The sequence below is a fragment of the Kitasatospora sp. NPDC048715 genome (assembly GCF_043198905.1).
GTDB classification, from domain to species: Bacteria; Actinomycetota; Actinomycetes; order Streptomycetales; family Streptomycetaceae; genus Kitasatospora; species Kitasatospora lactacystinica.
Genome location: NZ_JBICVH010000030.1, coordinates 1 through 91,217, shown reverse-complemented (window position 1 = coordinate 91,217; position 91,217 = coordinate 1). Strand labels below are relative to the sequence as shown.

The 91,217-nt window shown below is 74.4% G+C and carries 77 protein-coding genes and 1 pseudogene; 39 read left to right on the top strand and 39 right to left on the bottom strand.

Annotated features, from left to right (window positions below; translation table 11 throughout):
* From ACGFSC_RS40805 to ACGFSC_RS40790, 4 genes and pseudogenes are all read left to right on the top strand, one after another.
* Nucleotides 1-97 (top strand): annotated as a pseudogene (locus ACGFSC_RS40805) (electron transfer flavoprotein subunit beta); the annotation flags it as partial.
* A gap of 45 nt (nt 98-142) precedes the next feature.
* Nucleotides 143-1,105 (top strand): electron transfer flavoprotein subunit alpha/FixB family protein, encoded by a 963-nt coding sequence (locus ACGFSC_RS40800; RefSeq protein WP_392865150.1) that lies wholly within the window; start codon nt 143-145, stop codon nt 1,103-1,105.
* Nucleotides 1,106-1,404: 299 nt separating this feature from the next.
* Nucleotides 1,405-2,826, top strand: coding sequence for an AMP-binding protein (locus ACGFSC_RS40795; RefSeq protein WP_359915239.1), 1,422 nt, complete (start codon nt 1,405-1,407; stop codon nt 2,824-2,826).
* 299 nt (nt 2,827-3,125) lie between these two features.
* Nucleotides 3,126-3,992: a C40 family peptidase gene (locus ACGFSC_RS40790; protein WP_359915237.1), complete on the top strand. Its 867-nt coding sequence runs from the start codon at nt 3,126-3,128 to the stop codon at nt 3,990-3,992.
* On the opposite strand, the gene ACGFSC_RS40785 is transcribed toward ACGFSC_RS40790, so the two are convergent.
* Nucleotides 3,976-5,001, bottom strand: a complete 1,026-nt coding sequence (locus ACGFSC_RS40785) for a PfkB family carbohydrate kinase (protein WP_359915235.1) — start codon at nt 4,999-5,001, stop codon at nt 3,976-3,978. The two genes, ACGFSC_RS40790 and ACGFSC_RS40785, sit on opposite strands and share 17 nt — an antisense overlap.
* A 443-nt stretch (nt 5,002-5,444) precedes the next feature.
* Here ACGFSC_RS40785 and ACGFSC_RS40780 point away from each other — a divergent pair, with 443 nt between their 5' ends.
* Both ACGFSC_RS40780 and ACGFSC_RS40775 read left to right on the top strand, forming a co-directional pair.
* Nucleotides 5,445-6,512, top strand: a complete 1,068-nt coding sequence (locus tag ACGFSC_RS40780) for an NUDIX domain-containing protein (protein ID WP_359915233.1) — start codon at nt 5,445-5,447, stop codon at nt 6,510-6,512.
* 241 nt (nt 6,513-6,753) lie between these two features.
* On the top strand, nt 6,754-7,632 hold the full coding sequence (locus ACGFSC_RS40775; protein ID WP_359915231.1) for a DUF4184 family protein: 879 nt from the start codon (nt 6,754-6,756) through the stop codon (nt 7,630-7,632).
* On the opposite strand, the gene ACGFSC_RS40770 is transcribed toward ACGFSC_RS40775, so the two are convergent.
* On the bottom strand, nt 7,608-8,972 hold the full coding sequence (locus ACGFSC_RS40770) for a dipeptidase (RefSeq protein ID WP_359915229.1): 1,365 nt from the start codon (nt 8,970-8,972) through the stop codon (nt 7,608-7,610). The genes ACGFSC_RS40775 and ACGFSC_RS40770 overlap by 25 nt on opposite strands.
* Before the next feature lie 176 nt (nt 8,973-9,148).
* On the opposite strand from ACGFSC_RS40770, the gene ACGFSC_RS40765 reads away from it, so the two are divergent.
* Entirely contained in the window at nt 9,149-10,405 is a 1,257-nt protein-coding gene (locus tag ACGFSC_RS40765; RefSeq protein WP_380634900.1) for a geranylgeranyl reductase family protein, read from the top strand.
* 172 nt (nt 10,406-10,577) lie between these two features.
* On the opposite strand, the gene ACGFSC_RS40760 is transcribed toward ACGFSC_RS40765, so the two are convergent.
* Together ACGFSC_RS40760 and ACGFSC_RS40755 are read right to left on the bottom strand one after the other, a co-directional pair.
* A complete protein-coding gene (locus ACGFSC_RS40760) occupies nt 10,578-12,881 on the bottom strand; it encodes a glycosyl hydrolase family 18 protein (protein WP_359911869.1) in 2,304 nt (767 codons plus the stop codon).
* Nucleotides 12,882-13,090: 209 nt separating this feature from the next.
* Nucleotides 13,091-14,080 (bottom strand): helix-turn-helix domain-containing protein, encoded by a 990-nt coding sequence (locus tag ACGFSC_RS40755; RefSeq protein WP_359911866.1) that lies wholly within the window; start codon nt 14,078-14,080, stop codon nt 13,091-13,093.
* Nucleotides 14,081-14,185: 105 nt separating this feature from the next.
* Here ACGFSC_RS40755 and ACGFSC_RS40750 point away from each other — a divergent pair, with 105 nt between their 5' ends.
* A complete protein-coding gene (locus tag ACGFSC_RS40750; RefSeq protein ID WP_359911864.1) occupies nt 14,186-15,658 on the top strand; it encodes an MFS transporter in 1,473 nt (490 codons plus the stop codon).
* A gap of 21 nt (nt 15,659-15,679) precedes the next feature.
* Here the strand turns inward: ACGFSC_RS40750 and ACGFSC_RS40745 are convergent, their stop codons facing one another.
* Nucleotides 15,680-16,084 (bottom strand): RidA family protein, encoded by a 405-nt coding sequence (locus tag ACGFSC_RS40745; RefSeq protein WP_359911862.1) that lies wholly within the window; start codon nt 16,082-16,084, stop codon nt 15,680-15,682.
* Between the two features lie 63 nt (nt 16,085-16,147).
* Complete coding sequence (locus ACGFSC_RS40740) at nt 16,148-16,978, bottom strand: ATP-grasp domain-containing protein (protein WP_359911859.1); 831 nt, start codon at nt 16,976-16,978, stop codon at nt 16,148-16,150.
* 240 nt (nt 16,979-17,218) lie between these two features.
* On the opposite strand from ACGFSC_RS40740, the gene ACGFSC_RS40735 reads away from it, so the two are divergent.
* Nucleotides 17,219-17,992, top strand: coding sequence for an enoyl-CoA hydratase family protein (locus tag ACGFSC_RS40735; protein WP_359911856.1), 774 nt, complete (start codon nt 17,219-17,221; stop codon nt 17,990-17,992).
* A gap of 109 nt (nt 17,993-18,101) precedes the next feature.
* Here the strand turns inward: ACGFSC_RS40735 and ACGFSC_RS40730 are convergent, their stop codons facing one another.
* Nucleotides 18,102-18,872, bottom strand: coding sequence for a maleylpyruvate isomerase family mycothiol-dependent enzyme (locus ACGFSC_RS40730; protein WP_359911853.1), 771 nt, complete (start codon nt 18,870-18,872; stop codon nt 18,102-18,104).
* A 106-nt stretch (nt 18,873-18,978) separates the two neighbouring features.
* On the opposite strand from ACGFSC_RS40730, the gene ACGFSC_RS40725 reads away from it, so the two are divergent.
* Nucleotides 18,979-19,734: a DapH/DapD/GlmU-related protein gene (locus tag ACGFSC_RS40725; RefSeq protein ID WP_359911850.1), complete on the top strand. Its 756-nt coding sequence runs from the start codon at nt 18,979-18,981 to the stop codon at nt 19,732-19,734.
* Nucleotides 19,735-19,799: 65 nt separating this feature from the next.
* On the opposite strand, the gene ACGFSC_RS40720 is transcribed toward ACGFSC_RS40725, so the two are convergent.
* On the bottom strand, nt 19,800-21,113 hold the full coding sequence (locus ACGFSC_RS40720) for a helix-turn-helix domain-containing protein (protein WP_359911847.1): 1,314 nt from the start codon (nt 21,111-21,113) through the stop codon (nt 19,800-19,802).
* A gap of 284 nt (nt 21,114-21,397) precedes the next feature.
* Between ACGFSC_RS40720 and ACGFSC_RS40715 the strand changes: the two genes are divergently transcribed.
* Entirely contained in the window at nt 21,398-22,240 is an 843-nt protein-coding gene (locus tag ACGFSC_RS40715; RefSeq protein ID WP_392865155.1) for an esterase/lipase family protein, read from the top strand.
* Nucleotides 22,241-22,436: 196 nt separating this feature from the next.
* On the opposite strand, the gene ACGFSC_RS40710 is transcribed toward ACGFSC_RS40715, so the two are convergent.
* Both ACGFSC_RS40710 and ACGFSC_RS40705 read right to left on the bottom strand, forming a co-directional pair.
* Nucleotides 22,437-23,009, bottom strand: coding sequence for a HutD family protein (locus ACGFSC_RS40710; protein ID WP_359911844.1), 573 nt, complete (start codon nt 23,007-23,009; stop codon nt 22,437-22,439).
* 101 nt (nt 23,010-23,110) lie between these two features.
* A complete protein-coding gene (locus tag ACGFSC_RS40705) occupies nt 23,111-24,394 on the bottom strand; it encodes an MFS transporter (protein ID WP_359911841.1) in 1,284 nt (427 codons plus the stop codon).
* A gap of 17 nt (nt 24,395-24,411) precedes the next feature.
* On the opposite strand from ACGFSC_RS40705, the gene ACGFSC_RS40700 reads away from it, so the two are divergent.
* Nucleotides 24,412-25,692 (top strand): ROK family protein, encoded by a 1,281-nt coding sequence (locus ACGFSC_RS40700; RefSeq protein ID WP_380353122.1) that lies wholly within the window; start codon nt 24,412-24,414, stop codon nt 25,690-25,692.
* Nucleotides 25,693-25,850: 158 nt separating this feature from the next.
* The gene (locus ACGFSC_RS40695) at nt 25,851-27,005 is read left to right on the top strand and encodes a PLP-dependent cysteine synthase family protein (RefSeq protein WP_359911838.1); all 1,155 of its coding nucleotides are present in this window, start codon (nt 25,851-25,853) and stop codon (nt 27,003-27,005) included.
* Between the two features lie 142 nt (nt 27,006-27,147).
* Here the strand turns inward: ACGFSC_RS40695 and ACGFSC_RS40690 are convergent, their stop codons facing one another.
* The 5 genes from ACGFSC_RS40690 to mscL all read right to left on the bottom strand — a co-directional run bounded on the left by ACGFSC_RS40690 (nt 27,148) and on the right by mscL (nt 33,205).
* Complete coding sequence (locus ACGFSC_RS40690; protein WP_359911835.1) at nt 27,148-27,447, bottom strand: DUF6191 domain-containing protein; 300 nt, start codon at nt 27,445-27,447, stop codon at nt 27,148-27,150.
* Between the two features lie 105 nt (nt 27,448-27,552).
* Nucleotides 27,553-30,060, bottom strand: a complete 2,508-nt coding sequence (locus ACGFSC_RS40685; RefSeq protein ID WP_359911832.1) for a right-handed parallel beta-helix repeat-containing protein — start codon at nt 30,058-30,060, stop codon at nt 27,553-27,555.
* A 386-nt stretch (nt 30,061-30,446) separates the two neighbouring features.
* Nucleotides 30,447-31,322, bottom strand: a complete 876-nt coding sequence (locus ACGFSC_RS40680; protein ID WP_359911829.1) for an MOSC domain-containing protein — start codon at nt 31,320-31,322, stop codon at nt 30,447-30,449.
* Nucleotides 31,323-31,518: 196 nt separating this feature from the next.
* Nucleotides 31,519-32,298: a DUF6643 family protein gene (locus ACGFSC_RS40675; RefSeq protein WP_380353128.1), complete on the bottom strand. Its 780-nt coding sequence runs from the start codon at nt 32,296-32,298 to the stop codon at nt 31,519-31,521.
* Between the two features lie 460 nt (nt 32,299-32,758).
* Entirely contained in the window at nt 32,759-33,205 is a 447-nt protein-coding gene (gene mscL / locus ACGFSC_RS40670) for a large conductance mechanosensitive channel protein MscL (RefSeq protein WP_359911826.1), read from the bottom strand.
* A gap of 446 nt (nt 33,206-33,651) precedes the next feature.
* Here mscL and ACGFSC_RS40665 point away from each other — a divergent pair, with 446 nt between their 5' ends.
* The 3 genes from ACGFSC_RS40665 to ACGFSC_RS40655 all read left to right on the top strand — a co-directional run bounded on the left by ACGFSC_RS40665 (nt 33,652) and on the right by ACGFSC_RS40655 (nt 36,769).
* Entirely contained in the window at nt 33,652-34,926 is a 1,275-nt protein-coding gene (locus ACGFSC_RS40665; RefSeq protein ID WP_359911824.1) for a glycosyltransferase family 4 protein, read from the top strand.
* Nucleotides 34,927-35,100: 174 nt separating this feature from the next.
* A complete protein-coding gene (locus ACGFSC_RS40660) occupies nt 35,101-35,775 on the top strand; it encodes a thiol:disulfide interchange protein DsbA/DsbL (protein ID WP_359911821.1) in 675 nt (224 codons plus the stop codon).
* Nucleotides 35,776-35,893: 118 nt separating this feature from the next.
* On the top strand, nt 35,894-36,769 hold the full coding sequence (locus ACGFSC_RS40655) for an alpha/beta hydrolase (protein ID WP_359911818.1): 876 nt from the start codon (nt 35,894-35,896) through the stop codon (nt 36,767-36,769).
* Between the two features lie 118 nt (nt 36,770-36,887).
* Here the strand turns inward: ACGFSC_RS40655 and ACGFSC_RS40650 are convergent, their stop codons facing one another.
* Both ACGFSC_RS40650 and ACGFSC_RS40645 read right to left on the bottom strand, forming a co-directional pair.
* Nucleotides 36,888-37,634 (bottom strand): class I SAM-dependent methyltransferase, encoded by a 747-nt coding sequence (locus tag ACGFSC_RS40650; RefSeq protein ID WP_359911815.1) that lies wholly within the window; start codon nt 37,632-37,634, stop codon nt 36,888-36,890.
* A gap of 57 nt (nt 37,635-37,691) precedes the next feature.
* Complete coding sequence (locus ACGFSC_RS40645; protein ID WP_359911812.1) at nt 37,692-38,879, bottom strand: glycosyltransferase; 1,188 nt, start codon at nt 38,877-38,879, stop codon at nt 37,692-37,694.
* An 18-nt stretch (nt 38,880-38,897) separates the two neighbouring features.
* On the opposite strand from ACGFSC_RS40645, the gene ACGFSC_RS40640 reads away from it, so the two are divergent.
* The gene (locus tag ACGFSC_RS40640) at nt 38,898-39,668 is read left to right on the top strand and encodes an aspartate/glutamate racemase family protein (RefSeq protein ID WP_359911810.1); all 771 of its coding nucleotides are present in this window, start codon (nt 38,898-38,900) and stop codon (nt 39,666-39,668) included.
* A gap of 1,440 nt (nt 39,669-41,108) precedes the next feature.
* Here ACGFSC_RS40640 and ACGFSC_RS40635 read toward each other — a convergent pair.
* On the bottom strand, nt 41,109-42,404 hold the full coding sequence (locus ACGFSC_RS40635) for a polysaccharide deacetylase family protein (protein ID WP_359914595.1): 1,296 nt from the start codon (nt 42,402-42,404) through the stop codon (nt 41,109-41,111).
* Between the two features lie 417 nt (nt 42,405-42,821).
* On the opposite strand from ACGFSC_RS40635, the gene ACGFSC_RS40630 reads away from it, so the two are divergent.
* The 3 genes from ACGFSC_RS40630 to ACGFSC_RS40620 all read left to right on the top strand — a co-directional run bounded on the left by ACGFSC_RS40630 (nt 42,822) and on the right by ACGFSC_RS40620 (nt 44,381).
* Nucleotides 42,822-43,046, top strand: coding sequence for a hypothetical protein (locus tag ACGFSC_RS40630; RefSeq protein WP_359914598.1), 225 nt, complete (start codon nt 42,822-42,824; stop codon nt 43,044-43,046).
* Between the two features lie 284 nt (nt 43,047-43,330).
* Entirely contained in the window at nt 43,331-43,882 is a 552-nt protein-coding gene (locus ACGFSC_RS40625) for a sugar transferase (RefSeq protein WP_359914601.1), read from the top strand.
* 10 nt (nt 43,883-43,892) lie between these two features.
* Nucleotides 43,893-44,381, top strand: a complete 489-nt coding sequence (locus tag ACGFSC_RS40620; protein ID WP_359914604.1) for an NUDIX domain-containing protein — start codon at nt 43,893-43,895, stop codon at nt 44,379-44,381.
* Nucleotides 44,382-44,565: 184 nt separating this feature from the next.
* Here the strand turns inward: ACGFSC_RS40620 and ACGFSC_RS40615 are convergent, their stop codons facing one another.
* Nucleotides 44,566-45,105 (bottom strand): PTS fructose transporter subunit IIA, encoded by a 540-nt coding sequence (locus ACGFSC_RS40615; RefSeq protein ID WP_359914607.1) that lies wholly within the window; start codon nt 45,103-45,105, stop codon nt 44,566-44,568.
* Nucleotides 45,106-45,492: 387 nt separating this feature from the next.
* Here ACGFSC_RS40615 and ACGFSC_RS40610 point away from each other — a divergent pair, with 387 nt between their 5' ends.
* The 4 genes from ACGFSC_RS40610 to ACGFSC_RS40595 all read left to right on the top strand — a co-directional run bounded on the left by ACGFSC_RS40610 (nt 45,493) and on the right by ACGFSC_RS40595 (nt 48,710).
* Entirely contained in the window at nt 45,493-45,720 is a 228-nt protein-coding gene (locus ACGFSC_RS40610) for a DUF397 domain-containing protein (protein ID WP_359914630.1), read from the top strand.
* 734 nt (nt 45,721-46,454) lie between these two features.
* Complete coding sequence (locus ACGFSC_RS40605) at nt 46,455-46,949, top strand: hypothetical protein (protein ID WP_030058989.1); 495 nt, start codon at nt 46,455-46,457, stop codon at nt 46,947-46,949.
* An 80-nt stretch (nt 46,950-47,029) separates the two neighbouring features.
* Nucleotides 47,030-47,113 carry a putative leader peptide gene (locus tag ACGFSC_RS40600; RefSeq protein WP_350526312.1) on the top strand — a complete coding sequence of 28 codons (84 nt, stop codon included), beginning with the start codon at nt 47,030-47,032 and terminating at the stop codon, nt 47,111-47,113.
* Nucleotides 47,114-47,483: 370 nt separating this feature from the next.
* On the top strand, nt 47,484-48,710 hold the full coding sequence (locus ACGFSC_RS40595; protein ID WP_359914610.1) for an acyl-CoA dehydrogenase family protein: 1,227 nt from the start codon (nt 47,484-47,486) through the stop codon (nt 48,708-48,710).
* A 172-nt stretch (nt 48,711-48,882) separates the two neighbouring features.
* Here ACGFSC_RS40595 and ACGFSC_RS40590 read toward each other — a convergent pair whose 3' ends face one another.
* On the bottom strand, nt 48,883-49,944 hold the full coding sequence (locus tag ACGFSC_RS40590; protein WP_380353152.1) for an aminoglycoside phosphotransferase family protein: 1,062 nt from the start codon (nt 49,942-49,944) through the stop codon (nt 48,883-48,885).
* A gap of 690 nt (nt 49,945-50,634) precedes the next feature.
* On the opposite strand from ACGFSC_RS40590, the gene ACGFSC_RS40585 reads away from it, so the two are divergent.
* On the top strand, nt 50,635-52,116 hold the full coding sequence (locus ACGFSC_RS40585) for a hypothetical protein (RefSeq protein WP_359914613.1): 1,482 nt from the start codon (nt 50,635-50,637) through the stop codon (nt 52,114-52,116).
* 61 nt (nt 52,117-52,177) lie between these two features.
* Here ACGFSC_RS40585 and ACGFSC_RS40580 read toward each other — a convergent pair whose 3' ends face one another.
* Entirely contained in the window at nt 52,178-52,747 is a 570-nt protein-coding gene (locus ACGFSC_RS40580) for a hypothetical protein (RefSeq protein ID WP_359914615.1), read from the bottom strand.
* Between the two features lie 288 nt (nt 52,748-53,035).
* Here ACGFSC_RS40580 and ACGFSC_RS40575 point away from each other — a divergent pair, with 288 nt between their 5' ends.
* Nucleotides 53,036-54,547 carry a HEAT repeat domain-containing protein gene (locus ACGFSC_RS40575; protein ID WP_359914618.1) on the top strand — a complete coding sequence of 504 codons (1,512 nt, stop codon included), beginning with the start codon at nt 53,036-53,038 and terminating at the stop codon, nt 54,545-54,547.
* A gap of 89 nt (nt 54,548-54,636) precedes the next feature.
* On the opposite strand, the gene ACGFSC_RS40570 is transcribed toward ACGFSC_RS40575, so the two are convergent.
* Together ACGFSC_RS40570 and ACGFSC_RS40565 are read right to left on the bottom strand one after the other, a co-directional pair.
* Nucleotides 54,637-55,479 carry an undecaprenyl-diphosphate phosphatase gene (locus ACGFSC_RS40570; protein WP_380353153.1) on the bottom strand — a complete coding sequence of 281 codons (843 nt, stop codon included), beginning with the start codon at nt 55,477-55,479 and terminating at the stop codon, nt 54,637-54,639.
* Nucleotides 55,480-55,732: 253 nt separating this feature from the next.
* Nucleotides 55,733-56,428 carry a class I SAM-dependent methyltransferase gene (locus ACGFSC_RS40565; RefSeq protein WP_359914624.1) on the bottom strand — a complete coding sequence of 232 codons (696 nt, stop codon included), beginning with the start codon at nt 56,426-56,428 and terminating at the stop codon, nt 55,733-55,735.
* A gap of 144 nt (nt 56,429-56,572) precedes the next feature.
* Here ACGFSC_RS40565 and ACGFSC_RS40560 point away from each other — a divergent pair, with 144 nt between their 5' ends.
* Entirely contained in the window at nt 56,573-57,157 is a 585-nt protein-coding gene (locus ACGFSC_RS40560; protein WP_359914627.1) for a DUF4396 domain-containing protein, read from the top strand.
* A gap of 154 nt (nt 57,158-57,311) precedes the next feature.
* Here ACGFSC_RS40560 and ACGFSC_RS40555 read toward each other — a convergent pair whose 3' ends face one another.
* Nucleotides 57,312-57,845, bottom strand: coding sequence for a PadR family transcriptional regulator (locus ACGFSC_RS40555; protein ID WP_359911083.1), 534 nt, complete (start codon nt 57,843-57,845; stop codon nt 57,312-57,314).
* Nucleotides 57,846-58,004: 159 nt separating this feature from the next.
* Between ACGFSC_RS40555 and ACGFSC_RS40550 the strand changes: the two genes are divergently transcribed.
* Both ACGFSC_RS40550 and ACGFSC_RS40545 read left to right on the top strand, forming a co-directional pair.
* Complete coding sequence (locus tag ACGFSC_RS40550) at nt 58,005-58,775, top strand: alpha/beta hydrolase (protein ID WP_359911086.1); 771 nt, start codon at nt 58,005-58,007, stop codon at nt 58,773-58,775.
* A 65-nt stretch (nt 58,776-58,840) separates the two neighbouring features.
* The gene (locus tag ACGFSC_RS40545; RefSeq protein WP_359911089.1) at nt 58,841-59,764 is read left to right on the top strand and encodes an aminoglycoside phosphotransferase family protein; all 924 of its coding nucleotides are present in this window, start codon (nt 58,841-58,843) and stop codon (nt 59,762-59,764) included.
* A 125-nt stretch (nt 59,765-59,889) separates the two neighbouring features.
* On the opposite strand, the gene ACGFSC_RS40540 is transcribed toward ACGFSC_RS40545, so the two are convergent.
* From ACGFSC_RS40540 to ACGFSC_RS40520, 5 genes are all read right to left on the bottom strand, one after another.
* A complete protein-coding gene (locus ACGFSC_RS40540; protein WP_359911092.1) occupies nt 59,890-60,753 on the bottom strand; it encodes a biotin-dependent carboxyltransferase family protein in 864 nt (287 codons plus the stop codon).
* On the bottom strand, nt 60,750-61,430 hold the full coding sequence (pxpB, locus tag ACGFSC_RS40535) for a 5-oxoprolinase subunit PxpB (RefSeq protein ID WP_359911095.1): 681 nt from the start codon (nt 61,428-61,430) through the stop codon (nt 60,750-60,752). Before pxpB ends, ACGFSC_RS40540 begins: the two co-directional genes overlap by 4 nt.
* Entirely contained in the window at nt 61,427-62,203 is a 777-nt protein-coding gene (locus tag ACGFSC_RS40530) for a 5-oxoprolinase subunit PxpA (protein WP_359911098.1), read from the bottom strand. The genes pxpB and ACGFSC_RS40530 overlap by 4 nt, the downstream gene beginning before the upstream one ends.
* 172 nt (nt 62,204-62,375) lie before the next feature.
* Entirely contained in the window at nt 62,376-62,900 is a 525-nt protein-coding gene (locus tag ACGFSC_RS40525) for a hypothetical protein (protein ID WP_359911101.1), read from the bottom strand.
* A 211-nt stretch (nt 62,901-63,111) separates the two neighbouring features.
* Nucleotides 63,112-64,170, bottom strand: a complete 1,059-nt coding sequence (locus tag ACGFSC_RS40520; protein WP_359911104.1) for an IPT/TIG domain-containing protein — start codon at nt 64,168-64,170, stop codon at nt 63,112-63,114.
* A gap of 194 nt (nt 64,171-64,364) precedes the next feature.
* Here ACGFSC_RS40520 and ACGFSC_RS40515 point away from each other — a divergent pair, with 194 nt between their 5' ends.
* The 4 genes from ACGFSC_RS40515 to ACGFSC_RS40500 all read left to right on the top strand — a co-directional run bounded on the left by ACGFSC_RS40515 (nt 64,365) and on the right by ACGFSC_RS40500 (nt 72,441).
* Nucleotides 64,365-65,894, top strand: coding sequence for a hypothetical protein (locus ACGFSC_RS40515; RefSeq protein WP_359911160.1), 1,530 nt, complete (start codon nt 64,365-64,367; stop codon nt 65,892-65,894).
* Nucleotides 65,895-65,971: 77 nt separating this feature from the next.
* Nucleotides 65,972-66,847: a hypothetical protein gene (locus ACGFSC_RS40510; RefSeq protein ID WP_359911107.1), complete on the top strand. Its 876-nt coding sequence runs from the start codon at nt 65,972-65,974 to the stop codon at nt 66,845-66,847.
* Nucleotides 66,848-67,049: 202 nt separating this feature from the next.
* A complete protein-coding gene (locus ACGFSC_RS40505) occupies nt 67,050-71,612 on the top strand; it encodes a hypothetical protein (protein WP_359911110.1) in 4,563 nt (1,520 codons plus the stop codon).
* A gap of 61 nt (nt 71,613-71,673) precedes the next feature.
* Complete coding sequence (locus ACGFSC_RS40500; RefSeq protein ID WP_359911113.1) at nt 71,674-72,441, top strand: metallophosphoesterase; 768 nt, start codon at nt 71,674-71,676, stop codon at nt 72,439-72,441.
* Between the two features lie 15 nt (nt 72,442-72,456).
* Here ACGFSC_RS40500 and ACGFSC_RS40495 read toward each other — a convergent pair whose 3' ends face one another.
* Both ACGFSC_RS40495 and ACGFSC_RS40490 read right to left on the bottom strand, forming a co-directional pair.
* Nucleotides 72,457-73,014, bottom strand: a complete 558-nt coding sequence (locus tag ACGFSC_RS40495) for a hypothetical protein (protein WP_359911116.1) — start codon at nt 73,012-73,014, stop codon at nt 72,457-72,459.
* A gap of 205 nt (nt 73,015-73,219) precedes the next feature.
* A complete protein-coding gene (locus ACGFSC_RS40490) occupies nt 73,220-73,915 on the bottom strand; it encodes an FCD domain-containing protein (protein ID WP_359911119.1) in 696 nt (231 codons plus the stop codon).
* A gap of 151 nt (nt 73,916-74,066) precedes the next feature.
* On the opposite strand from ACGFSC_RS40490, the gene ACGFSC_RS40485 reads away from it, so the two are divergent.
* Entirely contained in the window at nt 74,067-74,621 is a 555-nt protein-coding gene (locus ACGFSC_RS40485) for a gluconokinase (RefSeq protein ID WP_359911122.1), read from the top strand.
* Between the two features lie 2 nt (nt 74,622-74,623).
* Nucleotides 74,624-76,012 carry a gluconate:H+ symporter gene (locus tag ACGFSC_RS40480; RefSeq protein WP_380552211.1) on the top strand — a complete coding sequence of 463 codons (1,389 nt, stop codon included), beginning with the start codon at nt 74,624-74,626 and terminating at the stop codon, nt 76,010-76,012.
* A 64-nt stretch (nt 76,013-76,076) separates the two neighbouring features.
* Here the strand turns inward: ACGFSC_RS40480 and ACGFSC_RS40475 are convergent, their stop codons facing one another.
* Nucleotides 76,077-76,706, bottom strand: a complete 630-nt coding sequence (locus tag ACGFSC_RS40475) for a TetR/AcrR family transcriptional regulator (protein WP_359911128.1) — start codon at nt 76,704-76,706, stop codon at nt 76,077-76,079.
* A 150-nt stretch (nt 76,707-76,856) separates the two neighbouring features.
* Here ACGFSC_RS40475 and ACGFSC_RS40470 point away from each other — a divergent pair, with 150 nt between their 5' ends.
* Nucleotides 76,857-78,077 carry an amidohydrolase family protein gene (locus ACGFSC_RS40470; RefSeq protein ID WP_359911130.1) on the top strand — a complete coding sequence of 407 codons (1,221 nt, stop codon included), beginning with the start codon at nt 76,857-76,859 and terminating at the stop codon, nt 78,075-78,077.
* 108 nt (nt 78,078-78,185) lie between these two features.
* Here the strand turns inward: ACGFSC_RS40470 and ACGFSC_RS40465 are convergent, their stop codons facing one another.
* From ACGFSC_RS40465 to mmuM, 5 genes are all read right to left on the bottom strand, one after another.
* Nucleotides 78,186-79,781, bottom strand: a complete 1,596-nt coding sequence (locus ACGFSC_RS40465) for a glycerol-3-phosphate dehydrogenase/oxidase (RefSeq protein ID WP_359911133.1) — start codon at nt 79,779-79,781, stop codon at nt 78,186-78,188.
* A 176-nt stretch (nt 79,782-79,957) separates the two neighbouring features.
* Nucleotides 79,958-81,478: a glycerol kinase GlpK gene (gene glpK, locus ACGFSC_RS40460; RefSeq protein ID WP_359911136.1), complete on the bottom strand. Its 1,521-nt coding sequence runs from the start codon at nt 81,476-81,478 to the stop codon at nt 79,958-79,960.
* Nucleotides 81,479-81,577: 99 nt separating this feature from the next.
* Entirely contained in the window at nt 81,578-82,297 is a 720-nt protein-coding gene (locus tag ACGFSC_RS40455; RefSeq protein WP_359911139.1) for an MIP/aquaporin family protein, read from the bottom strand.
* Between the two features lie 324 nt (nt 82,298-82,621).
* On the bottom strand, nt 82,622-83,386 hold the full coding sequence (locus ACGFSC_RS40450; protein ID WP_359911141.1) for an IclR family transcriptional regulator: 765 nt from the start codon (nt 83,384-83,386) through the stop codon (nt 82,622-82,624).
* Nucleotides 83,387-83,569: 183 nt separating this feature from the next.
* On the bottom strand, nt 83,570-84,514 hold the full coding sequence (gene mmuM / locus ACGFSC_RS40445) for a homocysteine S-methyltransferase (protein WP_359911143.1): 945 nt from the start codon (nt 84,512-84,514) through the stop codon (nt 83,570-83,572).
* 175 nt (nt 84,515-84,689) lie between these two features.
* Here mmuM and ACGFSC_RS40440 point away from each other — a divergent pair, with 175 nt between their 5' ends.
* The 3 genes from ACGFSC_RS40440 (at nt 84,690) to ACGFSC_RS40430 (ending at nt 88,417) form a co-directional block, all read left to right on the top strand.
* Nucleotides 84,690-85,595: an NUDIX domain-containing protein gene (locus ACGFSC_RS40440; protein WP_359911145.1), complete on the top strand. Its 906-nt coding sequence runs from the start codon at nt 84,690-84,692 to the stop codon at nt 85,593-85,595.
* Between the two features lie 51 nt (nt 85,596-85,646).
* Nucleotides 85,647-86,201, top strand: coding sequence for an NUDIX domain-containing protein (locus ACGFSC_RS40435; RefSeq protein ID WP_359911148.1), 555 nt, complete (start codon nt 85,647-85,649; stop codon nt 86,199-86,201).
* A gap of 68 nt (nt 86,202-86,269) precedes the next feature.
* Nucleotides 86,270-88,417 (top strand): acetoacetate--CoA ligase, encoded by a 2,148-nt coding sequence (locus tag ACGFSC_RS40430; protein ID WP_380636732.1) that lies wholly within the window; start codon nt 86,270-86,272, stop codon nt 88,415-88,417.
* A gap of 85 nt (nt 88,418-88,502) precedes the next feature.
* Here the strand turns inward: ACGFSC_RS40430 and ptsP are convergent, their stop codons facing one another.
* Both ptsP and ACGFSC_RS40420 read right to left on the bottom strand, forming a co-directional pair.
* Entirely contained in the window at nt 88,503-90,173 is a 1,671-nt protein-coding gene (gene ptsP / locus ACGFSC_RS40425) for a phosphoenolpyruvate--protein phosphotransferase (RefSeq protein ID WP_359911154.1), read from the bottom strand.
* A gap of 96 nt (nt 90,174-90,269) precedes the next feature.
* The gene (locus ACGFSC_RS40420; RefSeq protein ID WP_359911157.1) at nt 90,270-90,719 is read right to left on the bottom strand and encodes a PTS glucose transporter subunit IIA; all 450 of its coding nucleotides are present in this window, start codon (nt 90,717-90,719) and stop codon (nt 90,270-90,272) included.
* Nucleotides 90,720-91,217: the final 498 nt, after the last annotated feature.

The window sequence follows — 91,217 nt, the reverse complement described above, 5'->3', positions numbered from 1 at the left end:
GGCGCGTCCGGCGCGGACCGCGGGCACGGTCGTCAAGGACGAGGGCGAGGGCGGCAAGTCGCTCGCCGCCTTCCTCGCCGACCAGAAGTTCATCTAGTCCCACCCGTTCGCGCATCCAACGATCGATCAGGAGCAACGAATCATGGCTGAGATCCTGGTTCTGGTGGACCACGCCGACGGTGCGGTCCGCAAGCCGGCCCTGGAGCTGCTGACCCTGGCCCGCCGCATCGGCGAGCCGTCCGCCGTCGTCCTCGGCGCCGGTGCGGCCGCGGCCGACATCGCGGCGAAGGCCGGCGAGTACGGCGCGGTGAAGGTGTACGTCGCCGACGGCGCCGAGTTCGCCGACCAGCTGGTCGTCCCCAAGGTGGACGCCCTGGCCCAGATCGCCGGGGCCGGCGACGTCGCCGCCGTGCTGGTGACGTCCTCCGGCGAGGGCAAGGAGGTCGCCGCGCGCGTCGCGCTGCGGATCGGCTCCGGCATCATCACCGACGCCGTCGACCTGGAGGCCGGCGACGGCGGCCCGGTCGCCACCCAGTCGGTGTTCGCCGCGTCCTTCCAGGTGAAGTCGAAGGTCACCAAGGGCGCGCCGGTCATCACCGTCAAGCCGAACGCCGTCGCCCCGGAGGCCGCCCCGGCCGCCGGCGCGGTGGAGAACGTCGCCGTCGCGTTCACCGGCAACGCCGCCAAGGTGACCTCGCGCACCCCGCGCGTGTCCTCCGGCCGCCCGGAGCTGACCGAGGCCGCCATCGTGGTCTCCGGCGGCCGCGGCGTCGGTGCCGCCGAGGGCTTCGGCGTGGTCGAGGAGCTCGCGGACGCGCTGGGCGCGGCCGTCGGTGCCTCGCGCGCCGCCGTGGACGCCGGCTGGTACCCGCACAGCAGCCAGGTCGGCCAGACCGGCAAGCAGGTCTCCCCGCAGCTCTACATCGCGGCGGGCATCTCCGGCGCGATCCAGCACCGGGCCGGCATGCAGACCTCGAAGACCATCGTGGCCGTCAACAAGGACCCCGAGGCCCCGATCTTCGAACTGGTCGACTACGGCGTGGTCGGCGACCTCTTCCAGGTGCTGCCGCAGCTCACCGCCGAGGTGAAGGCCCGCAAGGCCTGATCCCCGGACGACAGCGGAGGGCGTGGCACCGAGTACCACTCGGTGCCACGCCCTCCGTCGTTCTCCATCGTTCTCCGGCAGCACCCCCCCCGGCACGCCGTCCGCCCCGCCCGCCGCCCCTCGGCCCAGCCCCCCCTCGGCGCCTGAGCGCCGGCCCCGCCCGTCGTCCCCGGAACGCGGAGCGCGGGGCGGCGGCCCGTAGAGTCGGCGCCGGCGCGTGACGCGGAGGCGGACGCGCGGGTGGAGCGCGTGGCGCACGGGCGCGGCGCGGTGGCGTGGGACGAGGCGAGGACGGTGGCATGGCACTGCTGACGGCACTTCAGGGCGGTTTCGGCGACGGGGCGGAGGCGCTGCGGATCGACGGCCGGGCACTCTCCCGGGAGGACCTGCTGGGCGCGGCGACCGCCGTCGCCGACCGGGTGGCCGGCGCCCCGGCGCTCGCGGTGCTCGCCCGGCCCACCGTCGAGACCGTCACCGCCGTGGTCGGCGGCCTGCTGGCGGGCGTCCCGGTGGTGCCGCTGCCGCCCGACTCGGGCCCCAAGGAGCGCGAGCACATCCTGCGGGACTCCGGCGCGGCGCTGCTCGCGCACGCCGTCGGGGAGACGCTGCCGCAGGACACCTCGGTGGCGGGGCTGCCGGTCGACCCCGAGCAGCGCTCCGCCACCACCTACGCCGAGCCGGACGCCGCGTCGACCGGCTTCGTGCTCTACACCTCGGGCACCACCGGCGCGCCCAAGGGCGCGGTGATCCGGCGCGAGGCGATCGCCGCCGACCTGGACGCCCTCGCCGACGCCTGGCAGTGGACCGCCGAGGACACCCTCGTGCACGGCCTGCCGCTGTTCCACGTGCACGGGCTCCTGCTCGGCGTGCTCGGCGCCCTGCGCACCGGAAGCGGCCTGGTGCACACCGGGCGGCCCACCCCGGCGGGGTACGCGGCGGCCGGCGGCAGCCTGTACTTCGGCGTGCCCACCGTCTGGTCCCGGGTGGCGGCGGATCCGGACGCGGCGGCCCGGCTCGCCGCGGCCCGGCTGCTGGTCTCCGGCAGCGCGCCGCTGCCCGTCCCGGTGTTCGAGAAGCTGGCGGCGCTCACCGGGCACGCCCCGATCGAGCGGTACGGGATGACCGAGTCGCTGATCACCGTCAGCACCCGGGCGGACGGCGAGCGGCGCCCCGGCAGCGTCGGGCTGCCGGTGGACGGGGTCCGCACCCGGCTGGTCGGTGAGGACGGCGCGCCGGTGCCCCGCGACGGGGAGACCGTCGGCGAACTCCAGGTCAGCGGCCCGACGCTGTTCAGCGGTTACCTCAACCGGCCGGACGCGGACGCCGAGGCGTGGACGGCGGACGGCTGGTTCCGCACCGGTGACGTCGCGGTGATCGGGGCGGACGGCTTCCACCGGATCGTCGGCCGCGCCTCGGTGGACCTGATCAAGAGCGGTGGCTACCGGATCGGCGCCGGCGAGGTGGAGGCCGCGCTGCGCGACCACCCGGCGGTCGCCGACGCGGCGGTGGTCGGCGTGCCGGACGAGGACCTCGGACAGGCGATCGTCGCGTACGTCATTCCGGACGGCGCCGTGACGGGGGACCAGCTGACGGCCTTCGTGGCGGAGCGGCTCTCGGTGCACAAGCGGCCGCGCCGGGTCGTCCTGGTGCCCGAACTGCCCAGGAACGCGCTGGGAAAGGTGCTGAAGAAGCAGCTGCTGGCGGAGGCCGGCGGCCGCTGACGAGGGGGACGCCGGACGCCCCCTCGGATGACGGCCGTTCACCCTGATGCGCCGTCGGTGCTCACCACCGGTGACCCTTCCATTGGCGCACTCCACTGCGCGCAGTGAGCGGACGCGTGCCTAACGTGACACGCAGGCAGAACCGAATCCCCGGACGACACGCCGAGGCTTCCGGTCACTGGACCGGAAACCGCGGCGTGTCGTCCGGGGACCCTGCCGACAAGCACGGCCAGTCCTGGCCGGTCACAGCAATCCGCTGCAGTCCGCAGCGATCCGCAGCAGTGAAGGAAGTCAGCACGATGACCACCGTCAACACCGGAGCGCCGGCGGCCGCCGGCGAACCGACCGGGCAGCAGCCCGCCGCCACCGTCCGTACCTCCCGTCCGTCCCGCACCGCGCGACTCCGTCGGGGGATAGCCATGGTGGCCGTGGTCGCGACCGGGGCGGGCGTGATCGGCCTCGGCCTCGGCGCCGGTCCCGCGGCCGCCGAGCCCGCCCCGGCGCACGCCGGGTGGGACGGCTCCAGGTACTGGTTCAAGAACAGCCAGGGGCAGTGGCGCTGGACCTCGCACTACAGCGTGTACGCGGCCCGCACCGGGGGTGGCTCCGCGTCCGCCGCGAAGGCCACGAGCGGCTCCGGCGGGATCCGGCAGGGCTGGGACGGCTCCCGCTACTGGTTCCGCAACAGCAAGGGCGAGTGGCGTTGGACCTCGCACTACGACATCTACCTGGACCGCACCGGCGGCGGTTCCTCGTCGGACTCCGCGGGCTCGGGCCACTACGACGACTCGGTCGCGGAGGACCGGGACGTCGAGACCGCCGTGCAGTTCGCCCTCGCCCAGCTGGGCGTACCGTTCCGCACGGCCGGCAACGGGCCGGACGGCTACGACTGCTCGGGCCTGGTGCAGCAGTCCTTCCGGCGCGGCGGGATCGACCTGCCGCGCGTGGCCAACGACCAGTACGCGGCGACCACGCCGATCGGGGCGAGCCAGTTGCGCCGCGGTGACCTGCTGTTCTGGGCGCCGGACGGGACCGCCCGGGGCATCCAGCACGTGGCGATCTACCTGGGCGACAACAGGTACGTCGAGGCCGCGCGGCCCGGGACCAACGTCCGGGTCTCGGGGATCAGCAGCGGCTACTACCCGGCGTTCATGGGGCGCCCGTAGCGGGGCCGGACGCCCGCCCGTCGGGGGTGCCGGGTCCGCCCGGTGCCCCCGACGGGCGCTGCGCGGGCGGGGCCCGGTGCTCGCCGACGCGTGGTCGGAGGTCCGTCGGGCGGGGCAGGGCGCCGCGGGCGCCGAGGCCGGTGACCGCGAAGGCCCCGGCGGCGACGGCGGTGGCGGCCGCCTCGGACAGCGCGGCGCCGCGGGCGAGCGCGGCGGCCAGGGCGCCGCAGAAGACGTCGCCGGCGCCGGTGGTGTCGACCACCCGGACGGCGGGGGCGGGCAGCCGGGCGGACGTTCCGGCCACGGCGACCAGCGCACCCTCGCCGCCGAGGGTGACCACGGCGCCCTCGGCGCGTTCGGCCAGGACCCGGGCGGCCTCGGAGACGTCGGCGGCGCCGGTGAGCTGGCGGGCCTCGACGGCGTTCGCGACGACCAGCGGGCGGCGTCCGGAGGGGCCGGCGTCCGGCAGGGGCCCGGCCGGGGCGGTGTTGTGCAGCCAGCGGGTGCCGCCCGAGGGGCCCGCGGCGGTGAGGGCGGCGGCGGCCGCCCGGATGCACTCCGCGGGGACCTCGTTGCCGGTCAGGACCACGTCGACGGGGAGCAGGCGGAGGCGGGTGAGCGCGGCGGTGACCTCCTCCGGGGTGAGGTGGGCATTGGCGCCGGGCACCACGACGATGCTGTTCTCGCCGGACGGGTCGACCATGACGATCGCCTGACCGGTGGGCGCGCCCGGGTGGGTGAGTACGGCGCCCGTCTCGACCTGCGCGCCCCGCAGATCGGCGAGCGCCGCTTCGCCCTCGGTGTCCCGCCCGACCTTGGCGACCAGGTGCGTCGCCGCCCCCAACCGGGCCGCGGCCACCGCCTGGTTGGCCCCCTTGCCGCCGAAGCCCCGGGCGGCGCCGGTGGCGAGGACGGTCTCGCCGGGAGAGGGGAGCACGGGGCAGCGGAGGATGCGGTCGGTGTTGACCGAGCCGATGACGACGACCCGACCGGCGGGAAGCAGCTTCATCGTTCCTCTGTACGCGGCGGGGCGCGGGTGGCGCAAGGAGGCGGGCGGTCACGGGCGAACGCGGGGGCGAACGCGGGGCGGGCACGGCGTGAGCACAGAGCGGGCACGGGGCGTGCACGCGGGAGCGCGAGGGTGCACGGGTGGGGGTGTGCGGAGCGTACAAGCGGGGCGCGCGCGGCAGGTCGACCCATCGGGCGCCCTGTGCTCCCGCCGTGGTGAAGGGGTGCAATTTTGATGTAGACCGGTCTGCATATTTCCGTCCATGGGCTCCTGACCTGGGCACATGCCGCTGTCACGGGGCAGACCGGGGCGTGGGGGCGGGCGCGCCGGGGAGGTATGGGGAGCGGCATGGCGCGGGTACCACCACGGGTGGCGCTGGTTCGACCGACGGGGGCGCTGCCCGGTGCGAACGGCATCGGGGGAAGTCGAGGGCAGGGGACGTTGTGATCGTCTGGGTCAATGGCACATTCGGGGCGGGCAAGACGAGCGCCTGCCGAGAGCTGGTGGAACTGCTGCCCGGGAGCGTGCTCTTCGATCCCGAGCTGGTGGGCTTCGGCCTGCGCCGGATGCTCCCGGCCGACCGGTTGGCGACGGTGTCCGACTTCCAGGACCTGGCGGCCTGGCGCCGGCTGGTGCCCGAGACGGCGGCGGCGCTGCTCGGTGAGGTCGGGGGCCCGCTGGTGGTCCCGATGACCCTGCTCAGGGAGGACTACCGGGACGAGATCTTCGGCGATCTGGCCTCGCACGGGATCACGGTGCACCACTTCGTGCTGGACCCTGAAGAAACGATCCTGCGCGACCGCATAGCCCACCGCGAGGAGTGCCCGGGCGATCCGCAGGGCAGCGAGCGGGTCCGCAGCTGGTGCCTCGAACACCTGCCCCACTACCGCGCCGCCCGCCGCTGGCTGGTCGGGGACGCCCGGATGATCGACACCAGCGAGCTCTCCCCCCGGGAGACCGCGCACCGGATCGCCGAGCTGGTCCGGGTCGGCGCCGCCCGCTGCCCGATCGTCCAGACCCCGGACCCGACCGGGGACACCGTGGCCTCCGCCGTGCTGTTCTTCGACGAACAGGACCGCGTGCTGCTGGTCGACCCGGTCTACAAGCCCGACTGGGACTTCCCCGGCGGCGTGGTCGAGCGCGGCGAGGCCCCCACCGACGCCGCCCTGCGCGAGACCGCCGAGGAACTGGGCCTGCGCCTGGACCCGTCCACGCTGCGCCTGCTCGCCGTCGACTGGGAACCGCGCACCGGCCCCCGCCGCGGCGGCCTGCGGCTGATGTACGACGGCGGCCTGCTGGACGAGGAGGGCCGGCAGCACCTGCTGCTCCAGCAGGAGGAACTGCGCAGCTGGCGGTTCGTCACCCTGGACGAGGCCGGCGAGCTGCTGCCGCCGGGGCGCTACCGGCGGCTGGCGGCCGCGCTGGACGCGCGGCGGAGCGGCGAGCTGCGGTACCTGGAGGCGGGGAGCCGGGTGGCCGTCGGGCTGGCGAGCACGGCGGACGCGGCGTAGGGCCGGTACGGCGGACGCGGCGCTGCGGCCGGTGGGCACGGCCGCTCTGTCGGCGGGGCCGGTCGGGGCGCTACGGCCGGTGGGCGCGGCCGGTCGGGGCGGGGCAGGGGCGTCGGGGCGCGGCGGGATCCGTCGGCGCGGGGCGGCGGTCGGGGCGGGAGGCCGGCGGGGTGGCCCGCGGAACCCCGTCCGGTGCACCTCCGGTGCGCCGTGCCGCGGTGGCGGGCGGGAGGATGGGGGCATGCCGTTCACGCTGAGCCATCCCGCCGCCGTCCTGCCCCTGCTGCGTGCCGCCGGCGCGCGCGGGCCCCTGGTGGCCTCGGCGCTCGTCGCCGGGTCGATGGCGCCGGACGTGCCGTTCTTCGCCGAGTCCCTGCTGCCCGGGGTGTACGCCCACGGCGGGCTGACGCACCGCTGGTGGGCGGTGCCGACGCTGGACGTGGCGGTCGCCGGCGCACTGGTGGCCGGCTGGCACGGGCTGCTGCGCGGGCCGGTGGTGGCGCTGCTGCCCGAGCGCTGGGCGGGCGGCGCCGAGGCGCTGACCGCCCGCCGGGCTGCGGACGCCCGGGACCCCGGGGACACCCGGGGCCCCGCAGGCGTCGGGGCGGTCGGTGGCGCGGCGTGGTTCGCGGCCTCGGCGGCGATCGGCGCGGCCACCCACGTCGGCTGGGACGCGTTCACCCACGGGGGCCGGCTGGGGGTGCGGCTGCTGCCCGTACTGGACCGGCCGGTGGCCGGGGTCCCGCTGTACGAGGCGGTGCAGTACGGCAGTTCGGCGCTCGCCCTGGCGGCGCTGGGCGGCTGGGCGGTGCGTGCGGTGCGGGCCGTGGAGCCGGTGCGGCCGGCCGTGCGGCTCGCGCCCCGGACCCGGCGCGCGGCCGTCGCGCTGCTGGGCGCGGCGACGGCCGCCGGGGTGGTGCACCGGCTGAGCCCACTGCGGCGGAACCTGGTGCCGGAGGTCTGCTTCGGCGCCGGGGCCGGGCTCGCGGCGGGCGCGGTCGGGTACGCGGCGGTGCTGGCGGCCGCCCGCCGACTGCGCGGCGGACGGCCGGACGCCGTCGGGCGGGCTTCCCGTGGCGACGCCCCGAAGGTCCGTCAGACGGAGCGCAGTTCGGCGTAGCGGCGGAGGAACAGCGCCTCGGTGAGGGCCATCCGCTCCAGCTCCTGCGGGTCGACGCTCTCGTTGACCGCGTGGATCTGGGTGGTCGGCTCCTCGACGCCGATCAGCACGATCTCGGCCTGCGGGTAGAGCGAGCGCAGGGTGTTGCAGAGCGGGATCGAGCCGCCCTCGCCGGAGGTGACCATCGGGGTGCCGAAGGCCTCGGCCATCGCCTCGCCCATCGCCTCGTACGCCGGGCCGCCGGTGTCGGCGCGGAACGGCGCGCCGTTGCCCTGGCGCTCGACGGTGAGCCGGGCGCCGAGCGGGACCTGCGCCTCCAGGTGGGCGACCAGCGCGTCCTGGGCGGCGTGCGGGTCCGAGCCCGGCGCGACGCGCAGGCTGATCAGGGCCTTGGCGGTGGCCTGGACGGAGGAGGTGGCGCCGATCACCGGCGGGGCGTCGATGCCGAGGACGGTGACGGCAGGGCGGGCCCAGAGGCGGTCCGCGATGGTGCCAGTACCGGTCAGGGCGACGCCGTCGAGCACCTTGGCGTCGGCGCGGAACTGCTCCTCCGGGTACTGCACGCCGGACCAGGTCTGGTCGGCGGTCAGGCCGGCCACCGCGACGTCGCCGTTCTCGTCGTGCAGCGAGGCCAGTATCCGGACCAGGGACTGGAGGGCGTCCGGGGCGGCGCCGCCGAAGGCACCGGAGTGCAGGTTGCCGGCCAGCGTGGTGACCGTGGCCTCGACGACCGTCATGCCGCGCAGCGAGGCGGTCACGGTGGGCAGGCCGGGGGCGAAGTTGCCGGTGTCGCCGATGACGATGGCGTCGGCGGTGAGCAGCTCGGGGTGGGCCTCGGCGTAGCGCTCCAGGCCGCCGGTGCCCTGCTCCTCGGAGCCCTCGACGATGATCTTCAGGCCGACCGGGTAGGCGTCGCCGTGGACCTGACGCAGCGCCCGCAGGGCGGTCAGGTGCATCAGGATGTTGCCCTTGCAGTCGGCGGCGCCGCGCCCGTACCAGCGGCCGTCGCGCTCGGTCAGCTCGAAGGCGGGGCTGAGCCAGGCGTCCTCGTCCAGCGGGGGCTGGACGTCGTAGTGGGAGTAGAGCAGGACGGTCGGCGCACCCTCGGGGCCGGGCAGCTCGCCGTAGACGGACTGGGTGCCGTCCGGGGTGTCCAGCAGCCGGATGCCGGTCAGGCCCTCGGCGGCGAAGGCCTCGGCGACCCAGTGCGCGGCCTTCTCGCACTCCTCGACCGGGAACTGGCGCGGATCGGCGACCGAGGGGAAGGCGACCAGCTCGGCGAGGTCGGTGCGGGCACGGTCCATCAGGGACCGGACGGCGTCGGCCAGGGGCTGTGACATCGGGGCTCCGAGGAGACGGTCCGCCCTGGGGTGGAGCGGGCGGAGGAGGTGGTTTGCGGTAGTGCCGATCATAGGCGGGCGGAACGGGGAGTTCCGAGGGTGCGGGGTGAGCGGGTGGCGCCGGTGCGGGGGCGGCGCGCTCGCCGGGCGGGGCCGGACGCATAGGATTGCTCGACGTGACTGACTCCGGAAGCTCCGATTCCCGCAGCCCGCTCGACAGCCCGGCCGAGAACGGTCCGACCGACGACGCGGCCGCGCCGCTGGACGGCGTCTGGGACGTCGTGGTGGTCGGCGCCGGACCGGCGGGCTCCTCGGCCGCGCACGCCGCCGCGGCCCAGGGCCGCCGGGTGCTGCTGCTCGACAAGGCCGAACACCCCCGGTACAAGACCTGCGGCGGAGGCATCATCGGCCCCTCCCGGGACAGCCTGCCGCCGGACTTCCGGCTGCCGCTGCAGGACCGGGTGCACGCCGTCACCTTCGCCTACGACGGCAGGTACACCCGCACGCGGCGGTCCAAGCGGATGCTGTTCGGCCTGGTCAACCGTGACGAGTTCGACCTGCGCCTGGTGCAGGCGGCCAAGCAGGCCGGAGCGGTGCTGGTCACCGGAGTGACCGTCACCGGCGTCGAGCAGCGCGGCGGCGAGCACCGGACGGCGCTGGTGACGGCCGCCGACGGGAGGACCTTCGAGGCCCGTGCGGTGGTGGGCGCGGACGGCAGCGCGAGCCGCATCGGCCGGCACGTCGGTGTGACCTTCGACCAGATCGACCTCGGCCTGGAGGCGGAGATCCCGGTGCCGGCGCAGGTCGCCGCCGACTGGGCGGGCCGGATCCACCTCGACTGGGGCCCGCTGCCCGGCAGTTACGGCTGGGTGTTCCCGAAGACCGAGACCAGCAGCCTGACCGTCGGCGTCATCTCGGCGCGCGGCGACGGCGAGCGGACCAAGCAGTACCTCGCCGACTACATCCGCCGGCTGGGCCTGTCCGGGTTCACCCCCCAGGTCGAGTCCGGGCACCTGACCCGCTGCCGGGCCGAGGACTCGCCGCTCTCCCGCGGCCGGGTGCTGGTCGCCGGGGACGCGGCCGGACTGCTGGAGCCGTGGACCCGCGAGGGCATCTCCTACGCGCTGCGCTCGGGCCGGCTGGCCGGCGAGTGGGCGGTGAAGGTCGCCGAGTCGGGCGACGCGGCGGCGGTGCGGCGCGAGGCGCTGAACTACGCGTTCGCGGTCAAGGCCGGGCTGGGCGTGGAGATGCGCGCGGGCAAGCAGCTGCTGGGCGCCTTCGAGCGGCGGCCGTACCTGTTCCACGCGGCGGTCTGCCTGGTGCCGGCGGCCTGGCGGGCCTTCGCCCGGACCACCCAGGGGCACACCTCCTTCTCCCAGGTGCTGCGGCAGTACCGGGCCGCGCGGCGGCTGACGGCGATGGCCTCGCGGTAGCTCGGTAGCGCGGCCATCGTGACGCGGGGCCGGTGCTCCTCCCCGGTGCGGGGAGGAGCACCGGCCCCGTCCTGCCTGCGGCGCGGGCTGTGCGGGCCCGGGTCGCGGCGGGCGTGTACGTGGGCCCGGGCGGGGCCGGGCGTGTGCGCGGGCCCGGGCGGCCTCGGGCGGACTACTTGAGGCCGGTGTCCAGCGCGGACATCAGGGTGCCGGACGGGGTGTCGCCGGACATCTCCCAGATCATGCCGCCGAGCAGGTTCTTCGACTTGAGGTAGGCGGTCTTCTGCGCGATCGACCACGCGTCGTCGAAGGTCCACCACTGGCCGCCGGCGCCCGTGTAGCCGTACGTCGCGACGGACTTGGGGTCGTGGTAGACCTTGAGGCCGGAGAGGCTGGTGATCAGGTTGTTGTACCCGCGGGTACCGGCCTCGTCGGAGAACTGGCCCGGTGCGGCGCCGTTCGCCGACTGCCAGGCGCCGTTCGCGCCGCCGTCCGCGACGCTCTGCCAGCCGCGCCCGTAGAACGGGAAGCCGATGGTCAGCTTGCGCGGGTTGACCCCGGCGTTCAGGTACGTCTGGACGGCCGTGTCCACGCTGAAGTGGGTGGTGTACGGGTCGTTCGGGTCCTGGTAGAGGTTGGAGGCGTGGCCGGTGCGGTTCGGCTCCCAGGAGTTGTCGCTGCCCGAGCCGTGGAAGTCGTAGCCCTGGACGTTGGCGATGTCCAGCGAGCCGAAGATCTTCGAGAGGTCCCAGCCGGCGGCGACCTTCGCCGGGTCGGCCGGGGTGAAGGCGGTGAGCAGCTTGTGCGAGCCGCCCAACGCGTCCAGCTGCTTGCGGAATTCGGCCAGCAGCAGGGTCAGGTTGCCCTTGTCGTTGGCGCTCCAGTGGTTGCCCGGGTGGCCGTCGCCGGAGCCGGGCCACTCCCAGTCGAGGTCGATGCCGTCGAAGATGCCGGCGGCCACGCCGTCGCCGCCGGCGCCGTTGTAGGCCGGCAGGTTGCCCTTGATCCAGGTGTCGATGCAGGACTTGACGAACTTCTGCCGGGACGCGTCGGTGGCGGCGGCGTCGGAGAAGTACTTGGAGTAGGTCCAGCCGCCGAGCGAGACGACCACCTTCAGGTTCGGGTACTTGGCCTTGAGCTTCTTCAACTGGTTGAAGTTGCCGCGGAGTTTGCCCCAGCCGTCGTCGGCCACGCCGTCCACCGACTGGTCGGCGCTCATCGCCCGGCCGTAGTCCGCGTCGGCGTCACCGGCGCCGGTGCCCTGGTCCGGGTCCTCCGGGTTGCCGCTGGTGCCCTTGGTGACGCCCGCCATGCAGGTCAGGTTGACCGGATCGATGTTCTCGAAGGCGTAGTTGATGACGTCGAGCTTGGCGGCGGCGCCCGAGGTGTCCAGGTTCTTGACGAAGTACTGGCGGCCGTAGATGCCCCACTGGACGAAGTAGCCGACCCGGGCGTACTTTCCGGCGCCGACCAGGTCCGAGGTGGTCACGGAGAGCGGGGCGGACGCGGGTGAGGCGTTGTCGGCGGGGTCCCGGGCCTTCACGGTGAAGGTGTAGGCGGTGGACGGCGACAGGCTGCCGACGGTCGCGCCGAGCGTGCTGCCGGTGACCGTGGCCGCCAGGGTGCTGCCCTGGTAGACGTCGTACGCGGCGACCCGGACGTTGTCGGTGGCGGCGTTCCAGGCGAGCTTCACGTCCGTCGAACTGACCGCCGTCGCCCGGAGGTTGGTCGGTGCGGTGGGCGGCGAGGTGTCGGTGGACGGGTCGAAGGTGGACGCGGTGACGGACGGGCTGAGCGGGCCGGTGTTGCCGCGGCTGTCCTTGGCCCGGACGGTCAGGGTGTACGAGGTGGCCGGGGTTAGGCCGGTGACCAGGACGCCGGTGGACGGGCCGGAGGCGAGCACGGTGCCGCCGCTCAGCACGTCGTAGCCGACGACCGGGAAGTCCCCGCCGGTGGCGGCCGGCCAGCTCAGCGCGAGCGTGTGCGCGGTGGACTCGGTCACCGTCGGGGTGCCCGGCGCGGACGGCGGGGCGTCCGCGGAGCCGTCGCACTTGTCGCCGTTGATGCGGCAGTTGAGCGGGGTGGAGACCGGCCCGTTGCCCACGAACCAGAAGCTGTACGGCTCGGTGGTGCCGTGGGCGTTGACGGTGGAGTTGTAGAACGCCGCCGTGGCGGTGACGTGCCGGCCGTTGACGGTGGCGGTGCCGTTGTAGCTGTTGCCGATGGTGACGCCGGCCGGGAGGTCGAACTCCAGGGTCCAGCCGCTCACCGCGGTGGCGTTGTCGTTGTGGACGATGTAGGTGCCCTGCCACCAGGAGCCGTTGTCGGCGGTGGTGAAGGTGGCGGTGAGCTTTCCGGCGGCGTTCGCCGGGGCGGCCAGCGCGGTGAGCGCGGCGAGGGGAAGGAGCAGGACGGAGAGCAGTGCCAGCAGTCTGCTGCGCACGCGCGGGCGCCCGGCCCGGGATCGAGCGGACATGGTTCTCCCTGTGGCTGTGGGGGTTGAACAGGGTGACGTAGAACCTGGGTTGATCCATTGATCCGTGTGCGATCGATGCCTGTGCCGTGGGGAGGCGAAGGCATGGGAACTGTAGGAGGACTGGACCAATGCGTCAACAGGTCTGTACCACTGATGGGCTTCCCGTCCCCGGCTTCGCCCCAGCCTCCGTCAGTTCGGTCCCGCCTCCGTCAGTTCGCCCCCGCCCCCGTCAGCTCGTCCCCGAGCGGGCTGCGCCGGTACAGCACCGAGCGGCCGTGCCGCGCCCGGGTGACCAGGCCGGTGGCGGCGAGGACGGAAAGGTGCTGGCTGACCGCGCCCGGGGTGACGCCGAGCCGGAAGGCGAGGTCGGTCGTGGAGGCGGGCTCGGCGAGCAGCGCGAGCAGCCGAGCCTTCGGCGCGCCGACCAGCGCCGCCACGGCCTGCGGCGGCACCGGCGTGCCCCGGCCGGCCAGCCCGGCCTGTCCGCGTGCCGGGTAACTGATCTGCGGCGCACGGTCATTGCTGATCATCGTGATCGCGCCGCGGACGAAGAAGGTCGGACAGAGCACCAGGCCGCGCCCGTCCACGGGCGTCTCCACGTCCCCGTCCGTCCAGTTCCGGCTGATCGACAGGACGCCGTTCTCCCAGTGGAGCCGGTGGTCCAGGTCGGCGAAGAGGGCCGCCGCGCCGTGTTGGGCGAGCAGCCGGGCGCGGTAGACCAGGTCGGACTCCAGAACGGCGCGGGCCTGCGGCCACCAGGAGGGGGCGAGGCACACCTCCCAGTACTCCTCCAGCGTGTCGGCGATCCGCGCCAACAGCCGTTCCGGGCGGGCGAGTCCGGCGGCGAGTGCGGCGGGCAGCGGTTGGCCGTGCGAGAGGAACGTCTGCTCCAGTTCGGCGCGCAACTGCTCCGGCGGGAACGCCCGGACGGTCGCGATCTCGGAGCGGAACTCGGGGGAGGGGGAGGTGGGGCGCGGCGTCAGGAAGTCGGGGACGAAGCGGTTCTCGGCGACGAGCGAGAGCAGAAGACGGGAGTCCAGCCGATCGAAGGCGGGCCTGAGCTGCTCGAAGGCCCGGGTCTGGAGGTGGTAGACGCCCGGGTGGGTCCACATCCGCAGGCTGAGCGCCGCCTCGTGGATCGGGGAGACGGCGAACCAGGTGGTGGCGAGGTCGGCCAGGCGGAGCGTGAACCGGTGCACGGGGCATCCTTCTGCGGGGATCGGCCGGGGCAGGCAGTCCGGCTTCGGATTCAGCCAGAGCCTAAAGGAGTACTGGTCCGCTCCGGTGCGCGGTGGGATCCATGCATGACCACCTCGACGGCGGAGTCCTCCGCACCTTCCCCTGCCGTGCCCGAAGACCGGGCTGCGCCTGCGACCCCCCGTGCCACCGGGCCCCGTGCCACCGGGGTCGTCGCCGCGCTGCGACGCCGGCTGCACCCCGACCCGACGGTCCGCCGGCTGGCGGGGATCACCCTGGTCAACACGGTGGGCAACGGCCTCTCCCTCTCCGTCGCGGTGCTGTTCTTCACCCGGGTGCTCGGCCTGAGCGCCGCCCAGCTGGGCCTCGGGATGACCGCCGCCGGCCTGTGCGGGGTCGTCGCGAGCGTGCCGGCCGGCCGGGCCGCCGACCGCTGGGGTGCGCGGCGGGTGCTGGTGGTGCTGGTGTCGGTGCAGGCGATCGGCACCGCCGGGTACGCGCTGGTGCACAGCTACCCGGCGTTCGTCGCGCTGGCCTGCCTGGTCTCCGCCGTCGACCGCGGCTCCGCCGCCACCCGGAACGCGCTCTACGCCGAGGTGCTGCCCGCCGACCGCCGGGTGGCGGGCCGGGCCCACCTGCGGGTGGTGACCAACGTCGGGATCTGCCTGGGAACGGCCATCGGCGCGATCGCGCTCCAACTGGACACCCGGCCGGTGTACCTGACGGCGATCCTGGCCGACGCCGCCTCCTACGTGGCCGTCGCCGTGCTGTTCCACCGCCTCGACATCCCGCAGCGCCCGTCGGCGACCGGAGCGTCGGCGCCCGGAGCGGCAGCGCCGGAGCCCTCGGAGCCATCCGAGCCGTCCGAGCCGTCGGAGTCCGGGGCGGCAGTGTGCGAGCCGTCCGCGAAGACCGGAGTCGCGAACCCGTCGGACCCCTCGGGCCGGGGTGTCAAGCAGGGCCGGCGGCCGAACCCGGCGCTGCGGGACGGCCCGTTCCTGGCCGTGACGGTGCTGAACGCACTGCTCTGCCTGCAGTTCGCCGTCCTTGAGGTCGGCATACCGCTCTGGATCGTCCAGGAGACCGACGCGCCGCGGATCACCGTCGCGGGCACCCTGATCGTCAACACCCTGCTGGTGATCACCCTGCAGGTGCGGGCCACCCGGGGCACCGAGGAACGGACGGGGGCCGCCCGGGCCTGCGGGCGCGCCGGAGTGGTGCTGGCCGCCTCCTGCCTGGTCGTCTCGCTGGCGCACGGTCTGCCCGCGGGCTTCGCGGCCGTGGTGGTGCTCGGCGGGGTCGCGCTGCAGTCGCTCGGCGAGGTCGTCGCGCAGGCGGGCGGCTGGGCGCTCAGCTACGACCTCGCGGGCGAGCGCGATCACGGTGCCTACCAGGGCGTCTTCAACGCGGGGACGGCGGCGGCGCTGATGGCCGGCCCGGCGCTGGTCGGCACCCTGGTCATCGGGTACGGCATGGTCGGCTGGGTCGTCCTGGGCACGGTGCTGGCCGCGGCGGGCCTGGCGATGCGCCCCGCCGTCCGATGGGCCGGGCGGCGGGACGCGAACCCCGGCGCGGTGTGAGACGCGCCGGCCCCGGGCCGGCTACTCGGGGACGATCGCCATCGCCTCGATCTCGATCAGCACCTCGGGCTTGAACAGGGCGGCCACCTGCATCGCGGAGGAGGCCGGCAGCGGAAGGGAGCCGAAGTGCTCGTCGCGGGCCTCGCGGACGGCCGAGAGGTGGGCGATGTCCGTCAGGAAGTAGGTGAGCTTCACGACGTGCTCGAACCCGGCCCCGGCGGCGGCCAGGCAACGCCGCAGGTTCTCGAAGACCTGCCGCGCCTGCGCCTTCGGATCGCCCTCGCCGACCAGGTTCCGCTGCTCGTCGAAGGCGACCTGGCCGGACACCTGGACCATCCGGCCGCTGCCGGTGACGACCTGGGTGTAGCCGGTGCCGGGCGCGACTCCGGGGGGCTCGGTGATGTGGGTGAGGTGAGAGGTGGTCATGGCGCGGATCCTGATCCACGATCCGCCGGAGTCGCAAGCCCCGGCCCCGGCGGCCGACCGGCCTCAGCGCACCACATCGGGCAGTTCGCGCAGGAACGGGCGGTCGGTGGAGGGGAGTTGGGCGGCCGGTCCGCCCGAGCGCAGCACCACGTCGAGGACGGCGTCCGGATCGGCGGCGTAACCACCGCTGGCCCACGCCGCGTTGGCCTCCACCACGGCCCAACGGCCGTCCTCCGTACGCCCGACGTCCACCACGGTGGCACTGGGCAGCGGTGCGTCCGAAGCCGACGCGGCCAGCACGTCGGCGGTGAAGGCGAGCACCTCGGCGGCCTCCCCGCCGGGTGCACCGTCGGGAGCCCCGGCGGTCTCCAGCGGCGCGACGGACAGGTCACCGTCCACGGCGTAGCGCGAGCCGGCCCGCACCGCGCCGTCCAGGACGAACAGCCGGTACTCGACGCCGAACCGAACGACCTCGCTCACCAGCACCGGCGTGTCACCGTCCAGCAGTTCGGGCCCCGGCAGCGTCCCGCCGTCGGGGTGGACCCGGGCGGCGAACAGCTTGTCCGCCGGCGGCTTGACGAAGGCCGGGCGGCGCAGCCGGCGCGCCTCGGCCAGGGTGCCGAAGGAGACCCGGCGTCCGGTCAGCGCGAGCGGCAGCCGGGTCAGCCAGTCGGCGGCGGGCTCCAGCAGGCCGAGGCCGAGCTCCCGTCCGACGGCGTCGCCGAACAGCGGTCCGCCGTACACGTGCACCGCCGAGCCGCGCAGCCCGGGCGGCGCCTGCCAGGACGTCGCGGTGCACGCCCGCAGGCCGCGGCGTCCGGCGGCGGTGCGGAGCTGGAGGCCCGTCTCGTTGATGCGAGGCGCGAGCAGCAGGACAGGATCGGCGGTGGTCATGGCGACGATGCTGCCCCCGGTGCGGGGCCCGCCACCACCGGATTTCGGCGGGGAGGAGCGGCCGGGAGCCGGTACCGGCCGGCCGGTCCGCTCCGGCCGAGGGGCGGGTGGGCTCTGGCCGAGGGGCGGGTGGGCATGCCAGAGTCGTGCCGCGTCGTCCGGGGCACCTCCCGGACCGCACCCGCAGTTCCGACCCACCCGCAGTTCCGACCCACCCTCAGCCGGAAAGCAGGCCCGCCGATGACCAGCGCAGCGCCCCTCGTCCACGTCAGCACCGCCGACGCCGTCACCACGCTCACCCTCGACTCGCCGCACAACCGCAACGCGCTCTCCACCCGGCTGATGGCCGAGCTGCACGCCGGGCTGGCCTCCGCCGCGGCCGACCCGGAGGTCCGCGCGGTGGTGCTCGGACACACCGGCAAGGTGTTCTGCGCGGGTGCCGACCTCTCCGAGGCGACCGGCGCGGACCCGACGGTCGGCCCGCGCGGACTGGTCGAGCTCCAGCGGGCGATCGTGGACTGCGCGAAGCCGGTGATCGCCGTCATCGACGGGCACGCCCGGGCCGGCGGGCTCGGTCTGGTCGGCGCGGCCGACCTCGCCGTCGCCGGACCGGCCTCGACCTTCGCCTTCACCGAGGTGCGGCTCGGCCTCGCGCCCGCCGTCATCTCGCTGCCGCTGCGCCCGAAGCTGGAGCCGCGCGCCGCCTCCCGCTACTACCTCACCGGCGAGGTCTTCGACGCCGCCGAGGCCGCCCGGATCGGGCTGATCACCAGCGCCACCGACTCCGCCGAGTCCACCGGCGTGGTGCTGAAGGGCCTGCTGGACGCGCTGCGCCTGGGCTCCCCGCAGGGCCTGGCGGAGTCGAAGCGACTGGCCAACGCCGAGGTGGTGCGCTCCTTCGAGCGGGACTCGGACGAGCTGGTGGAGCTGTCGGCGCGGCTCTTCGGCTCGGAGGAGGCGCAGGAGGGGATGCGGTCGTTCCTGGAGAAGCGGCCCGCGCGCTGGGTGCGCTGACGGCGGGGTTCCCCGGGCGACGGGCCCGCTCGCCCGGGGACACCGGCACACGCGACCGCCCGGGGGCGGTGCCGCCCCCGGGCGTCGCGAACGCCCGCGCGCGGCGGCGTCACGACCAGCGGACCGCCGCCGCGTCGCTCCACAGGGCGAGCAGGTCCTGATCGCCGATCGCCTTGGTCTCCGTGGCCTGCTCGGCGGACAGCCGGTTCCACAGCAGCGGGTAGAGCTCGTGGGCAGGGCCGGTGAGGGTCAGGTCGGCCGGCTCGGAGCTCTCGCCGGTGGTGACGACCGGCGGCTCCTGGGTGATGGTCAGTCGCCAGGAGCCGGCCCCGTCGGTGGCCCGGACCTGGAGGGTGCGCGGCCGGTCGCTGCGCAGCGCGGAGCGGCTGCGGGTCATGAAGCCGCTGACGAGTTCGTCGACGCCGTCCAGGGCGAGGGCGGTGTCCACGACCTGACCGGGCGTCCCGGCGGCGGAGTCGGCGTCATGGCGGTGGATGGAGGTCTCGTGCGCCTGGCGCCGGGCCCAGAACGCCAGCGGGCGGGACGAGGGCAGGAAGGTCCAGCACTCCAGGTCGGCGGGCGCGGCGGTGAGCACGTCCACCAGGGCGGCGTGGCCCTCGCGGTACCAGTCGAGCAGTGCGGCGTCCGAGGGCATCGGCCCGACGGTGGCCTGCGCGTCCGCCTCGTCCGGCCGGGCCCGCAGGCCCTGGGAGGGAATGGCGGCGGCCCAGCGGTGGACGGAGCCGATGTGCCGCAGCAGGTCCGTCAGCCGCCACTCCGGGCAGGTCGGTACGGGGGCGGACAGCTCGGTGCGGGCTGCGGCCTCGGCGAGCCGGGTGCCTTCGAGGCGCAGCGCGTCGATGTGCTCGGTGATCTCCATGGGACGGAGTCTTCCACCGCGATCGGCCGCCGGTCGCGGACTTCGGACATTTCCTCGGACGCCTCCCGGCGATCGGGCGGACGCTACGGGCCGGTAACGTGAGCGCATGCCGATAACCCGTTCCCTCGTCTCAGCCGTCCGGACCGGTGGCCGCCGCGCCGCCGGACGCCTGGTCCACCGGGGCTGGCGCTGGGTGCAGCGGACCGGCGCGGTCACCAACCGCAACCCCGGCCCGTACCGGTTCGGCGAGCTGGGGGACGGCACGACGCTCAGCTTCCCGCTCGGGGCGGTGTTCAACGAGCAGTGGATCACCATCGGGCCGTTCTCGATCATCGGCGAGCGGGTCACCATCAGCGCCGGGTTCCTGCCCGGGCTCGACCTCGGGCCGGAGCCGATCGTGCGGATCGGCGGGGGCTGCGTGATCGGCCGGGACAGCCACATCGTCGGCCACCAGTCGATCGTCATCGGCGACGACGTGTGGACCGGGCCGGGCGTGTACATCAGCGACCAGGCGCACGAGTACCGGGACACCGAGCTGCCGATCGGCAAGCAGTGGCCGCGCAACGAACCGGTGGAGATCGGCGCGGGCAGCTGGATCGGCACCGGTTCGGTGATCCTGCCGGGGGCGCGGATCGGCCGCAACGTGGTGGTCGCGGCGGGGGCCGTGGTGCGTGGCGAGGTACCCGACCACAGCGTGGTCGCCGGGGCGCCGGCCAAGGTGGTGCGCCGCTGGACCGAGGACGAGGGCTGGCAGCCGCCGCTGCGCCACGACGCTCCGCAGCCGGTGCCGGACGGCGTGACCGCGGAGCAGCTGCGCGCCCTGGTCGGCTGGGACCTGCGACTGCCGGGGGAGTCGGGCTGACGTCGCCCGCGAAGGGGCCGGCGCCCTTCGCCGGTGCAGTGCCCTGAACTCGCGAGCGGCCTGAACTACCCCGCGAGGGAGGCCTGTTCGGCGGTGCGGGCGGCGATGGCGGCGGTGATCCGCGGGACGTCGGCGGGGCGCGTCGGATCCAGACCGGTCAGCGCGGCGATCCGGCGCAGCCGGTAGTCGACGGTGTTCGGGTGCAGGTGCAGGGCGCTCGCGGTGTGCCGGCGGTTCAGGCCCCCGGCCAGGTGGGTGCGCAGGGTGATGAGCAACTCCCCGCTGTCGGCCAGCGGTTCGAGCAGTGCGGCGAGCCGGGAGCGGGCCTGGCCGGGCCGGGTGAGCTGGTACTCCAGCAGGACGTCGTCCAACCGGTGCAGGCCCGGAGGCCGGCCGAACGCCCGGGCCACGTCCAGGACTTCGTGGGCGAGGGCGGCCGCGCCGGGCACCTCGGCGGGGGCCGCGGAGACCGCCCCGGCCAGTACCGGGGCGCCGGCCGCGCGGGCCGCCGCGGCGAGGGTGGCGGCGAGCAGCGGCCAGGGTGCCTCGTCGGGATCGTCCCCGTCCGGACCGGGTGACGGCCCGAACGGGACGAGCACCAGGCCGCCCGTGGGGGTGAGTGCGGTGAGTGCCGACTGCCGGGTGCGGTGGTCCAGTTCGGCCTCGAAGCGGCGGAGTTTGCGGCGGGCGGCGATGCCCGGGTCGATGCCGGGGGAGTGTTCGTCGGGGTGGTCGGCGACGGACAGGCAGAGCACGGCGTACCCCGTGGGCAGCCGGAGCCCGGCGCGGTCGGCGGCCCCGTCGGCGAGGGTGCCCGCGAGGAGCGCACCGAGCAGGGAGTGCCGGGTGGCGCCGCGCCGGTCGGTGGTCGGGTGCCGTCCGTCGAGGTAGCCCGCCCCGGCGGCGGTGGCGGCCCGGCGGAGCTGGTCGAGCAGCAGCCGGTTGAGAACGAGCAGGTCGCCGGCGTCGCCGTCCCGGGCGTGCCGGGTCACGAACTCCCAGCAGACCTCCAGGCCGAGGTGGTGGGCGAGCAGCACGGCGTCCAGCGGCAGGCCTTCCTCGGCGCGCCGGGCGGCGGCCTCCCGGACGGCGGTGAACTCCTCGGCGGGGGCGGGGGCCCCGGTCCGTACGGTGTGGGCGAGGGCGCGGATGCGGCGTTCGGTGTCCCGGGTCAGCTCGCCGGTGAGTTGCTCGCGGGGCATCCGGCGGTAGGCCGGCACCCGCTCCACCAGGGCGGCGACCACGGTCTCGGCCAGCTCCCGCGCGCCGCCGAGCAGTCGCTGGTCGGCCGGGAGCCCGCCGATCGCCGGGACGCGCCAGTCCGGCGGCCGGTCGGAGGTGTTCGGGGGCGGGCAGTGGGGTGCGTTGTGACCGGTCACAGAGAACACCGTCCAGGTCTGGGGAACGCCCAAGGGCCGGGCCGGAGGGGCGACCGCATGATGGAGCCCTCGGGTTACCTGTTGGTAACAAACTTCCGCCGTGGAGGCAACAGTTGAGAACCCCACTTCTCCGCTTCCCCGCAACTCCCCTGCGCGGCAGGGTCGGTGGCGCGCTGGGCGTCCTGCTGCTGGCGGGGGCGCTGCTGGTCGGGGCGACGGCGTCGCCGGCGGGCGCCGCCACGTCCCCTTCGGCGCCGGCTGCTGCCGCCACGTCGCCTTCGGCGCTGGCTGCCGCCGCCGTGACCGCTACGCCTGACGGCTCCGCCGAACTGCCGCCCGACGGTGACACGGTGGCCTCACCGCCCGGCGCCAACGACTGGACCTGCCGGCCGAGCACCGCGCACCCCGACCCGGTCGTCCTGGTGCACGGCACCTTCGCCAACCGCTACGAGAACTGGCTGGCGCTCTCCCCGCTGCTGAAGAGCCTCGGGTACTGCGTCTTCGCCCTCGACTACGGGACCATCCCCGGCATCACCTCCAGCGGCAGCGGCCTGCTGCTGCCGATCGGCGGCCTCGGGCCGGTCCCGGAGTCGGCGGCCCAACTCGCCCGGTTCGTGGACCTGGTGCGGAACGCGACCGGTGCCGCCAAGGTCGACATCGTCGGGCACTCCCAGGGCGGCATGATGCCGAACTACTACCTCAAGTTCCTCGGCGGCGCGTCCAAGGTCGGCAGGATGGTCGGGCTGGCACCGTCCAACCACGGCACGACGCTCGACGGGATCACCAACCTGGTGCCGTACTTCCCGGGCGTCGCGGACCTGATCTTCACGGTCTGCCAGGCCTGCCGGGACCAGGCGGTGGGTTCCGACTTCAACAAGGTGATGGCCACCCGGCCGGACACCGTGCCGGGAGTGAGCTACACCGTGGTCTCGACGGTCCTCGACGAGGTCGTCACCCCGTGGCGGACCCAGTTCCTGAGCGGCCCGGGCGTCGACAACGAGGTGGTGCAGGGGCACTGCCCGGTCTCGCTGGTGGAACACGTCGGGATCGCGTTCTCGCCGACGGCGCTGCACCTGGTGGCCAACGCCCTGGACCCGGCGCACGCCACGCCGGTGCTCTGCGGGTGAGTCCGACGGCGGGCCGGTGACGGCGCTCCTGCCTCCGGGTGTTCCGGGCGGCGGGAGCGCCGTTCCGTGTGGGTGTGTGGGTGCGCCGGTGCGCCGGTGTGCGGGTGCGCGGGTGCGGGGGGTGCGGGGCTGCGGGGGTGCGCGGGTACGGCGGCTGCCGGCGTGTCGGCCCGTCCGCCCGCCGGCCTGCCCGCTGTCAGGGCGTGGTACGGAAGCCGACGACGGCGGTGGTGCCGTTCGGGTGCAGCGCGTACGTGCCCGGGGCGTGGAGCAACACGGCGTCGTAGCGGGTGAGTTCGACACCGTCGACGGCGGCCGTGCCGGCGAGGCAGACCAGGAGGCCGGTGCTTGCGACCGGGACGTCGACCGCGGTGGCCGTGGTGGCCAGCTCCACCGTGGCCTCGACCCGCCCGCGGCGCGTCATCACGTTGAAGTCCACCACCGGGCCGGCCAGCAGGCGGCAGTCGGTGGTGGCGTCGCCGGAGAAGGCGAACGGCCGGAACGGCGCGTCGACCAGCCGCTCGGTGCCGTCGACGGTGAGTGCCATGCCGGGGCCCTCGACCAGGGTGATCACCCGGTCGATCCCGGGAAACGGGGAGAACGGCCCGGCCGAGGCGACGTCCGCGAGGCTGACCCGCCAGTCGAAGGCGTCCAGCCCGGCGCCGGCGGGGAACCCGGCGACCTCCCTGGTCACGCCGCCGCCGTTGAGCCACGTCGTCGCCGGGCGCTCGCTCGCCCGCAGTACCTGGAAGCCTTCGCTGCTCGTCATGGGCCCGCATCCTGTCACATGGCGGACAGCGGGTGACGGATGACAGATTTCATCATCTGTCATCTGTCATCTGTCATCTGTCAGCTGTCGGTTGTCGGTTGTCACCTGTCGGCTGTCACCCGCCGCCCGACCGACAGCGGCAGGAGTGCCGCCACCGTGGCCGCGAGCGTCACGGTGGTGAGGGCCAGCGGCAGTCCGGCGGCGTCGGCGAGGAAACCGATCACCACCGGGCCGATCAGCATCCCTCCGTAGCCGAGCGAGGAGGCGAACGCGACGCCCTGCGGCCCACCGGCCTCGCCGGCCCGGGCGATGGCGAGCGGGAAGAGGTTGGCCAGGCCGAGGCCGACCAGGACGAACCCGCAGATCGCGACCGGCACCACCGGTGCCAGGGCGGCGATCAGCATGCCGCCGGCCGCCGTCAGCCCACCGAGCAGCATCAGCCGGTTCTGGCCGAGCCTGATGGACAGCCAGGTGCCGCCGACGCGCCCGCCGGCCATCGCGAACGCGTACGCGCCGTAGCCGGTGGCGGCCACCACGGAGCTCGCACGGATGTCGTCGGTGAGGTGGAGCGTGGCCCAGTCGGCGACCGCGCCCTCGCCGTACGCGGTGCAGAGCGCGGTGAGGCCGAGCAGCAGGACGAGCAGCCGGGTGCGGGCGCGGGCCGAGCCGGCATCCGCCGTCGCGGTGCCGGACGACTCCGCGGCACGGCCCGCACGGCCCGCACGATTCGGTGCGACGGCTGCCGCCGCCGGGCTGCGCAGCAGGACGATTCCCGCGCCGACCGTGACGGCCATGCCCAGCGCGGCGCTGAGGGCGAGCGCCCACGCGGTGCTCAGCGGGCCGGCGAGCAGTCCGCTGACCCCGGTGCCGGCCAGCCCGCCGAAGCTGTACCCGGCGTGGAAGCTGGGCATCACGGGCCGCCGCAGCTGCGCGACCAGGTCGACGGCGGCGCTGTTCATCGCGACGTTGGCCCCGCCGTACCCCGCGCCGAACAGCAGCAGCACCCCGCCGAGCGCGGTGACCGAGTGGGCGTGGGCGGGCAGCAGGACGGCGAGGCTGAGCAGGGCGAGCGAGCCGACGGTGACCGGGCGCGAGCCGTACCGCAGGCAGAGCCGGCCGATCATCGGCATGGTGAGGACGGCGCCGATGGAGAGGCAGAGCAGGGCGAGCCCGAGTGCGCTGTGCGAGGCGCCGACCTGCCTGCGGATGTCGGGGATGCGGACGACCCAGGCGGCGAAGAGGAAGCCGTCGATGGCGAAGAACGCGGTGAGGGCGACACGTGCGGCCCCCCAGGGGCTGTCGGCCGCCGGGGGTGTGCTGCGAGACTGGGAGGAGGGATGATGGTTCGGGCGCGCGAGTGGACCGATTTTGTTTCGAAGCGACACAAAGTCACAATAGGGGCGTGCAGCTCTCACCATCAAGCCCGAGGCCCGGTACCGGAACCGACTCCGACGCACAGCGCGACAGTCACCGCCGCGCCGCGCCCGACCGGGGCCGGACGCTGCTGGGTCCTGCGCTCTCCCTGATCCACACCGGCCAGACGCCGACCCGCTCGGCGCTCACCCGGGCGCTGGACGTCACCCGGGCCACGGCCGGCGCGGTCACCGCCGAACTGGAGGCGCTCGGCCTGATCACCGTCGACTCGCGCCCGGCGGGCGGCGGCCGCGGCCGCCCCTCGCACCGGCTCGCGATCGACCCGCAGGGCCCGGTCGTGGTCGCCGGGCAGATCCACGCCGACGGACTGAGCGTCACCCTGGCCGGCCTCGGCGGACTGCTCGACCCGCCCGTCCACCTGCCGCTGCCCGCCGCCACCGACCCGGTCCGGATGCTGCGCGCCGTCGCCGTGGCGGGCGCCGAGCTGGCCCGCGCGACCGACCGTCGCTGCCTGGGTGCCGCCCTCGCGCTGCCCAACCCGGTCACCGAGCCGGACGGCGCCGCCCTCGCCGCGCTGCACTTCGCCTGGCCCAGTGGCACCCCGGTCGCCGACCTGTACGACGTCGAGGTCGGACGCGCCGACCACGGTCCCAGGGCGATGCGCCCGCTGCCCACGGCGATCGCCAACGACGCCAACCTGGCCGCGCTCGCCGAGTACCGGCACGGTGCCGGCCGAGGCGCCCGCCACCTGCTCTTCGTCACGTCCGGCCACCGCGGCGTCGGTGGTGCGCTGGTCATCGACGGCCACCTGCACACCGGCAGCGCCGGCCTGGCCCTGGAGGTCGGCCACCTCACCGTCGACCCGCAGGGCCGACCGTGCAAGTGCGGCAACCGGGGCTGCCTCAACTCCGAGACCGACCCCGACGCACTGTTCGCCGCCGCCGGACTCACCCCGGAGCCGGGGCGCCCGCTGCTCGACCAGGCGCGCGAGCTGTGCCGGGCGGCCGCGACGGACGACCGTGCGCGGGCGGCGGTGGAACACGTCATCGACCGGCTCGGGCTCGGCCTGGCGGGCGTCGCCAACATCCTCAACCCCGACCGGGTGGTCCTCAGCGGGCTGCACCTCCACCTGCTGGACGCCGCGCCCGACCGGCTGCGGTCGGTGGTCGCCGAGCGCAGCCTGTGGGGGCGCAGCGGCCGGGTGCCGATCGTCGGCGCGGAGCTGGCGCACGGCGCGCTCGCGGGCGCGGCCGAGCTGGGCTGGGGGCCGTACCTGGCGGATCCGCAGTCGGTGCCGGTTCTGCCCTGACGGCGATCGAGGGCAGTAGAGGGCAATAGAGGGCGATCGAGGGCGACAGGGCGATCAAGGCGATAAGCGGAAGCTGGGACTGCGAAAACGGTCACTTATCGTGACTCTCATACACTCGTAGTGAGCAGTGGGGGGTCACTACGAGGGAGACAGCGACCATGAGCAGCCAGCGCGGCACCCACCCCCGCATCGAGCCCGGCGTCCAGCCCGGCATCGAGCCGACCGTCGACGTCGACCGCTCCGACCCGGAGTACCGCGCCTGGCTCAAGGAGGCGGTGCGCAAGGTCCAGGCCGACGCCAACCGCTCCGCCGACACCCACTTGCTGCGCTTCCCGTTGCCCGCGGAGTGGGGGATCGACCTCTACCTCAAGGACGAGTCCACCCACCCGACCGGCTCGCTCAAGCACCGCCTGGCCCGCTCGCTCTTCCTCTACGGGCTCTGCAACGGCTGGATCCGGCCCGGAAAGCCGGTGATCGAGGCCTCCAGCGGCTCCACCGCCGTCTCCGAGGCGTACTTCGCCCAGCTCATCGGCGTGCCGTTCATCGCCGTGATGGCCAAGAGCACCAGCCAGGCCAAGATCGACCTGATCCAGTTCCACGGCGGCGAGTGTCACCTGGTCGAGCGCTCGGACGAGGTGTACGAGGCCTCCGCCCGGCTCGCCGAGGAGACCGGCGGGCACTACATGGACCAGTTCACCTATGCCGAGCGGGCCACCGACTGGCGCGGCAACAACAACATCGCCGAGTCGGTCTTCGCCCAGCTGCGCCTGGAGCCGCACCCCGAGCCGGCCTGGATCGTGGCCACCGCCGGTACCGGCGGCACCTCGGCGACCATCGCCCGGTTCGTCCACTACATGCAGTACGACACCCGGATCTGCGTCGCGGACCCGGAGAACTCCTGCTTCTTCGACGGCTGGGTGCACCACGACCCGGACGCCGTCTGCGAGAGCGGCTCGCGGATCGAGGGCATCGGACGGCCGCGGATGGAGCCGAGCTTCGTCCCGGGGGCGATCGACCGGATGATGAGGGTGCCGGACGCCGCGTCGATCGCCGCCGTACGGGTGCTGGAGCGGGTGCTCGGCAAGAAGGCGGGTGCCTCCACCGGGACGGGCCTGTGGAGTGCGCTGCGGATCGTCGCCGAGATGCGCGCGGACGGGCGGACGGGCAGCGTGGTCGGCCTGATCTGCGACCCGGGGGACCGCTACCTGGACAAGTACTACTCCGACGACTGGCTGGCGGGCGAGCGGATCGACATCGCGCCGTACCGGGCGGCGCTGGAGTCCTTCCTCGCGGGCGGCGCCTGGGTGGGCTGAGCCCGGCGGGCGGACAGTCGAGGGCCGACGGATGACAACTGTCAGCTGACAGATTTCATCATCTGTTATCTGACATCTGTTGTCTGTCGCCTGTTCGCCCTCGCCGGTTCGCCCTCGGCTGTCAACCCGAGACCCGGGGCCGTCACCGCCGGATGACCGCCCGGCCGCCTGCGAGGTCGATCCCCGTACGCTTCGGTGCGCCGTCGTGCTCGTCGTCCCGCAGTACCAGTTCGACCCGCCGCTGCTCCAACTGCACCCGCTTCCCCGGGTAGAGCAGCGCGTGCAGCTCCTCCGTCGCGGTCGCACCCGCACCGCGTCCGCCGCCCGCTTCCGCCGTCGGGCGGGCGCGCAGCCGCCGCACCACCGCGCCCAGGAAGAACACCACGACCAGTCCGGCCGGCAGCAGCAACCCGCCCGCCGCGCCCGTCAGCAGCACACCCATGTTCGCCTCAACGGCCCGGTACGGCCGACGAGTTCCCCTGTCGCGACGCGCCTGCCTGCTCCCTGTCCCAGCCCCAGCCCCAGCCTCCTGCCCCAGCCGCCGCCGCTACGGAAGCGGAGCCGTCGGCAGGTCGGCCGGGACGAGCAGCTGGAGTTCCTCCGTGGACGGGTTCGCGAGATGGGCGATCCGCACCGCGTGCCGCTCGACCATGGTCTCGAAGACCTGTCGTGCGGTGCGCCCGTTGCCGAAGTTGGGCCCGCGCTCCAGCCCGCTGAAGTGTTCCAGCAGCGACTTCTCCGTGTCCTCGGAGAGCGCGTACTCGTGTTCGGCGCACTGCGCCCTGGCGATCTCCAGCAGTTCGTCCGCCGTGTAGTCGGGGAAACCGATGGTGCGGGAGAAGCGGGAGGAGACACCGGGGTTGGCGGAGAGGAAGCGCTCCATCTCGGCGGTGTAGCCCGCCACGATGACGACCACCTCGTCCCGGTGGTCCTCCATCAGCTTGACCAGGGTGTCGATCGCCTCGCGCCCGAAGTCCCGTGCCCCGTCCTCGGGTGCGAGCGCGTACGCCTCGTCGATGAAGAGCACCCCGCCGCGTGCCCGGTCGAAGGCGGCCGCGGTGCGGATCGCGGTGGAGCCGATGTGCTCGCCGACCAGGTCCACCCGGGCCACCTCGACCAGGTGCCCGCGCTGGAGCACCCCGAGCGAGGCGAGGATCTCGCCGTAGAGCCGGGCGACGGTGGTCTTGCCGGTGCCCGGTGCCCCGGTGAAGACCAGGTGCCGGCGCAGCGAGGGCGCCTTGAGCCCGGCCTGGCGGCGGCGACGGCCGACCGAGATCAGGTCGATCAGCGTGCGCACCTCCTGCTTGACCGTGGCCAGTCCGACCAGGGAGTCCAGCTCGGCGAGCGCTTCCTCGGCCGGCCGGCAGTCCGGGATCGGCGAGATGGTCGCCGAGCCGCCCGCAGGCGGTGCCAACGCCGGTGCCACCGAGGCCAGTTGGGCCGTGCGCGGCGCCGGTACGTCGGGTGGTCCGAAGGACGAGCCCAGCCCCGGCCCGCGCCCGGACGCCGGTCCGGACCCGCGCCCGGGCCCCGGTCCCGCACCGCCACCGGGGGCGGCGGGGGCGGCCGGTGCCGGAGCGGCCGCGACGTCGTCCGAGATGCACCCCTCCGTGACCGGCCCCGGTTCGGAGAACTCGAACCCGGTCCGCTGGTTGTGCTCGGCCCGGCACCGGATGAGCTGGGTCCGGCAGCCGTCGATGATGTGGAAGCCGAAGCCCTTGCCCTGGGAGACCCGGCAGTCCTCGAAGGTGCCCCGCCCCTGCGCCGAGACGTACACCCCGGCGTCCGTGCTGGCCCGTACGGTGCAGTCGCGCAGCACCGGGTCGGCGCCCTTGGTGACGATCACGCCGGTGGCCACGTCGGAGATCTCGCAGTCGGTGAGGAGTCCGCCGCTGCCGTGGTCGCGGAACCAGAGCCCGGTGCCCGCCTCCTGCACCCGGCAGGAGGCGAGGGAGACGGTGGCCCCGCCGCTGACCGAGACCGCCGAACTGCGGATCCGGCTGAACGAGCAGCCCTCGGCGGTGGCGGCGGAGTCCCGGTCGAGGACGAACAGGGCGTCCGGCAGGTCGTGCAGCGAGCAGTCGGTGAGGGTCAGCCGGGCGCCGTCGCTGACCCACAGTGCCGGGTACTCGCCGGTCGAGCTGTGGATCTGGCAGGACTCGGCGACGGCCTCGGTGCCCTGGTCCCAGACCGACAGCGCTCCGCGCCCGAAGTCCCGGACGGTGCTGTTCGCGAGGCTCAGCCGGGCGCGTCCGCGCAGGTCGGCGCCGTTCTCCGGCAGGTCGTGCACCCGGCAGCCGGTGAGCACCAGCTCGGCCTCGCCGTCCAGGGTCAGGCCGTTGCCGGTGACCCGGTGGATCTCGCAGTCGACCAGCCGCCCGCCCGCCTGCGCCTCGGCCTGCACACCGCTGCCGCGGATCTCGTAGATCTCGCAGCCGGTCAGCTCGGCCGCGCTGCCGGGGTCGGAGAGCAGGACGCCGGCGCCGGAGGCGTGGTGGACGCGGCAGCGGTCCAGGGCCGCGGTGGCGCCGCCGAGGACCGCCAGTCCGGCCTGGCCGGCGGCGGCGACCTCGCAGTCCTCGAAGGCGGCGGCGGTGTTCGCGCCGCGCAGCCGCAGCCCGAGTCCGCCCGGGTTGGTGACCACGCAGCCGCGCAGGGTCGGCCGGGCGCCGTCGGTGATCTCGATCCCGGTGGCCGAGCGGGTCTCGATCCGGCAGCCGCTGAAGGAGGGTGTCGCCTCCGGTCCGGTGACCAGGACGGCGGGGGTGGAGCTGTCGCCGCCCTCGACGACCAGGTCGCGTACGGTCGCGGCGGCGGTCACGGTGAGCGCCACGCCGGAGGGCGGGTCGATCCGGACCGTCCCCGGGCCCTGGGCCGGGACGAGCGTCACGGGCTTGTCCAGGAGCACGTTCTCCCGGAAGGTGCCCGGACGGACGGTCACGGTGTCGCCGGGTTCGGCGGCGGCGAGGGCCTCCGCGAGTGTGTCGTACTCTCCCGCGCGGCGACGCCAGCGGGATGCGCTGTCCTGGGTGACTCGGACCCTGTGCTCAGCCATGACGGTCTGTCGTCCCCACCTTCGTCGAGCCGGCGATCAACGGGCCGTACGCGCGGGGGTGCGCGGGCCGTCCGCCCACCGTAGCGCGCCCACGTGGGTGGTCCGGCCGCCCGCGGTCGCGCGGACACCGGTAGCGTTCAGCGCCGCCACAGGTTCCGACCACTTGTTTCAACGAGCGCGCACAGAGGTGGTTCCGCTCGGGTCGGCTCGCGAAGTCGCACGGGAGGTTGGAACGGCAGGTCGGAACGGGAGGTCGGAACGGCGGCCGGCGCGGGCAGTCGGCGCGGGCGGTCGGCACGGCCCGCCCCGCGGAATCCCGGTGCCGCCCGCCCACCCGCCCACCCGCCCACTCGCCCACGCGCCCACTCGCCCACGCGCCCGCGCGCTCAGCGCCCGTCGGCAGGCCAGTGCGCCCCGTCCTCCAGTACCTCGACCTCGTCGCCCAGCCGCAGCGTGCCGAGCGCGTCGCCCTCGACGCCGGCCGGCCGCTCGGGGATCAGGTTCTGCCCGAACGCGGCCTTGCGCAGCAGCCGGTGGTGCCGGGCCAGGGTGCGCAGCGGTTCCTTGCCGCGCCGCTCGCCGGTCTCCTGGTCGGTGGTGGTGATCACGCAGCGGCCGCAGGGCTTGACCACCTTGAAGGTGACCGAGCCGATCCGGATCCGGCTCCAGGTGTCCTCGGCCCACGGTTCGGCACCGCCGACCACCACGTTCGGGCGGAAACGTTCCATCGGCAGGGTCTCGTGGCCGTCCGGGTTCTCGGTGGCGATCAGCTCGTTGAGCCGGTCCAGGGAGGCGGTGGTGGTGAGCAGCAGCGGGAAGCCGTCGGCCATCGAGACGTTGTCGTCGGGCCGGCCGTACTCCGGGTCGACCGGCCGGGCGCGCGGGTCGTCCAGGTGCACCAGGCGGTAGTCGCCGAGGTGCTCGGCGATCCACTGGTGCGTCTCCTTGTCGGCCTCGGCGGCGTGGAATCGAGTGCCCCAGACCTCGACGTCGGCGAGCGGGTCGCCGGCCGCGACGGCGGGGGCGATGACCTCGATCCGGGAGCCGTCCGGGGCGGTCAGGCCGAGGGCGCCCTCGGGCAGCAGTTCGGCGCGGACCTGCCCGAGGGCCGCGTTCTCGCGCTGGCTGACGAACCGTCCGGTCGCGTCGGCGAGCATCCAGCGACGGTCTCCGGCCAGGCCCCACGGTTGGACCACGGCGGTGTCCGGGCTCAGGCGGTACATCGACTTGACGGGGTAGACGTGGAGTCCGGTGAGCTGCATTCCCCCATCCTGCCAGCCGGTCCCGGCCCGGAGGGAAGGACCCCGGACGCGCACGGACCGCCCGGACGCCGTGGGGGCGTGCCGGGCGGTCCGTGGATGACCCGTTTCTCCGTTCGCCCGGCGCACGGGGCGCCGGGTGGTGCTCAGGTGGTGCGGGTTCGGGCCGTGTGGGGGACGGCCTCGGGGCGGCAGTGGCTCAGTAGCCCTGGCCCTGCGGCTGGTAGCCGCCCTGGAACTGGCCGGGCTCGCCGTACTGGCCCGGGCGCTGCGGCTGCATCGGGCGGACCGGCGCGACCGGCGCCATGGCCGGGCGCAGCTGGGCGCCGCCGAAGGACTGCTCGCCGCCCTGACCCTGGAGGCCGGGGCCGCCGGCGCCCGGCCCGCCGAAGGACTGCTGGCCGCCGAAGCTCTGCGGACCGGCGGGCTGGCCCTGGCCGAAACCGCCCTGGCCGCCGGGCTGCTGCGCGCCGAAGGTCTGCTGGCCGCCCTGGGCGCCGATGAAGGTGTTCTGGCCGCCGAAGCTCTGGCCGCCGGTCGGCTGGTAGCCGCCGCCGGTGGCCTGGGCGAAGGCGGGGGCGCCGGGCTGCGGTCGCTGGTACGGCTGGGGGGCGCCGTAGCCGGGGACCGGAGGCTGGGGAGCGGCGTACGCCGGCGCGGGCTGCGCGGGGATGTACGCCGTGGCGGGGCCGGCGGAGGGACCGCTGCTCGGGCCGGGGCCCAGGGCGAGGCGGGCGGGCGGCAGCGCGGGGAGGTTGCTGCCGGCGTTCTCGTACCCGTTGCCGTAGCGGTTCTCGTAGGACTGGCCGGGGCCGGATCCGTAACCGGACGACAGTGCAGGCGGCAGGGCGGCCGGCACGTTGATGGGCGCGATCTGGGGGACGCCGCGCTCAGCCACGAGGCTGTCGTAGATCGGCGTGCCGGAGGAGAAGGACGGAGAGGGGTAGCCGACTCCGTCGTAGGAGCGGGGCGAGGTCATGGGCCATACGGTAAGCCCACAACGCGCCTGCTGAGGAGAGCGGGAGGGGGAGCAGTTCGAGTGTTTACACAGTCTTCGCTCGCACAAAGGTTTCGAAAGTAGTAAAGGCGGACATTCCGGCGTCCGGTTCCGGACAACCTTGGCGCCCCGTCAGTGGTCGAACGGTCGCCGGACGGATTCGCCGGAAGGCCTTGTGGTGACCGGCCGGTGGACGGTCGGGGGTCCTGCGGAGAAACTTTTTCCGGACGGGGCGTGCGCGGGCGCATTCGAGCCCCCGCCGTGGGGGCGGCGGAGGCTCGTGAATGTTTCGGGAATAAAATTCCCGTCAGTTCTCCGGGCGTTCGATTCAGGCCTGCGACCTGCCCGTGACCTGCGCCGTTGGCCCGTGACCTGCGCCGGCGGCCAGGGGCCGCCCGGGTTCCGGCCCGGTGCCGGACGGATGCCGGCCCGGCCCCGGCGGTCAGTGCGACCGCAGCGCCTGGGCCTGCGCGGGCAGAGCCGGCTTGCCGACCTCGGAGGTGCAGAAGGAGCACCGGGTCGCGGCGGCCGGGATCGGGCTCAGGCACTCCGGGCAGTCGACCTTCGAGGCCGGCGCGGGCTTGGCCGATTCGAAGCGGGCCTGGAGCTTGCCGACCGGCAGCACCACGGCGAAGTAGATGACGGCCGCGGTCAGCACGAAGCCGATGACCGCGTTGACGAAGAGGCCGTACGGGAACCGGGTGCCGGCCACGTCGAAGGTCTTCTGGGTGAAGTCGCCGACGGCACCGGACGCGACGCCGACCAGCGGGGTGAGGAAGGCGCTGACGAACCCGGTGACGACCGCGGTGAAGGCCGCGCCGATCACGATGCCGACCGCGAGGTCCACCACGTTTCCGCGCAGCAGGAAGCTGCGGAATCCCTTGAACACCGGGTGACTCCAAATCCGTACGAGGAAGGGGGAGATGGGGCGGCACGGCGGGTGCCGCCCCCGGCCGGACATCCTGCCGAGCGGCCCGGGTCGAGGTCCAACCGCGTTCACCCGAATCGGGTAACCGCCGCGGCGCCCGGCCCCGGCCGGCCGGGCGGGGCGGGGGCGCTCCGCGTACCGGTCTTTCGGCGGTCGAACACCCGGCTCGACCGCGCTGTGCGAAAGCGCATGTGACACCGGCACGCGCCGACCCGGGACGGCGCCGACCCGGCGCGACGGGGTGAACCGGAGCGCGGCAGGGGGCGAGGCGGGGCGCACAGTGGTCGCATCCGGCGCACGACGGCGGCCCCGTGGCGCACATCGGGTGTACAAGTGCGGGCGGATGGGCCACCATCAGGTTGCGCGAAGGGGATGTACCGGACGGAGCACTGTGCCAAGGTCGGTCCATGCCCGACCATTTGTCGGCCGATCCGGCCGGAAACCGTCCGCGTGTCCTGCATCTGATCAGCGACTCACGCCGTGGCGGCGCACAGAACTTCGCCCGCGACCTCCACCGGGAACTGGGCCGTCGGGGGCAGTCCTCCGCGCTGTGCGCCCTCGCCCCGCATCCGGCCGTCCACCCCGGCCCCGTCGAGTCGAGGCGGGACTGCGCGGACCCGGGTCCCGACTCCGGCTCCGGGGACGGGGGTTCCGATTCCGCGGGCCGGTCCCCCGATTCCACCGACCGGGGCCCCGACTCCGCCGGCCGGGCCGCCGTGGACTGCTCCGCCGCCTCCGGGCTGCGCTCCGCCGCCGTGCTGGGCCCCGGGCGGCTGCACCCGAGCACCCTGCGGGCGCTGCGCGCCGCCTCGCGCGCCGCCGACGTGGTGCTCGCCCACGGCTCGGACACCCTGGCCGCCTGCGCCCTCGCCCTGGCCGGGACCCGTACGCCCTTCGTCTACGTCTCGGTCGGCCACCCGCGCTACTGGACCGCCAACCGGCTGCGCCGGGTGCGCGGCGGCGCGCTGATGCACCGCGCGGCCGCCGTCACCACCCTCACCGACGAGGCGCGCGTCGTTCTGGAGGAGCAGTTCCGGCTGCCCGAGGGCAAGGTCCACGTGATCCCCAACTCCCGTGCCGCGGAGAGTTATCCGCCCGCCGACGGCCGGGACGACCGGAGGGCCGCGCGGCACGCGCTGGGCCTGCCGGCCGACGTGCTGCTGGTCGCCTGGATCGGGGCGATAGCTCCCGAGAAGCGGCTCGACCTCGCCCTCGACGTGCTCGACCGACTGCCCGACGTCCGGCTCGCCGTCGCCGGGGACGGGCCGCTGCGCGAGACCCTGGCCCGCCACCCGGCCGCCGCCCGCGCCCACTTCCTCGGCCCGCTGTCCGACCCGGCCCCGCTCTACCGCGCCGCCGACGCGCTGCTGCTGACCAGCGACAGCGAGGGCGTGCCCGGCGCGCTGATCGAGGCGGCGCTGGCCGGGGTGCCCGCCGTGGCCACTGACGTCGGCTGGGTGCGCGAGGTGGTCCGGGACGGTGCGACCGGCGCGCTGGTCGCCCCCGGGGACCCGCTCGCCCTCGCCGAGGCGCTGGGCAAGGTGCTGGCGGTCAACCGGGCGGGCCTGGGTGCGGCGGCCCGGGCGCACGCGCTGGAGCACTTCGAGCTGGGTGCCGTCGTGGACGCCTGGCAGCACCTGGTCGCCGAGGTGTGGACGGCGGGCCCGGAGGCCGCCGGCTGACCCGCCGCGCACCCCGGTCCCGTGGGCCCGCCGAGCACGTCGGTTCTGTTGGCCCTGTCGGGTGGTCCGTCCCGTCAATGGGCGCGGGCCCGGGTACGCCGATCGAGCGAATCCGGCCCTGCTCGCGCCGCAGCAACCGGTCGGTAGCGAACCGTCGCCAGCACACTGCCCGGTGTGAACTCGAAGTCGCTGCTGCGGTCCACCGTCCTGCTCGCCGTCGCCGTCGGGATTGCCGCGTCCCCCGTCCAGGCCGGCGCGATGTCCCACCAACCCCCCGCCGAGGGTGCCAAGTTCGTCGAGCTCGACCACCCGCAACCGGTGCGCGTGAGCGCCCGGACCGAGGCGGTCGAATTCTTCTGGTACGACTGCGGCCACTCCCAGGCGCTCGAACAGCCTCTGCGGGTCTGGGCGGAGAAGCACCGCGCCGATGTCGTGCTGCGCCGCGTCCCGGCCGTCTGGCCCGGCAGTCAGGACGAGGCCGTGCAACGCGGCCACGCCCGGCTGTACTACGCGCTGGACCGGCTGGGCCTGGTCGGCCGCCTCCAGACCGGCGTGTTCCGCGCCGTGCACAACGAGGGGCTCGACCTCACCACCGAGGCCACCGCCACCGACTGGGCCGTGCGCAACGGCGTCGACGCCCAGGCGTTCGGCCGGGCCTACCGCTCGGCCGCGGTGGGCCGGTCGGTCGACGAGGCCGCCGCCGCCTTCACCCGCTACGGCATCAACGAGCTGCCGACGGTCGTCGTCCAGGGCGAGTACCGCACCTCGCCGACCCAGGCCGGCGGGGTCGAGGCGATGCCCGAGGTGCTCGACCACCTGGTGCAGCAGGAGCGGCAGCACCACTACTGAGCCGGCCCTCCCGGCCACGTCGGTGACATCGGATCAGCTCGCACATGTTCCTTGTCCGGCAAGCGGTTTGCCGGACAAGGACCTTGCCTAACCATTCAAATGCTGTTTAATGGTTAGCATGAGCGAGCTGACGATCCCGCACGTCCACCACCGCCACGTCGACGTCGACGACCTGCGCGTCTTCTACCGCGAAACCGGCCCGGCCGACGCGCCCGTGCTCCTGCTGCTGCACGGCTTCCCGTCGTCCTCCCACCAGTACGCCCGGCTGCTCGACGCGCTCGGCACCCGCTACCGCCTGATAGCCCCCGACTACCCCGGCTTCGGCCACAGCGACAGCCCCGCGCCCGGCACCTTCACGTACCGCTTCGACAGCCTCGCCGAGGTGATCGAGGGGTTCTGCCTCGCCCTCGGCCTGGACCGCTTCGCGCTGTACGTCTTCGACTTCGGCGCCCCCGTCGGCCTGCGCCTGGCCACCCGGCACCCGGAGTGGATCACCGGACTGGTGGTCCAGAACGGCAACGCCTACGAGGAGGGACTCTCCGACCAGGCGCGGGAGTTCATCGCCAACAAGCGAGGCGTGCCGGGTGCCGAGCAGGCCGCCCGCTCGATCCTCACCCCGGACGTCACCCGCGACCAGTACGAGGGCGGCACGGGCGACCCGAGCCTGATCGCCCCCGACGGCTGGACGCTCGACCAGCACTTCCTCGACCTGCCCGGCCGCAAGGACATCCAGGTCGAACTCGCCCTCGACTACTTCTCCAACGTCGAGCTCTACCCCGACTGGCAGGCCTGGCTGCGCGCCGACCAGCCGCCCGCTCTGGTGCTCTGGGGCCTGGGCGACCCGTTCTTCACCGAAGCCGGCGCCCGCGCCTACCTGCGCGACCTGCCCGGGGCCGAGCTGCACCTGTTCGACACCGGGCACTTCGCCCTGGAGGAGAAGCTGCCCGAAATCGCCCCGCTGATCGACGACTTCCTCGCGCGGATCCCGAGGTAGCCGATCGCCGGGGCGGCGGGAACCCAGCCGCTCCGAATGCTCCAACGGGGCCGGAGGCTTCCGCGGCTTCGGCCGTCGCGGTCGCTCCGGTCACCTCGGTCGCGGCAGTCGTCCGTCGTCAGTCGCGGCGCAGCAGGTACGTGACGAAGCCGAGCGTCCCCCGGTAGCCGTGCAGCCACTCGGTGCGGTGCCGGTCCGCGGCCTCGCGGGCGGCCGCCGCGTCCGGGTGGTCCGGGTGATCCAGTGCCCACTCGGCCAGCGAGCCCGTCCAGGAGAACTCGTAGTCGTCCCACTCCTGTTCGGAGCTGACGTGACCGAACACCGGCGTCCAGCCGTCCGCGAGGACCCGGTCGGTGGTCGTCGCCAGATCCGCGAAGTCCTCCCGGGCGGCGCCCAGCCCGTCCAGCGCCGGCTGCGACGGCTCGCACTGCCAGAACGCTTCGCCGACCAGCAACCGGCCGCCCGGGGCCAGGAGTTCGCGGGCCGCGGCGAGCGTCGGCAGCAGACCGCCGAACGCGTGGGTGGCGCCGACGCACAGCACCACGTCGAACGGCTCCAGCGAGCTGAACTCCCGTACGTCCACGTGGTGCAGGCCGATCCGGCGAACCACGCCGAGCGCGGTCGCGGTCTCCCGGGCCCGGGTCAGCGCGGCCGCGTCCAGGTCCACGCCCACCGCCCGCCAGTTCGGACGGGCGGCCAGGGTCCGGAGCAGCCAGGCGCCCTCACCACAGCCCAGGTCCAGGGCCCGGCCCCGCTCCGTCCCGGCCGTCGCGCGGTCCAGCAACCGGGCCACCGACTCGTCCGCCAGCGGGGCCGCGACCGGGTGGCGGGCATGGGCGAGGCGGGAGATCTGCTGACGGTCCATCCGAGCAGTATGGAACGGGTCGGCCCACCGCGCAGCGGGTTCGGCACAGGGGACTTCTCAGGCCCGGGAGTACGTCCGGCCCTTCCACGCGGCGCCCCGGCCGCGCCAGTGCTGCACCGCCGAGTCCAGCGTCATCAGCAGGTACAGCCCCGCGGTGAACGGCAACAGCAGCACGGCCGCGGCCGGCTGCCCGTAGTACCGGACCATCGGCAGGTACGTGCCCGCCATCAGCGCCCACGCCGCCCCGCCCGCGGCCGCCACCGCCGGCACCCCGCCCACCAGCCCGGCCACCGTCGCCACCGGAGGCACCAGATAGACCAGCGCCAGCCCCAGCACCGTCCCGAGAAGCAGCACGGGCGAGTGCCTGAGCTGGGCGTAGGCGCTGCGCGAGACCATCCGCCACAGCTGCTCCAGCCGCGGGTACGGGCGCACGCTGTCCACGTCGTCGGCCAGGCCCAGCCAGGTCCGGCCGCCGGCGGACTTCACCGCCCGGGCCAGCGACACGTCGTCGATCACCGCGCCCCGGATCGCCGCCACCCCGCCCGCCCGCTCCAGCGCCTCGCGCCGCACCAGCGAGCAGCCGCCGGCCGCGGCCGCCGTCCGGGCACCGGGACGGTTGCTCCGGCGGAACGGGTACAGCTGGGCGAAGAAGTACACGAAGGCCGGCACGATCAGCCGCTCCCAGCCGGTCTCCACCCGCAGCCGGGCCATCTGCGACACCAGGTCCAGCCCGTTGCTCTCGGCGGCGGCCACCAGCTCGGCCAGCGAATCCGGACCGTGCGCGATGTCGGCGTCCGTCAGCAGCAGGTACTCGACGTCCGGCCCGGCCAGCGCCACGCCGTGCCGCAGCGCCCACAGCTTGCCGGTCCAGCCCGGTGGCAGCGGGGGAGGGGTGGTGACGGTCAGCTCCAGCCCGTCGATCGTCCGCAGCTCCGCCGCCAGGGCACCGGTTCCGTCCGAACTGTGGTCGTCCACCAGGAACACCCGGGCCCGCCCCGGATACTTCTGCGCGAGCAGCGTCGGCAGGCTCGCCGGGAGCACCAGGGCCTCGTCCCGGGCCGGCACCACGACCGCCACCTGCGGCCAGCGGACCGGCGGGCGACGCGGCGGCAGCCGTACGTCCGTGCGCCAGAACGAACCGTGGCAGCACGCCAGCCAGAGCCAGACCAGCAGGGAGAACGCGGCGATCCACAGCAGGACGGTCACCCCGGCAGTCTGCCGCAGAACCGGGCCGGACGGGCGCATCGACTAAAGTCTTGACCCGTGAAGATCGCACTGATGGACTCCGGAATCGGCCTGCTGGCCGCCGCCGCCGCCCTTCGGAAGCTGCGCCCGGACGTGGATCTGGTGCTCTCTTCCAACCCGGCCTCGATGCCGTGGGGGCCGCGTACGCCGGAAGAGGTCACGGAGCTGGCCCTCGGCTGCTGCCGGGCCGCCGCCGCGCTCGAACCCGACGCGCTGGTGATCGCCTGCAACACCGCCTCCGTGCACGCGCTCGCCACCCTGCGGGCCGAGCTGGAGCCCGGGCTTCCGGTGATCGGCACCGTCCCGGCGATCAAGCCCGCCGCCGCGCAGGGCGGCCGGGTCGCCATCTGGGCCACCCCGGCCACCACCGGCAGCGACTACCAGCGCGGGCTGATCCGCGACTTCGGCGGTTCGGCGGACGTCACCGAGGTCGCCTGCCCGGGCCTCGCGGACGCGGTCGAGCACGGCGACGACGAGGCCATCACCGCCGCCATCGCCGACGCCGCCGCCCGGACACCGGTCGGGACCGACGTCATCGTGCTCGGCTGCACCCACTACGAACTCGTCGACGACCGCATCCGCGCCGCCGTCGCCCCGACCGCCTCGCCGGGGCTCACCCTGCACGGCTCCGCCGACGCCGTGGCCGCCCAGGCCCTCCGCCGCGTCGCCGACCCCACCAGGAGGGGCGGCGGCACCCTCACCGTCCTCCACGCCGGCGCCCCCGCCAACCTCCCCCCGGTCGCCGCCCTCTACCCCCAGGGCAACGCCCTCGCCACCCTCATCGGCTGACCCCGAGCGGCCGAGCGGCCGACCGACGCAGCGCGGAGCGGGAGGTCGATCCGGTCGACTTCCCGCTCCGCGCTCGGGCGCCACGGCTCCGCCGCCCTCCGCCCCGAGGCCTGCTGATCGCCCACTCGAGCGCGCCCGGTGCGTGAGAAGTCGACCGGGCCGACTTCTCACGCACGACCGCCTCGCACCGCGCCCCGCCGGCGCACCGAAAGTCGACCCCTCCGACTGCTCGCGCAGTGGTGCCCGCCCCGCACCTACATGGATCTACGCGCATAGAGTCAGCTTCTCCCGACTCCTGGCGCGTGAGAAGTCGACCGGGCCGACTTCTCGCGCGGCGTTCGCTCGGGTGGGCTTCGCCTCTCCCGGCGTGGCCGGTCGCAGGCCGGAGGACTTTGGTGCGTGGATCTCCCGTGCGCAGGAAGTCGACCGGGCCGACTTCCTGTGCTGTGCTGCGCCGCGCTGGGGCGGCCGTTGCTCCGCTGCCGGGCGCCTTGCGGGCTTCCGATCGCCAGCCCAGGCCCTCCCGGTGCGCAGGAAGTCAGCCTGGCCGACTTCTCATGCCGGGCTCGCTTCATCTGCCGCGTTGAAAGGGTGGTCCTCCGGCTCCTGTGGGCACGGCCGGCGCGCGAGAGGTCGATCTGGTCGACTTCCTGCGTCGTGTTCGGGGCGCTATGGCTCCGCCGCCTCGTAGTCGTGCGGCCTGCTGGTTGCACGACCGGGGCCCCTGGTGCGCAGGAAGTCGACTCGGCCGACTTCTCGCGCGGCGCCTGCTTCGGTGAGGCTTCGCCTCTCTCGGTGGCGAGGCGGGCCGCAGGATCGGGATGCGTGGATCTGCCGCGTGCGGGCTCTCTCGGTGGCGGCGCAGCGCGAGAAGTCGACCGGGCCGACTTCCTGCGCTGTGCTGCGCCGCGCTGTGGTGGCTGCGGCTCTGCTGCCGGGCGGCTTGCGGGCTTCCGATCGCCAGCCCAGGCCCTCCCGGTGCGCAGGAAGTCGGCCTGGCCGACTTCTCATGCCGAGCTGCTGTGCGCGGGGGCGGCTTCGAGTGGCCTCTACGCGCATAGATTCGGTCGTGGGGTGTGGGGGAGTCGGGCTGGCCGGATTTTGGCGCGGGGCCAACTTTGGGCGTGCGGGAAGTCGGCGGGGTCGGCATTCCTGGGGGCGCGCGGCTTCGGCGGGGTGAGTGCGTGAGAAGTCGATCTGGTCGACTTCTCACGCGGGGGTGATGGCTCGGACCGGCTCGTCGCTCACATGATCTTGGAATCGAAAAGTCGGCGCGGCCGATTTTCCGGTGCGGGGATTGCGGGAGGCCGGGCGGGGTGCGGCGGCCGTGCCTGGGCGGCACCTCCGGTGCCTGAGGGGCGAGCGGACCGGTAGTGGTGCGCGCGCAGGAAGTCGGCCGAGCCGACTTCCTGCGCGCAGGTGGGGGCCTGCTGCCCCCCGTTAGGCGACGGCCTGACGGCGCCAGCGGCGGTAGGCGGGTTCCAGGCCGGACAGGATGGTGTCGAAGCGGCGGGTGCTGGTGGTGGAGTCGACCTGGAGGCGGCTGATCTGGAGGGGATGGGAGGGGAGCCGGGGGCCCAGGCGGTGGTCGGAGAGGAAGCCGAGGCGGTAGCCGAGCTCCTGCAGAACGGTTTCAGCACGGACGTCGTGGCCGCCGTCCGGGTAGGCGAAGGCGATCGGTGGTTCGCCCAGCCAGTGGGTGAGGGCCTCGTGGGCACCGGTGATCTCGGTGCGCACGGTGTCGTCGTCGCAGCGCCCGAGGCACGGGTGCCCCTGGGTGTGGTTGCCGATGGCGACGCCCCCGTCCCGCAGGGCGAGCAGGTCGGCCGGGGTCAGCTGCTCCTGGCGGGGCGGCCGGCGGTCGGCGCTGACCCGCAGCTCGTGCAGGCTGCGCCGGCGGTCCGGGTCCGGCATGGCCTTGAGTCGCCGGAGCAGTTGGGACGGGTGTCCGCAGTCGAGCGAGCGGGCCCGGCCCCCGTGCCGGGCCAGGAAGTCGGCCTCGTGCCACCAGAACGGCCGCTCGGTGCCGATGAGCTCCGAGATGACGAACGCGGTGGCCGGAATGCCCCGGGCGTCGAGGGCCGGCAGGGCGTGGGTGAGCACGCTCCGGTCGGCGTCGTCGAAGGTGACCAGGACGCTCCTGGGCGGCAGCGGCCGCCGCTCGGTGACGGCCTGGAGGACCGCGCCGAGCGAGACGGGTGTCGCGAGCCGCTGGAGCCGGTCGAGCTGGGCGCCGAAGGAGTAGTGGTCGGTCACCCCGTGGTAGGCGAGCACGGCGAGTCGCTGGGCGGCCAGGGCCCGGAACAGCGGCTGGACGGGGGCGAACCGCAGCCATTCGCCCCGAGCGTCCTGCTGTTCCGTGCCGCCGGCCGCCCGGTGACGGCCCCCGCCGTCCCGGTGCCCGCCGTGACGGCCCCCGCCGTCCCGGTGCCCGGCATCCCGGTGTCCGACATCCCGGTGTCCGCCGGGCCGAGGCTCGCGATGCCGAGGCTCGCCGTGTCGATGGTCGTCGTGAAGAAGCTCACTGCGCAGAAGCTCACTGCGCAGGAGTTCGTCGTGCAGGAGTTCGCCGTGGAGCAGCCCGCCGTGCAGGCGGTCGGCGGCCGGGCGGTCGGTGGGCCGGCCGATGTCGCGCCGGTCGGCGGGCCGTCCGGTGGGCGGGGGCAGCGCGCGCAGGCCGGGTGCCGGCCGGGCGCGGGCCATGGAGATCGATGTACTGGACTGGGACTGCGGCACGGTTCCCCCTCGTTCGCCGAGCGGCGTGGCGGTACCGCCGGAGGACGGAGCCCGGCCTCCGACTCCAGGGGCGGCGGCTCCGCTCCTGGATATTCCTGTTCTCGGTGGGGGTTCACGCCCACCCTCGAACGGCTCCTGGATCACTCAATGCCATTGAGACCGCTGTACCGGACCGATGGTTGTACCGGGGGGACGAGGATTTTTCGTGGACTGATTGTGGAGCCGGAATGCCCGCGCCGACGTCTCGGACACACCTCGCGGCGATCTCGGTGGGCCCCTGACCAGCCCGGATTCTCCGGTCGCAGAGGGTGTTCGACCCTTCACTCCCTGCGGGCTGCCGCTCGCCCCGCCCCGGGGTACCTTGGGCTCATGGCAGATGCGGACCGTGACCCCTTCCATCTCCACGGGGCCTCCCGAATGGCTCGCGCGTGCAGTGGCGGAGCGCTGGTCACCCACCAGCTCCCGCTGGCCGTGGTGGGCCTGGCCTGCCTGGTGCTCGGCATCGCCGTGGCCGTGTTCGTGCCGGACAGTGACGGGCCGGCCTGGGCGATGGCGGTGGCCGGCTGTCTGGCCGCCGGCGTCCTGCTGCTGGGCCGGATCGCGTTCGGCGTGTTCCGCGACCGCCGCCGCGCCGTGCTCTGACGGCTCCCGGCCGGGGTGCCGGTCGTACGGCAGGCGGGTTCCGTCCGGGCGTCGCCCCCACCCGTTATGTCGATCGCTCTCGGCATTTCGAAACGACCGATCGAGCGAAATTGGTCAGACCGACTGAATATCGTCCAGTCTGACAATCTTGGGCCCTCTTCTTTCACCATTCCCGGACAACGGCTTCATCCCGCCTCTACTGTGAATGCGTTCTTCCGACTCGACTCGAAGCGCCGCGGAGGGGGAGCGATGGGCGCCAGACCGGATCGTGCCGTGGCCGCCTCATGAGACGCGCCGGCGACCTCGCCGTCGCCGCCCTGGCCGCGGTCGTCGCGCTGCCGCTGGCCCTGCTGATCGCCGTCCTGCTCCGCTGCTCCGCCGGCGGCCCGGTGCTCCAGCGGCAGACGCGGACCGGACGGCACGGCCGCGAGTTCCAGATCCTGCGCTTCCGGACCGGCGGGGACGGCCGGCTCACCACCCTGTTGCGCCGCACCGGCCTGGACGAGCTGCCCCGGCTGTGGAACGTGGTGCGCGGCGAGATGGGGGTGATCGGTCCCCGGCCGGCCAGCCCCGTCCAGGTCGTGGGCTACTCCCGGCGAGAGCGCGGCCGACTCGCGGTGCGGCCCGGCCTCACCGGCTGGGCCCAACTGCACGCCCTGGACCGCGGCCGGACGCCCCGCCCGCTCAGCCGTCCCGAGTGGGCCGAACTCGACCTCTGGTACGTCGAGCACCGCTCGCTCGGGCTCGACCTGCACATCCTCGGGCTCACCGTGCTCGCCCTGCTGCGGCCCGACACCGGCCGGGCGCACCGGGTCGGCCCGGAACCGCCCCGATAGGCTGCGGTTCATGGCCATTCCCCCTTTCCTCGCCGAACTCCGCGCCATCGTGGGTACCCGTCCGCTCTGGCTCAGCGCCGTCGTCGCCGTCGTGCTGGACGACCGCGACCGGGTGCTGCTGGCCCGCCGGGCCGACGACGGCCGGTGGGCGCCGGTCGGCGGCATCCTCGACCCGGGCGAGCAGCCCGCAGACGGCGTGGTGCGCGAGTGCGAGGAGGAGACCGGGGTGGTGGTCGTGCCCGAGCTGCTCGCCTCCGTCACGGTCTCGCCGCAGGTCACGTACCCGAACGGCGATGTGACGCAGTACCTGGTGCTGACCTTCCGCTGCCGCGCGGTCGGCGGCGAGGCGCGGGTGAACGACGACGAGTCGCTGGACGTCGGCTGGTTCGGGCTGGACGAGCTGCCGCCGATGATCGAGACCGAGCACGAACGGCTGCGCCACGCGCTGGAGTGCGAGGGGCCGGCGGTCTTCACCTGGGAGGGCAAGGAACGCCCCTGAGCCCGAGCGGCCCACCGGCCGTGCCCATCGCGGCCGCCGCACCAGGGACGCCCGCCGGGCGAGCCGCGTCCGCCGCACCCGCCGAGCCTGCCGCACCCGCCGAGCCTGCCGCACCCGCCGAGCCTGCCGCACCCGCCGAGGCTGCACGCGCCCGCCCGACCCACCGGGCCCCGCCCGGGCGAGGTCAGCCCTTGTACTGCCGGTAGGCCTCCTCCGCCGCGTCCAATACCGCGGCCAGGTCCCCGCCCGCCGTGGCGGTCGCGGTGGCGGCCACCGCGCCCTCGACGAACGGGGCGTTGGCGAACCTGACGGGGAACGGCAGTCCGTGCTCGTCCGCGTCGGACAGCAGCGCGCGGACGGTGGTGACCGCCCCGCCCAGGTCGGCGAGCACCACCACGCCGTGGCCCTGGTCCACCCGTCGGGTCGCGGCGGCCACCAGGACGGCGCTGATGCCCGGTCCGTCAGACGGGTCGCCCCCGGTGGCGGCGACCGGTGCGGGGGAGTCGGATCCGGTCAACGCGAGCGCGAGGGAACGCACGGCGGTGGCCAGTTCCTGGCTGTGCGAGACCAGGACGATCCCGACCCGCCCGTGCACGGCGGGCCGGGCGGGGGTCGGCCGGGGCAACGAGGTGGGCGAGGGGGGCGTACGGGGTGCCGGGGGGTGGGCCGAAGGGGCGTCGGAGATGGGGATGACGTCGGCGCGGGTGCCGTCCCGGCGGCTCATCGGCTGCTCCCTTGAGCGGATCGTTGGGTGGACCGGTGGATGGATCGTTGGGCGGGTCAGTGGGTGGGTCAGTGGGCGGGTCGTCGGGCGGACCGGTGGGCGGGGCCGGTGAACGGATCGGCGTCCGGACCGGTGGCCGAATCGTTCGAGTGGCGCGGGCCGGCAGGGCGGTCGGGCGGCGCCCTGGCAGCACTCTGGCAGCTGCCCGCCGCCCCCGCCGGTCGGGACACGCCTCGACCCGTCCTCCGGCGGTGTCCGTCCCCGCCCGGAGGAGTCCTCGTCAACCCGCTGACCGGGGCCGGGCGGTGTGGCTAGGCTGGTTCCGGAACGCCGTCGGGAGGAGATCGGTCAGTGGGATCCAGCAGCGGGACGAATACGGAGGCCGGCGTGGCGCGGCCGGAGTTGGCGCCGAACGGGAAGCCCAGGGTGGACTTCACCGGGGCGGAGTGGCTGTGCAGCAGTCAGGGCGTCGGGGACGTGCAGATCGCCTTCGTGGACGGCTACATCGGGATGCGGGACGGCCGTCAGGAGGACGGGCCGGTCCTGGTCTTCACGCCGGGCGAGTGGCGGGCCTTCGTGCTCGGCGCCCGGGACGGCGAGTTCGACCTCACCTGAGGCGGCGCGCCGGGCGGTTCACAGCGGGAGCGGACCCCCGATCGACGGGGGTCCGCTCCGCAGACGATCTTTCGGGTCCGAACATCACAAGTGATGATCCATTGAGCGTGCCCCGTCAGAATTTCTGTTGACTGTTAGACAAACGCAGCTCAGAGTATGAGCACGGGCAGACGCCGTGCCCACCGCCCCCACGCGGCCAGACACGGCGCCTGCTGTGCGGCCCGGCACTACTGCCAGGCCATCCTCCCAGTCATCCCCTGCGCACCGGGGTGCGTCGGCCGGTCCCGGCCCCATGAGGGGCCGGCAGTCGCCGGGAGGTTGGCGCCGACGCCGAGAGCGACTCGGATGACGGCACCGATGCTCGGGACCCGCACGCCCCCACGCGGCGGCGTCCCGAGCAGATCCACGGGAGCGACGGGCCGGGGCCCCGCGGATCTGGCTTGTGATGCATGGAACTGTTGGCTTGTGTGTTCGTGCAGTGTGCGACGACGAAGCTGGGTGCTCGGCGGTTCGGCACGACAAGTGCACAGTGAGGGAAACGCGTGTAGGGCCGCGTTGCGACATGCCGTCCCCCCGAAGGGTGAAACCCAGAACGGCTGTCGTGCTGAACCGAACGTAGCCCGGACGGTTGCTCAGAGTCAACATTGGTCTCTGAGCGTCGATCTCCCGCTCGTCCCCCGGCGGCGCCCCACCCACCTCGCGAGCGTGGTCTGCCGGACACGTACGATGTTCCCATGTCTTTTCTCCGCCGTCGCTCCGGACAGCCCGCCGGCCCGGACTTCGACGTGCTCGCGATGGACCCGGGTGACTGGCCCGGTGACTTCGGTGCGGCCATGATGACCGGCCCGGACGGCTCCTGCCAGGGGATTTTCCTGCGCTACGACCTGTTCGGCGGCAGAGGCCCGGCGATGTTCATCGGCAACCTCCCCGAGGGTTCGCCCGCCCGGGAGACCGGCGACGACGTGCCCTTCGAGGTGCGGCAGCTGCTCGCGGCGCTGGAGAACGACGAGCCGGTCGAGTTCGTCTCGGCCGAGGACTTCCCGGTGATGCTCGGGGACGACCTGCTGATCGTGAAGAAGGTCAAGGTCAGCGAGGAACGCGTGTTCTGCGCCCAGTTCGGCCGCAGCGACGGCGTCCTGGTCACCATCGCGTCCTGGGACCGACCGATTTCGGACGACCTGTATCAGCTGCTGAAGCCGCTCCCCGCGGACATGTTCCAGCAGGGCTGATCCCGGCGGGGCCGGCCGGTCCCGCCCGGGGGGCGGACGCTGCTTGACGGTATCGATCAACGGTTCGTACAGTCGCGAACATGCCGTGCCGTCTCCCGCTGCTGACCCGTCGCAGGCATCTGGACCTGCGGCGCACCGCCAGCGCGGCGTGTCCGGGCCGCTGAGGGGGGATTCGTCCCCCGGCGGCGGGCGGTCGACCGGGTGCCCGGTCGGCGCCGACACCAGGGGGCGGGCCGTGAGCCGGCCTCCGGGGCCGCCAGTCGGTACCGCGCGCCCGTACGGCGTGCCGCCCGCATTCGCCGAGCCCACGCTGCCGCCCGGAGGCACCGCATCATGACGACCCGCACCGTCAACCGTTCGACCGTCGATCGTGCGTCCGAGGACGCTCCCGCCGGACGCCGTTCCCGGACCGCCCCGCGAACGGCGGATTCCGACCGGTCCGATTCCGGCCATCTCGAATCCACCGGTTCCACACCCACCGGTTCCGCCGGTCCCGCGTCCGCCGCTTCCACCGCGCCCGCTTCCGCCGGCCCGGTGCGTTCCGCCTCCGCCACCGCGCCCGCCGCTTCCGCGTCCGCCTCCACCGACCCCGTGCCCGACCGCACCGGGATCGAGGCCGCTCTCGCCGGGCTGCCCCGGGTGGTCGACCTGCTGGCCGCCCGCGCCGAGGAGCACGACCGCGACGCGACCTTCCCCTACCAGGGGATCGAGGCGGTCCACGAGGCCGGGCTGCTCACCCTCACCGTCTCCGCGCGGTACGGCGGTCCGGGCGGAACGCTCGCCGACACCGTCCGGGTGCTGTCCCAACTCGGCCGCGGCGACGCCTCGGTGGCCGTGGTCACCGCCTTCACCCTGCTCCGGCACGCCGAGCAGGCCCGCCGCGCCGACTGGCCGACGGCCGGCTACCGGCGGCTGCTCACCGAGTCCCGGCGCGGCCCGGTACTGATCAACACCCTGCGGGCGGAGCCCGGGGCCGTCGTGGGCGAGCTGCCCGCCACGGTCGCCCGACGGGACGGCGACGGCTGGCTGCTGACGGGCCGGAAGACCTACTGCACCGGCGCCGAGGCGCTCGCCTGGATGGCGGTCACCGCGCGGACCGACGAGGAGGAGCCGAGGGTCGGTACCTTCCTGGTCCGCGGCGAGAGCGAGGGCCTGGAGATCGACCCGACCTGGGACCAGCTCGGCCTGCGGGCCAGCGCCAGCCACGATGTCGTACTGGACGGGGTCCGGGTGCCGGCCGACCTCGCGCTCGGCCTGACCGTCGGCCGCCGGACGGCCCGTCAGGACGTCGACGCCGGGGCCGAACTCTCCCTGGCCTGGCACGACCTGGCCCTCTCCGCGGTGGCGATCGGTGTCGCCCGGGCCGCCGAGGCCTGGCTGATCCGTTTCCTCAACCAGCGCACTCCGGCCAACCTGACCGAGCCGCTCGGCACCCTGCCGCGCTACCGGACCGCCCTCGGCGAGATCGAGGCCCAGCTGATCGGTGCCGAGGAGCTGGTCGAGGGGCTGGCCGCCCGGGTGGACCGGGGCGAGCCGGAGGCGGTCGCCCGGACCGGTCCGGCCCACCTGCTGGCGACCCGGGCCGCGACGGCGGTGGTCCAGCAGGCCGTCGCCCTCACCGGCAACCCCGGCCTGAGCCGGCGTCACCCGCTGGAGCGCTACCTGCGGGACGTGCTCAGCAGCCGGGTGCACCTGGCCGCCGACGAGACCGTCCTGGAGGCCGTCGGACGGGCCGCGCTGGAACGGGGCACCCGGCCGTAGCGCCCGGGCCCGGCGGTCGTTCCCGGGGCCACGACGGGCCCCGGCCCGGCGGCCGGGAGAGGCCCCCGACCTCCGCCCGGCGATGCCCGGACCCCACCGCCAAGCCCCGCCCGCGCCGACCAGCGGGGCGAGCAGGGCAGGGCACGGCGGTGGGGCGTCGGACCGCCGCGGCTCAGCGGGTCCCGACCGCGGCGCGGACGGCACGGCGGGCGAGCGCCGCGTCGTCGTAGAGCCGGCGGATCATGATCCGCTGCTCCTCGCCGGCGCCCGGCACGTCGTACAGCCGGATCTCCCGCATGAGCACCAGCACCAGGTTCACCAGGAACGCGTCCCGGGCCATCGTGCCGCCGTTCTGGGCGAGTTGGCTGATCTGGCGGCGTGCCGCGGTGTCCCCGGACAGGACGCTCCAGAGCACCGCCAGGTCGTAGCCGGGCAGGTACCAGCCGGCCTGCTCCCAGTCGACCAGCACCGGGCCGGACGGCGCCAGCAGCATGTTGCTGAGCAGGGCGTCGCCGTGGCAGAGCTGGAGCGGGGTGTGGCCGAGGCCGTGCAGCAGGCCGCGCAGGTCGCCGGCGTCCCGGTCGGTGAGCTGGCCCACCGAGTGGTAGCGGGCGATCTCCAACTGGTAGTCCAGGCGCGGCTGGAAGACGTCGGTCGGCGGCCGCCACAGGTTCAGCGTGCGGACCGCGGTGAGCAGCGCCCGCACCTCGCCCGGGGTGGGCGCGTTGACCGGGTGGCGCTCGCGGGCGGCCGGGCGCCCGGGGACGCGCTCCATGACCAGCACGCACCGGTCGTGGTCGGCCGCCACCAGCCGGGGCAGCCGCACCGGCGGGCGGTGCCGGACGAACGCCCGGTAGACCGCGACCTCGTGGTGGAAGTCGGCCACCAGCTGCTCGAAGTACTCACTCCGCACCGCCTGCGGCGCCAGGCACTTGGCGACCACCGGAGCCCGCCCGATGGTGCCCGCCACCAGGATGTGGCGGCTGCCCTCGCGCAGGACCTGGCGCGGAGTGAACGCGGGACATATCCGCGCGACACTGGCGAGCGCCGCCCGGACCGCCGGGGTCTGGAGCGCCGAGGGATCGATCCGCTCGGGGCCGCCGCCGGGCTGGCCGGGCCGCCGGGCCCGCAGCACCTGGCCGTCGGCCTGCCGGGCCAGCGGCATCCGGCCACCGGCCGGCATGGCGGCCTCGGGGGCGCGCAGCCCCAGCGCGGTACGGCCGGTGGGGCCCATCGCCGTGCGGCCGGTCGGGACGACCCGGGTGTCCGTGGCCCGGCCCTCCGCGCCGCGCGGGGCCGCCGGACGGCTCGCCGGGGGCACCGCCCTCGGGCCGGTGCGGCCGGCGGCTGCGGCGGGGGGGCGCAGCGCGGGGCGGGTCGCGGTGGGCGTGGGGGTCGTCGCTGAGGAGTACATGGGCTGAGGGTGGTCCCTTCCGGTCCGTCGGCGGGTGTTGCCCCGCGGGGGCGGGGGAGGGCGGGTGCCGTGTGCTTCCTGGCGCGACGGCGGCCCTGCGGGTGGTTCGGTACGTCGGGTGGTGCGGTACGTCGTGCCGTGCGGGGGGTGGTGCGCGGGCGCCGGGCACGGACGCGGGGTCAGGAACCCCTGTTCGGCGGTGCTCCGGCCGTCCGCACCCTGGGGAATGCGGTCGGCCGGACTGCCGTGGCCGTGCCCGGCGCTCCCGCGCCACCCGGCCGCGCCACCCCCTCGGGTGAGGACCGGGAGCGCCCCGCGCCACCGTCGGGGGACAGCCCCGACGCTGGTGGGACGCCGCCCGACCCGGGGGGCGAGGTGGCGCACCCCTACAACACACCCGTCGGGCACTGGCTTAGTAGTCTGGCGGGCCCTGGCGAACGGTGGCGAATGCTCGCCCGGCACTTGCCCGAGCCTCTAGCCTCGGATCAGCCGAGGAACCTGGGGGCTTCATTGAGCAGGGAACCCAACACCCGACTGGCCGATCTGTTCGTCCTGACCGGATGGTCGAAGGGCGAGCTGGCGCGGCTGGTCAACCGTCGGGGTGCCGCGATGGGTCAGCTGCAGCTGTCCACCGACACGTCGAGGGTACGGCGTTGGATCGAGCAGGGGGAGATCCCGCGCGATCCGGTGCCGAGGGTGCTGGCGGCCGTGTTCACGGAGCGGCTCGGCCGTGTCGTCACCACTGAGGACCTCGGTCTGGAACGACACCGGCCCACCAGGTCCGGAGCGGACACGTCCGGAGCAGTCCCGTGGTCGCCGGATCGAACAGCCGCGGTCCTCACCGAGTTCACGGGAATGGACCTCATGCTGAACCGACGTGGATTGGTGGGCGCCGGAGCCGCGCTCACGGCCGGGGCGGTCATCGCCGACTCGCTGAAGGGCTGGCTGGGAGGGGACGCGGTCGCGTACGCGGCGTCCGTCCCCGGGCCGCGACAGGTGGTCACCGGGAGCGGAGCGCACCCGGTGGTGGACGTGTACGACGCGGGCCCGGTCGGGTTCGACGAGGTGGAGTCGCTGGAGCACTCGGTGCAGGTGTTCCGGGCCTGGGACGCCGCCCGCGGCGGCGGCTTGCAGCGCAAGGCGGTGGTCGGCCAACTGAACGAGGTCGGCGGGCTGTTGACGCACCGGCACGCACCGGCGGTCGAGCAGCGGCTGTGGCTGGTCGCGGCCAACCTGGCGGTGCTGGCGGGCTGGATGTCGCACGACGTGGGCCTGGAGCCCACCGCCCAGAAGTACTTCATGATGGCGGCGGACGCGGCCAAGGAGGCCGGCGACCGGCCGCGGGCGGGTGAGGCGATCTCCCGGGCCGCACGGCAGATGGTGCACCTGGGCCGGGCCGACGACGCGCTCGACCTGATGGCGGCGGCCAAGGCGGGCGGCGGGCGGCTGCTGCCCAGAACGCGCGCCATGCTCAATACCGTCGAGGCGTGGGCGCACGCGTCGATCGGGCACTCCCAGGACACCTACCGGCTGCTGGGGGAGGCCGAGGACCTGTTCGGCGAGGAGGCGTCGGAGCCGCCGCCCTCGTGGATGCAGGTGTTCGACGAAGCCGAACTGCGCGGTATGCAGGCCCTGGTGCTGCGCACGCTGTCGGAGCACGTCCCGGCGGCGGCCGCCGAGGCCCGTCGGCACGCGGAGCGGGTGATCACGCTGCGGGAGGGCACCGGACAGCTGCGTTCGGCGTTGTTCGACCGGATCACCCTGGCGTCGGTGCACCTGATCACCGGGGAGCCGGACGCGGCACAGTTCCAGGCCAAGATGGTGCTGAACCTGATCGGCCAGAACTCCTCGCACCGGACCTGGGACCGGCTGCGGGAGATGTACCGGCTGACCGCGCAGTACCGGGGGCTGGCGGTGGTGGACGAGTTGCGGGAGGAACTGGGCCGGGAGCTGCGGGCGGCGGACGCCAAGAACCGGCGGCGGCTGACCTGACGGGCTCCCGGGTGGCCTCCGGCGGGTGCGCCCCGGGGGCGCGGGCGCCCGTCCGTCGGAGTCAGAGCGGCGGGGCCGGGCGGAGCAGCATGTGCAGGGCGACCACGGTGCCGTCCGTGCCGAGGACGGGCTCGCTCGCGCACTCGACGCCGTCGTGCCGTCCGCAGGGGCGGCGGACCCGCAGGGTGCCGGCGGCGTTGCGGCCGTGCACCAGGGCGTCGGTCATCATCCGCCGCAGCAGCGGCCGGTCCGCTTCGGGGAGGCGGTCGGGCAGCCGGTCGAGGCTGAGCGGGCCGTGGTCCGGGTCGCAGCCGAGGAGGAGGTAGGTCTCCGGGCTCCAGTGGATCCCGTCGGTGAGCAGGTCCCATGCGGCGGAGCCGAGCGGACCGTCGTCGATCGCGCCGTGGCCGCCGCCGTTGTCCAGGTAGCGGCCGGACGGCTCCTGCGCGGTGCCGTCCACTCTGCCGTCCGTTCCGCTGCCGGCGTCGCCCGTGCCGTCGCCGGCACCGTTTCCGCCCGCGGTGCCGGGAACGTCCGCCGCGGTGCCGTGCACCGTGCCGCTCCCGCCCGTCGGGGCGCCGTCCACCGCGGCGGCTCCCGGCGGGCGGGTGGCGCCTAAGGGCATGTTCATGGCGAACCCATCGCTCGGGTACGGCCCGTGGGGTGCGGGCCGTTCGGACAGTGAGAAGACTGTCGCACAGCGTCGTCACCCTTGCGGGCGATTTGGACAGAACGCAGGCAAAATTCCTCTGGCATATGCCACTGTGGCCGGAGCCTTCGTCGCCCTGTGTGCGGACCGGGGCCCGAGGCGGTAACCTTCGGTGATTCCGGCGCCCGGGCGCCCACCGCAGTACCGACCAGAGACCCCGGCGACGGAAATCCCGTTGCCACTCCGACCGCCGCAACGGATGCTGACCTCATGTTCGAGCCAGTGATAGCACCCAGTGCCAGCCTCCTAGGCCTCCTTCAGCGAGGCCGTGGTGACGGGCAGCTCCACGCGCTGGCCGCCGACCGTGCCGAGGCCATCGCCGCGCTGGAGGAGTGCGTCACCAGGGACCCGCGAGCCGACTGGCAGGTCGAGAGCCGCTCCCTCTACTACGCCCGCATCTACATGGACCTGGAAGCCCCCCTCGAAGGCATCGAGGACCACCTCCACTCCGCCGAGGACCTGGTCACCGACGACGAGAGCCGCACCGGCCTCGCCCTTTCCGTCCTGGGCCACCTCGCCGCGTACGGCCGGCGCGACGCGCTGCTGATGCTGCGCGAGTACGCCGCCACCGGTGCCAACTGGTCCTGGGCCCTCGACGAGCTCGCCCTGCGGGACGACGACCGCGGCCTGCTGCTGCTCGGCACCGCCGTCCTGGACCACTTCGCGCCGGGCCCCGAGGGCGACGCCGAGCTGCGCGAGTTCATCCGCAACGCGTACGAGCCCCGGCCCTGGCGGCTGTGGGCGGCCTACCACCCCAGAGTGGCCGCGGCCAGCGAGCAGTCACCCTTCGACCTGTGGCAGCGACAGATCAACCGCAGCGGCGTCACCCCCGGCTGGTCCACCGCCGACGTGCTGGCCTGGGCCGACCAGGGCGAGCTCGGCGGCCTCGGGGTCGGTGCCTTCCTCGGCCGCCCCGACGGCCGTGGGGAGCCCGCACGCGGCAGCGACGCGCCGTCCGGCCCCGACGCGGTGGACCGCCGCGCCGCCGCCGCCGCCCGCTGCCTGACCGCCGTGGTCCGGCCCGAGGACCGCCCGCTGCTGCTGGAAGCGGCGCGCGACGGCCTGCCCGGCGCGCGCCGGGCCGCCCTGCGCCACCTGGTCGAGCAGCGCGACCCGGCCGCCGTCGGGCTCATCGAGGCCGCCGCCGCGGACGTGGACGACCGGATCGTCCGGGCCGCGCTGGAACTGCTCGGCCGGATGCGCGGCCCCGACGTGCTGGCCCACGCCCGCCGCTGGGCCGACCCGGCCAGCGGCGGTGCCGACAGCGCGCTCGGCGAGGCCGCCGTCCAGCTGCTCGCCGACGCCGGGGAGCCGGCCGACGCGCCGCTGGTGGTGGCCGGGCTGCGCCACTGGATCTCCGTGCGCGGGGTCAGCGGTACCGGGCTCGGGTCGCTGGTGGACGGTGCGGGGCGGCTGGCCGCCGCCGACGCCGTGCCGGTCCTGCGCCACATCTACGGCGAGGCCGCCTCCTCCGAGCTGCGCGGACGCGCCGCCCAGGCGCTGGCCGCGACCGACGTGCACTTCCCCGAGGGGCCCGCCGTCGAGTGCCTCTGGGACTGCGAGGAGTCCACGCGCGAGCTCGCCGCGCGCCACGTCGCCACCACGGGCGACGCGCGTGTGCTGGAGCGGTTGCGCAGGCTCGCCGCCGACCCGGCCGAGGAGGCCGAGGTCCACGCCGCCGTGCGCGGCCGACTGACCGCCGCCCGGGAGTTCGGGCGTTAGGGTCGGGCCCACAACGTTCAGTGGGCCGGGACACCGACACGGTGTCCCGGCCCACTCGTTTCCGCGGGTCCTCGTACTGAAATCCGGTTCTACTTCACGGCGCCCGCGTCCGGGGTCAGCACGCCTCCGATGACCAGTCCGATGATCAGGACGCCGAGCAGGACCCGGTAGACCACGAACGGCATGAAGCTGTGGCTGGAGATGTACTTCAGGAACCACGCGATCGCCGCGTAGCCGACCACGAAGGCGATCACGGTGGCCAGGATGGTCGGCCCCCAGGCCGGCGCCGGACCCTCACCGATCTTGAACAGCTCCAGCGCCCCGGAGGCGAGCACCGCCGGGATGGCGAGCAGGAACGAGTAGCGGGCGGCCGCCTCCCGGCTGTAGCCGAGCAGCAGGCCCGCGCTGATCGTGCCGCCGGAGCGGGACACGCCCGGGATCAGCGCCAGCGCCTGGGCGAAGCCGTAGATGCCCGCGTGCGGCAGCGTGAGGTCGGTGATCGGACGGGCGTGGCGGACGGCCCGGGTGCGGTCGGCGAAGGCCAGGACCAGGCCGAAGACGATCAGGGTGGTGCCGATGATCCGCAGGTCGCGCAGGTGGGTCTCGATGGTGTCCTGGAACAGCTTGCCCAGGATGCCGATCGGCAGGGTGCCGATGATCACGAACCAGCCCATCCGCGCGTCCGGGTCCGAGCGCAGCGCCGGCCGGAACAGGGACAGCGACCAGGTCTTGATGATCGAGGCGATGTCCCGGCGGAAGTAGATCAGCACCGCCGTCTCGGTGCCGAGCTGGGTGACGGCCGTGAAGGCCGCGCCCGGGTCGTCCCAGCCCAACAGGGCGGAGAAGACCCGCAGGTGGGCACTGGAGGAGATCGGCAGGAACTCGGTGAGCCCCTGGATCAGGCCGAGGACGGCCCCGTGGAACCAGTCGATCACCGGGCACCCGCCGGGGATATCCGTCGGGCGTGGGGCAGGGGCGGCATGGGCGGGTCCTTGCGGGTCGGAAGGGCATGCGGGGCCGCCGTGCCCCGCCCGGCCCGCGGGCCGCGCGCGAGCCCGGCGCGCGGCTGATGGTACGGGGTGAAGGTGACGGTTCTTTGTTCACCCTTTGTCGCTGCTTTGCGCACAAGCCCGCCGCCGCTCCGGAACCCGCCCGGAGTTGGGTCCAGGGCGTGTCTGACGCGTCCTAGAGCACCGGCCGGGCCCGGACCCAGGTGCGGTCCGCGGTCAGGTAGCGCTCGACCACCAGGTCGGCCTCCGCGAGCGCCCGCTCGAACGCCTCCGTGTCGAGCGGGCGGGACAGGAAGGTCTGCGTCCAGGTGCCGTCCGGGAAAACGTACTCGAAGCGCACGGAGTTGACGCCGTCGCCGACCGGTGTGGCCGAGACCAGCCGGGCCCGGGCGTCCGGGCCGATGGCGCTCTCCCGCGGCACGTTCCGGTGCCAGTCCTCGCCCTCGCGCTGCACCAGTACGCAGCCGTCCTCGGTGACGTGGCGGCGGCAGGTCTCCAGCAGGCCCCGGCGGACCGTCACGTCACCTGCGTGCACCAGGAAGGAGGCGAGCACGACGACGTCGAAGCGCTCGCCGAGGTCCAGCTCCTCGATCCGGCTGCGCACCGTGCGGACGTCCGCACGGACCCGGGCCAGCATGTCGGGGGACTCGTCCACGGCCGTCACGGCGAAGCCGCGATCGGTCAGCGGGTGCGTCATCCGGCCGACGCCGCAACCGAGTTCGAGGATGCGCGCGCCGGGCGGCACCGCGGCCTCGATCACGTCCGGGGCGTCGCCCGCGGGGAGCCGGCTCCACACCTCGACGGCGCAGCCGTCCCGGCTGATCGCGCCCTCACCCGTTCCGTCGTAACCCGCGCGTCGTTCGTCTGCCATGCCCTTCATCGGAACACGGACGGGTGCACAGGGGAAGAGGGCGTCGGAACGGGATTGTCAGATACCCCAGGGGGGTATATGTTCGACAGCGACGGAGCGAGGGAAGCGGCGCCGAACGGGGCGCCGGGGCGCGTGGAGGACGACATGGCACACCCCGAGCAGCACGAGCACCAGGAGCGGGCCGACCGGCAGCACGCCGCTCACGAGCAGCACGAGCACCACGGACACCACGGACACCATGGGCGCGACCATGCCGGCCACCACGGACACCAGGCCCACGGCGGTGGCGGGGCCGGCTGGCGGACGGCCGCGCAGGCGACCCTGCACTGCCTCACCGGGTGCGCCATCGGCGAGATCCTGGGCATGGTGCTCGGCACCGCCTTCGGCCTGCACAACGGCGCGACCGTGGTGCTCTCGATCCTGCTGGCCTTCGTCTTCGGTTACGCGCTGACCATGCGCGGCGTGCTGAAGGCCGGCCTCGACGTCGGCGCCGCGGTCAAGGTCGCGCTGGCCGCCGACACCGTCTCGATCCTGGTGATGGAGCTGATCGACAACACCGTGATGGTCACCGTCCCGGGGGCGATGGACGCGGGCCTCGGTGACCTGTTGTTCTGGGTGGCGCTGGCGGGTTCGCTGGCCCTGGCGTTCGCGCTGACCGTCCCGGTCAACAAGTGGATGATCGGCCGGGGGCGCGGCCACGCCGTGGTGCACGCCCACCACGGGCACTGATACCACCCCAGGGTATCGAAGCCTCTCGCCCGCGGCCCGCGCCGACCGTTCGACGGTCGGCGCGGGCCGCGGCGTGTGCGGGGCCCGATCCGCCGTCGGCCGAGGTGCGTGCGGGCCCCGGCCTGTCGCCGGCCGCGGCGTGTGCGGCCCCGGTCTAGCGCGGGCTGCCCTCCAGGTCGGCCAGGGTCGCGTGCAGCCAGGCGAGTTCGGCCTCGGTGGTGGCGCGGGCGACCAGCAGCAGGCCGCGCCGGAACGGGTCGGCGAACTCCTCGGCGCCCACCGGGCGGTCGCCCTCGTAGAAGAAGCTGGCCGGTTCGGCGAGGAAGGCCAGTCGGCGGCGCAGTACGGCGGCCTGGTCGGCGGGGTCGGCGAGGTGCCGGAGGAAGGCGAGCAGGGTGAACCAGCGGTTCTCGTCGCTGACGTCGAGCGGCTCGGGCTCGCGCAGCCGGTCGAGCAGTGCGGTGCGGCCGGCCTCGGTGAGGTGCAGGGTGTGCCGGGGCGCGGCGGCGCTGCCCGGCTCGGTCTCGCGGACCAGCAGACCGTCGGTCTCCAGGCGTTTGATCGCGGGGTAGAGCGTGCCGTCGCTGATCGGGCGGACGTGGCCGGTGAGCGCGGCGAGGTGGCGGCGCAGCTCGTAGCCGTGCAGGGGGCGGTCGTACAGGAACCCGAGGATGGCGAGCTTCAGCATGGGGCCACTCTCTCAGATCCTTCCCTCGGGGCATGGGTATCTCACTATCGCTATACCTCGACTTCGATGTATTGTCCTGGTCGTCCGCCGGAGTCCCCGGAGCCGGGAGCCGGCACACCCAGGAGGAGCCGGCACGCCCAGGAGAAGGAGCGAGTGAGCATGCGCGAGGCCCCCGTCACCCCGAACGGCGACCGGATCCGCTGGGTCGAGCTGCCCGGCGCCGAGCCGGCCCGGCTCTACCTGCACGGGCTCGGCGCCACCTCGCCGGCCTACTTCGCGGCCGCCGCCACCCACCCGCTGCTCGCCGGTCGGCGCTCGCTGCTGCTGGACCTGCTCGGCTTCGGCCTCAGCGACCGGCCGACGGACTTCGGCTACACCCTGGAGGAGCACGCGGACGCTGTCGCGGCGGCCGTCGCGGCCGCCGGGGCGGCCCGGGTCGAGGTGATCGGCCACAGCATGGGCGGGGCGGTCGCGATCGTCCTCGCCCAGCGGCACCCGCACCTGGTCGAACGGCTGCTCCTGGTGGACGCCAACCTGGACCGGGTCGACCCCGACCGGCGCCACCCCGGCAGCAGCGGCATCGCGGCCTACGCCGAGGAGGAGTTCCTGGCCGGCGGCCGGGACGAAGTCGCCGAGCGGGTCGGCCCGTTCTGGTGGTCCACCATGCGGCTGGCCGGCCCGGAGGCGCTGCACCGCAGCGCCCGCTACCTCGCCCGGGCGACCGAACCGACCATGCGCGAGCTGCTGCTCGGCCTCGACCTCCCGCGCACCTTCCTCCACCCGGCGGCGGACGGCGAGCCGGCGGGCGCCGGCACCCTCCGCGCGGCGGGCGTGCGGGTGGTCGCGGTGCCGGACTGCGGGCACAACATCATGCTCGACAACCCGGACGGCTTCGCGGCCGCCGCGGCGCGGGCGCTCGGGCAGGGGTGAGCGGGGGAGGCGCCGGCCGCCGCCCGTCGTACGCTGGGGCGGACCGTCCGAGAGGAGCCCGTCCGATGTCCGTCCAGGTCCCGCCCGCGCTGGCCGCGTCCCTGGAGGGCTTCCTCGGCGCCGAGGGGCGCGCCTGGGTGGCCCGACTGCCCACCCTGGCCGGCGAGTTGCTGGACCGCTGGGAGCTGCGCCCGGACGGGCCGGTCGCGCACGGCGTGGTCGGGCTGGTGCTCCCGGTGCTGCGCGCCGACGGGATGCCGGCCGTGCTCAAGCTCCAGCCCGTGGACGAGGAGACGGTGGGCGAACCGCTCGCCCTGCGAGCCTGGGACGGCCGCGGCGCCGTGCGGCTGCTCGACCACGAACCGGCCACCGGCTCCCTGCTGCTGGAGCGGCTGGACCCCGGGCGCTCACTGCTCGACCTGCCCGACGACCTCGCGGCGCTGCGCGTGATCGCCGAGCTGCTCGGGGAATTGACGAAACGTCAGGCGCCCTCCGGGCTGAGGACCCTGGCGGGTGCGGCGAGCGACCTGATCGACCGGGCCCCGGTGGCCGTCGCGGCCCTCGCCGACCCGGTGGAGCGGCGCCTGCTCGCCGACTGCGCGGCCGCCCTGTGCGAGGTCCGCGCCGATCCCGGCGACCGGCTGCTGCACTGGGACCTGCACTACGGCAATGTGCTGGCCCCGCTCCCCGGCAGCGGCCGGGCGCCCTGGCTGGCCATCGACCCCAAGCCGCTGGCCGGCCACCCCGGCTTCGAGCTGCTCCCGGCGCTGCGCAACCGCTGGGAGGACGTGGTGGCCACCGGGGATGCAACCCGGGCGCTGCGGCGGCGCTTCGACCTGTTGACGGAGGTGCTGGAGCTGGACCGCGAGGTGGCGGCGGCCTGGACGCTCGCCCGGGTGCTGCAGAACGCGGTCTGGGTGGCCGAGGAGGGCGGGGCGGAGCTGGACCCGGCCCAACGTGCCGTCGCCGAGGTGCTGTTGGGGCGCTGACCGGGGAGCCCGCGCGGCTTTCCGCGCCTGCGAGGTACTGCCGCTCGGCGTTCCCGCTCGGCGTTTCCCGCTGGGCGTTTCCCGCTCGGTGCTTCCGCTCGGCGTTTCCCGCTCGGTGCTGCCGCTCAGTGCTCGCGCAGGGGCACGAAGCGCACCGGTGTCCCCGGCCTGGCCTGTGCGGCGGCCGCGAGGTCGCCGGCCGGCACGACGCCGATCACCGGGTAGCCGCCGGTGGTCGGGTGGTCGGCCAGGAACACCACCGGCTGCCCGTCCGGCGGAATCTGAACGGCGCCCAGCACCATGCCCTCGCTGGGCAGTTCGCCGTCCCTGGCGCGGGCGACCGGCGGGCCCTCGGTGCGCAGCCCGACCCGGTTGCCGGTCGGGGAGACCAGGTACCGGTCGCGGCCGAGACGGGCCACCGCCTCCGGGTCGAACCAGTCCGCGCGCGGTCCGAGCCGCAGCCGCAGCACCAGCTCGGCCGGGGGGCCGGGCAGCGGCACCAGCTCGGGCCTGGCCCGGTACGGCGGCGGGGAGCCCACCGGCAGCCGGTCCCCGGCGGCCAGCGGGGCCGGCCCGAGTCCGGAGAGCAGGTCCGCCGAGCGGCTGCCGAGCACCGGCGGGACGGCGATCCCGCCCGCCACCGCCAGGTAGCCGCGCACCCCGGCCGTCGCCGCCCCCACCTCGACCAGCGCCCCGGCCGGCACCACCACCGGCGCGCCCCAGGCGGCCGGCCGGCCGTCCACCCGGACGGGCGAGGGCGCACCGGTGACGGCGACCAGCGCCGTTCCGACGGCCCGCAGCGCGACCCCGCCGAGCGTGGTCTCCAGCCCGGCGGCCCCGGGCTCGTTGCCCACCAGCCGGTTGGCCGCCCGCAGCGCCGGCTCGTCCAGTGCCCCGGCCCTCGGCACCCCGAGGTGGGCGACCCCGCGCCGCCCGAGGTCCTGGACCGTGGTCAGCGGCCCCGGCCGCTCCACCACCAGTTCGTTCAACTCCGGCTCCCCCCGGGCCCGTTCCGCCGTGAAGCCGTGAAGCGGACCCGGGTGCCCGGCGCCAGCAGGGCCGGGGGCTCGCGGTCGGTGTCCCAGAGGGTGAGCGCCGTCCGGCCGATCAGCTGCCAGCCGCCGGGGGAGGGGTGCGGGTAGACGCCGGTGTACGGGCCGGCCAGGGCGACCGAGCCGGCCGGGACGGAGCTGCGCGGGGTGGCCCGGCGCGGCACCTCGTAGCGCGCCGGGAGGCCGGTGAGGTAGCCGAAGCCGGGGGCGAAGCCGCAGAACGCGACGACGTACTCGGATCCGGTGTGGATCCGGACGGCGGCCTCCTCGGACACCCCCCACAGTGCGGCGACCTCGGCCAGGTCGGCGCCGTCGTACACGGTCGGGACCTCCAGCAGCGGCCCGCGCGCCGCCCCGGCCGTCGCCGGACGGGCGGTGCGCAGCAGCGCCGCCACCGCGCCGACGTCCGCGACGCCGTCCAGCAGCAGGGTGCGCGCGGCCGGTACCAGCTCTTCCACCGCGCCGAGCGCCCCGGCCTCCCGGCGCTCGCTCAGCCAGCCGTACAGCGCCGCCACCTCGGCCGTCCCGGGCAGCTCGACCAGGAGCGCCCGCTCGCCGACCCGGCGCACCGTCCCCGCCGTCGCGTCGGGGCCGGGTACGCGAGGGGCTGTCACGTGAACGCCTCCACCCGGACCCCGGCGGAGGCCAGGGCGCCGCGGATCCGCCAGGCGAGCTGGGCGGCGCCGGGGGTGTCGCCGTGGACGCACAGCGAGCGGGCCTCGACGGCGATCCGCTCGCCGCCGGCGGCCTCCACCGTGCCGTCCCGGGCGATGGCGACGGCGCGGGTGATCACCGACTCGGGGTCGTGCACCACCGCGTCCGGCTCGCGGCGCGGGACGAGGGTGCCGGTGCGGGTGTAGGTGCGGTCGGCGAAGGCCTCGGCGACCACCGGGAGCCCGACGCCCTCGGCCACCTCCAGCAGCAGCGAGCCCGGCAGGCCGAGCACGGGCAGCGGCCCGTCGCAGACCGCGCCCGCCCGCAGCACGCCGGCCACCACGGCCTCGGCCTGCTCGGAGTCGCCGACCACCCGGTTGTAGAGGGCGCCGTGCGGCTTGACGTAGGAGACCTTGGAACCGGCCGCGCGGGCGAACACCTGGAGGGCGCCGATCTGGTACGCGATCTCGTCGGCGAGCTCCTCCGGGGGCACGTCCATCGCGCGGCGGCCGAAGCCGGCCAGGTCGCGGTAGGAGACCTGGGCGCCGATCCGGACGCCGCGCTCGGCCGCCAGGGCGCAGACCCGGCGCATCGTCGACGGGTCCCCGGCGTGGAACCCGCAGGCGACGTTGGCGCTGGTCACCACGGACAGCAGGGCCTCGTCGTCGGTCAGGGTCCAGCGTCCGAACCCCTCGCCGAGGTCCGCATTGAGATCGATCACCGCATCGGCCACGCCCGTCCGCCTCCCAGCAGCTGTTGAGCCAGATGGTAGGGCCTGCGGATGAAGGCCGTTGCCCGTGACCCGGAGCCCCGCGGGCGCCGCGGCGTGTGCCCGGGGCCGCACGCCCCGGGGCGGCGCCTCACGGGGTCGCGCCGGGGCGCGAGCGGGCGCGGACCGCCCGGACTCAGCCGGTGGTCACCGGTGCGCGGAAGGCGCGCTCCAGCGGACGCAGCGCCCGCAGCACGATCAGCAGCGGTACGACGCCGAGGACTCCGAACGACATGTCGACGAATCGCCAGGCCAGTGGAATCCCGCGCAGCGGCCCGCAGATCAGTGCCAGCGGGATGACGGCCCCGCAGGCGAGCACGGCCCAGCGGATCACCCAGATGTTGCGGACCGGGTCCTTGAGCGGCCCCCAGAAGGCGGCGGCGATCACCAGGTGGGCGAAGGCCAGCCAGTCGGTGCCGTAGGCCAGGAAGGGGTAGCGCCCGTTGGTCTCGGCGAGGCCGGTGTGAACCCGTTCGAGCCAGGCCGCCGCTGCGGGGAGGCGGTCGCTCAGCGGAGCGGCCGGCCCGGAGGCGAAGTCGACCAGCCAGCGGGTCTCGGTCTCCAGGGGGAACGCGGTCAGGCCGCTGAGCACCAGGCAGACCAGGAAGAACCAGAGCCACCGTCGGACCTTGCGAAGGATGACCGCGGGGTCGCCGTCCATTTCGCCCACCTCCATGCCGAGCATGCCGAAGTGCAGGCGGAGCCTCGTCCGACCTGCGCGGAAGCGACTCTAGACCTATCTTTTGAACGTGTTCAACTCGCATTTTGGGTGGGGTGGGGCAGGGGGCGGCCGGGGCCGCCCCGGAACGCACCGGTGCCCGGGCTCCACGGAGCCCGGGCACCGGTGGCGGGCGGAACGCCGCCCGCGGCCGTTACGCCGTGTAGGTGTACGTCACGGGAGCGCTGGTCCCGCCCGCCGTGGTGACGGTGACGCCCACCGCCCCGGGCTGGATGCCCGCCGGGGCCGTGGCGGTGCAGGCGGTCGGACCGCAGGAGACATGGGTGGCCGGCACCCCGCCGAAGGCCACCGACCCGTACGTCAGGTTGCTGCCGAACAGGTACACCCGGGTACCGCCGACGGCCGGGCCGGAGACCGGAGAGAGGCTGCTGACCACTGGCGCGGCCGGGGCCGGCGGCGGGGCGCCGGTGTAGTCGAAGGTGACCGGAGCCGAGGCTGTGCCGCCGGGCGTCACCACGCTGACCGGGGCGCTGCCCGTGCCGCCGGGGGTGGTCACCGTGCAGGCGGTGTCGGTGCAGCGGCCGGGGGCCGGGACGCCGCCGACCAGCACCATGCCGTTGGCCAGGTTGCTGCCGCTGACGGTCACCTCGGTGCCGCCGGTGCCCGGGCCGGTGGCGGTGTCGAGGCCGGTGGCGGCGGGGGCGGCCTGGACGGTCGCCGGCAGGTAGCTCTTGCTGCCGAGGTCGTAGCCGGAGACGTGCCCGGTCGGGTCGGCGTCGTTCGGGTTGGCGACCGTCGCGGTGATCGCGCCGACGATCGGCACGCCGGGCGTGGTGGCCAGGTTGAGCTTCATGAAGTTGTAGCTCCCGACCGCCCGGGTGGCGGTGAACACGGCCTCCAGGTGGCGGTGGTCGGGGGAGAGGGCGGTGGTGAAGGTGTAGTCCGGCGGCGTGGGGAAGAACATCGCACCGTCGGTGGTGACGCCGGGCGGCAGGTCGAGGGTGATGTGGGTCGGCCCGGTCAGGTCCGCGGTGCCGGACACGGTCCAGGCCACCGACATGTTCCCGGTGGTGAAGAACCCGCCGGGGTAGTTCCCGCTCTGCGACACGGTCACGTGCTGGGCGGAGGTCGACGTCGTCGCGGCCGGGGCGGCCGCGGCGGCGGTGGCGCCGGTGGCGAGGACGGCGCCGGTGGCGAGGGCGGTCACGGACAGCGCGGCGGCGAGGCCCGCTTTGGCCAGTCGGGTGATCATTGGTCGATCATCACCGAACAAGCGCGCCGCCCTCACGCTTTTCTCGAATGCCGGTTCGGGAATGGCGGGATCTCGTCGAAATCACGTTCTGAATCCGTCACCCGTACCGTCGTCCACCTGCCGCTCCGCCCGCCCGCAAGGTCCGTTTCGGTCGATGTCGGTGCGAACCTCTAATCTTGTCCTCCGTGACCGTCATCGCAGACCCGCTCACCGAGCCCGGCCTCCGCCCGCCCGCCGGCCCGGCCGCCGCGCGCCCCGCGCCCGGCCCCGCCGCCGACGAGGGCCTGGCCCGCCGGCTCAAGGCGCTGGCCTGCACCGCCCCGCTGCACGACCTGGACAACCGCAAGGTCAACCTGGCCGGCGAGTACGGCGGCTACGCGATGGCCGAGGTCGGCCTCGCCGCGATCGACCTGGTCACCCTGAACATGGACTTCGACACCGGGGCCGACCGCGACATAGTGCTCGCCCGCCTGCTGCCCCGGGTCGCCGTCCAGGCCACCGGCCGCCCCGCCGCCGAGCACGAGCGGGTCGCCCGCTGGGTGCTGGAGTCGCTGATCAACGTCGGCAGCGTGGACCGCGGCTTCCGCGCCGTCTACGGCACCTTCGGCGCGGACGGCGAGTACGTCCGCCGGGACTACGACTTCAAGCTGATCGAGGAGGTCCCCGGCCCGGACGGCGGCGTCTACCTGCGCACCACCGACGAGGCGGTCAACGTCCTGGTCGGCGCGCTCGACACCGACGTCACCTCGGCCCAGATCGCCGCCGAGGTCAAGCTGGAGGTGCTGATCCGCCGCGGCCGCCTGGCCGACGCCCAGCTCGCCGCCGAGCAGGCCCGCTACCGCACCGTCCAGTTCGCCGAGACGCTGCGCCGCGCCCTGGACGCCACCCGCCGCAACGTCCGCGCCGTCGACTGGATGCGCGCCGTTCCCGACCTCATCGCGGAGGCGCTGGACCACATCGCGGACCGCTACCGGCACGAGAACGCGATTCTCACCAACATCCGCAAGGCCCGCGACGAGGCCGAGGACCCGGAGCACAAGCGCCGCGCCGCCGAGCTGGTCGACATCGTCAAGGACTGCATCCGCCGCCACACCCAGCTCCAGACCCGCCTGCTGGAGGCCGGCCCGCTGTTCCGCGCCGAGCAGGACCGGCAGGCCTTCGCCACCCCCGGCGCCCGCAGCGGCATCGACCTCTACGGGCAGCTGCTCGCCCCCGTGCTGCGGCTGCCGGTGGAGCAGGCCGTCCGCCCCACCGGCGCCTTCTTCGCCCGTGGCGCCGGTCTGCGCACCCCGGTCTCGGTCCGGGTCGCCGACCTGGTCGACCTGCTGCTCACCCCGCCGGTCGAACGCGAGCACCTCGGCGCCGAGCTGCCCGACCCCGACCTGGTCGCCACCCCGGACGACAGCCGGTTCTCCGAGGCCCAGCTGGAGTCCGCGATGGTCCTGCTCGACCTGCCCCCGGACGCCCCCCGCCGGCTCTCCGGCCTGCTCGCCGACGCCCGCAAGCAGGACCCGGACCTGCCGTACCTGCTGGCCCTGCTCGCCGTGCACGCCGCCAGCCCGCCGGTCGGCACCGCCTACCGCCAGGGCGAGGAGCGGCTGCTGTTCGCCGTGGACGACGGCACCCAGCTGCACGACCCGGAGTTCGGCGGCGCCGACCTGATCGTCGGCAGCGCCCTGCTCGACGCGGTCGGCATGGCCGCCGACCGCAAGGACGCCGGCTGACCGGCCGGGAGGCACACCTTGCCGGGACCGACCTTGACGAACCGTAACCACCGCGCCACCCCCGAGGAGCACCGCCCGTGACGACCCACCACGACACGTCCTGGGCGACCGAGAGCGAACCCGCGGCCCCCGCGCCGATCACCCCGGCCGACGTCGCGGACGCCGCCCGGCTGGTCTCCTTCGGCCTCCAGGCCAAGTTGTTGCCCGCCCGGGACGCCGAGTACGCCGAGCTGGTGCGCCGCCACCGCGAGGACCCGCCGTTCGCCCGGCTCGCCGACGCCGTCGCCACCGGCATGGGCCTGGTCGTCCTGGAGGTCTCCCCGCGGGCCGGCATGGCCGTGGCCGCCGCCGAGGACTCGCTGTTCGCCGTCCGGATGGGCGACTACTCGCGCCGCGCCGCCTCCGAGTCCACCGACCGCTTCCTGCACGGCCTGGCCCACCTGGCCGTCGCCGCGATGGCCTTCCCCCGCCCCGAGGACCTCGCCGACGACGGCTACCTCGGCCGGATCACCGTCAACGGCGTCGACTCCTTCGTGCGCCAGGCCTGCCGCCGCCTGGAGGAGCAGGCCGACGCCGAGGGCGCCAACACCGACCCGGCCTCCGACGCCCCCGGCCTGGAGGCGGCCTGGCGGGTCTGGGCCCGGCGCACCGCCACCGGCGCCACCAAGGACGCCCGCCGGCTCTCCGGCTCCACCATCGGCATCGTCGCCAAGGCCGTGCTGTTCCTGGTCGACTCCGGCTTCCTCCAGAAGGTCTCCGACGACTCCGGCGGCACCTACCGCACCACCGCCCGCTACCAGCTCCAGGTGCGCGACCTGGCGGGCAGCGCGGCCATGGCCGAACTGCTCGACCTCGGCATCGTGCCGGTCTCCGACGGCACCGCCAGCCTGCTGCCGCCGGACACCGGCGACGAACTGGTCGCCGACGCGGGCCTGCCGTTCCACTCGCTCTGAACCCCGGTGCCCGGAGTCCACCCGCTCCGAGCACCGGCGCCCAGAACCCACCCGCCCAGAGCCCACCCGCTCCGAGCCCACCGCGCCGGCCTCCCGCCGGGCGCACCCGGTCCCGGAGCACCGCGCCGGCCCCGGCCCACCCGCCCCGAACCGGCCCGCCGCCCACCCCTCACGCCACGCAAGCCACGGAGAACCGCCGCACATGTACGAGCTCAACCGGGTCCGCCTCTACTCGATCGGACCGGCCGGCGCCCGCTACGCCGACACGGTGCTCGACCTGCGCGGCGTCGGCGAGCCGGTCGCCGACCCGGCCCCGCAGCAGATCGGCCTGTTCGGCGAGGACACCGACGGCCCGGTCCGCCGCCCCGCCCCCGCCGGCGTGCTCTTCCTGGAGAACGGCGGCGGCAAGTCGGTCCTGCTCAAGCTGATCTTCTCGGTCATGCTCCCCGGCCACCGCAACACCCTCGGCGGCGCCAGCTCCGGCGTGCTGCGCAAGTTCCTGCTCGCCGACGACTGCGGACACGTCGCCCTGGAGTGGCAGCACACCGTCACGGGCGAGCTGATCGTGGTCGGCAAGGTCAGCGAGTGGCGCGGCCGCCAGGTCTCCTCCGACCCGCGCAAGTTCGCCGAGACCTGGTACTCCTTCCGCCCCGGCGCCGGCCTGACCCTCGACTCGCTGCCGGTCGCCGAACGGGTCAGCCTGGCCGGCGACCAGAAGGCCCGCGGCCGCCGCCGCACCATGAAGGGCTTCCGCGACGCCCTCACCGAGGCCGGCAAGGCCCACCCCCACCTCGACCTGGTCTTCGAGGACGGCCACGACCGCTGGACCGAGCACCTCGGCGAACTCGGCCTCGACCCCGAACTCTTCCGCTACCAGCGCGAGATGAACGCCGACGAGGGCGAGGCGGCCGGCCTCTTCGCGGTCAAGCACGACAGCGACTTCACCGACCTCCTGCTGCGCGCCGTCACCGACACCCGGGACACCGACGGCCTCGCCGACCTCGTGCACGGCTTCGCCGCCAAGCTCGGCCGCCGCGCCGAACTCACCGCCGAACGCGACTTCACCGCCGGCTCGCTGGACCTGCTGGAGCGCATCGCCGAGACCACCACCGCCCGCGAGACCGTCCGCGAGGCCCACCGCACCGCCGAACGCCGCACCCGCCGCCTCGCCCACGCCCTCGCCTCCCGCGCCACCGCCGAACGCGACCGCGCCCAGGACCTCGCCATCGAGGTCGCCGCCGCCGCGAGCGCCGTCACCGCCGCCGAGGCCGACCGCACCCGGCACAGCCTGATCACCGACGAACTCACCCACCGGCACGCCACGCTGGGCCTCGCCGCGGCCACCGCCGAGGCCGCCGCGCTGCGCCGCGAACTCATCGACGCCCGCACCCTGCACTCCGCCTGGCAGGCCGCCGAGGCGGTGCTGCGCCAGCGCGCCGCCGCCGACCGGGTCACCCGGGTCGCCGCCGCCATCCGCGAGGCCGAGCTGGACGCAGCCCCCGCGCTCGCCGCCCGCGCCCGCGCCGCGACCGCCCTGGCCCGGGCCCTGGAGGCCGCCGCCGCGGCCGCCGAGTCCCGCGCCGACACCGAGGAGGAGCGCGCGGGCGAACTCCAGGAGGACGGCGGCAAGGCGCAGTCCGACGCCACCGAGGCCGCCACCGCCGCCCAGAAGGCCCGCAGCGAGGCCGAGCACCTGCGCCAGCGCCTAGCCGAGGTCGAGCAGGAGACCGAGGCCGCCGTCTCGGCCGGCTTCATCGACGCCGACGGCGACGTGGACCCGGCCCGCGCCGCGCTGCACGCCGCCGACGTCGAGAAGGCCGCCGCCGCCGCGCTCGCCCAGGCCCGTACCGCCGCCGAGTCCGCCGCCGCCCGGCTGCGCGAGTCCGCCGCCGCCACCTCGCGCGCCGAACTCGCCGCCGAGCGGGCCGGCGACGCCCGCAAGGACGCCGCCCGCTCCCTCGCCGCCGAGCAGCGCACCGCCGCCCTGCTCGCCACCGAGGAGCGCCTCGCCGACCTGCTCTCCCTCACGCCCTACCAGGAGGGCGCCGAGGAGGACGCCGGCTTCCTCACCCCCGCCGTGCTCGACCGCAACGCCGAGTACCTGCGCGAACTCCTCGACGAGTCCATCGCCACCGCCGAACGCACCCTGTTCGACCTCCGCACGGCCGCCGCCGACGACTCCCGCATCCTCGCCGCCCTCGGCGACGGCGGTCTGCTGCCGCCCGGCCCGGACGTGCTCGCCACCGTCGAGTACCTCGCCGAGCACGGCATCCCGGCCCTGCCCGGATGGCGCTACCTCGCCCAGTCCGTGGACCCGGCCGACCACGACGCGATCCTCGCCGCCCGCCCCGAACTGGTCGACGGCGTGGTCGTCACCGATCCGTCCTCGCTGGAACGCGCCCGCGAGGCCCTGCAGGCCGCCGCCCTGCTGCCGCGCTCCACCGTCGCCGTCGGCGCCGCCGCCTCGCTGATCGCCCCGATCACCGACGAGCCCGCCTTCTTCCTCGTCCCGCCGAACCCGGCCATGCACGACGAGTCCGCCGCCGACGGCGAGCGCCGCGAACTGCGCGCCCGGGCGAGCGCCCGCGAGGAGCACATCCGCGAACTGGCCGGCCGCCTCGGCGCCGACCGCGCCCTCGCCGCCCGCCTCGCCTCCTGGCACGCCAGCTGCCCCCCCGGCACCCTCGCCGAATTCGCCGCCGCCGCCGAGGCCGCCCGCGAGCACGCCGAGCAGGCCGCCGCCGCCCTCGCCACCCTGCGCGCCGACCACGACGAGGCCGAGACCGACCACGCCGCGGCCGCCTCCGTCCACGAGGAGCACCGCGAGGCCGCCCAGCGGGCCCGCCGCCGCGCCGACGCCCTCTCCGGCCTCGCCTTCCGGCTGCGCGAGCGCGGCAACTGGGCCCGCCGCCAGCGCGAACTCGCCGAGGACGCCGCCGAGTGCGACCGCCGCCAGGTGCTGTGCGCCGAGCGCGCCCGCACCTGCGACGAGGACCGCCGCGCCGCCCAGCGCGCCGCCGACGACGCCCGCCGCACGGCCCGCGCGCTGCGCGCCGAACGCGCCGAGATCCCCGCCGCCGAGCAGTCCGACGAGCCCGTCGAGACCGCCCCCGCCGCGCTGCCCGCACTGCGCGAGGCCTACCGCGCCGCCTCCCAGCTGTACGAGAAGGTCGGCGTCGGCGCCGACCTGCGCGCCGAACAGGCCCGCGCCGAGGGCGACGAGGCCGCCGCCGCGACCGAACTCGACCGCCTCACCAACAAGGTGCGCACCCGCGCCGAGGAGCTCCTCGGCAGCCCCGACGGCGCCGACGGCCCGGCCCGCCAGGCCGCCGCCGCCCGCGCCGAGGAGCTGGTCGCCACCATCGAGGCCCGCTCCGCCGCCGCCAGCGAGCAGCTCGGCCGGCTGCGCGGCGAGGCCGAGCGCTCCGCCCCCGCCGACGGCGAGGCGCACACCGAGCTGCCCGAGGACCTCGTCCCCACCGATCCGGAGCACGCCCAGGTCCTGCTGCGCACCGCCACCAGCCGCCTCGCCGAGCGCCGCGAGGCCCTGGACGCCGCCCGCACCGCCCACGCCGACCTCCAGCGCACCTTCGACAGCGCCCAGGCCTCGGCCGCCGACTTCGACGAGCTGGCCGGCCAGCTGCGCGACGGCCTGCGCGACCACCAGGAGGACCCGGAAGACCCGGTCGAGCCGTACCTGGGCTCGCTGGCCGACGCCCGCACCGGCGCCACCGAGGCCCGCCGCTCGCTGCGCACCGCCGCCGGCGAGCTGTCCTCCTCCGAACTCGCCGTCCGCGACGCCGCCGACGCCCTGGTCCGGCACGCCAACGCGGCCCGCTACGAGGCCGTCCGCACCCCCGCCCGTCAGCAGATCCGGGAACTGCCCGCCTCCGCGCTGCCCGAGCACGCCGCCGCCTGGGCCGCGGCCTTCGCGCCCCGGCTGCGGGTGCTCACCGACGAGCTGGCCCAGCTGGAGAAGAACCGCGGCTCGATCGTGGACCGGCTGCGCGGCCTGGTCGAGTCCTCGCTCACCACGCTGCGCGCCGCCCAGCGGCTGTCCCGGCTGCCCGAGGGCCTGGGGGAGTGGTCCGGCCAGGAGTTCCTGCGGATCCGCTTCGAGGACCCGGACCACGCCACCCTGGTCGAGCGCCTGGGCGAGGTCATCGACGAGGCCACCCGCGCCGCCGTGAAGAAGAACAGCGACCTGCGCCGCGACGGCATGTCCCTGCTGCTGCGCGGGGTCGCCGCCGCGATCGGCCCCAAGGGCGTCAGCGTCGAGATCCTCAAGCCCGACGCGGTGCTGCGGGCCGAGCGGGTCGGTGTCGGCCAGATGTCCGACGTCTTCTCCGGCGGCCAGCTGCTCACCGCGGCCATCGCGCTGTACTGCACGATGGCGGCGCTGCGCGCCAACGACCGCGGCCAGTCCCAGCTGCGGCACGCCGGCACGCTGTTCCTGGACAATCCGATCGGCCGCGCCAACGCGACCTACCTGCTGGAGCTCCAGCGGGCCGTGGCCGACGCGCTCGGCGTCCAGCTGATCTACACCACCGGCCTGTTCGACACCACGGCGCTCGCCGAGTTCCCGCTGGTGATCCGCCTGCGCAACGACGCCGACCTGCGCGCGGGCCTCAAGTACATCTCGGTCGAGGAGCACCTGCGCCCGGGCCTGCCGGCCGCGCCGGACCCGGACGGCCCGACCATCCACGGCGAGATCACCGCCACCCGGATGTTCAAGCGCCCCGCGGAGGTTCCGGCGCAGACGTGAGCGGGCCCCGCTCGGCCGGGAGAGGTTCCGGTCCGACCGTGAACTGACTAGCGTGACCTCCATGCTGACGATCGCGCACCTCAGTGACACCCACCTCGGCCAGGTCCACCGCCGGGACGGCGGCAGGCGCGCCCGGCGGCGGGCCGAGCAGGTGATGGCGTACCTCGACGCCCTGCCCGGCCCGCTGGACGCGGTGCTGGTCACCGGCGACCTCGCCGACCACGGCCTGCCCGAGGAGTACCGGGAGGTCGCCGAGGTGCTGGCCTCCCGGCACCCGGTGCTCATCTGTCCCGGCAACCACGACTCCAGGGCGCCGTACCGGGAGGTGCTGCTCGGCGAGGCACCGGGGGAGGGGCCGATCAATCGCCTGCACCAACTGCCGGGCGCCGACGTGCTGATGCTCGACTCCTCGATACCCGGGCAGGACGACGGTCTGCTGGACGAGCGGACGCTGGCCTGGCTGGACGCCGAACTGGCGTCCGGCCGCGGCGAGTTGCCCGCGCTGGTGGCCTTCCATCACCCGCCGGTGGAGCTGCACCTGCCGTATGTCGACCCGATCCGCCAGTTCGGCGAGGCGCGGCTGGCGCAGGTGCTGAGCCGCCACCCCCGGGTGGCCGCCCTGTTCTGCGGCCACGCGCACACCTCCGCGGCCACCACCTTCGCCGGTCTGCCGCTGCTGATCGCGCCCGGCGTGGCCTCCACCGTCACGCTGCCGTTCGAGGGCGGGCGCGGCATCTCCTTCGACCACCCGCCGATGGTGGCCTTCCACGTCCTGGACGGGGACCGCCGGCTCACCACCCACTACCGGGCGCTGCCGGTGCGGGACTGACCGATCGGCCCGGCGCTACGGGTGGTTGGGCTGCACCCGGGCCTGGCGCGGCGGCTGTTGCGGCGCCTGGCGCGGCGGTTGGTACGGCTGCTGGTGCGGCTGCTGGTGCGGCTGCTGGTGCGGCGCTCGCTGCGGCTGGTGCCCGGGCCCGTACGGCTGCTGCCGCCCCGGACCGCCGTACGGCTGCGGTGGCTGCTGCTGCGTTGACTGCGGCCGGGGCGTCTCGTACGGCTGCCGGTACACCGAGGACGGGCCGGGCCGGGGGAACGGCCGCGCGGCCAGCGGCTCGGAGGGCCCCCGGGCGCCCGCCGTCGGGTGCGTGGCGCCCTGCGTCCGCATCCGCTGGGCCGCGACCTGGCGGGAGATGAGGATCTCCAGCAGGCACCACATGGTGCCGAACACCCCGAGCCCCATGGCCAGCAGCGCCGGTGTCAGCAGCCAACTGCCCGCGTACGAGGCCAGGGTGGCCACCACGACGCCCACCAGGGTGAAGGACAGGCAGAGCACCGCCCGGACTGCGGCGGCGCGCACCTCGTCGGGCAGGCGGCGGCGACGGCGGCGTGGCACGGACATCGAGCGACCCCCAGGCGCGTGGCGCGTGTTCTGTGAAGCATACGGAACGGGTGCACACGAAACGCGCCCCTCGCCTCACTCTGCCCCGCCGAACCAGGACTATGCGTCCGAAACCGCCGAACTGCCTTCAAATCGTGTCATCCGGGCCGTCCCGTCGTGTCGTCCGGGCCGTCCCGGCAGGCCCGGCGCCGTCCGGTGGCCCGGTTCAGTCCAGCTGGACGTTGAGCTCCTCCAGTGCGCCGGTCACGATCGTCCGCATCGCCCGTTCGGCGTGGACGGCGTCCTCGGCGCAGATCGCCTCCGCGACCTCGCGGTGCAGGCGGATCGCGTACGGCTCCGGCTGATGGGGCATCAGATGGTACTCGGTCCGGCCGGTGAGCACCGCCGCGACGCTGTCCCCGAGGTGGGCGAACATCTCGTTGCCGGAGGCGCGCAGCACCAGGGAGTGGAAGGCGATGTCGTGCCTGAGGAAGGCGTTCAGGTCGGCGGCCCGGGCGGTGACCGTCAGGTCCACGGCCAGTGAGCTGAGTTCGCGCCGGTCGTCGTCGCTCGCGTGGGTGGCGGCGAGCGCGGCCGCGGCCGGTTCGACGGCCACGCGCAGCGAGCCGAGCGAGCGCAGCTGGGCCGGGCGGTCCGCGCCGGCCAGTCGCCAGCGGATCACCATCGGGTCGAAGACGTCCCAGAGCGACTTCGGCTGCACGGTGATCCCGACCCGTCGCCGGGACGCCACCATCCGCATCCCCTCCAGGACGCGCACCGCCTCCCGGACGACCGTCCGGGACACCCCGAACCGGCCCTCCAGCTCCTCCCCGCGCAGTACCGCCCCCTCGGGAATCTCCCCCGACGCGATCGCCGGCCCGAGCTCGGCAAGCAGCCGCCCGGGCAGCCCCTGGATCTCCATCCGCCCAGCCTAGACGCCCGCTCCGTGGGCCTTCACCTCGCCCTGCGACCCAGACCACATCGCAAAAGTATGACGATTTGGTTTCCGTCACTTGAATACGTCATATCTTTGAGGCGATAGTGGCGGCCAGGCAACGAAGGAGCACCACCCCATGGCTCTCAGCGTCGAGAACCACGACCTCCCGCAGGCCCCCCTCACCGTCGTGGTGATGGGCGTCTCGGGCGTCGGCAAGACCACCCTGGCCCGCCTGCTGGCGGACCGTCTCGCCCTCCCCTTCGCGGAGGCGGACGAGTTCCACCCCGCGGCCAACATCGCCAAGATGTCCGCCGGCATCCCGCTGGACGACCAGGACCGCGCCCCCTGGCTGCGCGCCGTCGGCGCCTGGCTCAAGGAGCGGACCGAGGCCGGTACCGGCGGTGTGGTCACCTGCTCGGCGCTGAAGCACCGCTATCGCGACACCCTGCGCGCGGCCTGCCCGGGCGCCTTCTTCCTGCACCTCAGCGGTGGCCACGAGCTGGTCGAGGACCGGCTCAGCCACCGCACCGGCCACTTCATGCCGTCCTCGCTGCTCGACTCGCAGTACGCCGCCCTGGAACCGCTGGCGGCGGACGAGCGCGGCGGCGTCCTGGACGTCGGCCCGTCCCCCGAAGAACTCGTCGAGATGGCCGTGGCGCTGCTGCGGCCCGTCAATGGAGACCTCGCGTGAGCATTGCCCCCACCCTGCTGGCGGCCGCCCCACCGGCCCTGCCGCACACCAGCAGCGACTCCCAGCTGCTGATCGCGGTGCTGCTCAGCATCGGCGCGATCGTCGTACTGATCACCAAGCTGAAGCTGCACCCGTTCCTCGCCCTCACGCTCGGCTCCGGTCTGCTGGCCGCCGTCGCGGGTGCCCCCTTCGACAAGCTGCTGAGCAGCTTCTCCACGGGCTTCGGATCCACCGTCGCCAGCGTCGGCCTGCTGATCGGCCTCGGCGCGATGCTCGGCAAGCTGCTCGCCGACTCCGGCGGCGCCAACATCATCGCGGACACCGTCCTCTCCCGGACCGGCAACAAGGCGCTGCCCTGGGCGATGGCGCTGATCGCGGCCGTGCTCGGCCTGCCGCTGTTCTTCGAGGTCGGGGTCGTCCTGCTGATCCCGATCGTGCTGCTGGTCGCCCGCCGCGGCAACGTACCGCTGATGCGGATCGGCATCCCGGCGCTGGCCGGCCTGTCGGTGCTGCACGGCCTGGTGCCCCCGCACCCGGGCCCGCTGGTCGCGGTCGACGCGCTGAAGGCCGACCTCGGCATCACCCTGGCGCTCGGCCTGCTGATCGCCGTCCCGACCCTGATCATCGCGGGCCCGCTGTTCGCGCGGCTGGCCGAGCGCTGGGTCGGCCCGCTGGAGATCCCGGCGGCCACCGCCCCCGAGGAGACGGCCAAGCACGACCGCACCCCGTCCTTCGCCGCCGTGCTGGCCACCATCCTGCTTCCCGTCGTGCTGATGCTCGGCAAGGCCCTGGCCGACGTCGTGATCGACGACCCGAAGGCACTGGTCCAGCGGGTGTTCGACTTCATAGGCTCCCCGCTGATCGCCCTGCTCGCCGCGACCCTGCTCGGCATGGTGACCCTCGGCAGGGCGGCCGGCTTCGACAAGGCCCGGATCTCCGACACCGTCGGCAAGTCGCTCGGCCCCATCGCCGGCATCGTGTTCATCGTCGGCGCGGGCGGCGGCTTCAAGCAGACCCTGATCGACGTGGGCGTCGGCAACGCGGTCAGCGAGTGGTCCGGCAAGTGGCACATCTCGGCGCTGCTGCTCGGCTGGCTGATCGCCGTGCTGATCCGGCTGGCCACCGGCTCGGCGACGGTCGCCACGATCACCGCCGCCGGCATCGTCTCCCCGCTGGCCGCGAACATGTCCTCGACCCACGCGGCCCTGCTGGTGCTCGCGATCGGCGCCGGCTCGCTGTTCTTCTCGCACGTCAACGACGCCGGCTTCTGGCTGGTGAAGGAGTACTTCGGGATGAGCGTCGGGCAGACGCTGAAGTCCTGGTCGGTGATGGAGACGGTGATCTCGGTGGTCGCCATCGCCCTGATCCTGCCGCTCAGCCTGATCATCTAGCGCGCGAAGCGACGACCGCCGAGGGGCGGCACCCGTGACCGTACGGGTGCCGCCCCTCGGCGTTTCATCGGTCCGACCCGTCCAGCAGCCCCGACAGCACCGCCGCCGTCGCCGTCAGCAGGTCCTCCGCGACCGCGCCGCCCGCCGCCGTCCGGGCCAGCAGTCCCTCCCGCGCCGCCAGGACCACCGTCGCGGCCTGGTCGGCGCTCGCGCCCGGGGGCACCAGCTCCGGCAGCGCCCGCTCCAGGACCTCGGCCAGCGCCCGCGCGACCGCCCGGTCGTGCGCGGCGACCTGCTCGGCCAGTGCCGCAGTCCGGGCCGCGACCAGCCGGAACTCCAGGAACAGCAGGATCCACCCGGACTCCGTCGGCTCGACCCGCAGCAGCGCCTCGACCAGCCGCCGCGCCCGCTCCCGGGGCGCCAGCGCCTCGCAGGCGGCGGCCAGTTCGGCCAGTTCGGCCATCCGCCGAGCGGCCTGGTCGTCGAAGAGCGCCAGCAGCAGCTCCTCCTTGCCGCCGAAGTTCGAGTAGAAGGCGCCTCGGGTGTAGCCGGCGGCGGCGCAGACGTCCTCGATGCTCGTCCGGGCGAAGCCGACGGAGAGGAACAGCTCGCGTGCGGCGGCGAGCAGCCGGGCCCGGGTGTGGACGCGGCGTCTGGGTGGTCGGGGGGCGGTATCGGCGGGGGGCGGTTTCACAGCAGCACGATACATGGTGTATTCAGTACGAGTCGTATTCAATACGAGCCGTACTGAAACGAGGGCCATCATCGTGAGCGAGCGAAGCGAACGAACCGCCGAGAAGTGCGCGTGGGCGAGTGCCCCCGCCGGGCGCGGCGAGGTGGGCGCATGAGCCGCCTGCTGATCACCAACGCCCACCTGCTCCACCCCGAGGACGGCACCCGCACCGACCTCGGCTGGCTGGAGGCCGCCGACGGCCGGATCGCGGCCACCGGCACCGGCCGCCCGCCCACCGCCGCGGAGGACGTCCGGGTCCTCGACGCCGCCGGCGGCACCGTCCTGCCCGGCCTGATCGACGCCCACGTCCACCTGCTGGTCACCTCGCTCGACCTGCACGACTTCACCAACTGGACCCCCGGCTACGCCACCGTGCGCGCCCTCGCCGAGGCCGAACGCATGCTGCGCCGCGGCTTCACCACCGTCCGCGACGTCGGCGGCGCCGACCACGGGATGGCCCGCGCCCTCGCGGAGGGCCTGGTGCCCGGCCCGCGGCTGCTGCACGGCGGCAAGGCGCTCTCCCAGACCGGCGGCCACGGCGACCTGCGCCCGCTCGGCGACGACTCCCTGCCCTGCTGCGAATCCCGCCCGCACTTCGGCCGGATCGCCGACGGAGTGGACGCGGTGCGGACCGCCGCCCGGGACGAGTTCCGCAAGGGCGCCCGCCACCTCAAGGTGCTGCTCTCCGGCGGCGTCGCCTCCCCGCACGACGAGATCGGCGCCGTCCAGTACAGCGAGGAGGAGATCCGCGCGGCCGTCGAGGAGGCCGAGAACCACAACCGCTACGTCACCGTGCACGCCTACCACCCGCGGGCGATCGACCGCGCCCTGCGGGCCGGCGTGCGCTGCGTCGAGCACGGGAACCTGCTGGACGACGGCACGGTCGCCCTGCTGCTGGAGAAGGACGCCTTCCTGGTGCCCACCCTGGTCGCCTACGAGCAGACGGCCCGGGCCGGCGCCGCCTCCGGCCTGCCGCCCGCCTCCCTGGGCAAGCTCGCCGAGGTCCGCGACCGGGGCCTTGAAGCGCTGGAGCGCGCCCACCGCGCGGGCGTCAACCTCGTCTACGGCAGCGACCTGCTCGGCCCGCTGCACCCGGCCCAACTGGAGGAGTTCACCCTGCGCGCCCAGGTCCAGCCGGTCGCGGACGTGCTGCGCTCGGCGACCACCACGGCGGCCCGGCTGCTCGGCCTGGCGGGGGAGATCGGCACCCTCGCCCCGGGCGCCCACGCCGACCTGCTCGTCCTGGACGGCGACCCGCTCGCCGACCTCGCCGTGCTCACCCGCCCCGACCTCCACCCGAAGCGGGTGGTCAAGGCCGGAATCCCGGTCTGACGGCGAAACGGCGGGCGGGCGCCCGGGGAAACCCCGGACGCCCGCCCGCCGTGAAGGCCTCGACCTGCTTCGCGCGCTCCGCGAGGCCGTGACTGCCCTGTTCGGTGCCTACTTGTTCCCGCGCTTCGCGAGGAAGGCCTCGACCTCGGCCTTGATCTCCGGCGTGTCCAGCCCGCGCACCGTCATCGTGGTGCGGCGGCGCAGCACGTCGTCCGAGGTGTACGCCCACTCGTTGTCCGCCGCGTACGCGACCTGCGCCCAGACGTCCGGACCGTCCTCGTGGATCGGCCGGCCGAGCTCCGGGTTCTCGTCGATCATGCGGGCGATGTCGAAGGACAGCGTGCCGTAGTGGCTGGCCAGGTGCTTGGCCACCAGCGGCTCCATCCGCGAGCCCGGCTCACGGTCGATCAGCAGGCGGTGCGCCACCGCGTTCGGCGCGCCGACGCCCGGCAGCGGGACGGTCGGGGCGATCGGGGACATGTCCTCGCCGAGGCTGGTGCCGGGCACGTGGGCCAGCTTCTCCAGGACGGCGCGGCCGATGTGCCGGTAGGTGGTCCACTTGCCGCCGGAGACCGACAGCATGCCGCCGCGGCCCTCGGTGACGACGGTCTCGCGCTTGGCGGCGGCGGTGTCGCCCGGGCCGCCCGGCAGCACCCGCAGGCCGGCGAAGGAGTAGGTGATCAGGTCGCGGTCGAGGTGCTCGTCGCGGATCGCGTGCGCGGCCTCGCCCATGATCTGGTCGATGTCCGCCTCGGTGGCCCGGACGTCCTTCGGGTCGCCGGTGTACTCCTCGTCGGTGGTGCCGAGGAGGACGTGGTCCTCCCACGGGATGGCGAAGGAGACGCGGTACTTGTCGATCGGGATGGTCAGCGCGGCGCGCCACGGCGAGCGGCGCTTGACGACCACGTGGGCGCCCTTGGAGAGGCGGATCGACGGCGCGGCGCCGGCGTCCTCCATCTTGCGCAGGTGGTCCACCCACGGGCCGGTGGCGTTCAGCACCAGGCGGGCGTCGATGCCGAACTCGCTGCCGTCCAGGCGGTCGCGCAGGTCGGCGCCGGTGACCCGGCCGCCGGTGAAGCGCAGGCCGGTGACCTCGGCGTGGTTGAGCACCACGGCGCCGGCGTCGACGGCGGCGCGCACGGTCATCACGGCGACGCGCGAGTCGTTCATCTGGTGGTCGCCGTAGACGGCCACCGAGCGCAGGCCCTCGGTGCGCAGCGCGGGCACCTGCTGGGCGGCGTGGGCGGCGGTGGAGACCCGGCCCATGCCGTCGCGGAAGGCGGACAGCGCGGAGTACAGGAAGACGCCGGCGCCGAGCTTGGCGGCGCCGTGCGGGCCGCCCTTGTAGACCGGCACGAAGAAGGTCAGCGGGTTGACCAGGTGCGGGGCCACGTCGGTGGAGAGCGCGCGGCGCTCCTTGTGGTTCTCCGCGACCAGCTTGACCGCGCCGGTCTGCAGGTAGCGCAGACCGCCGTGGACGAGCTTGGAGGAGGCGCTGGAGGTGGCGCCGGCGAAGTCGCCGGCGTCGACCATGGCGACCTTGAGGCCGGCCTGGGACGCGGTCCAGGCGACGGCCGTGCCGAGGATGCCGCCCCCGATCACCAGCAGGTCGTAGGTGGCCTTGCCGAGCAGCTCGCGGGTCTCGGCGCGGGAGGCGGTGTGGCCGGCGGTGCGCTCGGCGCCCAGGGTCGGAATGGTTGCCATGGTGGTTGTGTACGGCGCGCGCGGGTCGGGCGGCGCCGTTACTCCTCTCGTGTGCGGTGCGGCCTCTGCGGGAGAGGCCGGTCGGCCCGGTGCGGCGGGCCGGTTGAACCCGGTGACACCCGTTGCCGGAACAGCGGGCGGCCGGTCGGGGCGCGGGGCCCCGACCGGCTTGTCGGTCAGTTGTTCTCTTCCTCCTCCACCCAGCCCATGGTGCGCTCCACGGCCTTGAGCCACTTCTTGTACTCACGCTCCCGGGTGGCCTCGTCCATGCGCGGGGTCCACTCGGCGGCGCGGTGCCAGTTGGCCCGCAGGGTGTCGAGGTCGTTCCAGAAGCCGACGGCGAGTCCGGCCGCGTAGGCGGCGCCGAGGGCGGTGGTCTCGGCCACGTACGGGCGCTCGACCGGGGCGTCCAGGACGTCGGCGATGTTCTGCATGAGCAGGTTGTTGCTGGTCATGCCGCCGTCGACCTTGAGGGCGGTGAGCTCGACCCCGGAGTCCTTCTGCATGGCGTCGACGACCTCGCGGGTCTGCCAGGCGGTGGCCTCCAGGACGGCCCGGGCCAGGTGGCCCTTGGTGACGTACCGGGTCAGACCGGCGATCACACCGCGGGCGTCGGAGCGCCAGTACGGGGCGAACAGGCCGGAGAAGGCCGGGACGAAGTAGGCGCCGCCGTTGTCCTCGACGGTGTTGGCGAGGGTCTCGATCTCGGCGGCGGTGGAGATGATGCCGAGCTGGTCGCGCAGCCACTGGACGAGCGAGCCGGTGACGGCGATCGAGCCTTCCAGGGCGTACACCGGGGCCTGGTCGCCGATCCGGTAGCCGACGGTGGTCAGCAGGCCGTGGTACGAGTTGACGATCTTCTCGCCGGTGTTCAGCAGCAGGAAGGTGCCGGTGCCGTAGGTGGACTTGGCCTCGCCCTCGTCGAAGCAGGTCTGGCCGAACAGCGCGGCCTGCTGGTCGCCGAGCGCGGAGGCGACCGGGACGCCGGCCAGGTCGCCGACGGCCTCGCCGTAGACCTCGGCGGAGGAGCGGATCTCCGGCAGGACGGCCATCGGCACGCCCATCGAGTCGGCGATCTTCTCGTCCCACGCCAGCGTGTTCAGGTTCATCAGCATGGTGCGGCTGGCGTTGGTGACGTCGGTGACGTGCTTGCCGCCGTTGACACCGCCGGTGAGGTTCCAGATGACCCAGGTGTCCATGGTGCCGAACAGGATGTCGCCGGCCTCGGCGCGCTCGCGCAGGCCCTCGACGTTGTCCAGCAGCCAGCGGATCTTCGGGCCGGCGAAGTAGCTGGCCAGCGGGAGGCCGGTCTCGCGGCGGAAGCGGTCCTGGCCGACGTTGCGGCCGAGCTCGCGGCAGAGCGCCTCGGTGCGGGTGTCCTGCCACACCAGCGCGTTGTGCACCGGCTCGCCGGTGTTCTTGTCCCACAGGACGGTGGTCTCGCGCTGGTTGGTGATGCCGATCGCGCGGATGTCGTCCTTGGTCAGGCCGGCCTTCTCCAGCGCACCGCGGACGACCGACTGCACCCGGGTCCAGATCTCGGCGGCGTCGTGCTCGACGTAGCCGGGCTGGGGGAAGATCTGCCGGTGCTCCTGCTGGTCGACGGAGACGATCCGGCCGTCGGCGCCGAAGATGATGCAGCGGCTGGAGGTGGTGCCCTGGTCGATCGCGGCGATGTAGTTACCGGTGGAGGTCATGGGGAGGGTCCTCGGCTCGGGTTCGGGGGATACGGGGTGGGTGGGCCTGACGCGCGTTGTTCGGTCAGTCCCCGTGTACGGCGGGGGCGAACCCGTCCTTTAGAAGATGGCGTTGTAGACGCCACCGGCCGCGAGGCCGCCCAGGATCGGGCCGACGACCGGGATCCAGGCGTACGACCAGTCGGAGCCGCCCTTCTTCGGGATCGGCAGCAGGGCGTGCGCGATGCGCGGGCCGAGGTCACGGGCCGGGTTGATCGCGTAGCCGGTCGGGCCGCCCAGCGAGAGGCCGATGCCGACGACGGTGAAGGCGACCATCAGGGTGCCGGTGCCGGACTGGGAGAGGCCGGAGTTGGTGCCGATGGTGAGGATCGCGAAGCAGAGCACGAAGGTGCCGATGACCTCGGTGAGCACGTTCTGGATCGGGTTCCGGATCTCGGGGCCGGTCGAGAAGATGCCGAGGGTGGGCTCCTCGTTCGCGTTGAACTGGCCCAGGTAGGTGACCCAGACCAGGACGGCGCCGATGATCGCGCCGAGCAGCTGGGAGCCGAGGTAGAGCGGCACCTGGCTCCACTCGCCGCTCTTCACCGCGAGCGCGATGGTGACGGCGGGGTTCAGGTGGGCGCCGGACTTCGGAGCCGACATGTAGGCGGCGATGAGGACCGCGAATCCCCAGCCGAAGGTGATCGCCAGCCAGCCGGCGTTGAGGGCCTTCGACTTCTTGAGGGTCACGGCGGCGCAGACGCCACCGCCGAGAAGTATCAGGGCGGCGGTGCCGAGGGTTTCGCCGACGAAGACGTCGCCGTTGGAGAACGCGGACACAAAGACTCCCTTGTCCATATGGCCCGGAGGGTAGGTGGGGGCAGGCGGCCGGTCGATCGCTGTGCGGATGAGCGCGCTGTGGGAGCGATCTCTCCGGCCATCGTTCGACAATGTCGACCGTCATGCGGAAGCTTCCTCCCCAGGTCGCCCCCACGTCAAGGCAGGGTTACGCAGCTGTGACCCTCGCCTCGGCAGGTCCGTCGACGTTACCGAGCGGAGCGCCCCGAAACGGGACAAAACGCCAGAGGCGCGGACAGGGCTCCCGCCCGTCCGCGCCTCAGCGTGACGAATCGACGGCCCTCGGCGGGCCGTCCGTGGATGTGCTCAGAACCGCCCGGCGCCCAGGTCGCGGGAGATCGCCCGCGCCGCGCTGCGCACCGAGGCCACCAGCGAGGGCTTCACGAAGCCGTCCTCGCAGACCCGCTCGACCGCCCCGCTGATGCACACCGCGCCCACCGGGTTGCGCCGCCGGTCCTGGATCAGCGCGCCGATCGAGGCCACGCCCTCCCAGGTCTCCTCGATCGAGTCCGCCCAGCCGCGCTCCCGGATCAGCGCGCACTCGGCGTCCACGTCGGCCGCCCCGGTCAGCGTCCGCACGGTGTACGACTCGTACGGCCCGTCGCCCAGCTCCCCGCGCGCCACCGGGTCGTAGGCCACCAGCACCTTGCCCAGCGCGGTGCTGTGCAGCGGCTGCATCGAGCCCACCTCCAGCACTTGCCGGGTGTCGTCCGGCCGGAACACGTGGTGCACGATCAGCACGCCCTGCTGGTGCAGCACCCCCAGGTAGACCGTCTCCCCGGACGCCCGGGCCAGGTCGTCCGCCCACACCAGCGCCCGCGCCCGCAGCTCGTGCACGTCCAGGTAGCTCTGCCCCAGCCGCAGCAGCTCGGCGCCCAGCTGGTACTTGCCGGTCTCCGGGTCCTGCTCGACGAACCCCTCCTGCTGCAGCGTGCGCAGGATGCCGTGCGCGGTCCCCTTGGCCAGGTCCAGCGCCGTCGACACCTCGGACAGGCCCAGCCGGCGTTCACCGCCGGCCAGCAGGCGCATGATCGCGGCGGCCCGGGAAAGCGACTGGATCGGGCCGGGCATGGGTACCTCCGCGCTGAAAGGCGGTCGACAATGTCGACCACAGTGATGACGGGACGAGTCTGCCAGGCCGCCCGGACTCCGTGCACCTTCCCCCCGGGTAACCCGCCCCGGCCCTCCCGCCCGCGGCGCGGTCCGCCGGGTGCGCGGACGGCCCCGCGCCGGGTCCTCACCGCTCCCGCGCCGTCACCCCACCGCCCCCGCCCGCTGCGCCCGCAGCACCGTCACCTCCGCCGCCAGCGCCGCGATCCCGTCCGTCCCGACCCGGCAGCAGCCGCCCACCAGCCGCGCGCCGTCCGCGAGCCAGCCGCCCACCCGGGCCGAGCGGAAGGTCGGCTCGCCGCACCAGCCCCGGCGGGCGGCGTCCCAGCTCTCCCCGCTGTTCGGGTAGACCACCACCGGCTTCCCGGTCACCTCGGCGGCCACCGCCACCGCCCGGTCCGCGTCCTGCGGCGTGCAGCAGTTGACGCCCACCGCGACCACCTCGTCCACCTCCGCGGCCAGCGCGAAGGCCTCCGCCAGCGGCTGCCCGGCCCTGGTCCGGTCGCCCTCGACGCTGTACGACAGCCAGGCCGGCACCCCCAGTCCGCGCACCAGCCCCAGCAGCGCCCGCGCCTCGTCCGCGTCCGGCACCGTCTCCAGCGCCAGCACGTCCGGCCGGGTCGCCGCCAGCACCTCCAGCCGCGGCCGGTGGAAGTCCGCCAGCTCCGCGACGCTCAGCCCGTACCGGCCCCGGTACTCCGAGCCGTCCGCCAGCACCGCCCCGTACGGGCCCACCGAGGCCGCCACCCAGCGCCGCCGCCCGCCCGGCTCCGGCCGCGCCGCCTCCCGGGCCAGCTCCACGCTCCGCGCCAGCAGCCGCGCGGCCTGCGCCCGGTCGACCCCGCGGCGCGCGAAGCCCTCGAAGCTCGCCTGGTAGCTCGCGGTTATCGCGACGTCCGCGCCCGCCGCGAAGTACGCCCGGTGCGCCGCCACCACCGCCTGCGGGTCGTCCGCCAGCAGCCGCGCCGACCAGAGCTCGTCCGAGAGGTCGTGCCCGGCCGCCGCCAACTGGTTCGACATCCCGCCGTCGAGCACCAGCGGACCGGCGGCCAGCGCGGCGGCGAAGTCCGGCGGGGGAGCAGTGGGCATCTCGGTCTCCTCTGGAAGAGTTCCTGGTCACAGCCTAGGGGTGGGCGCCCCCGGGCCGGGCAGGAAAACCATTTGCCGCCGGGGAACGCACTCGCTACGTTGTGCTCAGCCCGAGAAGAACAGCACCGACAGAACAGGCCCGGTGGCACCGGCGACGACGGAGAGGAGCCCGGCGATGGCAGCGGACGACCAACCGCCCCCCACCGGGCCCGGAGCCGAGCAGCAGTGGCTCGCCGCGTACGACCCGCGCGCCTACGCCCCGATCGCCGTCACCGTGGACGTGGTCGCCCTGACGTTGCGCCGCGGCGGCCTGCACGTCCTGCTCGTCGAGCGCGGCGCCCCGCCCCACCAGGGCTGCTGGGCGCTGCCCGGCGGCTTCCTGCGGGCCGGCGAGGAGGACCTGGACGAGGCCGCCGCCCGCGAGCTCGCCGAGGAGACGGGCCTGCTGAGCGCCTCCGCCGCCGGGGCCACGCCCTGCCGCCTCCACCTGGAACAACTCGGCACCTACGGCGCCCCCGAGCGGGATCCGCGGATGCACGTCGTCTCCGTCGCCTACCTCGCCTTCGCCCCGGACCTGCCCGACCCCCGGGCCGGGACGGACGCCGCGGCCGCCGCCTGGCACCCCGTCTCCGACCTGGACCTCCGGCCCTGCGGCCGGTCCCGAGCCGCCGGTGCGCCCGCCGACACCCACGGGGGTGGTGTCGACGGGCGCCCCGGCCCCGGCCCGGTCACGCTGGCCTTCGACCACGCCCGCATCCTCTCCGACGGCCTCGACCGGGTGCGCGCCAAGCTGGAGTACAGCCCGCTGGCCACCGCCTTCCTGCCGTACGACTTCACCATCCCCGACCTCCGCGCCGTCTACGAGGCGGTCTGGGACGAGAAGCTCCACCCCGGCAACTTCCACCGCAAGGTGCTGTCGGTGCCCGGCTTCGTCGAGAGCACCGGCGCCACCACCGAGCGCGGCGGCGCCCGCGGCGGCCCCCGCGCCCGCACCTACCACGCCGGCGACGCCCGCCTGCTGCACCCCGCGCTGCTCCGCCCCACCCGCGACGACCCGGCCGGCGCCGCGGGCGCCCCCTGAGGTCCGGCGGCCCACGGCAACGCCGTCGACCGACCGGGCTACCATCCGGCCATGACCACTGACGAAGCGACGACCACCGCCGAAGCCCACCGGCCGTTCTCGCACTGCCACTTCTGCGGCACGCCCTACCCGCCCGGCACCCGCCTCTGGCCCCGCACCTGCCCCGGCTGCGCCGAGATCAGCTACCGCAACCCGCTGCCCGTCGCGGTCACCGTCCTCCCCGTCACCCGCCCCGACGCCGACCCGGCCCTGGTCGTCATCCGCCGCACCATCGAGCCCGGCTACGGCGAACTCGCCTTCCCCGGCGGCTACATGGACTACGGTGAGAGCTGGCAGCAGGCCTGCGTGCGCGAACTGCACGAGGAGACCGGCATCACCGCCGACCCGGCCGACGTCACCCTGATCCACACCGCCTCCGACCCCGCCGGCCGCTTCGTCGTGCTCTGCGGCCTGCTCCCGGCCCGCCCGCTCGCCGAGCTCCCGCCCTCGCGCCCCACCGACGAGACCGACGGCTGGCTGCTCGCCACCGCCGACACCGCGCTCGTCTGGGACTTCCACAAGGGTGTCCTGCGCCGCTGGTTCAGCGGCGAGTTCACCCCCCGCTGACCCCGGGCCCGCCCTGCGACGCGGGCCCCCGGCCCCCACCGGCCGACCCTGGCGCGGCGGCCGATCACATGGCATGGTCTGCACCGACAGCCCAACCGGACGGGTCTGCCACGAGCCCTCCCGTCCCCACCACCGGCCGGGAGACCACCACCGTGAGCACCCCACCGCAGGACCAGCCGCTCTGGCGCCCCAACCCCGCTCGCGCCGCCGCCACCCCCCTGGTGGCCTTCCAGGCCTGGGCGGCCGAGAACCACGGCGCCCCGGCCGCCCCGCTCGCCCCGGCCGACGACGACCAGCAGGCCGCCCAGCGCTACGCCGACCTGCACGCCTGGTCCACCGAGGACCTCGACCGGTTCTGGACCGCGATCACCCAGTGGTTCGACGTCCGCTTCACCCAGGCCCCCGACGCCGTCCTCGCCGACCCCCGGATGCCCGACGCCTTCCTCGCCGACGAGACCCGCACCGGCTCCCAGTGGTTCCCCGGCGCCCGCCTGAACTACGCCGAGCACGTCCTGCGCCACTCCGAGGACCCGGCCAACGCCGACCGGCCCGCCATCCTCCACGTCGACGAGACGAGCGGTGACCCGGTCCCGACCACCTGGGCCGAACTGCGCCGCCAGGTCCTCTCCCTCGCCGCCGCCCTGCGCGCCCGGGGAATCGGCCCCCACGACCGGGTCGCCGCCTACCTGCCCAACGTCCCGCAGGCCGTCGTCGCGCTCCTCGCCACCAACGCCGTCGGCGCCGTCTGGACCTCCTGCGCCCCCGACTTCGGCGCCCGCAGCGTGCTCGACCGCTTCCAGCAGCTCGAACCGGACGTCCTGATCGCCGTCGACGGCTACCACTACGGAGGCAAGGCCCACGACCGCACCGACGTCGTCGCCGAGCTGCGTCGCGAACTGCCCTCGCTGCGCACCGTCGTCCACGTCCCGCTGCTCGGCGGCCCGGCCCCCGAAGGCGCCCTCGACTGGGCCGACCTGGTCTCCGGCCGGACCCCGGGAGCCGACGGCGAAGCGGAGTTCGCCCAGCTCCCGTTCGACCACCCGCTCTGGGTGCTCTACTCCTCCGGCACCACCGGCCTGCCCAAGCCGATCGTCCAGAGCCAGGGCGGCATCCTGGTCGAGCACCTCAAGCAGGTCGGCCTCCACCTCGGCCTCGGCCCGCAGGACCGCTTCTTCTGGTTCACCTCGACCGGCTGGATGATGTGGAACTTCCTGGTCGCCGGCCTCCTGGTCGGATCCACGATCGTCACCTACGACGGCAGCCCCGGCCACCCCGACGCCGGCGCCCTGTGGTCGGTCGCCGCCCGCACCGGCACCACCGTCTTCGGCACCTCCGCCGCCTACATCGGCGCCAGCCGCAAGGCCGAACTCCACCCCGGCCGCGAACTCGACCTCTCCGCCGTCCGCTGCATCGGCACCACCGGCTCCCCGCTCCCGCCCGACGGCTTCCGCTGGATCTACGACGAGGTCAGTGAGGACGTCTGGCTCGCCTCGGTCAGCGGCGGCACCGACGTCTGCTCCTGCTTCGTCGGCGGCGTCCCGACCCTGCCCGTCCACCTCGGCGAGATCCAGGCCCCCTGCCTCGGCGCCGCCGTCGAGTCCTGGGACGTCCAGGGCCACCCGCACATCGACACCGTCGGCGAACTCGTCGTCACCAAGCCCCTCCCGTCCATGCCCACCGGCTTCTGGAACGACGACAAGGGCACCCGCTTCCACGACAGCTACTTCGACATGTACCCGGGCATCTGGCGCCACGGCGACTGGATCACCGTCACCTCCCGGGGCACCGTCGTCATCCACGGCCGCTCCGACTCCACCCTCAACCGCCAGGGCGTCCGAATGGGCTCCTCGGACATCTACGAGGTCGTCGAGCGCCTCCCCGAGATCGCCGAGTCGCTGGTCATCGGCCTGGAGGAGCCCGACGGCGGCTACTGGATGCCGCTGTTCGTCGTCCTCGCCCCCGGCGCGGAACTGAACGACGACCTGGTCGGCCGCATCCGCACCGCGCTGCGCACCGAACTCTCCCCGCGCCACGTGCCCGACGAGGTCATCGCCGTCGACGGCCTCCCGCACACCCTCACTGGCAAGCGGATCGAGGTCCCGGTCAAGCGCATCCTCTCCGGCACCCCGCTGGAGCAGGCCGTCAACCCCGGCTCCGTCGACCGCATCGAGCACCTGCGCTTCTTCGAGCAGCTCCGCCTCGACCGCCGGGCCTGACCGGCCCCGGGACGGACGAGAGGGGCGCCCCCACCCGGGATGGTGGGGGCGCCCCTCTCGCTGTTCCCGCTTCCGCCGTTCCCGGCTACTCGCCGGAGAGCACCTGCTGCGCCGCGGCCCGCGCCTCCTCGGCGCTGTCCGCGGCCCGGGCCGCCTCGGCCGCCCGGCGGCACTGCGCCAGCGTGTACTTGGCGAGCGTGGTCCGCACGTAGGGGATCGAGGCCGCGCCCATCGACAGGCTGGTGACGCCCAGACCGGTCAGCACCACGGCCAGCAGCGGGTCGGAGGCCGCCTCGCCGCAGACGCCGCAGCTCTTGCCGGCCGCCCGCGCGGCGTCGGCCGCCGCGGCGACCAGGTCCAGCAGGGCCGGCTGCCACGGGTCCTGGAGCCGGGCCAGCGCACCGACCTGGCGGTCGGCCGCGAAGGTGTACTGCGCGAGGTCGTTGGTCCCCAGCGACAGGAACTCGACCTCCTGGAGGATCGCCCTGGCGCGCAGCGCGGCCGACGGGATCTCCACCATCGCGCCGAACTTGGCGTCCAGCCCGGCTTCACGGCAGGCGGTCGCGAAGTCCTTGGCGTCCTTGCGGTCGGCCACCATCGGGGCCATCACCTCAAGGTGCACCGGCAGGCCCTCGGCCGCCTTGGCCAGCGACTCCAGCTGGGTCCGCAGCACCTCGGGGTGTTCGAGCAGGGTGCGCAGACCGCGCACGCCCAGAGCCGGGTTGGGCTCGTCGGCCGGAGTCAGGAAGTCCAGCGGCTTGTCGGCGCCGGCGTCCAGCACCCGGACCACGACCCGGCCCTCGGGGAAGGCCTCCAGCACCTTGCGGTACGCCTCGACCTGCTTCTCCGCGCCGGGAGCCTTCGCCGAGTCGTCCAGGAACAGGAACTCGGTGCGGAACAGGCCGACGCCCTCGGCGCCGTTCTCCAGCGCGGCCGGCACGTCGGCCGGTCCGCCCACGTTGGCCAGCAGCGGCACCCGGTGCCCGTCCGAGGTCTGCCCCGGGCCGGAGGAGGCGGCCAGCGCGGCCCTGCGCTCGGCGGCGGCCGCCCGCAGCTCGTCCTGCTTCTCCTGGGACGGCTCCAGCAGTACGTCGCCGGAGCTGCCGTCCACCGCGACGACGGTGCCCTCGGCGACCTCGATCGCACCCGGCAGCGCCACGACGGCCGGCACGCCCATCGCCCGGGCCAGGATGGCGCTGTGGCTGGTCGGCCCGCCCTCCTCGGTCACGAAGCCGAGCACCAGCGTCGGGTCCAGCAGCGCGGTGTCGGCCGGCGCCAGGTCCCGCGCGAACAGCACGTACGGCTCGTCGCTGTCCGGCACGCCCGGCATCGGCACGCCGAGCAGCCGGGCCACGATCCGGTTGCGCACGTCGTCCAGGTCGGCGACCCGCCCGGCCAGGTACTCCCCGGCGGAGGCGAGCAGCGCCCGGTAGGCCGCGAACGCGTCGTAGATGCCGCGCTCGGCACTGCTGCCGACGGCGATCCGGCGGGACACGTCGGCCATCAGCTCCGGGTCCTGCGCCATCAGCGCCTGGGCCTCCAGCACGGCCTGGGCCTCGCCGCCCGCGAGGTTGCCGCGCGCGATGAGGTCGGCGGCGACCGCCTCGACGGCGGCCTGGGCGCGAGCCTGCTCACGGGGGGCGTCCTCGGTCGGGATCTGGGTGGCCGGGGGCTCCAGCACCGCCGTCCCCATGTGCCGCACCTGGCCGATCGCGACCCCGTGGCTCACGCCCACGCCGCGCAGCGTCTTCTCCATGTCACCTGTCTCCGCTGAGATGAGCGGCCCCGCCGGGAACCGCTGTGTGTGGGGGCCGCCCCGTCATCTCGTCCGGGGCGGGTCGGAAGGAAGAGGTCAGCTCCAGTTGAACAGCTGCTCGCCGGCCTTGGCGTCGCCGTCCTCCCGCAGGTCGCCCAGCGAGTCCACGGTGGCCTCCAGCGCCACGATCGGCGAGATCGGCGACTTGCCCGCGGCCTCGACGGCGGCCGGGTCCCACTTGATGACGGCCTGACCCCGGGTCACCGTGTCGCCCTTGTTGACGAGGAGCTCGAAGCCCTCGCCGTTCAGCTGAACGGTGTCGATCCCGAGGTGGGTCAGCACACCGTGGCCCTCGGCGTCCACGACGACGAACGCGTGCGGGTGCATGGAGACGACGACACCGTCCACCGGAGCGACCGCCGTGGTCTGCTCGCGAACGGGGTCGATCGCGGTGCCCGGGCCGACCATCGCACCCGAGAACACCGGGTCGGGCACGCCCGCGAGCCCCACGATCTTGCCGGTCAGCGGCGACGTCACAGTGGTCATGGTTGTGCCTCCCAAGTGCGCAGTACAGCGTGCGGCCGCGAGGAGCGGCACGACGATCAACCGAAGCCTAAATCATGTCAACTTTGGACATCTGCTGACATTCCCGGGTGAAGACCCCGCCCCTGCCGGTCCAGCCGGCCGGCGACTCACCGACCCGCGAGTGGTCTAGTCCTCTTGGCTCCGATGCGCCGCACTCTACAGGCATCTTGGCGAATCGGGACCATTGCTGTATATGCTCGCGAGAGCAACAAATCATGCCGCCGTCCGGGGGACTCCCGGTGCGCCCCGATTCGCGCTCCGGCTGCCGACCCGCTATGGTTGGTCGAGTCGCCACAACTTGGCGGTTAACACCAGATTTCAGATGCGAAAAGCCCCGGTAAACGGAGCGGAAAACGTCTGGTAGGCTGGAAACACGAAAGAACGAAGCCCGGAGGGTCCGCTGGAAGGCGGTCCGAAGGAAGCGTCCGTTCCTTGAGAACTCAACAGCGTGCCAAAAGT

Coding starts and splice junctions, on each gene's coding strand:
- ACGFSC_RS40800 (WP_392865150.1), top strand. CDS start 143: ATGGCTGAGATCCTGGTTCTGGTGGACCACGCCGACGGTGCGGTCCGC.
- ACGFSC_RS40730 (WP_359911853.1), bottom strand. CDS start 18,872: ATGGAGATCACCGAGCACATCGACGCGCTGCGCCTCGAAGGCACCCGG.
- ACGFSC_RS40465 (WP_359911133.1), bottom strand. CDS start 79,781: ATGGCAACCATTCCGACCCTGGGCGCCGAGCGCACCGCCGGCCACACC.
- ACGFSC_RS40760 (WP_359911869.1), bottom strand. CDS start 12,881: ATGTCCGCTCGATCCCGGGCCGGGCGCCCGCGCGTGCGCAGCAGACTG.
- ACGFSC_RS40685 (WP_359911832.1), bottom strand. CDS start 30,060: ATGGCTGAGCACAGGGTCCGAGTCACCCAGGACAGCGCATCCCGCTGG.
- ACGFSC_RS40555 (WP_359911083.1), bottom strand. CDS start 57,845: ATGCTGAAGCTCGCCATCCTCGGGTTCCTGTACGACCGCCCCCTGCAC.
- ACGFSC_RS40500 (WP_359911113.1), top strand. CDS start 71,674: ATGCTGACGATCGCGCACCTCAGTGACACCCACCTCGGCCAGGTCCAC.
- ACGFSC_RS40620 (WP_359914604.1), top strand. CDS start 43,893: ATGGCCATTCCCCCTTTCCTCGCCGAACTCCGCGCCATCGTGGGTACC.
- ptsP (WP_359911154.1), bottom strand. CDS start 90,173: ATGGAGAAGACGCTGCGCGGCGTGGGCGTGAGCCACGGGGTCGCGATC.
- ACGFSC_RS40565 (WP_359914624.1), bottom strand. CDS start 56,428: ATGGCAGACGAACGACGCGCGGGTTACGACGGAACGGGTGAGGGCGCG.
- ACGFSC_RS40440 (WP_359911145.1), top strand. CDS start 84,690: ATGGCAGCGGACGACCAACCGCCCCCCACCGGGCCCGGAGCCGAGCAG.
- ACGFSC_RS40485 (WP_359911122.1), top strand. CDS start 74,067: ATGGCTCTCAGCGTCGAGAACCACGACCTCCCGCAGGCCCCCCTCACC.
- glpK (WP_359911136.1), bottom strand. CDS start 81,478: ATGACCTCCACCGGTAACTACATCGCCGCGATCGACCAGGGCACCACC.
- ACGFSC_RS40605 (WP_030058989.1), top strand. CDS start 46,455: ATGTCTTTTCTCCGCCGTCGCTCCGGACAGCCCGCCGGCCCGGACTTC.
- ACGFSC_RS40420 (WP_359911157.1), bottom strand. CDS start 90,719: ATGACCACTGTGACGTCGCCGCTGACCGGCAAGATCGTGGGGCTCGCG.
- ACGFSC_RS40505 (WP_359911110.1), top strand. CDS start 67,050: ATGTACGAGCTCAACCGGGTCCGCCTCTACTCGATCGGACCGGCCGGC.
- ACGFSC_RS40735 (WP_359911856.1), top strand. CDS start 17,219: ATGACCAGCGCAGCGCCCCTCGTCCACGTCAGCACCGCCGACGCCGTC.
- ACGFSC_RS40750 (WP_359911864.1), top strand. CDS start 14,186: ATGACCACCTCGACGGCGGAGTCCTCCGCACCTTCCCCTGCCGTGCCC.
- ACGFSC_RS40675 (WP_380353128.1), bottom strand. CDS start 32,298: ATGACCTCGCCCCGCTCCTACGACGGAGTCGGCTACCCCTCTCCGTCC.
- ACGFSC_RS40550 (WP_359911086.1), top strand. CDS start 58,005: ATGCGCGAGGCCCCCGTCACCCCGAACGGCGACCGGATCCGCTGGGTC.
- ACGFSC_RS40450 (WP_359911141.1), bottom strand. CDS start 83,386: ATGCCCGGCCCGATCCAGTCGCTTTCCCGGGCCGCCGCGATCATGCGC.
- ACGFSC_RS40740 (WP_359911859.1), bottom strand. CDS start 16,978: ATGACCACCGCCGATCCTGTCCTGCTGCTCGCGCCTCGCATCAACGAG.
- ACGFSC_RS40545 (WP_359911089.1), top strand. CDS start 58,841: ATGTCCGTCCAGGTCCCGCCCGCGCTGGCCGCGTCCCTGGAGGGCTTC.
- ACGFSC_RS40775 (WP_359915231.1), top strand. CDS start 6,754: ATGCCGTTCACGCTGAGCCATCCCGCCGCCGTCCTGCCCCTGCTGCGT.
- ACGFSC_RS40625 (WP_359914601.1), top strand. CDS start 43,331: ATGAGACGCGCCGGCGACCTCGCCGTCGCCGCCCTGGCCGCGGTCGTC.
- ACGFSC_RS40785 (WP_359915235.1), bottom strand. CDS start 5,001: ATGAAGCTGCTTCCCGCCGGTCGGGTCGTCGTCATCGGCTCGGTCAAC.
- ACGFSC_RS40525 (WP_359911101.1), bottom strand. CDS start 62,900: ATGGACGGCGACCCCGCGGTCATCCTTCGCAAGGTCCGACGGTGGCTC.
- ACGFSC_RS40560 (WP_359914627.1), top strand. CDS start 56,573: ATGGCACACCCCGAGCAGCACGAGCACCAGGAGCGGGCCGACCGGCAG.
- ACGFSC_RS40575 (WP_359914618.1), top strand. CDS start 53,036: ATGTTCGAGCCAGTGATAGCACCCAGTGCCAGCCTCCTAGGCCTCCTT.
- ACGFSC_RS40520 (WP_359911104.1), bottom strand. CDS start 64,170: ATGATCACCCGACTGGCCAAAGCGGGCCTCGCCGCCGCGCTGTCCGTG.
- ACGFSC_RS40630 (WP_359914598.1), top strand. CDS start 42,822: ATGGCTCGCGCGTGCAGTGGCGGAGCGCTGGTCACCCACCAGCTCCCG.
- ACGFSC_RS40600 (WP_350526312.1), top strand. CDS start 47,030: ATGCCGTGCCGTCTCCCGCTGCTGACCCGTCGCAGGCATCTGGACCTG.
- ACGFSC_RS40655 (WP_359911818.1), top strand. CDS start 35,894: ATGAGCGAGCTGACGATCCCGCACGTCCACCACCGCCACGTCGACGTC.
- ACGFSC_RS40430 (WP_380636732.1), top strand. CDS start 86,270: ATGGCATGGTCTGCACCGACAGCCCAACCGGACGGGTCTGCCACGAGC.
- ACGFSC_RS40745 (WP_359911862.1), bottom strand. CDS start 16,084: ATGACCACCTCTCACCTCACCCACATCACCGAGCCCCCCGGAGTCGCG.
- mmuM (WP_359911143.1), bottom strand. CDS start 84,514: ATGCCCACTGCTCCCCCGCCGGACTTCGCCGCCGCGCTGGCCGCCGGT.
- ACGFSC_RS40490 (WP_359911119.1), bottom strand. CDS start 73,915: ATGGAGATCCAGGGGCTGCCCGGGCGGCTGCTTGCCGAGCTCGGGCCG.
- ACGFSC_RS40615 (WP_359914607.1), bottom strand. CDS start 45,105: ATGAGCCGCCGGGACGGCACCCGCGCCGACGTCATCCCCATCTCCGAC.
- ACGFSC_RS40790 (WP_359915237.1), top strand. CDS start 3,126: ATGACCACCGTCAACACCGGAGCGCCGGCGGCCGCCGGCGAACCGACC.
- ACGFSC_RS40665 (WP_359911824.1), top strand. CDS start 33,652: ATGCCCGACCATTTGTCGGCCGATCCGGCCGGAAACCGTCCGCGTGTC.
- ACGFSC_RS40590 (WP_380353152.1), bottom strand. CDS start 49,944: ATGGGCCCCACCGGCCGTACCGCGCTGGGGCTGCGCGCCCCCGAGGCC.
- ACGFSC_RS40795 (WP_359915239.1), top strand. CDS start 1,405: ATGGCACTGCTGACGGCACTTCAGGGCGGTTTCGGCGACGGGGCGGAG.
- ACGFSC_RS40470 (WP_359911130.1), top strand. CDS start 76,857: ATGAGCCGCCTGCTGATCACCAACGCCCACCTGCTCCACCCCGAGGAC.
- ACGFSC_RS40650 (WP_359911815.1), bottom strand. CDS start 37,634: ATGGACCGTCAGCAGATCTCCCGCCTCGCCCATGCCCGCCACCCGGTC.
- ACGFSC_RS40695 (WP_359911838.1), top strand. CDS start 25,851: ATGAGCAGCCAGCGCGGCACCCACCCCCGCATCGAGCCCGGCGTCCAG.
- ACGFSC_RS40690 (WP_359911835.1), bottom strand. CDS start 27,447: ATGGGTGTGCTGCTGACGGGCGCGGCGGGCGGGTTGCTGCTGCCGGCC.
- ACGFSC_RS40710 (WP_359911844.1), bottom strand. CDS start 23,009: ATGACGAGCAGCGAAGGCTTCCAGGTACTGCGGGCGAGCGAGCGCCCG.
- ACGFSC_RS40770 (WP_359915229.1), bottom strand. CDS start 8,972: ATGTCACAGCCCCTGGCCGACGCCGTCCGGTCCCTGATGGACCGTGCC.
- ACGFSC_RS40580 (WP_359914615.1), bottom strand. CDS start 52,747: ATGAACATGCCCTTAGGCGCCACCCGCCCGCCGGGAGCCGCCGCGGTG.
- ACGFSC_RS40435 (WP_359911148.1), top strand. CDS start 85,647: ATGACCACTGACGAAGCGACGACCACCGCCGAAGCCCACCGGCCGTTC.
- ACGFSC_RS40680 (WP_359911829.1), bottom strand. CDS start 31,322: ATGCAGCTCACCGGACTCCACGTCTACCCCGTCAAGTCGATGTACCGC.
- ACGFSC_RS40495 (WP_359911116.1), bottom strand. CDS start 73,014: ATGTCCGTGCCACGCCGCCGTCGCCGCCGCCTGCCCGACGAGGTGCGC.
- ACGFSC_RS40725 (WP_359911850.1), top strand. CDS start 18,979: ATGCCGATAACCCGTTCCCTCGTCTCAGCCGTCCGGACCGGTGGCCGC.
- ACGFSC_RS40645 (WP_359911812.1), bottom strand. CDS start 38,879: ATGCGCCCGTCCGGCCCGGTTCTGCGGCAGACTGCCGGGGTGACCGTC.